The organism is Peristeroidobacter soli, assembly GCF_004138485.1.
GTDB lineage: Bacteria > Pseudomonadota > Gammaproteobacteria > Steroidobacterales > Steroidobacteraceae > Steroidobacter > Steroidobacter soli.
Genome location: NZ_RYEV01000008.1, coordinates 288,358 through 403,700, shown reverse-complemented (window position 1 = coordinate 403,700; position 115,343 = coordinate 288,358). Strand labels below are relative to the sequence as shown.

Here is a 115,343-nt window from a genome sequence, read left to right as displayed (position 1 = left end):
CGCCATCGTCGAGAATGACCTGAACATCACCGCCGCGGCCGAGCGCCTGCATACTTCGCAGCCGGGCGTCAGCAAGCAGCTGAAACAGCTCGAGGACGAGCTGGGGTTTCCCATCTTCCTGCGCCAGGGAAGAACCCTGACGCGGGTCACGCCGGCCGGTAAACGGGTCATCGACCGGGCCCAGAAAATCCTGAAAGAGGTCCAGAGCATCAAGCGCCTGGCGGACGAGCAGAAGGGCGACGGGCGCGGCTCGCTGTCGATCGGCACGACCCATACCCAGGCCCGTTATGTCCTGCCCCAGGTCATCCGCCGGTTCCGGGAGCGGTATCCGGACGTGGAGCTGCACCTCCACCAGGGCACCTCCGAGCAGATCGCCGACATGGCCGCGCGCGACCGCATCGATTTCGCGATCAACACCGGCTCGCAGGAGCTGTTCACCAATCTGGTGCTGTTGCCGTGCTATCGCTGGCACCGGCGCATCGTGGTCCCGCAAGGTCATCCGCTCGCCAGCGAAGGCAAAGTGACTATCGAGACCCTGGGCAAGTATCCGATCGTCACGTACGTGTTCGGCTTTTCGGGGCCGTCGTCGTTACAGCAGATTTTCGCGCGTCATGGCATCACGCCTCATGTGGCGCTCACGGCGCGCGACGCCGACGTCATCAAGACGTACGTGCGATTGGGCATGGGCGTCGGTATCGTCGCCAGCATGGCCATGGATCCGCGTGAGGATTCGGACCTCGTGTCCATCGACGCGTCGCATCTGTTCCCGGCGCACTCGACCTGGGCCGGCTTCCACCAGGGCGCCCTGCTCCGCAGTTACATGTATGACTTTCTGCAATTGCTCGCGCCGCATCTGACCCGCCGGCTGGTGGATCGTGCCGGCAATGCGGCCACGCCGTCCGATGTGGAGGCATTGTTCGCGGATGTCGAGCTGCCGGTCTATCGCTAGATTCGAATAAGGACGTTTCGCACACCCCATGTCAGCCAATCCGGAAAGACCCAAAGGCCGCTCGCTCAAACCGTTGCGCGAGCTGTGGCCGTATCTGCGCAAGTACAAAGGCGTCCTGTCGCTGGCGATGATCGCGCTGCTGGTCGCGGCGGCGGCGATGCTGGTGATCCCGATGGCGTTTCGCGATCTGATCGATCGCGGCATGGCGGCGCAGGACGCGGCCACCATCAACACCTACTTCTTCGCATTCCTCGCCGCGGCGGCCGTGTTCGGCGTGTTCGCCGCTCTACGTTTGTATTTCGTCACCTGGTTGGGTGAACGCGTGGTCGCCGACTTGCGTGAGGATGTTTATGCCCGCGTGGTGCGCATGGATCCGACCTTCTTCGAAGTCACCCGGATCGGCGAGGTGCTTTCCCGTCTCACCACCGACACGACCCTGATTCAGGGCATCGCCGGTGTGAATCTTTCCATGACCTTGCGCTCGGCGGTGCAATTGATCGGCGCATTGGTGCTGATGATCATGACCAGCCCGTCGCTGGCCGGCATGATCGTCGTGCTCATTCCGCTGGTCATCATCCCGATCATCGCCGTCGGCCGGAAGCTGCGCACGCTGTCGCGCGAGTCGCAGGACAAGGTCGCCGATACCAGCGGCCTGGCCGGCGAGACGCTGAATGCGATCCAGACCGTGCAGGCGTTCACGCTCGAGGAATTGCACAGCAAGCGTTATAGCAAGGCCGTCGAGGACTCGTTCGTCGTGGCTCTGCAGCGGACCAAAGTCCGCTCGGCCATGTCGGCGATCGGCACGATGATGATCTTCGGCGCGATCACCTTCGTGCTGTGGCAGGGGGCGCATCGCGTGCTCGATAAGGAGATGACCGGCGGTGAGCTGAGCCAGTTCTTGATTTATGCCGTGTACGTCGCCATCGCGGCGGCGACGCTGAGTGAAATGTGGGGTGAAGTGCAGCGCGCGGCCGGCGCGATGGAGCGCCTGGTGGAGTTGAAGATCGCGACACCGAATATCGTCGCGCCGCCCCAGCCGGCGAAGTTCCCGACACCCTCGCTCGGGCGCATCTCGTTCGAACACGTTTCATTCCGCTATCCGTCGCGACCGGAGTCGCTGGCACTCGACGATTTGTCGCTGACCATCGAGCGGGGCGAGACCGTCGCGTTCGTTGGCCCGTCGGGCGCGGGCAAGAGCACGACGTTTCAGTTGCTGCTGCGGTTCTACGATCCTGCGTCCGGGCGCGTGACCATCGATGGCGTCGATATTTCTCAGGCCCGGCCCGAAGACATTCGCGCCCGGATCGGATTGGTTCCGCAGGAAACGGTGCTGTTCGGCACGACCGCACGAGAGAACATTCGCTACGGCCGTCCGACCGCTTCGGACGCCGACATCGAAGCCGCCGCGCGTGCCGCCGGCGCCGATGAGTTCATTCGCGAGCTGCCGCAAGGCTACGACACCTTTCTCGGCGAAAAAGGCACCCGCCTCTCCGGCGGCCAACGCCAACGCATCGCCATCGCCCGCGCCCTGCTGAAAGATCCGCCCATTCTGCTGTTGGACGAGGCCACGAGCTCGCTCGACGCGGAAAGCGAACGCTACGTGCAGGAAGCGCTGGAACGGCTGATGGAACATCGCACGACGCTGGTGATCGCGCATCGCCTGGCCACGATCCTCAAAGCCGACCGCATCGTCGTCCTGGATCACGGCCGCATCGTCGACATCGGCACTCACGCTCAGCTGCTCGAGAGCAATGAGCTCTATGCGCGCCTGGCGGCGCTGCAGTTCGCGGATTTGAGTGGGAGTGCGCCAGCGACAGCAACGGCTTGATCGCGCGGAAATCATGGAACGATTGCCCCTTGTTCCGACCCTCACTGAAGCCGTACACCGCTATCGAGAGCAATTCCCGGCACTGCTCCGGGTAATCGCACTACCTGCGCTGGCGCACGCGGTAGTGCTGTCTGTGTGGTATCGAACCACCCAGGAAGACCAGTTGCTGGTCATTTTCCTTTGGGCAGTTCAGGGCTTCCTGATGACACTGGCAGCGATCTCCTGTCACCGCGTCATCTTGTTGGGAGCGGAATCCGTACCGTCTCTCGGAGCATCAGGAACCACCGCGCGCGACTGGCGCTTCATCGGCATCGCGGCGGCATTATTCGTCGTAACCAACTTGCTGCTGCAATTCGCGACCCTGGCGATTTTCATTCCCTTGGGCCTGCTCAAACCCGGCCTGGTGCCCCCGGGCAGCGAGTGGACTCTGCCGATCGCGCGTATTGCCGCGCTGCCGGCGCTGTACGTTGCGTGCAGATATGCCATCTGCCTTCCCGCGATGGCAATCGACCGGCCATTGCCGCCCAAAGAAGCATGGTTGCGCACTCGGGGCCACGGCATGCGCCTGTTGCTCCTGATCGGCGTCTCGCCATGGCTGCTGCACTTCATTCAGCGCTCGCTGGCCGGTTCGTTCTCCTCGAGCGCCGATTACGTCGTCGCGGGAAACGTGCTGCTCTGGCTGCTGCTGCCGCTCGAAATCGCGCTGCTGTCGATCTGTTATCGACGGCTCGGCTGAGGCGGAGCGCCGAGGCGGTTGCCGCCGTCGGCGAGGATCAGCTCGCCGGTGACGGTGGGGCCGCCGGTGAGAAGCCAGATAGCCACGTCGGCGATGTCTTCGGGGGTGCTGGGCTTTTGCAGAGCTGAGTTGCTCGACCAGCGGGCACGGGCTTGTTCGTATTTGTCGCCGATCGCTTCCTGCAGCCAGCGAGTTTCCACAAAGCCGGGGCAGACGGCGTTCACTCGAATCTGTGGGCCGAGCGCGCGGGCCAGGCCCATCGTCATGGTGTTCAGCGCGCCCTTCGAAGCGGCGTAGGCAATCGAAGTTCCGGTGCTGTCGATGCCGGCGCGGGAAGAAATATTCACGATCGAGCCCGCGCCTTGCTTGCGCATCGCCGGCTCGACGGCGCGGATCATCTGGAACGCGCCGATGACGTTCACGGCATAGATCTTCTGGAAGTCCTCGGCAGATAACGCTTCCAGGTTGGCGTGATTGAATACGACCTTGGTCGTGCCGGCGTTATTGATCAATCCATCGATCCGGCCCCACTTCTCCAGCGTCGCCTGCGCCATGCGGCGGCAATCCGCATCTTGAGAAACGTCCGCTCGCACCAGCAAGGTCTCGCCGCCCTGCTTCTCACATTCGCGAGCCCTCTGCTGAGCCTCAGCTTCGCTCTTGGTGAAATTGATCACCGTGCGCCAGCCGCGACGCGCGAGCTCCACGACGCAGGCCGCGCCGATGCCGGTCGCCGAGCCGGTGACGATACAAACATTGCCAGCGGCCATCATTCCTCCTGCGACGAGGCGCGGACAGGAAACGCCAGAGCGACCCGCCCGACCAGATTCCCTCTGGGAACAGGCCCGATGTGCCGGCTGTCGCGCGAGTTCTCGCGATTGTCGCCCAGCATGTAATAGTGCCCTTCGGGCACCACCAGATCGCAATCCAGTGCCGGGAACCGGTCCAGATGCGCGACGGTAAAGGATACGCCATCGATCGTTTCTCGCGCGAATCCATACCGCCCACGGGAATCCAGCGGTGTCGCCGCCACCGGCGTGCCATTGATGGTGATCCGCTCCTTCGAGCACTGAATACGATCGCCGGGCAGACCGATGACTCGTTTCAGATACACCGTCTCCGGTTTGTCGGAGAGCCGGAACAACAGCAACTCACCGCGCGCCACCGCCGCCGTCGGCTCGGCATCCAGAAATCGCACGTTGAGCGAACCATAGTCGCCGTAGCCCCACTTGCCGACGATGACGAACGAGCCATCGGGCAGCGTCGGATACATCGAATCGGAAGGCGTGCGGAACGGCTCGTAAGCAAAGGAACGGAACAGGAACACTCCGACCGTGAACGCCGCCCAGATACCGATCAGGCCATACCATCTCGAATACCAGAGTCGAGGAGCCACCGGTTCCATCGCACGGGAGAGTCGGAAGGCATGAATGGCGGCGACCAGATTGACGCCCCAGTTGGCGCCCCACAGCGCCACGATCACCGGCATTCCCAGGACCGCGAACGAGCCCACCGCGACGATCTGAAGAAACAGCGACGCGAGCAGATAGATGAGCGCCAGCCGCGGGCGCTGCAGATACAGCATGCCCAGCGGTGCGACGAACAGGCTGAGTAAAGTCGCGAGCCAGCGCTTGGGTCGCCACTCCATGGTCTTCTCCCGCGAACGCGCGAAGCCGCGCGCCCATTATTTTGATTTGCGCGAGAGAGCGCTACAAGCGGCTTTCAACCAGCGACAGCGCGACGCTCAACGTGCACGCCAGCGGCATCGAACGCGCCCTGGTACGCAACGGAGAAATCGTCGAACGCCGTGAGCGCCACCTTGAGATCGGCGCCTTCGGGCAGCTCGAAGCTGTCGAAGCCACAGCGTGCCATATAGAACAACTGATCGCGCTGGATCTTGCCCACCGCACGCAACTCGCCGGTGAACTTGTAACGCGTGCGAAGCAGCGCCGCCTGGCTGTAGCCACGGCCTTCGCCAATGCCGCCGAACTCCAGAGCGACCAGTCCGATGCGAGTGAAATCGTTCTTCAGCTCGTCCACCTTGTCGGTGACGCCGAGGCGCACACCGAGGCGGCCGTCCCACAGCCACCACTGCTCGCGCTCCGCCTTCCAGCGGGCAAAAGGCAGGATCAGGGCGCGCTCGCGGCCGACCGGATCTTCATCGGCGTAGCGCCACTCGTCGACGACGACTTCACGCTGCTTGATTAGCTGGCGCATAAACCTTGGCCTTGAAAGGAGCGACGCCGATGCGACGGAAGGTATCGAGGAAACGTTCCTCTTCCTGCCGGTGCTCGACGAAAACAGAAATGATGCGTTCGATGGTCTCGGCAACGTCGTCGTGCGCGACGGACGGACCGATGACTTTGCCCAGCGACGCGTCGTGACCGCCGGTCGAACCGCCGAGGGTGATCTGATACCACTCCTCGCCGTCCTTATCGACGCCGAGCACGCCGATGTGGCCGACCGAGTGATGGCCGCAGCCGTTCATGCAGCCGGACATCTTCAGCTGGATCTCGCCGAGATCGTAGAGGTAATCGAGGCTGTCGAAACGCTCGTTGATCTGTTCGGCCAGCGGAATCGAGCGGGCATTGGCCAGCGCGCAGAAATCGCCGCCGGGGCAGCAGATCATGTCGGTGAGCGTGCCGATGTTGGCCGTCGCCAGATCGTGCAGCTTCAGCTGCTGCCACAGCGCGAACAGATCGCTCTGCTTCACGTGCGCGAACACGACGTTCTGATCGTGCGTCGAGCGGATTTCGCCGAGCGAATATTGTTCGGCGAGCGCGGCGACGTGGTCCAGCTCATCCGCGGTGATGTCACCCGGCGGACGCTTCGGCGACTTCAGCGACAGGAACACGGCGCGATAGCCCGCGACCTTGTGCTTGCGCGTGTTGTACTGGAACCAGTTGCGGAATTCCTGCGGCTTGCCGGACACCACATCCTGATCCTGCAGCGTCTCGTAGGCCTTCGGTGCGAAGTACGACTTGATGCGCTCGAAGCCCGCGGCATCGAACACCGGCGCGGTGTCCTTCGCAGCTGCGAATTCCTCTTCGACCAGCTCGCGGAATTTCTCCGGACCGATCGCCTTCACCAGAATCTTGATACGCGCCTTGTGAATGTTGTCGCGACGACCCTCGAGGTTGTACACGCGCAGGATGGCTTCGAGGTACGCGAGCAGATCCTGCTTCGGCAGGAACTCGCGAATCACGTGGCCAATCATGGGGGCGCGACCGAGGCCGCCGCCGACCAGCACTTCGAAGCCGACTTCGCCCTGCTCGTTCTTCACGAGGTGCAAGCCAACGTCATGCACGCGTGAAGCCGCGCGATCCGCCGGCGAACCGGTGACCGCGATCTTGAACTTGCGCGGCAGATACGAGAACTCGGGATGCAACGTCGCCCACTGGCGCACGTATTCGCACCACGGACGCGGATCTTCCAACTCATCGGCCGCGACCCCGGCGAGGTGATCGGCGGTCACGTTACGAATGCAGTTGCCGCTGGTCTGGATGCCGTGCAACTGAACCGTCGCGAGCAACGCCAGGATGTCCGGCACCAGCTCGAGCTTCGGCCAGTTGAACTGCATGTTCTGGCGGGTGGAGAAGTGGCCGTAGCCCTTGTCGTATTCGCGCGCGATCCGACCGAGCATGCGCACCTGGTCGGGACGCAACAGGCCGTACGGAATCGAGATGCGCAACATCGGCGCATGCTTCTGGATGTACAGGCCGTTGCGGAGTCGCAGCGCCCGGAAATCGTCTTCGGACAGCTGGCCCGCGAGATAACGCTGCGTCTGGTCCCGGTACTGGGCGACGCGCTGGTCCACGAGCGCTTGGTCGATCTGGTCGTACTGATACATGGTGCGGGACTCTAAGCCCCCGCCGTGACGGGAGAAATTCGACTTGGATATGACCAGATGCCGGTTAGAAAGGGGTCACACGGATCAAGGACTTAGGCGTCGGACCAGGCCTTCCTGAGCAGTCGATGCGACCAGCCGGCCGTCGCGGGTGAACAGGCTGCCTCGCGCGAACCCGCGTGAGCCGGAGGCCGTCGGGCTATCCAGCACGTAAAGCAACCACTCGTCCGGCCGCGCCGGGCGGTGAAACCACATTGCGTGGTCGATGCTGGCCATCTGCAGCTGTTCGCGTTCACTTGTCATACGCGCATCCATGCTGGCCGCGCCCAGCAGGAAGTAATCCGAGGTGTAAGCCAGCAGGCAGTGGTGCAGAACCGGGTCGTCCGGCACTCGCTCCACCAGGCGGATCCACACCTTCACTTGCGGGTCGCGTGGGACCTCGGCCAGAGGATCGGGCAATTGCGCCGGCCGAAACTCGAACGGATGCTCATGGATTCGAAACGGCTGCGGTCGATCCGGCGCCTTGCGCTTGGCCTCGGCCACAGCGGTCGCAAGATCCGGCACGGCTTCCGGAGGCGGCACCTGAGGCATCTCGGCCTGGCGATCGATGGCCGCCTCGGGCACCTGGAACGATGCGGACATGTGGAAGATCTGCTCGCCATGCTGAATGGCGACCACGCGACGCGAAGTGAAGCCGCGACCGTCGCGGCTCCGATCCACTTCATACACGATGGGATGGTCCGCATCGCCGGCGCGCAGAAAATACGCGTGCAACGAATGCGCCTCGCGCCCTTCGACCGTCGCATAGGCCGCGGCCAGCGCCTGACCGAGCACCTGCCCGCCGAACACTCGACCGTCCACGAGCCGGCGGCTCTGACCCCGAAACAAATCGTCTTCCAACCGGTCCAGCTTCAGCACCTGAAGCAGATCGGACAACAACGGATTCACCTCTACTGTTCTCCCGCCACTCCCAACCGCTTTTGCATGATGGGGCTGGTGGTCGTGTACTGCAGTGGGATTTTCTTGGCGGGATTCAGATGCGCCGCGACCGCGAACGCCGCCAGTGCCGCTTCGTGGAAACCGGACAGAATCAGCTTCTTCTTGCCGGGATAAGTGTTGATGTCGCCGACCGCGTAGATGCCCGGGATACTGGTCTGGAATTTTTCGGTGTCGACCAGGATGGCGCGCTTGTCCAGGCCCAGCCCCCACTCGGCGATCGGGCCGAGCTTCGGATGCAGACCGAAGAACACCAACGCTTTATCGGCGTGCAGCTCTTCGATCGCACCATCGCTCTTCTTCACACGCACCCCTTTGAACTCGCCGCTCTCGGTGATGAGCGACTGCGCGATCGCTTCCACGTAACGCATGCTCCCCGAGCTGACGAGGTCGTGCATCTTCGCGACCGACGCCGGCGCCGCGCGAAACTCAGGCCGACGATGCACCAGCGTGACGCTGCGTGCCTTGCCGGCAAATTCGAGGGTCCAGTCGAGTGCGGAATCGCCGCCACCGAAGATCAGCAGATGCTTGCCGGTGAACTCGGCGGAGTTCTTCACTTTGTAATGAATGCTGGTGTTCTCGAACGCCTCGACCCCTTCGCAACCGAGCCGGCGCGGCTGAAACGAACCCAGACCGCCGGCGACGATCACGGTCCTGGCATGAAAGCGCGTGTCGAGCGAGGTGCGTAACAGGAAGGTATGGTCGGGCAACACCTTCAGCTCGGTGACTTCCTGCCCCATATGAAACTGTGCATTGAACGGCTTGGCTTGCTGTAACAACCGGTCGACCAGTTCCTGCGCACCACAGACGGGCAGCGCCGGAATGTCGTAGATCGGCTTCTCCGGGTACAGCTCGCTGCACTGACCGCCCGGATGCTGAAGCGAATCGATGATGTGGGCCCGGATGCCCAGCAGACCCAATTCGAAAATCTGAAACAGGCCGCACGGCCCCGCGCCGACGATGACTGCATCGGCCTGAATGGCGCCGGCCACATCGGCGGCTGTCACGTTATCACCCACAGTAGTGCTCAAAACTGCTCTCCCTCATTGCTCAGGAAGTCTTCGGCCGGGATTGTACACAAGCGATTCGTTGCGTCAGTTCAACACCGTGCGCGGGATCTGTCAGGCACCGGTCAGCGCATTGTCAGCGAACGTGTTGGCAGCCGTCGAAAGGGCCTTGGCCGCTTTCGACCAGACAAAAATGTCACCATCGGGAGCGATAAATCGCCACCCTCGCGCGCTCAGTTGCATTGTCGCTGGGCGGAGCCCGTGAAAGAATCGATCGCCTTATCCCAGCCCCGAGCCAGGAAGACTCCCATGCGCCTGAACATCAACGGTAAAGATCTCGAGGTCAAGGACGCCGACGACGCCACGCCGCTGCTGTGGGTCCTCCGCGATCATCTTGGCCTGGTAGGTACCAAGTACGGCTGCGGCGTCGCTCAGTGCGGAGCCTGCACCGTGCATCTCAATGGCGCCCCGGTGCGCTCCTGCTCCATTCCGGCGAGCGCCGTCGTGGGCCAGAAGATTACGACCATCGAAGGCCTCGCCGGCAAGGACGGCAAGTTGAGCGCCGTGCAGGCCGCGTGGATCGAGCACGACGTCGCTCAGTGCGGTTACTGCCAGGCGGGCCAGATCATGTCGGCGACCGCGCTGCTGAAAAGCAATCCCAAGCCCACCGACGCCGACATCGACGCCGCGATGGCCGGCAACATCTGCCGCTGCGGCACTTACACCCGCATCCGCAAAGCCATTCATGCCGCCGCCAAAGTGAACGGCGACCTGGTCAGCCAGAACTAATCGGAGGTTTCCATGAGCGCCCTCGAATCTTCGATTCTGTCCGCCGATGCCTATGTGCAGGACCTGCTCCGCGCCGCCGAGGCGCAAACGTCGGTCAGCAAGGTCAACCGTCGCACGTTCCTGAAAGTCACCGGCCTGGTCGGTGGCGGTCTGGTGCTGGCGTTCTACGTCGGCGACAGGAACGTTGCTCTGGCAACCGCCAAGGGCAAGGAGTTCGCGCCCAATGCGTTTCTGCGCATTTCGCCGGAAGGCACGATCACGCTGTATTCCAAGGCCCCGGAAATCGGCCAGGGCATCAAGACCGCGTTCCCGATGATCATTGCCGAAGAGCTCGATGCGGATTGGGCGCACGTGAAAGTCGAGCAGGCGGCGATCAACCCCACGGTGTACGGCCGTCAGAGCGCGGGTGGCTCGCGTTCGATTCCAATGTCGTGGGATCAATTGCGTCGCGCCGGCGCGACTGGTCGCGCCATGCTCGTCAGTGCCGCTGCCAAACAGTGGAATGTGAGCGAAGCGGAGCTCACGACCGAGAACAGCACCGTCTTCCACAAGGCGAGCAATCGCAAGGCGTCCTACGCCTCGCTGGCTACCGCAGCCGCGGCGGTGCCCGTGCCGGATGAGAAGACGCTCAAGCTGAAGACTCGCGGCGAATACAAGCTGCTAGGCAAGCGTATCGGCGGTGTCGACAACCACGCGATCGTCACCGGCAAGCCGCTGTTCGGCATCGATCAAGTCGTGCCGGGCATGCAGTACGCGACGTTCGTGAAATGTCCCGCGGTCGGCGGCAAAGTCGTCGAAGCGAATCTGGATGAGATCCGCAAGCTGCCGGGCGTGACGCAAGCGTTCGTTTTGAACGGCACCGGCAAGCCCACCGAGGTGATGCCGGGCGTGGCGATTCTCGCCAGGTCCACTTGGGCCGCGCTCAGCGCGCGCCAGAAGTTACAAGTGAAATGGGATGAGTCGACGGCTTCCAAGGACAGCTGGACTGCGTACGTCGAACAGGCGCAGAAGCTCGCGGTGCAATCCGGTCCGGACTCGATTCGAAACAACGGCGACGTCGACAAGGTGTTCGCCGAGGCGAAGCCCGTCGAAGCGTTCTACTCCTATCCGTTCATCGCGCACGCGCCCCTCGAGCCGCAGAACACCACCGCCGCGTTCAAAGATGGCGCGATCGAGATCTGGTCGCCGACCCAGACGCCCGAGGCCGGCTTGAAACTGGTGGCCGATGTACTCGGCATTCCGCCGGAGAAAGTCACATTGCATCAGACGCGCGTCGGCGGCGGCTTCGGCCGTCGCTTGATGAACGACTACATGTGCGAAGCCGCCGCCATCGCCAAACAGGCCGGCGTGCCGGTGAAGCTGCAGTGGACGCGCGAAGACGACATGCATCACGACTTCTATCGAGTCGGGGGCTTCCACTCGTTCAAAGGCGGTCTCGACAAGGCGGGCAAGCTGATCGCGTGGCAGGATCATTTCATCACCTTCACCCAGGATGGCCAACGCCCGACCAGCGGCGGTGACATGTCGGCCGATGAATTCCCCGCGCAACTCATTCCGAACGCGCGCCTCACACAGACCAAACTTCCATTGCAGATCCCCACGGGCCCGTGGCGCGCACCTCGCTCGTGCTCGATCGCGTTCGCGACCCAATCGTTCCTGCATGAATGCTCGGTGGCCGCGAAACGCGATCACCTGGAATTCCTGCTGGAAATCATGGGTGAGCCGCGCTGGCTGCAACAAGGCAACGAGTTCGCGCTGAATACCGGCCGCGCGGCGGCGGTGATCAAGCTCGCCGCCGAGAAAGCCGGCTGGGGTCAACAGCTGCCCAAAGGCCGCGGCCTCGGCCTGGCCTTCCACTTCAGCCACGCCGGCCACTTCGCCGAAGTCGCCGACGTGAGCGTCGACGACAACCGCAAGATCACGATTCATCGCATCGTCGTCGCCGGTGACGTCGGCCCCATCGTCAACATGAGCGGCGCCGAGAATCAAACCGAAGGCGCAGTCACCGACGGCTTCAGCGCCGCGCTGGCCCAGCAGATCGATTTCGAGAACGGCCGCATCAAACAGAACAATTTCGACAGCTACCAGATCCTGCGCATCCCCAACGCGCCCAAGGTCGAGTCGTACTTCATCGAAAGCGACTTCACTCCCACGGGGATTGGCGAACCTGCCCTGCCTCCGGTGGCACCGGCGATCGCGAATGCGATCTTCGCGGCGACGGGGCACAGAGTGAGGTCGATGCCGTTCACCAAAGAAGGCTACTCGGTTTGATCAACCCGCCATGATCGCTCGCAAGCGGCCGCCCTCGACCGGCGGCCGCGTTTCCGCTCCGAGCGACATCATCAGCGAAGCCATTCGCCGCCACGCCCTGCTGCAATTCCACTACGACGACCACCTCCGCGTCGTCGCTCCGTACTGCTACGGCGTCTCAACTCGCGGCGCCGACTCCCTCCGCGCTATCCAAGTCCGCGGCTCCAGCTTGTCAAACGCTCTCGGCTTCGGAAAACTCTGGACGGTGTCGAAGATGCGCGACCTGCGCATGCTGGAAGAAACATTCACGCCCGACGACCCGAATTACAATCCGGAGGATAAGGGCATGAAGAAGATTTATTGCCGCATTTAGTCAGCGACTCAAACTCGACTAGCCGGCCAGAATGCACTGCTCAGACGCACCGTGAAAACCACGAAGTTGTCGCCGCGCGAGCCTGAACTCAGGCAGTTAGTCGAGCTCGCCACTCAACAGGGGTGCGACCCGAAAGTGGAACTCGACCACTGGAATCGCGAGCTCGACACCCTGTATGCGAAAATGCAAAGCGATGAAGCACGCCACGCGATAGATGCGCTGTTCTCCGCAAGCGACGACGAGCTGAACCGCAGCCGGAGCTAAGCCCGCGCGGCATGTCGAAGTGGGGTCTTGTCAGACTCAGCTAGAGTGACGGCCCTAGCCTCGTAGCGCCGAGGCATTTCGTCGTAGACGCGTCCGTCAAGCAATCGCCCCGTTAGATCCTTCCGTACGCCACCCCACTGCTTGAAGAAAAAAGCCACGGCGGACGCCCGGCACTGCCGGCGTATCGACTTCACCCATTCTTGTTTCATCTCACGAGCGCGGGGACCTGACTCTCCGCCCACAATGACCCAATCTATGTTTTGCAGTGGAATTTCATCCAGAGGGCCGATCAGCGGCTCGCATGAGAGGAATCGAACCGCGGCGGGCACGCAGGCAAGATCTACCACCCGATGCATCACCCGCGCATCTTCGACGCTAACGCCCATCCAAACGTTCGCTGGCCACCGTAGCCGAGCTCCCAGATCGCGCAATCGCTCGCTTCGCTTCGTCAAGATCTGAAACGTATGCTGGGGGCATGCCTCCATAGTCTTGAAAACGCGCTGAATAAACTCCTCCGGCACATCTTCTTGGAAAAGATCGCTCATAGAGTTCACGAAGACCAGCCTGGGCTTCTTCCAGGCACGCGGCGCGTCTATGAGATCCCGATGCAGCGTTGGCGCGAAGCCCGCCGCATAGCGCGCCGCTCCCATGGCCTTCAAACGCTTCGCCATTCGCTCGGCGTAGCAGTTCTTGCAGCCTTGACTGACTTTCAGGCACCCCGTGACGGGGTTCCATGTGTGTTCAGTCCATTCGATACTCGAGCCTTGGCTCATTAGCGCAAGTCCTTCAGAAGATGCTTCGCAATTCGTATGGCAATTGGCTTTCCGCGTTCGTTGCCGACGGCGAAACAGAGAAGATACAGCGGATTGTTGGACGAGTTTCGCAGAACACCCGGCTGCTCCACAACGCCAGCAAATACAGTGCTCAGCCGCTCCAGGAAGTATGCGCCAATCACGTCCATGCTTGCCTTGATAACGCGCCCGCTCACGTCGCCCAAAAGGTCGGCAGTGGCCTCCACCTTGTAGAACTCCTCGTACCAATTCTCCGTGCCCAGCAGGGCTGTCAATCGATCACGCCAGGTGTCCGGAATCGTTCCGGATTTCGTCAGCAGCCTATTCACGCCAATGCCAAGCGGGAATAGCAGCCAGAGATCTATCGCCTTGGTTGCTGCGACAGCTTCTATGGTCTTCCAATCGACTTGCATGCCATATGGGTCGAGAAAGAGAACCGCCCGTTGGCCGGACCAGTCCTCGCCGCGACAGATTCTCTGTATCTCCACATTCGCATCCCCGAGCCGGATGTCAATCGTGTCGGCGCGAGCCGGAAAGTCGCTCTTCAGTTGCGCCAATTGGTGACACCTCCCAGCGTTCTTCTCGACGAAGACGTACTTCTCGAATGGAGGATCGACATCGAGAGCCAGCCGAGCCGAACCTTCCAGCAGACCTTGGGGGCCAGAAGCAGCAAGCTCCGGGAAAAGCTCCTCCTGCGCCACCGTTTCAGTTGAACTTTGAGTTGGCGTGCGATAGCCCGAGCCGGCGAACGCATCAATAAAAGTCTTTCTGAATGGTCGGTCCGGCGTGGGCTTGTACCTCAATGCGGTCGTGTAGCTCTGCAGATACCTGGACAGAACCTGTAGCTTCTGAGTCGTCCAGTCCCCGCCAAAGACATGCGGTGAGCCAGTGTTGCGACTTCCAGTGAACGTCATGGATGCGACCTCATGCACGAACTCGAAGTTGATTGTCTCTAATTTTTTATCAGCTCCAATCGCATTTAGATGATGTGTCCAGGAGATGTGGCCCGCCGCGCCGGCTCATTCGCCATGGATTACATCGCGCGGAACAACGGCACGCAGAACGCATACTGATTGTTGGCACGCGCAGCAGCCCCTTTGAGCTCTCGCACTCACATCCGCGGTTGATTGCGCGGATGGGATAGCGCGCTCAGCTGCGCCTCCGGATGCGTGGAATGTTTGAAGCCAGGTCTTCCGCGTTATAAAGCGCGGCTATCTAGGTGTGCCTGCCATGCTGAATCTGAAACCTAACAAGTGGTGCTCGCCACCGCGCACTTTCAGTTTCATGCAGGCCACAAGTGACATTCCAAATGTTGCTTCGTGTCTTGCCGCCAGTTGGGAGATGAAATTGGATTTCTCCCAGGTACTAAACACACCTTTTTCGTAGGCGGAAGCCACTCCCGTCACCTCAGTGGCTTCTTTGTGCCCATCGTTTTATGGCCGGGTGGCGCACAGCGATGCAAGACCCGAAAGGGAAAAACTGCGGGCGGCCCTACGACCGTGTTCAAGCACCCGGCCGCCTCTCTGAACAGGAGGCGAAATCGAACGAATCGTAGGAGCCCCCCCCAGCAGCTCGTTAGCCCTGACTTGATGACTGGCGAAGTTCTCCAAGCCTGCTCTCCGCAGCCGAAAGTAGAAATTTGGCTTCTTCAAAGCAGGACCAAGCCAACTCTCCGATTGCACAAAGACGCTGATACTCCTCCGACCGAGAAATATCACTACTTACTTCACCAATGAAGCAAAGCACCAATGCTCGATGGGCGCAGTGATTTCGATCTGGGCGTAGCTTCTCAAGCCGATCAATCAGGGGGTGCGCCGGGACTACTTTCTTTACTAACCTTATGAGCCCCCCCAGCGGTGTTTCGTCGAGTTCTTCGTCTGACTTAGATACTTCGGCATATTCCGATGACGAGATCTTATGCACTTCGCGTGCGTACATCAGGAATGATTTCAGGCTCTCTTCGACCATCTGACAGCCGAACAAAGCAAACTGCGCCTGATGCAGGTATTGCGCGTGGGTCATAGGATGGAGCATGGAGAAAAATGCCCGCCGGTCACCGCCGCCCCAGCCCCCGCTGCACCGCGAACAGCGCCGCCTGCGTCCGATCTTCCAGCTTGAGCTTGGCGAGAATGGTGCTGACGTAGCCCTTCACCGTTCCTTCCGTGAGATGCAGCTCATCGCCGATCTGACGATTGCTCATGCCGCGAGCAATCAAGTCGAGCACGCTGCGTTCGCGCTGAGTCAGAAGCGCCAGAGGGTCGGCCTGGCGGTTGCGGAGTTGCTCGACCAGAGAGCGTTGTGCCAGGGGATGAAGCCAGGTCTGGCCGCCGGCGACGGTGCGGAGGGCGGTGACGAAGTCGGCTTTGGTGACGTCTTTCAGGATGTAGCCGGCCGCGCCGGCGGCCATGATTTCGCGGACCTGGCCATCTTCGGCGTAGGAAGTCAGCGCGATGACTTTGACCGTGGGCGACGTGGCGCGGATCACGCGAATCGCGTCGCTCGCGGCCATGCCGGGCATCTTCAGGTCCATGAGCACGATGTCCGGCTGCAGGCGGCGAACGGCGTCGCAGGCTTCGTCGCCGTTGCCGGCTTCGCCGACGATGACGAACTCTTCGCCGTCATCGAGCAGCGCGCGGAGACCTTCGCGAACGATGCCGTGATCGTCGACCAGGAGCAGCTTGATGGTGGCGGTCATGGTGTCATCGCTAGCAATGGAATGCGAATACATACCGTCGTTCCTCGTCCAGACTGCGATTGAACTTCACAGACGCCGCCCAGCGCGGCGGCGCGCTCGCTCATGGTCTGCAAGCCGATCCCTTGTTCGGGAGAGTTGCCAGTGACTTCGGCGCGAGCGGCGACGTCGAAGCCGCGGCCGTTGTCCTGAACACTCAACATCAACACATCGTCATTCACCGCGGCGCTCACATCCAGACGATCCGCGCCGGAATGGCGGATGGCGTTCGACAAGGCTTCGCGACAGATCAGATACAAGCGCTCTTCCAGCGAAGGCGGCTGTGAGCGGTATGCGGCGAAGTCGAGCCGGATACTCGGTGTCTGCGGTGCCAGGATGAAAGCGAAGCGCTGTAACGCCGCCGCCAGGCCCATCTTCTTCACATCCGCAACGCCGGCATTCTCGATCGTGGTCGTGCCGGCTTCGCTGGTCGAATCCGGCCGCAACTCTCGCAGCAGCGCGCGCATCTCGGCAAACGCAAGGCGCGCCAGCTCTTCGATACGGCGGGCCCGACGCTCGCCTTCCGCCGGATCACGGCGCCATGCAGGCACGATCGATTGTGACATCAAGCTGATGGACGACAGCGCCTGACTCACCGCGTCGTGCAGATCGCGCGCCAGGCGTTGACGTTCGCGCATCACCGCCGCTTGCCGCGCCTCGCGCGACAGGCTGGTGTTCTTGATCGCGACCGCCAGATGATCCGCGATGATCTGAATACTCGCGACATCGTCTTCATCGAACGGATTCAGGCCTTCGATGTTGATACAGCCGAACACCTCTTCGCCGAGCACGATGGGCATGGCCAGCTCGGTGCGAACATTGATCGGAATCGGCGGTGGCACGTAGCGGGGATCCTTGCGAACGTCGTTGACGATCTGTGCAGTGCGCGTCATCACCGCCGTGCCGGTCACGCCTTTGGTGACGGGGATGCGATGGGACAGATCCATGATGTCGCCGTAATTGCCGGCGTGCCCGTCGAACAACAAATATTCCCCGTCATCGTCACGAAACAGCAGCGGGATGACGACGTTGGGATAGCCCAAGTGCTCGTGAATCACTTGCGCCGCCGTCGCCACCAGCTCGTTGGCATCCAACCCGGCGGTGATCACGCGCGCGATGTGAGCGATCAACGTCATGCGCTCAGTGCGGCGTTTCTCTCGTTCGTAACGCATGGCGTTCTGAATCGCGATCGCGGCGTGGCGAGCAAACAAACGCAGGGTATCGAGATCGGATGCGCCAAACTTGCGCGGCGGCGGCGCGCCGATACCAAACACGCCGAGCAACCCACCGCCCGGCCCGGGAATGGGCACGCCGATGACCGCGTAATCGCGCATTTCGGGCAAGGAAATCCGCTGCAGCTCGCCGTACCGATCGACGATGACGGGTCGGCCGGTCGCCAGCACTTTGCCGATCAACCCTTCGCCCGGCTCGAACTCCAGCCCCAGCTCGGTCAGCGGCAACTGATGAATGGCCTCGATCTGCACCGTATGACGGCGCGGCACATATAAACCGATGGAGCCGCTGTCCGCGCCGAGCAACTCGCAGGCGCGCGTGATGATGCTGGTCAGCAACGGGCGCAGCTCCAGCTCGCTGGCGATCTCCTCCAGAATGGTATTGAAAGGCTCGCTCATTGCGGGCACGTCGCGGCCTTCGATTCGCAGGATTCCGGAGCTCACGGGAGGTATCCGCGCGCGGGTGATGAGCGGAGTATTTGCTGCGTGCAAGCTGCGTTCAAGTGGACTTTCGAGGCACTGCCTTTGGTCAGGACTTGTCGGTCACGAATGGCCGCCTCCCTTTGGCTGCGGGGCCAGCACGGCAGGCAGCAATGTGCCCATCAGCTTGCGTACCGTCTCGCGCTCCCGGCCCACCATCTTGCGCAACTCGTTGCCGATAATGGCGTCGCCGAGTGCCGCGACCGTCACAAACAAGGTCGCGGATGTCACACGTTCGTGAATCGCTGCCGCGCCGCCCTCGTCGTCGGTGGCGCGTTCGACGCTGTCGATATAGTCGCGCACCACCTCGCCAATCGGCGCCAGGTGCATGGATTCGCCCGTGAGCGCCATCCAGGCGGCCAGCCGGCCCGCGCCGCCCCGGTCGAATGCGTCGAACACGATATCGACGAAATCCTTCAGCTCGGCCTTGCCGGCGCGCAGCCGCATGACGGCCGATTCGATGGTGGTGGTCAGCTCGCTGACCATCTGCCGCATCAACTCCGACTGCAGCCCGGACGCCGAACCGAAGTGATGAATCAGGTTGGTGTGGCTCATGCCCAGATCGCCGGCCACGGCCTGCAGAGTGATGGCGTCGGGCCCCTCGGCCAGCAGCAGCCGGCGCGCCGAGGTCAACGCCAGGGTCCGGGCTTCCTCGGGCGTACGGCGCACCCGGGGGACGGGAGATTTCGCCGGATTCTTGCCGGTCGGCCGTGGTGCTTTTTTCGGCTGGGTCACTATTGACAACACTCTCAATAAGAACTTTTAATACGCCAACCCTATCCTGGTCCCGATGGAAGCTGGTCATGGACACCTCCACCACCCCCACGCCCGCCGACCTCACGATCACGCCTCGAGACCTGCGCCTGGACCGCAAGGCAGCCCACGCCAAATGGTGGCACGGCGGCGACCCGGTGGCGACCGCTTACTTCAACGCCTTGTCGGCCTCGTTCCCGCAGGGTGAGACGTTCTTCATCGAGTCGGTCCGGCGTTTCCGGGACCGCGTGACGCCACGCCTGCAGGAACAGATCAAAGCATTCGTCGAGCAGGAAGCCGCGCACACCCGCGAGCACGTGGTGTTCAACAAGCTCATCAAGAGCGCCGGTTACGAGACCGCCAAGATGGACGCCGAGATCCGGCGCCGCCTCGACGTCGCTCGCTCACGTCATCCGGTCGGGCAACTGGCGATCACGGTGGCGTTGGAACATTTCACCGCGATCATGGCGCACGCCATACTGGTCGAAAAAAATCCGTTGCCCGGCGCGCCGGCCGAGGTATTGCGGCTGTGGCAATGGCATGCCATCGAGGAAATCGAGCACAAGGCGGTGGCGTTCGACACCTATCTCGCGGTCACGCGCGAGCTGTCGGGATTCAAACGCTGGGCGATTCGCTGCCAGGTGATGGTATTGATCAGCCTGCAGTTCTGGTACTCGAACTTGCAGCGCATGGCGGATTTTTTCAGGCAGGACGGCATCAATACGCCGCGCACCTGGTGGCGCGTGTTTACTTATTTAGTCTTCAAGCCGGGCGTGGTGCGCAAGGTGTTCCTGCCCTATCTCAGTTTCTTCCGTCCCGGCTTCCATCCCTGGGATCACAACGACAGAGCGCTGGTTCGCGAGTTCGAGCAGCGCCTGCGCTTGACGGAAGTCCAATCCAACCTGTGACCACGCCAGCTCACAAAAAATTCCCCGACGTTGCAACCGGAATGTGCTTACTTCCGGGAGCCTCCCGCCCGGGAGCAGATTCCAATCGCGGGTGCAGCGCCGATCGTCGTCCGGCGCGTTGAAACATCGGCCACCCGGATGGGGCCGTCGCCGCAACCCGTGTCATGGCACGCCCGTGCGCACGGGCGCGCTTCTAAAAACACGCTGGGAGTAAATCGGAATGACTGCGACGACGGTTAATACTTTTCCCTCTCTGAACCATTGGAACTCGCCTCGCGCGTGGGCGCTGGCGATCATCGTGTTACTGCATCTGGGATTCTTCTGGGCGCTGACCAACGGAATGACACAGACCATCATCAAGGTGTTCGTGCCGCAGGCACCGGTCCTGATTCCCGACATGACCCAACCCAAGCCGCTGAAACAGGTCGAAATCAAGGATGCGAGTATCGACCAGCCGAAGATCAAGCCGACTTTGATCCCGAGAGAAGTGACGATCCCCGACGAGTCGCCGGTGGGCCCGACCATCACCGTCGAGCCGAGAACGGAGACGGAGATTTTCGACGGCCCCGGTAGCGCGGTGCCGCCGACACCTGTCCTGGCCGAGCCACGCATCGACTCGCGTCGTGGCCTGAGCGAGCCGTACTATTCGCCAGCGGATATTCGCGCGGGCAACGAGGGCACGGTGGTGCTGTCGATCTATATCCTCGCGGACGGTCGCGTCGGCGATGTGAGACTGGTCAGCTCCAGCGGCCACGAGGGACTCGACAAGTCGGCGATGCGTGAAGCGAAGAAGTGGCGCTTCATTCCCGGCACCAGCGATGGCCAGCCGATGGCGATGTGGAAGCAACTGCCCGTAACGTTCCGTCTCAACACCCGCATGTAGGGTTGCAAGCAGTGCCGGCGTTCGCGCCGGCACTGCGCTGTTACCAACTGAACGTCGGCGCGGCGACTTCGAAGCGCAATCCCACCACCACGGCGTTACGCAGGGAACGCTGTGATCCTGGGTTGACGATGTATTGAACGTCGGGCTGCAAGGTCAGCCAGTCCGTGACCGTCGCGCGCCACGTGAGCTCCACTGCCGCCTCGTAATCATCCAGCCCTGCCGTGCTGTCTCGAAACGCCGATGACGTTTTGATCCAGGCGGCGCCGATACCGAAACTCTGTTCTCGTCCGGGCGGACGCGCCACATCGTAGTTCAACGCGCCGATCACCGACCAGTCGCAATCGTTCACGCTATGTTCCGCGTGACCGACACGCAGCGAGGTGCGCCAGGGCCGCACTTCGTCCAGTGCACCGAGTCGCGAGTCGGCTGAAACATACCAGCCGTGATTGTGGGTCGAACCGGTCGGCTCCGCGTCTTCCGCGACCAGAGGCTCGGTGGTCTGTGTGTAGCCCCACACGCCGAAGGCCACTTTCTCCACACGCCCTTCCGACAAACGCTGCAACTCCGAGACCAACAGCAATCCGTCAGCGTGATTCAGATGCACGGTCGTCACTTTGGGCTGGTGCGGATCGCCGGGCACGCCGTCGAAAGCGGCGCTGAGCCAATGCCACTCGGGCGCAATCTGCAGATTGACGCTCATGCCCAGCGACGTCGTCGGGAAGATCGACGGACCGTTCTCGCCGCTTTGGCTGAAATCCTGGCCGATACCGAAAACCGAATTGATATACAAGCCGCGCGGGTCGCTCGCATCGAACTCCGCGTTCAGATCGAGCAGACCGACGCGCGCAGCGTGCTTGCCATCCTCGCCGAAGCTCCACGCCGCACCCGCCTCGAACAAGCGCGCGGCCGCCGGGGCGTCGATGTTCGACACCGCGAATGAGTCACCGACGAAACGCTCCGACAAGCCACCGCCAGCATTGCTCTGGCCCGAAACAAACAAGGTCAGGCCGCGGATGTCGAACAGCTCTTCCATATCCAACGTCGCGGCCACGTCAAGATTTGAAAGGTGACGATCGCCGCGCCCCAATCCGCCTCGACGATTGGAAAAGTAGTCGCTGGTGTAGCCGGCCTCGAAACTCATGCTCGATGCGAAATCGCCCGCCGGCGCCAACGCAGGCGCGCAGGCCGCGCAGAGGCCCGCAGCCACCAAGGTCAGTTGTTTCGACATCGCGCCGCTCATGCGCCCTACATCGGCATGAGCACGGTTGGCATGACACGGCCCCGACGCTTTCAGGCTTTGCCGTATCCCGCCGCCGGTGCATCCCGGGCGCGGCGAGTGACGGCCATCACAATATCGGCGCGCGGGCAAATACCAATAATCCCATGTCTGTCACCTGGACGGCGACCGTAATCATGCAGGCAACAATTCCAGCGCTGGCGCGGATCATCGCAATGCGGTTGGCGAACCTCCGTCCAGTTCCTTAATTCCAATCCGATTTTGCTATGGCAGGGTCCGGCACGCACCGGGCAATACATTCCGTGTTGTTCGACGTGCCTTTAAAGGAGAGGGCAATGGACATGGATCCTATCGAGCTCGTCGACCTGGGCGATGCCACTGAAGAAACAAAACAGTTCCTCCCGGTCCCGGTCTTTCCGGACAGCACCTATTTCTGGGGGTTGGTGCCGGATCTGGGCTGATGTTTGAAGCCTGACCGTCCGGGTGCATGCGGCCGAATGCACCCGGATGTCTGGAGGAATGCATGTTCCGCTATCTCGCTTTGGCATGGAACGTCGATGCGACCGGGCAATGCGCGGCGGCCCGGATTCTGATCGATCGGCTGACCACACGATTCAAATCGTGGGGTCGAGTCGAACAAAAAAAGGGTCTATGGGTGCTGCACCCCAATTTCCGGCAAGGATCGCTCGAAGTGGTGTCCTTGCCGGAGGAGCGCGGCGTACTGATCGGCGCCTTGTTCGAACGCCGGACCGAACTCACCGACGACACCGCGACGCCGCGCTTCCGTCCGACGATTCAACAAAGCGAACAGATCGTCGCGAGCCGCGGCCGCTGGTTGATGGAACACACCTGGGGCAACTACATCGCCTTGCTGCGTGACCCGGCCGACAACCGCGTCTGGGTGAGCAAAGATCCAACCGGCAACCTGCCGTGCTTCAGCACCACGTTTCAGGGCGTGTCGGTGATCTTTGGAAACATCGCCGATCTGGTCGACACTCAACTGTTCCAGTTCACCATCAACGAGCAGTACCTGCGGGATCGGGTGCTCCACGGCGGCATTCTCGATCAGCCCGCGCTGAACGAAGTTCGAACCATTTACCGCGGCGAATGCGTCGAGCTGACTCAGACGACGACGCAATCCAGAGTGTTTCATTGGCTGCCGCTGCGTTTCGTCGAGCCGGGCGAGGCAATCGAAGACCCAACGTTTGCGGCACGAGCCATGCGATCGACGGTGCGCTCCTGCACGCGCACGTTGTGCGGCGATCACGCGAGCGTTCTGCATCGACTGTCGGGCGGGCTGGACTCATCGATCATCGCCGCCTGTCTCGCGGGCGTCCCGGCCCGCCCCCGATTGGCCTGTTACACCTACTTCACTCCGGGCGGCCGATCGGACGAACGACCCTGGGCGCGGCTCGCCGCCAGCAAGTATCAGCTGCAACACCAGGAGCATTCCGCCGTCGCGGATCAAATCCCATTACCCAACGTGATGAGCTCGCCGCCGCAGGTCGAGCCCACCGCCACGATGGGATATCTGCTCCGAAACACCCTGGAACACCAGATCGCCCGAGAGCATCAAGCAACCGCCGTGTTCTGTGGCGACGGCGGCGATTCGGGCTTCTGCGGCGACACGTTTGCTTACGCCGTCTCGGAATATTTGCAACGTCATGGCTTGCGTCCGCACGCACTCCGACTCGCCGCTCGTGTTGCCGCGTTGACCGAGGAGTCGACTTGGACCGTGATGGTGAAGTCGCTGCGCCGTTGGCGTCGTGGTGCAGGCATGGAACACCAGCGGAAGATGCTGCTGTCAGTGTCGACGCTGGTCGATGAAGGGCTGCGCGCCAGCTACTCCGACGCCGCCAGATTTCCGCACCCCTGGCTCGATCAGTTGCCGTCGGTGCCCTGGTCACTCGTCAGACGTCTCGGCGCGTTGCTGGCCACACCGGAGTTCTACAACGTCGCGCCCGGCATCGACGCGCCCGAGGTGCTCGCGCCGCTGTACTCGCAACCTGCGATGGAGCTGTTTCTTCGTATTCCAGTCGACGTGCACTTTCAAGGCGGTCGTGAGCGCGGACTGGCCCGCGAAGCCTTCGCTCAGGACGTGCCCGCCGAAATCATTCGTCGCCACTGGAAAGATCGAGCCCCGGGGTTCATCGATCGATTGGTCGAACGACACCGCAGCTTTCTGCGCGAGCTGCTGTTGGATGGCGTGCTCGTCGAGGCCCGGTTGTTGAACCGCAAAGCCGTCGAAGCAGCCTTGAGCGAGCGGGTATCGAAGAGCCCCGTGTATCCAGGCGAACTGTTACGCCATCTGGATGTGGAGGTCTGGGCGCGAACCTGGCGAACTTGCGCGAGCGATGCCCACCGCCGCGCGACCGCTTAGAATTTCTTTTCGAGCCGCATATACCAGGTGCGTTCCTTCAACTCGCCCTGAGACGAGTCGAATCCCGCGGCGTCGCCGACATTGGCAAAGCCGGGCTGCTCGTCGAACAGATTGACCGCACCTGCCCAGAGTTTCACACCGTCCACTCGCGACTCGCGCCCATACATCAGCCCCAAATCCAGCGACGCTTGCAGATCGATCAAAGTCTGCGCCGCTACGGTTCGACCGGTGCGCGCCCCGGCAATCGCATCGTCATAAGAAGGCGTGTAGCGGGCAAACGCAGCGGCTCCCAGCGGCCCCCGCCGCCATTTCAGCGACAGGATGGCGCGCCAGTCCAGAATGGAGCCGAGCTCACTCGCCAGATTCACCCGATCCACCGGCGCCTGGCCCGGCACATCGGTGGAATCGAAACGATCGAACCAGGTGGCCTGCAGCTCCGGCGTGAATCGGCCGAATTCGGTCAGAAAGTCCGCTTTGACGGCGAAGTCGACACCGGCCGCTTTGACGCCGCCGACGTTGATACGCGATGAATCGATGGTTCGCAGCGCGCCGGTGACCGGATCGCGCCCGATGCGATCCTGAAACAGCGCTTCGTTGGCCAGCATCACCTGTGGCGGCACCGAGACCACCCGGTTCTTCATGTCGATGCGCCACCAGTCGGCCGAAACATTCCAGTTGAAGGCCGAGTCCGGGCTGAATACCACACCGGCGGTGAGTGAACGCGCCGTCGCCGGCTCGAGCTCGCTGTTGCCACCCATGGTGAACTGAACGGTCGCCAGTTCGTGGCGCAACGGATCGGTCACCCGAGACACCGCCGAGATCCGCGGCAGATACATTTCATACAACGACGGCGGCCGAAAGCTGCTGCCCCCCGACACTCGCACGCCGAAGTCCCGATTCGGTTTCCACAGCAAGCCCAGCTGTGAACGCAGCACATGGCCGAACTCGCTGTAATCGTCCCAGCGAGAACCGGCGGTCAACGTCAGCTCCTGAAATCCAGGGACAGTCGTACGCAACTGGTTGCTGATGAGAGGCACGCGAAGCTGCGCGAACCCGGCAGTAACATCTCTATCGTGATCGAAAGAACCCGCGGCTTCGTTGGAAGCGCGCATGGATTCATTGCGCCACTCCGCGCCGATCACCGTTGTAATGGGACCGGCGGGCAAGTACGCGATCGAGCCTTGCACGAATCCGGCGACCTGCTGGCCGCCGGAACTGAACTTGTCCACGTCACGCGGCAACAGCAACTCGTCGCCGGCCATCGGACCGGACGAGAAAGGATTCAGCGCCTGGGCAGTGGGATTCGACAAGCCCCGCATCACGGCGGTCAGATCCACCGCATTATCCAATCCGGTGGTCGCCTGTTCATCGGAGCGCAACGCCGACAGCTCCCAGTTCCAGCGCCCCCAATCGCCACGCAAGGCCACCGACCAGCGCAGCAGGTCCGAGTCGACCGACTGCGATTGCGACGGATATTCCGTGAGCAGACGATTGATCAGTACCGTCGTGCCAAAAGGATTGTAGGGGTTGGCCGCGGACGCCGGCATGCTGGCCAACACCGGCGGTGAAAAGTAATAAGTCGAGTCGCGGTTCGCATAGAGCAGTTCGCCCGTCGCGGTGATGCGATCGGAAAGATGCGCTGTTCCCATTGCCGTGACCGTCCGGCGCGTCGCCTCGGGAACGACGCTGGAGAATCTCAGCAAACTTTCCAGATTCGGCTGACCCGCGGTCGCGCTGAAGTCGTCGCCTTCCAGAGGCACGGCGGCGACATTGGATGACAGGCCGGGCAAGTCGCCCATGACCGAGCTGACGTTGCCCGGGCTGCTGACCAGCGAGCGATGGTCGCGCCCGCCATAACGACGAAAGTCCTGATCGCGCCACAGAGCGCGCTCCTCACCGAGCAGACCGCCGATATTGAAATAATCGAACACCACCGCGCCGTGAAATCGATCCTTGTTCACGCCCGCGGAGAATGTGACTCGCTCCTGTTCGCCGCCGCCTGCGGCTTCGCCATAGCGTAGCTCCAGCGTCGGTTCGGCGACTTTGTCACGCAGCACGATGTTGATGACGCCGCCGATCGCATCGGTACCATAGGCGGCGGCGGCCGAGTCCAGCAGGAACTCGATGCGCTCCACCGCCGGGACCGGAATGGTGTTCAGATCGAACGCGCTGGACGACAGACTGTTGGCACTGGGCAAGACCCTGCGCCCATTGATCAGAACCAGCGCCGTGTCCGGACCGAGGCCGCGCATTTCAGCGTACTGCGCGCCGCTGCTTCGATAACCCTCCGGCCGTGAATACGCACTCTGTGAAATATATCGAAGCGCATCCGGCAAAGTCGGTGCGCCCATGGCGTCCAGATCGTCGCGCTCCATCACGACCACCTGCGGCACCGACAATGTGAGATCCCGGAGCGGCCAGCCCAGCACCAGCACCTCTTCGGGCTCGAGGCGCAACGGATCGACGTCAGTGGAGTGCGGCAAGGTCCGAACGACCGTGTCCGTGGGTGGCCCGGCCGTCACCTCCGAGGACGGTCGAGGCTCGACCGACACCATCGTGTCCTCGATCCAGCGCGACGTGAGCTGAGAGGAGCGCAGGATCACACTCAACACCTGGTCGACCGTGAACAACCCCTTCACCGGGCCGACCAGCCCTTCTTCTTCGGCGTCGTCGGAGCTCAGGTACGCGACCAGCAAGTCGGCCTGACGGCTCAGCTCATGCAATGCCATGACCCGACTGGTGCGCGGAATGTCGAATTCGAACTGTTGTAATCGCGATTCGTTCTCAGCACCGACCGTGGCGGCCAGCAGCAACAGCAGCAGCCCTAACAAATGGCATCGCGGCAGTCGCTTGCCTGACAGCACTGCGTCCCCGCCTGCATTCCCGCCTCGACATAAGTTGGTCTGGAAGAGCACAGTCGCTGAGCCGATCCACCCGTCGTTATTTGAATCCGATATTGGGATAGACCACGGCAATCATGCAACCTGATTCTTTCGTTTACGGTGCTTTTACCGATGTGTTCGCGGGTCGGACGTGCCACGTTGGCGGGCCGCAGCAAAAGTGCAGAGATCGATGTCCACGCGTTTCGAGTCTTCCCTGGCCCACCTGCCCACGCCGGGCTTGCTGCTCGATCAGCAGCGCATGGATCGGAACATCGCTCGTCTGAAGCGGCATCTGCAGGGACTCGGGGTCGGTCTGCGACCGCATCTGAAGACTTCGAAGTCCATCGACATCGCGCATCGTCTGATGGCGACGCCCGCCGGGCCCGCGACCGTATCGACGCTGAAAGAAGCCGAAGAGTTCGCCGCCGCCGGGGTCAAAGATATTTTGTATGCAGTGGGCATCGCGCCCGCCAAGCTGGACCGGGCAGTCGCGTTGCGAAATCGCGGCGTGGATCTGTCCATCGTGGTCGACAACATCGATCAGGCCAGGGCTGTAGCCGCGAAGTGCCGCGAGCTCGGCGTCAAACTTCCGACGCTGATCGAAATCGATTCCGACGGCCATCGCGCCGGTATACAACCAGGCGATCCGTTGCTGGTCGAGATTGCTCGCACCTTGCAGGAAGGCGGCGCCGATCCTCGCGGCATCATGACTCACGCCGGCGGCTCTTACGACGCTCGCGGCGAAGCACAGCTGGTGGCCGCCGCTGAACAGGAGCGAGCCGCGGCGGTCAAGTGTGCCGAACAATTGCGAGCCGCCGGTTTCGCCTCGCCGGTGGTGAGCGTGGGCTCGACCCCGACCGCCCACTTCGCCCGCGACCTGACCGGCGTCACCGAAGTGCGTGCCGGCGTGTTCGTGTTTTTCGATCTGGTGATGGCCGGCATCGGCGTGTGCTCGATCGATGACATCGCGATCAGCGTGCTCGCCAGCGTGATCGGCCATCAGCCGAGCAAACATCAGATCCTGGTCGACGCCGGCTGGATGGCGATGTCGCGCGACCGGGGCACGGCCAACCAGCCGGTCGATCAGTACTACGGCGTGGTGTGCGACCCCGAGGGCCGCCCCTATCCCGACCTCATCATGCGCCAGGCGAATCAGGAGCACGGCGTGCTGGAGCTTCGCCCCGGCAGTTCCGCCCAGCTGCCCGATCTGCCGGTGGGCTCACTGGTCCGCATCCTGCCCAACCATGCGTGCGCGACGGCTGCCCAACACACCTATTACAACGTGCTCTCCGAAGGCCGGATCGTAGCGAAGTGGCCGCGCATCGCTTCGGGCTGGTAAGCACGCTCCAGGGGGGCGGCTACAATGGCCGCCCATGCCAGATCCCCGTCACGCCCTCTCACCCGACGACACCCTCCGCTGGCTGCGATTCAGCATCGCGCTGGTCTGGATCTGGACGGGCATCGTGTCGCTGGGCTTGTATCCGACTGCAGATAGTTACGACCTGCTGGCCCGCGTCGGCATCACCGGCGCGTTGGCGCCAGTAATGTTGTATGGCGCCGCCGTGCTCGATCTGCTGGTCGGCATCGGCACGCTGGTCCTGCGACAGCGACGATGGTTGTGGCTGCTCCAGTTCGCGATCATCGGCGGCTACACATTCATCATCACATTCAAGCTGCCGGAGTTCTGGCTGCATCCCTATGGACCCTTGAGCAAGAACCTGGTGATGCTCGCGGCCATCTATTTGCTGTACACGCTGGAAGCGCGTCGATGGAATACCTGGTCGTAAAGTGGCTGCACATCCTGTCGTCGACGCTGCTGTTCGGCACCGGACTGGGCTCGGCGTTCTACATGTTCTTCACCAGCCTGACGCGCGACGCCCGCGTCATCGCCACCGTCGTTCGCTATGTCGTGATCGCCGACTACGCCTTCACCACGCCGACCATCATCATTCAGCCGCTCACTGGCCTGTACCTGATTCATCTCGCCGGCTTCCCACTGACCAGTACCTGGATCGTCGTCTCCGTCATTCTGTACTTTGTCGCCGGCGCAGCCTGGCTGCCCGTGGTGTGGATGCAAATCAAGATGCGCGACATGGCGGCTGCCGCGGCCGCGAACGGCACGGAGTTGCCGCAACGCTATTGGACGTTTCTCAAGGGGTGGGTGGCGCTCGGCGTCGTCGCCTTCGCGGCCCTGGTCGTCGTCTTCTATTTGATGGTCGCAAAGCCCGCCTGATATCCCGGTTGCTTACGCTCGCCGCGATGTCGCAGCGTTCGCGCCAACTCTTCCAGGATGGGCACACCGGCCAGACCGATGAAGCTCGCCAGCAATAAAACGCGGCCGGCATCGGCAGGCACCGCGGCAAGCGATGCGCCGTTGAGCCCCGCGCCAATCTCCTGCCAATGCAACACACCGAAGATTGCGACGGCGACCAGCGGCAACACGTCCATGAAGCCATGGATGAGCTGTTCGAACGGTGAGATGTAGCGCTGACCGTCTGTGTAGGAAACATCCAGGTGCGCCAGTGCGGTGTGGGCCAACACGCCGACAACCATCACGCCAAACACCCACACATTTGTCTCGAGCAGCGCGCCGGCCGCAATCGCGACCAACAGCGTCAGGAACTGCAGCACGTGGAACCAGGATTCGACGCTACCGGAGGTGTGCTCGATGTCGGTCCGGCGATGGCACAAGTAATCTCCCGCGCCAGCCAGGAGCCATAGAGGATAGATGCCCCACCACAGCAGATTTTCCAGCAAGGTTTGCAGGCTCATCGCCACGCTCCGCGACTCCCCAAATGAAATCCCTCTCGTGCCCGGCCGGTTCCCGGACAAGGAACCATCACGCCGCTGCTACATTCTCTGCACATGCCCCAGCGACACAAACCCGGCACAGCCTTGCTGATCCTGGACATGATTTCCGAGTATCGCTACCCGGATGGCGAGCGAATCATGCGAAGCGCGCTCCGGGCAGCGCCGAACATCGCGCGATTGAGAGATCGCGCGCACGCGGCGCGGCTGCCTGTGATTTATGTTAATGACACAGCCGGCAAATGGGAGTCCGACCCCAAGGCCTTTGTGGATCGCTGCATGCAACCCGACTCCCGCGGGCGCAAGATCGTCCAGTTGCTGGCGCCGACGCCGGAAGACTACTTCATGTTCAAGCCGAGACACTCGGCCTTCTTCGGCACGCCGTTGCATGCCCTGCTCGAGCAGTTGAGGATTCACAGGCTGATCGCCACCGGCATCACCAGCCATCAGTGCGTATTGTTCACCGCCATGGACGCGCACGTCCGTGAATACGAACTGATCGTCCCTTCCGATTGCGTCGGTGCCGGCGCGGCCGCCGACACCCGACATGCGTTATATATTTTTTCTCACGCGCTGATGGCGAAAGTGGTCGGCTCACGGCAGGTGCGCATCTGAGGACGCTTGCAGAAACTCCGCCAGGAAGGGCGCGGTCCGGCTCCGCTTGGAGCTGGCGACCTGCGTGGGCAGCCCGGTGACGACAATCGAGCCGCCTTCATCGCCCGCGCCCGGCCCCATATCGATCACCCAGTCGCTACCGGCGACCACCCGCATGTCGTGCTCGACGACCACGACGGTATTGCCCGCGTCCACCAGACGCTCGAGCTGGACGACCAAGCGCTCGACATCGGACGGATGCAAGCCGGTGGTCGGCTCATCCAATACATATAAGGTATCGCCCTTGGACAGGCGCTGCAGCTCGGTGGCCAGCTTGATGCGCTGAGCTTCGCCGCCGGACAGCTCGGTCGCCGCTTGCCCGAGCCGCAAATACCCCAGCCCCACTTCGCGAAGCACGTCGAGCGAGCGATGAATGTGCGGCTCATCCTCGAAGAATTGCCATGCCGCATCGACAGTCATCGCCAGCACGTCGGCGATGTTCCTGTCTCGATATCGAATCTCCAGTGTCTGCGCGTTGTATCGAGCACCATGACACGTCGGACAGGGCGCATACACGCTCGGCAGGAATAACAGCTCGACCATCACGAAGCCTTCGCCTTCGCAGGTCTCGCAGCGGCCTTTCGCAACGTTGAAAGAGAATCGGCCCGCGTCATAGCGGCGCGAGCGCGCGGTCTTCGTGGCCGCGAACAGTTTTCGCACGTAGTCGAACAGCCCGGTGTAAGTCGCGAGATTGGAGCGTGGCGTGCGACCGATCGGTTTCTGGTCCACGCGCACCAGTCGCTTGATCCGATCCATGCCGCCGACGATCTTGCCGCCGAGCGTGTGCACGATGGTGCGCTCCAGCTCACTGCCCTCTTCCTCATCGGCAACGACCGCCTGCCCGAGATGCGCCGAGACCAATTCGACCAACACCTGACTCACCAGCGTCGACTTGCCCGAGCCCGACACGCCAGTGACGCTGGTCAACAAACCGAGTGGGAACTGCGCGTCGAGCTTTTCCAGGTTGTTGCGGGTCACGCCGCTCAACTTCAGCCACTCGCGCGGCGCTCTCGGTTCACGCGGCGGCAGTTTGAATTCGGAGAACAGGAATCGACGCGTGTGCGACGCTTCGATCGATGCGAGCCCCTCGGGCGGTCCGCTGTACAGGATCTGGCCGCCATGCTCACCCGCGGCCGGGCCAACATCCACGATCCAGTCGGCGTGCCGAATCACATCGAGCTCATGTTCGACGACGAACAACGAGTTACCCGCTGCCTTCAGCTGATCCAGCGCCGTGAGCAGTGCCTTCGTATCCGCAGGATGCAGACCCGCCGACGGCTCGTCGAGCACATACACGACACCGAACAGATTCGATCGCACCTGAGTGGCGAGCCGCAGACGCTGCAGTTCCCCCGGCGACAACGTGGGCGTGCTGCGCTCCAGCGACAGATAGCCCAAGCCCAAGTCGAGCATCACCGCGACGCGTGCTTCCAGATCCTGCACGATGCGCTGTGTGACCAATGCCTTCTCCGGATGCTCCGCTTCGAGCTTGCGCCAACGGGGCGCCGTCGCGGACGCATACGGTTTCAACAGTTTGGCCAGTTCCTTGAGCGGCAGCCCCGACATCTCCGCGATATCCAGTTCGGCAAACTTCACGGACAACGCTTCGAGCTTCAACCGTTTGCCTTTGCAGAGCGGGCAGTCGGTACTCACCAGGTATTGCGACACCCGCTTCTTCATCAGCGGGCTTTCGGTGTTGGCGAATGTGTGCAGAACGTAGCGTCGCGCACCGGTGAACGTTCCCTGATAGCTCGGCTCTTCCTTGCGTTTCAATGCGCGCTTCACTTCGTGCGGTTCGTAACCCGCGTACACAGGCACTGTGGGTTGCTCTTCCGTGAACAGCAGCCAATCGCGATCTTTCTTCGACAGCTCGCGCCAGGGCTTGTCGATGTCGAACCCCAGCGTCACCGCGATGTCTCGCAAGTTCTGCCCGTGCCACGCCGGCGGCCACGCGGCGATGGCTCGCTCTCGAATGCTGAGCGAAGGATCGGGCACCATCGAGGCTTCCGTCGCATCGTAAATCCGACCCAACCCATGACAGGTCGGACATGCGCCCTGCGGCGTGTTCGGCGAAAACGACTCCGCATACAGCAGCGCTTGACCGCGCGGATAATCGCCGGCTCGCGAGTACAGCATGCGTAACAAGTTCGACAGCATGGTCACACTGCCCACCGACGAGCGCGTCGTCGGCGAACCGCGTTGCTGTTGAAGCGCGACGGCCGGCGGCAAGCCGTCAATCTCATCGACCTGCGGCACGCCCATCTGATGAAACAATCGCCGCGCATACGGGGAAACCGATTCCAGATAGCGCCGCTGCGCCTCGGCGTACAGCGTGCCGAACGCGAGCGAGGATTTTCCCGACCCCGACACGCCGGTGAACACCACCAAGGCGTCGCGTGGAATCTCTACATCGACATTCTTCAGATTGTGCTCACGTGCGCCGCGGACACGGACTTTACCGTCCAGGCGTGAATCGGTCTTTTTCATTACTGACTAACTGCTGTGGATGCGATTGGTTTCGCGAGGGAGCGCGTCCTACGTCTGAGTGTGAGCGCCAGCGATCCTGCGAGACCCACATGCATTCTCCCATGAATCGTCCCTCCGTCGTGCTGCCCGGCGCGCTCGCGCTGGCACTGGCCGGCCCGGCCTGGTCGGAACACGACATCGAGTTCGTCCAGGAGCATCTGCCCGAAGTCATGATGGACAATCGCTATGCCACGCTGCCGGTCTGGGATCTGGGCACCGGACAGCGGAGCACCGCCTATCAATTCCAGGCGGCTTATGCTTCCGCATCCGCGGGCGATCTGAACATCGCGGGACCGTTGCTCTCGATGTCCGCTACCCGATCGCTGAGTAGCAGGACGCGGCTGGGAGCCTTCGGCTTCTACGATCCCTTGCGCCTGCATGCCGATCACGACCGCCGGCCGTTGCAAACATTGTTCGCTCCGGAAACTCCCATCGGGCGGCCGGTGGACGCGGAGTTCAGCCATCTGGATGGCACGGCGACCGACTTCGGCGCCGGCTTGTTCTGGGCGCGACATCAAGAGCAAGGTCTGCTCGGCGAGCACAATTGGGTCGTCGGCGTGCTGTGGCAACGGGTCGACCTGAAGGACTATCGCTTCGACTATGCGATCACCGGCGGCCCGCAGGCAGGACTGCAAGGCCAGCTCGATTTCGATGCGCGTTACGATCACATCACGCCGTTCTTCGGCTTGGAGGTGCCGCGCACACGCCACGACTGGATGTTCACTCCGCATGCGTTGTTCGCCTATCCAACGCCCCGGCGCGGCATTCGAGGCCACATCACCGGCCCCGACTTCGATATTTCCGGCGACACCGCCAGCGCCGGCAATGGCAAGCATTTCGGCGATCCGTCCCTGACTCTCGGCTTCACCATCACTTATCTGCCGGCCCATCTGTCCATCGATGCCGGCACGTTGCTCACTCAGCAGGTGCTGGAACAGCAGATTCACAAAGGCATCGAGAGCAACTGGCTGCTGTCGGTGTCGTGGGCGCCGGGCGGGAACCGCACTGCTTTTTGAAACCACTGAAGACCCGGACCCGGCGGTTCAAGCCGGAAGAAACTGCTCGTCGCCGTCCCCGGCGCAGGAGACCTGACCTAGGTCAAGGCACCGCACGGCGCACCTGACATACGGTAGCGCCATGATGAGCCAATGCCTCACGTGCGATGTCGATCTGCTCCGCCGCTACGATCAGCCGGGGCCGCGATACACGTCCTATCCGACCGCGCCGCAGTTCGGGCCGCATTTCAAGGAGGATATGCTGCGCGAGTACATCCGCCGCAGCAACGAAGAACTGATTCCGCGCCGGCTGTCGTTATATGTGCACGTTCCCTATTGCTCGAGCCCGTGTCTGTATTGCGGCTGCAATCGCGTCATCTCGCGTGATCGCAGCGCCGGCACGCGCTACGTCGAACGTTTGATTCGCGAGATCTCGCTGGCCGGTCCGTTGTTCGATCACGATCGCGAGGTCATCCAGGTTCACTTCGGCGGCGGCACGCCGAATTTCCTGCGCCATGAAGAGATCGGCGACATCATGAGCAGCCTGCGCAAGCAGTTTCAGCTCAGCAGCGCCGCGATCCGTGACTTCTCGATCGAGATCGATCCGCGTTTCATCGACGCCTCGGATATCGCGGCTTACGCGCAGATGGGACTGAACCGCGCCAGCCTCGGCGTGCAGGATTTCGATCCGACGGTGCAGCGAGCCGTAAATCGCATCCAAAGCGCCGAGCTCACCGAGAACGTCATCGAGGCCTGTCGACGCAGCGGGTTCCGCTCGGTCAATGTCGACCTGATCTATGGCCTGCCTCATCAGACGCTGGAAGGCTTCGGCCGCACGCTCGACACCGTGCTCGAGATCCGCCCCGACCGACTCGCGGTGTACGGCTACGCGCACATGCCTCACCTGTTCAAGCCCCAGCGTCGCATCGACGCCAGCGCCCTGCCGAACGCCAGCGAACGAATCGCACTGTTGTCCCTCGCCATCGGCAAGCTCACCGCCGCAGGCTACGTATACATCGGCATGGATCATTTCGCCCTGCCCGACGACGACCTGACGCGCGCCTATGATGCCGGCACGTTACAAAGAAATTTCATGGGCTACACCACCCATGCCAATTGCGACCTGCTCGGCCTGGGCGTCAGTGCCATCAGTCATATCGGCGACAGTTTCAGCCAGAATCCCCGCGATCTGCCCTCGTGGGAAGGCGCGGTCGACTCCGGACATCTCCCGGTATGGCGCGGCCGTCATCTGGATCTGGACGATCAGGTGCGCGCCGAGGTGATCCAGCAGCTGATGTGCCGGGGCGCGATCGACATCGCCGCCGTGGAGCGGCGCTACGACATCGACTTCAACCGCTACTTCGCCGACGCCCTGGCCCACGTGCAGCCCCTGGCGAAAGACGGCTTGGTGACCCTGGAAAGGTTGCGCATTTCGGCGACCTCGCGCGGGCGATTGCTCTTGCGTATCATCGCCATGTGTTTCGATCGATACCTGAATCATCGACTCCCGGGCGGGCCGACCTACTCCAACGCGATCTGACCGCTGCGTCCCGCCGGCAGCGCCAATGTGCTGCCAATGAGTGACGTGAGCCGCCGCCCCGTGCCTGGCATCGCCGATGACGGCGACGCCTTCCATTTCTGCAGTACCTGCGCGTTCTCGGCTGCCTGTCTGGAGAGCGGCTACGACAAGAGCCTGTTGCGGGACCTGCACGTGCTGGTCGAGCACATCGGCCCGTTCCATGAAGGCGAGCACATTTTTCGGGAAGGCGATCCGTTCACGGCCATCGCGGCCGTACGCTCCGGCACCGTCAAGACTTATGTGACGGACCACGAGGGTCGCGAGCACGTCCAGGGGTTCTTTCTGCCCGGCGAGGTGATCGGCCTCAACGCCATCTCGCAGGCCCGCTATCCGAGCAACGCCATCGCGCTCGACTCGGTCGTCCTGTGCCGGTTCTCGTTTCCAAACATCGCAGCCCTGGCAACGCGCATGCCCGGGTTGCAACAGCAACTGTTCAAGTTGCTCAGCCTGGATATCGGCAAGGCGACGCTGCTGTCCGGCAACTTCTCCGCCGACGAACGAATGGCGGCGTTCTTGATTACATTGTCACGACGCTACGCCGCTCGCGGCTTCTCGCCCAACCGGTTCCTGCTCACCATGACCCGGACGGATATTGCCAACTACCTGCGGCTCGCCTCGGAAACCGTCAGCCGCGTGTTCCGGCGGTTCCAGGATGAAGGGATGATTCAGGTCGAACGGCGGGAGATCGAGCTGAAGGATCGGAAACAGCTGGAGACGTTGGCGGAAAATGTGCTTCGGAGCACATAAACCGCAGCCCTCTCGTACCTGACTTAGATCAGGGCACCCCCGCCACCCCGACCCCATGATCCCGCCACCAATGAGTGGGAGAGGGTCCATGAACGCGAGTCGAAGGTTATGGGTGGGACTAGGGGTCCTGCTGCTGCTTTCCTTTGCCGTCCTGCTGTGGGTAGGCGGCGAAATACACCGGGTGATGCCACCGATTCCATCGGCGGTGGTCACCGAGAACGGCACGACGGTCTACACGCGCGCCGATATCCAGAAAGGCCGGCAAGTCTGGCAATCCATCGGCGGTCAGCAGCTCGGCTCCATTTGGGGTCACGGCGGCTATGTGGCTCCGGACTGGAGTGCGGACTGGTTGCATCGCGAAGCCGTCGCCTGGCTGGATATCGATACGCAACGTGAGACGTCGCAGCGTTACTCACAATTGCCCGAAGACACGCAGGCAGCATTCGCGGCCCGCCTGAAACCTCGTATTCGCAACAACACCTACGACGCGAGCACCGACACCATCACGGTCTCCGAAGATCGCGCGCTCGCAATGTCACAAGTCGCGGCTCATTACGAATCGCTGTTCAGCAACGATCCGCAAACGCTGGAGCTGCGCAAGGCGTATGCGATGAAGGACAACACGGTGATGACCGCCGAGAATCGGGCCGCCTTGACGGCGTTCTTCTGGTGGTCTTCCTGGTCGGCGGTCACACAGCGTCCGGGCAAGGACATCACATACACCAACAACTGGCCGCACGACACGCTGGTCGGCAACGATCCGCCGGGCCACCTGTTCATGTGGACGGTGTTCAGCGTGATGTTCCTGATCGCGGGTATCGCGCTGCTCGGCTGGCATCATGCCCGTCACAAGGACGAGGCACCGCCGGAGCTGCCTGCCACCGATCCGCTGGCGTTGATTCGAGTCACGCCGTCGATGAAGGCCACCGGCAAATATTTCTGGCTGGTGATCGCCTTGTTCCTGACGCAGATCCTGCTCGGTGCCATCACCGCGCACTATCAAGTGGAAGGTCAGGAAGCGTACGGCTTCGCACTCGCCAACTACCTTCCTTATTCGCTCAGCCGCACCTGGCACACGCAGCTGGCAGTGCTGTGGATCGCGACCGCGTGGCTCGGCATGGGGTTGTATATCGGCCCCGCGATCTCCGGGCACGAGCCGAAGTATCAACGCTTCGGCGTCAACTTCCTGTTCACCTGTCTGCTCATCATCGTGGTGGGCGCGTTCACCGGACAGTGGCTGGCGGTGATGCAGAAGCTCGGCCTGGACAAGAACTTCTGGTTCGGTCACCAGGGCTGGGAATACGTGGATCTGGGCCGTTTCTGGCAGATCTTCCTGTTCGTCGGACTGGGTGTGTGGCTGACGCTGGTGGGTCGCGCGCTGTGGCCGGCGATCAAGAAGGGCGGTGAATCCAAGTCCATCATCACCCTGCTGTTCCTCTCCACGGTCTGTATCGGCCTGTTCTACGGCGCCGGTCTGATGTGGGGCGAGCACACTCACCTCTCCATGGTCGAGTACTGGCGCTGGTGGGTGGTGCATCTGTGGGTCGAAGGATTCTTCGAAGTGTTCGCGACCGCTGTGATCGCCTTCCTGTTCACACGACTGGGACTGCTGCGCACGAGCACTGCGACCACCGCGGTGTTGTTCGCCACCATCGTGTTCCTGAGCGGCGGCGTGCTCGGCACTCTGCATCACCTGTACTTCACCGGTACTCCGACGGCAGTGATCGCGCTCGGCGCAAGCTTCTCCGCGCTGGAAGTGGTGCCGCTCGCGTTCGTCGGCTTCGAGGCTTATCAAACCTTCAAGCTCGGCTCCGCGACGCCGTGGATGCAACGTTATCGCTGGCCGATCCTGTTCTTCACCGGTGTGGCGTTCTGGAATCTGGTGGGCGCCGGTCTGTTCGGCTTCCTCATCAATCCGCCGCTGCCGCTGTACTACATGCAGGGCCTGAACCTCACTCCGCTCCACGGCCACACGGCGCTGTTCGGTGTCTACGGTCTGCTCGGTGTGGGCTTGATGTTGTTCTGCCTGCGCGGCCTGAAGCCGAATGTGGTGTGGAACGAGCGTCTGCTGAAGACCAGCTTCTGGGCCTTCAACATCGGTCTGGCCTGCATGGCGCTGTTCACGCTGTTGCCCATCGGCATCATCCAGCTCACCGCCGCGATCGATCATGGCTACTGGTTCGCTCGCTCCGCCGAGCTGATGCAGCGGCCGATCATCCAGCTGCTGGTGTGGTTGCGCGTCCCTGGCGACACCATCTTCAGCGTCGGCGCCTTGTCTCTCGCGTGGTTCGTACTGCGGCTGTGGATCGGCCCGAAGCAAGCCAAGCTCGAAGTGCCGCAAGGAGCTCAAGTCGCGAAACGTTGAGACAGTGACATGAACACAGTCACCCTGCCCGCCAGCACATTGCGCATCATCGCGGCTGCCCCCCACCGCTTGATGTTCTTCATAGGCGCAACGAACGTGTTGCTGGCAATGCTCTGGTGGGCTTGGTGGCTGATCAGTGCGCGCTGGTTCGGAGGATCCAGCGCGCTGCCTTCCGCGCCGCCGGGATGGATGCATGCGATCGTCATGCAGTACCAGGTTCTGCCGGCTTTCATGTTTGGTTTCCTGTTGACCGTGTTCCCGCGCTGGATGGCACTGCCGTCATTGCGACGTGAACACTACGTGCCGGTCGGCATCGGCATGTTTGGTGGGCAACTCGCCACGCTCGCTGCGCTGGCGGGTCTTGGCAATCCCGATTTCCTCCTGAAGTTCGGCGCGATGCTCAACACCGCGGGCTGGCTCGTCGGCACCGCGTGGCTGGTGCGCCTGGTCGTTCAAGAAGGCGGGCGTACGTGGCACTCAGTGAGCTGCGCGTTCGCATTGTGCTTTGGCCTGGTCGGCCTCGCGCTCTACTCCGCGTTCTTGTTTCTCGCCGAGCCGCGTGCGGCATTCGCCGCGATCAAGTTGGGCACGTTCGCCGTGCTGCTACCGATCTACTTCACCGTTTGTCATCGCATGATTCCGTTCTTCGCCAGCGCCGTGAATCCCACTTATCGAATCGTGCGACCGATGGCGACGCTGGCGCTGTTCTGGGTGCTGACCCTGGCCCATCTATGGCTGGAACTGCGCCATGGTTACGCGTGGCTGTGGGTCGTCGACACACCGATGGCAGTGATGACCGCCTGGCTGCTGTGGCGCTGGTTGCCGCGACGAGGGCACACGCCGCCGCTGCTGCTCGTGCTGTTTGGAGGCTTTGCGTGGCTGTCATTGGCCTTCCTGCTCTACTCGATCCAAAGCATTCAATTCGCACTGAGCAGTCAGTTCATCCTCGGCCGGGCGCCGGCGCACGCGTTGTTCATCGGGTTCTTCGCCAGTCTGCTGGTGGCGATGGTGACGCGCGTCACACAAGGACACTCGGGCCGGCCGCTGGTGCTCGGCAAGGTCGCGGCGTTCGCATTCATCGTCATCCAGGCGGTCACGATTACACGCGTGGCCGCCGAAGTGGCCTCGGACTCGCTCGCCATTCAAGCCATTGCCGCGCTTGGCTGGCTCGTCGCGTTCGTGCCTTGGGTGCTACGATCGACCTGGATTTATTGCACGCCCAGAGTCGACGGCAACATTGGATGATTGGGGATGATCGAGTTCTATCCACAGATCAAATCGGTTCACATCGCAGCGGTCATGGCCAGTGGCCTGCTGTTTTTCCTGCGCGGCGCCTCGCTCCATGCCGGCATGACCTGGGCCATGGCGGCGCCGGTTCGCTATTTGAGCTATGCCATCGATACGACGCTGCTGACAGCCGCGTTGATGCTCGCGACCCTGCTCCATCAGTATCCGTTCGTGCACGGCTGGCTCACGGTAAAAGTGGTTCTGCTGGTCGTTTATATCGTGCTCGGTACGTTCGCGCTGAAGCGCGGCTCCACCAGGAAAATCCGTGTGATTTGCTGGCTGGCGGCGCTCGCCGTGTATGTATTTATTATTACAGTGGCGCGCGCCCACAACCCTGCCGGCATCTTTGCGGCCATTCCGCAGCTGCTCAGTACATCAACGTAAGCATGCAGGCCGCGTGACCTAGATCAGGTTCGGCGGTGCTCTCGATACCTAAGCTGGAGACGAATCCAGAAAAGGTCAAAACCGAGAACCGCCATGAAACGCCTGTTACCTGTACTAGCTTGCTCAGCCACGCTGCTGCTCGCAGCGTGTTCTCAGGGAAACTCTGTACCGGTCGCGCAAGCCGCCGCGCCGGAGTCCGACACGGGTGGCTCACGACACGGTGACTTCGGCCCGCCGCAAGGTGAGCCGATCAAGGCCGTGCTGACCAGCCCGCCGAACGTGCCGCCCGCCACCCAACGCAACTATCCGGCGAAGGTGATCGTGGAATTGGAAGTCACCGAAGTCGACATGCAGATCGCCGACGGCGTGACCTACACATTCTGGACCTTCGGTGGCACCGTGCCCGGTAGCTTCATTCGGGTACGCCAGGGCGACACGGTGGAGTTCCATCTGAAGAATCATCCGTCCAGCAAGATGCCTCACAACATCGACCTGCACGGCGTGACCGGTCCTGGCGGTGGCGCGGCCTCCAGCTTCACCGCCCCGGGTCACAGCAGCCAGTTCACATTCAAGGCGCTCAACCAGGGCTTGTATGTCTATCACTGCGCGACCGCGCCGGTCGGCATGCACGTTGCGAACGGCATGTATGGCTTGATCCTGGTCGAGCCGCCGGAAGGCCTGTCTCCCGTCGATCACGAGTTCTACGTGATGCAGGGCGACTTCTACACCGTCGGCAAGTACCGCGAGAAAGGTCATCAGCCCTTCGATATGCAGAAGGCCATCGATGAGAACCCGACCTACGTGTTGTTCAACGGCGCCGAATCCGCGCTGACTGGACCGCGCGCACTGAAAACGCAGACCAATCAGAAGGTCCGAATGTTCGTCGGCAACGGCGGCCCGAACCTGGTGTCCAGCTTCCACGTGATCGGCGAGATCTTCGACAAGGTGCAGTACGAAGGCGGCACCCGCTTCCAGGAGAACGTGCAAACCACGCTCATCCCCGCGGGTGGCGCGGCGACGGTCGAGTTCCACACCGAAGTGCCGGGCAACTACGTGCTGGTCGATCACTCCATCTTCCGCGCCTTCAACAAGGGTGCGCTGGCGATCCTCGAAGTCGCCGGCGAGCAGCGCGCCGATATCTACTCCGGCAAGCAGCTCGATGAAATGTATATCGGCGACAAGATGGCGAGCATGGCGCCGGTGGCCGAAGCGGTGAAAGCGAGCAGCACCGGTCAGCTCACCAAGGAGCAGCAGATCCAGGCCGGCGCGGTGTTGTTCAAGGGCACCTGCTCCACCTGCCACCAGGACACTGGCCAGGGCATCCCGAACGTGTTCCCGCCGCTGGCCAAATCCGACTTCCTGCTGGCCGACAAGAACCGGGCGATCGGTATCGTGATGAACGGTTTGAGCGGCCCGGTGACCGTGAACGGCGCGACTTACAACTCCGTCATGCCGCCGATGAGCCAGCTCAACGACGACGAGATCGCCAACATTCTCACCTACGCGCTCAACAGCTGGGGCAACAAGGATGGCACGGTCTCCGTCGAGGACGTGAAGAAGGTCCGGGCCAACACCAAACGCCCTGAAGGCGCGGCGCACTGAGCAAGGACCGGGGATCACTGTCATGCGCAAACTCATGCTGGCACTGCTACTCGCAACCTCGGCCGCCAATGCGGCCGCGGCTGAGCAGAGTGCGACAACAGTGATCCCTGGCGGCAAGTTCGAATCCGTATTACCGCCGGCGCCGGGTGTGAAAGAGGTGAGTTTAAAACCCTTTCAGCTCGACCGCCGGCCGGTCACGAACGCACAGTTCGCGACCTTTCTGAAGACTCAGCCACAGTGGCGCCGGGACAAGATCGCCCACATCTTCGCGGACGATCAATATCTCAGCCACTGGCAATCTCCGGCTGAACCTCGCAAGGAAGACCTGCAGCGTCCGGTCGTGAATGTCAGCTGGTTTGCAGCCACCGCTTACTGCGAGTCACGAGGCGCGCGGTTGCCGACCTGGTACGAGTGGGAATATGTCGCCGCCGCGAGCAACACCGCACGCGACGGCCGTGACGACCCGGCGTGGCGTCAGCAGATCTTGAATTGGTACTCACGCTCGGGCCGCGATGCCTTGCCTACGGTCGGCAGCACGCCGGCGAATTTCTACGGCATCCAGGACCTGCACGGCGTGATCTGGGAATGGGTGGAAGACGCGAGCGGCATGCTGGTGTCTTCCGACAATCGCGAACAAGGCGATCCCAACGTGATGCGCTTCTGCGGTGAGGGTGCGCTCACGATGGAACAGAAGGAGAACTACGCGACGCTGATGCGGATCGCGATGCTCTCCAGCATGAAGGCTCGTTACACCGGCGGCGCGATGGGTTTCCGCTGCGCGACCGGCGGGAGGGATGGCAAATGAAACGTTTATTCCTGGCGCTGATGCTGCTTGCGGCGGTGGTACGTGCGGATGCTCCGGAGTCCGTCTATCAACTCGACGCGACGTTGACCAACCAGAGCGGCGAGCGACATCACCTGGATAAGCACCTCGGCCATCCCGTGCTCGTTACGATGTTCTACGGCAGCTGCCCGATGGCCTGCCCGCTGTTGATCGACACGATGCGGTCCATCGAACGCACCGTTGCTCCGGCCGAGCGAGCCAAGATGCGCTTCCTGCTCATCTCCATCGATCCGGATCGAGATACCGTCGCCAAGCTCAATGAGCTCGCTACCAGTCGTAAACTCGACACGAGCCGCTGGACGCTGGCTCGCACCGACGAGACCAGTGTCCGAAAGATCGCGGCAGTGCTCGGCATCCAATATCGCAAGCTGCCGGACGGTGGCTACAACCACTCCAGCATCGTCACCCTGCTCAGCCCCGACGGTACGATTGCTTATCAAAGCTCAGTGCTGGGCACTGCCGATCCGGAGTTGCTCGCAGCGTTGCAACGTCAGCCCTAGTCGCGCAGCTCCGGGAAATCCTCTTCTCGAAACTCTTCCGTCGCGCGCTCGCCGACACGGGCGCGTTCCACTTCCTGCCGACGCAACTCCACGCGCCGGATCTTTCCCGAAATGGTTTTCGGCAGCGTCGTGAATTCGATGCGTCTGACGCGCTTGTATGGCGCCAGCACTTGTCGAATGTGACGAAACACGGACAGCGCCGTTTCGCGATTCGCTGCCGCACCCGCCGCCAGCACGATGTAGGCTTTGGGCAAAGCCAGACGCAGCACGTCCGGCGCCGGCACCACGGCCGCTTCTACGATCAGCACGTGCTCGATCAGCGCGCTCTCCAGCTCGAAAGGGCTGATGCGATAGTCGGATGACTTGAACACGTCGTCGGCGCGACCCACATAGGTGATGTATCCATCGGTGTCGCGACTCGCGATGTCACCCGTTCGGTACGCGGCGCCTTCGAGCCTGCGCACCGCGCCGGTTTCATCTTGATAGCCACGCATCAATCCGGTGGGTGCAGGATTCAAGCGCAACGAGATCTCACCCTCCTCCGCTGGATGGCCCTCGGAGTCGAGCAGCAGTACGTCATAGCCCGGCAGCGGTCGGCCCACCGAGCCTGGCTTGATCATCTGTCCAGGCGAGTTGCCGATCACACACGTGGTTTCGGTCTGACCGAAGCCGTCGCGAATCTGCAGCCCCCACGCTCGCTCGACCGCGTCCATCACTTCCGGATTCAGCGGCTCGCCGGCACCACACAAGTTGTTCAGCACGCCGCGATGAGGTGCGAGGTTTTCCTGAACCAGCATGCGCCACACCGTCGGCGGCGCGCACATCGACGTGACTCCGTTCTCCGTCATGGCCTGCAGCAGCGCCTGCGCATGGAAGCGGCCGATGTTCGCGATGAACACCGTCGCCTCGGCATTCCAAGGCGCGAAGAAACAACTCCAGGCGTGCTTCGCCCATCCCGGCGCGGACACATTCATATGAATGTCACCGGGGCGCAGGCCCAACCAATACATCGTGGACAGCGCGCCAATTGGATAACTGGCGTGAGTATGCGAGACCAGCTTCGGCTTCGACGTCGTGCCGGATGTGAAGTACAGCAGCAATGGATCGTCGGCGCGCGTCACACTATCGGGCTGGAACTCGGCGGCGCCATTGACGCCAGCCGACATCTCGTCGTAGCTCACCCAACCTTGCTTGCGATTGCCGATAGCGATGCGGATCACCGGCAATTCGAGGTCGTGAAATTTCTCGGCGAGCTCGGCGTCCGTGATCAAGAAGCGCACACCGCCGAGCCGCACTCGCTCCGCCAGGTCATCGGCAGTAAGCAAAGTGGTCGCTGGAATGGTGACGGCGCCCAGCTTCATGCACGCCAACATCAGTTCCCACAGCGCGGCGCAGTTGCCGAGCATCATCAGCACCCGGTCGCCACGCTTGACGCCCAGCTCGCGCAGACCGTTGGCAACGCGATTGGATTGCTCTGACAGCTCGCGGAACGTTCGAGTCGCGGCGTCGATGCCGACGATCTTCAGCGCGATTCGATCGCCGCGCTCGCCGGCCGCGAGATGCGCATCGAACCAATCCAGCGCCCAGTTGAATTCGGCGGGTTGCGGCCAGCGAAAGGATTGAACGGCCGTCGCGTAGTCTTCGCGATGTCGCAGCAGCAGGTCGCGAGCCTGCAGAAAAGCCTCGTTCGTCATGTTCGACGTCCCCCAGACACACTACGACGCCGCCCACATGTCAGCACACGCGGGCGGCGTAGGCAATGTCGAAAGGAAAGCGGCTCAGTGCAGACTGGAAGTCCGGGCCGGCAGCGAACCGCGAGGCACGACCAGCACGTCGCAGGCAGCGGCGTCCATGACCTGGCTGGCGACGCTGCCGATCAATGCTCGTCGCACGCGACCGCCGCTCGTTCCCATCACCAGCAAATCGGGCTGATACATGTCGACGGCGCGACGGATCGCCGGCGCCGGGTGGCTATCGCCGATCACCACACCGTAGCGCGTGTGATCCACGCTCGTCCGTCTGAGCAGATCGCGAATCTCCGACGCGGCTTCGCGCCTGGAGTGATTCACGTACGAAACGACTTCCTGATTGCCCACGCCGGCGGATCGAAGCATGCCCTGATAGGGCGGCTCGCACACATGCATCACCATCGCCCGCGCGTGCGGATTGAGGACCAGAGCCTCCGCCGCTCGCACAGCGGTCCCTGATTCTTCCGTTACATCGAGCGCCAACAGCACTTGTCGATACTCCACTTCAGCGGGCTGCGACACGATGAGCAACGGACATTGCCGCGTGTTGAGAATCTTCTCGGCGATCGTGCCTTCGAGCACGTCGCGAATGCCCCGCTTGCGATGCGGGCCGATGACCAGCAGATCGACCCGATGCTTGTCGATTGAATCGATGATCAGGCGAGCCGGATTGCCGGTGCGCACCGCGACTTCCGGCAACGGCCCAGCGTGCCATTCCGGAGGACGAGCCCGCGCCGTGAGTCCGGTGATGGCGAGCTGCAATGCCTTCTCGAGATTGCGCTCCGACGTCGCCGGCGAGACCACGTGCATCAGAGACAGCTGGGCTTGAAGTTGCTCGGCCAGCAGTCCCGCGCGATCGATGGCCGCTTCGCTCTTGGGCAGCAGGTCGGTCGCACACAGCAGTCTCGGCATCTGAGCTCTCCTCTCGTGAAATCGCTAATGAGTTCCCACGTGTGCAGCCTGCACGGACTCGATCCGCAAGCGACGCACGCCGCCCGGCATGACCCACTCGACCTCATCGCCTTCGCGATAACCGAGCAGCGCCGTGCCCAGCGGTGCGAGCACGGAAATACGACGCGCACTCACGTTTGCCTCGGCGGGACTGACCAGCGTCAGCTCCTGAGTGGAGCCATTGCTCAGATCGAGGATGCGCAACGGCCGGTGCATCGTGACCACGTCACGCGCGACCTGCTCGGGCTTGAGCACTTGCGCACGCTCCAGCTCCAGGCTCAGCTCTTCCAAATGCTCCTGATCATGGCCGTTGGCGGCGCGCGCGAGCAGACCGCGCAGGACGCGGGCGTCGAGCTCGGAAATCACGATCGGCTGGTCACGCATCATTTACTCCTGACAAGGTTCAGGAGCATGGTGCAACCGATACTAAGTTCGATCAATTAGAATTATTCTTGCGATCGGTTCGATATTGTCGAAGCTTCGGCGGCGGGGAGATTCCCATGAACAACGTGATCCGGCGGCTCAATTACCAGCATCTGCTGTATTTCTGGTCGGTGGTCCGTACGGGCAGTCTCACTCGCGCGTGCGAAGAACTGGCACTCGCGGCGCCGACAATCAGCGCGCAACTTCGCACGCTCGAGGAGCGATTGGGCGAGAAGCTGCTGGTGAAATCGGGCCGCACGCTGGTGCCCACTGAAGTGGGCCGGCTGGTCTACAGCTACGCCAACGAGATTTTCGGGCTGGGGCAGGAATTGATGGAGGCGCTGGAACAGCGACCGTCCTCGCGGCCGTTGAAAGTGGTGATCGGCATCGATGACGTCCTGCCCAAGGAAATCGCGTACCGGATCGTCGAGCCCAGCCTGCAATTGAAGCAGTCGGTGCGCGTCATTTGCCGCGAAGGGACCCTGGAACGACTGTCCGCCGATCTGGCCATTCACGAGATCGACGTGGTGCTGTCGGATTCGCCCGTGACGCCGTCGCTCAACGTGCGCGCGTACAGCCACCCGCTCGGCAGCTGCAACGTTTATTGGATGGCAACGCCGACACTGGCGAAGACACTGCGTCGTGATTTTCCCAAGTCACTGGACGGCGTGCCCGCGCTCTTGCCCACGGATGACACCGCGATCCGGCGCGCGCTCGATCAATGGCTCGATCGACAAAACGTGCGGCCGCTGCTGCTCGGTGAATTCGAGGACTACGCGATGTTGCGCGAGTTCGCGCGTGAAGGACATGGCTTCGCACCGGTGCCCTCGGTGCTCGAGGCATCGTTCAGAAAACAGCATGGTTTCGTTCGCATCGGCCTGGCCAAGGGCGTGAAGGCGGAGTTCTATGCCATCTCGGCGGAACGCAAGATCAAACATCCGGCCATTGCCGCGATGACGGACAACGCCCGACAGCTGTTCTCCGAAACCTGAGGCCGCGAGTTGCCCGGAATCGAAACATGATCTAGCCTCCCGGCACCGATGCCTACGTCATTCACATCGCGGTCGCGGACTTTCAGCATGAACGGGCCCTCGTGGCTCGCGCTCATTGCCGTGGTCTGGTGGGCGGCGCTGCTGAATCCGGCGCAGGCCCGGTCGTTCGCCGCCGGCATCTTCGATGGCGTCGGCTCGAGTGCCGCCGTCGTTTCGTCGGATCGGCATCTGTCGTTGCAAACAAACGACCGGCGCCGGGTCGATCCGGTGCGCTTCGGGCATTCACCCGTCGCACTCGCGTCAGTCTTCACATTCGCGCTGTCTCTCGAGCCGATTCAGTCGTTCGCACCGACTACGCACCAGCCAGCCTCGCGACCGGCGCGCTCGCCCGCTCAACCCAGAGCGCCTCCCGCAAACACCTGAGCGGTGTCATTTCGTTCCGGTGACGACACTGCTTCGCGCAGTGACGGCCGGCGTGCGCGTGTGTCGCGCAGATCGAGCGGGAGAGATTCATGGTTCCTTCCAAATGGAAGCTCGTGCTGTACGGGCTGGTCATCGTCATTGGCAGTTTGATTGCGTTACCGAGCCTGCTGACTTCGAAACAACTGGAGGCGCTGCCGGACTGGCTGCCTCACAAACAAGTCGCGCTGGGCCTCGACCTGCGCGGTGGCGCGCATCTGGTCCTCGAGATCGATGAGCGCGCCATGCAAAAGGACATCGAGGAAGAAGGTCTCGATGCCCTCGGCGCAACCGCGCGCCGGCAGTCGGCGCTTCAGCAAAGTATCGAGATTGTTCGACGTCGCATCGACGCCATCGGTGTCGCCGAACCGACCGTGCAGGCGCTCGGCACCAGTCGCATCCTGGTGCAATTGCCGGGCATGCAGGATCCGGCGGCGATCCGCACTCTGTTGGGTAGCACGGCGAAGCTGACGTTTCATCGCGTCGAGTCATCGACCGCGCCGAGTCGAAGCGCGCCGCCGATCGGCACCATTCGTGTTCCCGCGCCTGAGGAGGGGATCGATTACATCTTGCAGCAGCGCCCGATGCTTCAGGGCGAGCGACTGGTCCAGGCCAACAGCGGAATCGACAGTCAAACCGGCCGGCCCGTGGTGTCGTTCCGCTTCGACGACGCCGGTGCCAGGCAGTTCGCCAAGATCACTCTCGACAACGTCGGCCGCCAATTCGCCATCGTGCTCGACGGCAAAGTGATCAGCGCACCGGTGATCCAGGAACCCATCATCGGCGGGTCGGGGCAGATCTCAGGCAACTTCACCACGGCTGAAACCAGCTCGCTATCCGCACTGCTGCGAGCCGGTGCGTTGCCCGTGCCGTTGCAGATCGTCGAAGAACGCACGGTTGGCCCCGACCTCGGCAGCGACGCGATCCGCATGGGCGCCGTCACGGGTGCCGCGGGCTTGCTGTTCGTGCTCGTCTTCATGACGGTGCTGTATCGAGGCTGGGGCGTCGTCGCCAATCTCGCGCTCGTCATCAACGTCACATTGACGCTCGCTGCGTTGACGCTACTCGGCGCCACACTCACCTTGCCCGGCATCGCCGGCATCGTGTTGGGCATCGGCCTTGCAGTCGATGCGAACGTGCTGATCAACGAACGCATCCGGGAAGAAACACGCCATGGCAAAAGCGCTGTGGCTGCTCTGACGAACGGTTTCGATCGCGCCTACGCAACCATCATCGATTCGAACGTCACCGCGCTGATTGCGACGGCACTGTTGTTCTGGTTCGGCTCCGGACCGGTGCGCGGCTTCGCGGTCACCATGGCGCTGGGCATCGCGATCTCGATGTTCACGGCGGTCACGGTCGTGAAGTCCATCATGGCGCTGTGGCTCAAATGGAAGCGACCGAAGCAGTTCATCATCGGCTCACTGCTGCCTGCACGCTGGCGGGGCGCGACGCCGAATTTCCAGTTCATGCGGGCGCGCTTCGTCGGCCTCGGCGTATCGCTGGTGCTGTCGATTGCCTCGCTGATGCTGTTCGCCAAGCCTGGCTTGAACTACGGCGTGGACTTCACCGGCGGCACGATCATCGAAGCCTCGGCGCCCGCGGCGATGCAAGTGGCGGACATTCGCGCCAGGCTCGAGCAGGCGAATCTCGGCGAAGTGAGCCTGCAACAAGCGGACAGCGGTGGCACAACCGTTCTGGTCCGCATTCAACAACAACCCGACGCCGATGCATCGGCGCAAACCGAGGTTGCCGAACGCGCCAAGGCAGCCATTCTCGAAGTCGAACCGACCGCCAACTTCGATCGCGTCGACATCATCGGTCCGAAGATCAGCGGCGAGCTGACGGATGCAGGCATTCTCGCCGTGCTGTTCGCCAGCATCGCGATGTTCATCTACATCTGGATCCGGTTCGACTGGCATTTCGCGGTGGGCGCCATCGCGACCCTGGTGCTCGACACCACCAAGACTATCGGCTTCTTCGCGCTGACCGGCCTGGAATTCAACCTCACGGCCATCGCCGCGCTGCTGACGTTGATCGGTTACTCGGTCAACGACAAGGTCGTGGTGTACGACCGCATGCGAGAAAACCTGCGCCTGCATCCGGACGTGCCGTTGCGGCAGATCATCGATCGAAGCATCAACGAGACGCTGGCCCGCTCGCTGTTCACCTCAGTCACGGCGTTCCTTGCGATGTTGCCGATGGCGATCTGGGGTGGCGCAACAGTTGCTAGCTTCGCCGTGCCCATGGTGTTCGGTATCGTGGTGGCAGCGAGCTCATCTGTATTCATTGCCGCGCCGATCCTGTTGTTCCTTGGCGAGCGGATCAAACATCGCCCGGCCCTGGTACAGGAGGCCACTCCATGAGTGCCGCTCCTATGGGACAATCGCGGCGACTCCGGGGCGGGGCGTATCTTGCGCGCCGCCTCGGATCTGGTCGTACTGGATGTATTGCTGCCCGGCTTGAACGGCATGGATGTGTGTCGTCGCGCGCTGCTCCGGCGCACGAGTCAAAATTCCATCACAAACACTTCGGAGCCGAAGGGCCTTTCATTCGAACCTTCTGGAGCTATGAGCGGCGGCGGTTCCGAATGAAGAACTCGACCGGGACGATGAGCTCGATGCGTTCTCCCAAGACGCTGTCCGGCGGGCTGGGTAAGGGACTCGCACGGCGGGCGAGTTGCAGAGCTTCGTCGTCGAGCATTTCGATGCCCGCGGAACGGTCGATGCGTGCATCGAGCACGCGGCCGCGACGATCTATGGTGATGTGAACATAGACGGTATCTTCGTCCTTGCGACGTAGCGCCGCCGCCGGATAACGCTTCCTGCGTTCGAGCGCCGCGAGGACCTGCGATTCCCACGTCTGCTCGGCCTGATTCAGCTCGATGCCCGCGCCTTGGACCGGCACCACGTCCAGCGACTCCCCGGGAAGCAGCGACTGCACTCGCGGTTCGATCGATTCCGTTGCGTCACCCGATTCGTCCTGAATATGAATCGCCGCCAGCGACTCGGCTTCGCTGGGCAGCGTCGGGATCGCCGCCAGTTGAATCTTCGGCTGCTGGAAGGCGGCCACCGGCGGCAACTTGACCGCCAACGGCCGCTCGGAGACGGGCTCCGCCGGAATGAATCGAACTTCCAGGGCGACGGCTTGCGGCTCCTCCACCGGAGTGCTGAGCAGCTCGCCAAAGGCGACCGTGCCCACCAGCCCGATGTGGAACACCACGGAGAGCGAGGAGGCAACGAGTCTTTGGACGCGCGACTGTGCCTGACGCATCGGAGCTGGATCTCGCCCGTTCATTTTATCGGCGCCTGAGCGTACCCAAGGATGTTGAAGAACCTGTGTCGCTATTGCGACCGGATCGAGACATAACGGACCCGGACGCCACGGTGGTACATTCGAACCGTCGGCGCGACGAGGAAATCCGTGCCCTCGGGCGGCTCATCCTTTGCGTAGTCAAGCGTCAGCAGCGCGTCAGTACGGTCGCCGCACAATGCCGGCGCATCAATTCGATGCAGACAGCTGGGGTGGTTTGTATGACGTCAGCACTTTGCACTTTTTCGATCCGGGTGGCGTGCGCCTTTGTCACCGCTGGCAGCGTCATCTGCACCGGTGAAGCATTGGCCGCCGCCGACGCGGCTCCCTATTCTGTCCTCCAGCATATCGCAGCCAAAGACGGTGGCTACGATTATGTTTCCGTCGACAGCACCGCGCAGCGCCTGTACATGGCCCGCAACGACGGCGTGATGACCGTTGACTTGAGAACGAACAAGGTGACGCCGCGCTTCGTCGCCGGCGACGAGGCCGCCGCGGTTCTGATCATTCCCGATACGTCGCTGATGTTGAGCACCAACTGGGCCAACGGCAAAGCGACGCTGTTCGACCGGTTGACCGGACAGATCGAGGCACACATCGCGGTCGGCAAAGGACCGGACGCGGCGCTGTACGATCCGGCCAGCAAGCTGGTGTTCGTGATGAACGGCGAGAGCAACGACGTGAGCCTGGTCGATGTGACCAAGGCCGCCACGGTTGCAACGATCCCCGTCGGCGGCAAACCCGAAGCTGCCGCCTCCGACGGTCATGGCCGCGTGTATCTGAATATCGAAGACACAGCGGAGATCGTCGTCATCGACAGCGGCGCTCACAAGGTCGTCGGGCGCTATGCCATGAAGGGCTGCGAAGAACCGACCGGCCTGGCGTTCGACGCCAGCAGCGGCCTGCTGATCTCCGCCTGCCACAACAGCGTCGCCAAACTGATCGAGGCCCGCACCGGCGCCGACAAGGGCAGCGCCAGAATCGGCAAAGACGCCGACGGCGCGATCTTCGATGCAACCAAACGCCTGGTCTTCATTCCCAGCAACAACGGCACGCTGACCATCTTCAAGCTGGCAACGAACGGCAAGGCCCAACCCGTTCAGCAAGTGACCACTCACGAAGGCGCCCGCACCGCCGCCCTGGATCCGACCACCGGCCGTCTCTATCTGCCTTCCGCAAATTTCGTGGACGGCAAGGATGGCGAGCGCGAAGCGGTGGCGGGAACGTTCGAAGTTCTGGTGGTCGGGCGAAAGTAACGGAACATCGGCGCGCGATGAACTGAATCAAACATCGCGCGCCCGCCGGACCAACTTGCTATCTGTCGTATCAGCACGCGATCTCTCACGTGCGATAAAAAAATAACAAACAGCGCAGCGCTCGCGCCGATGCACGCGAGCGAAAACGGAGGATCAAAGGGAAGGGAGAATGGCGCGCCCGGAGAGATTCGAACTCCCGACCTCATGGTTCGTAGCCATGCGCTCTATCCAACTGAGCTACGGGCGCACACTGAATTGGCCGACGGCGACGAGCCGTCCATCCGTCCGCCGCGACCTTGGGCCGCTCATTTGCATGAGCCGGAACCTTCGGGCGGCGGGGCCATTCGCAGGCGGGGTGGAGCCGGCGGCCTTTTCGGGGCCGGGCGGCGCTCAGGGCTTTCCATAGCAGGATCAGTAACTTACCGAGACCTGCCTACCCTTTGCCAAACCATCCGCTGACGTTCTCGGGCGTTCCGGGTTACCGGACTGTCGCCGCGAGGGCGCGCATCCTACCACAACAATTGGCAGATGCAGCTAGTCCTGTATTGGTAAGCGGCAAATTCTTCAGGAAGGCCCGTCGGCCCCTTTACCACCCTGGAGCGGGTGCTCGCGCCCCAAGCACGCGCTCGACCTCGACCCCACGCACGGCGCTGAACACGTTCGAGTGTCGATGATCTGTACATTTATATAGTCCAACACGCCAGCCGAATTTTCCGACAGCGATACATTGCCGTGATTGATTGCGATGCCTGTCGTTCTGCCTCATCATTCACTCGCTTTTTTGCACGAGTTTGCTGAGGGAAGATTATGGCTGCGCGGGTGAGCGCCTCGAAGGCAAATAAGAAAACCGAAGTGCAGTCGCACAAGCATGAATTACGAACCGAGGTTCAGGAATTCAAGCGGCGGCGGATTCTGGAACAGTCACGCGAATTGTTTTTCGCGCAGGGCTATGAGGCGACCACTCTCGACACCATCGCGGCCGAGCTGAAAGTCACCAAGCCGTTTCTTTATTCCTACTTCCGGAACAAAAGCGAGATCCTCAACGCCATTTGTGAGATCGGCATCCGCTCGCCGCTGGCCGCGCTCGACGAAGCGCTGTCGACCAAGCTGCCACCCGGCGAAAAGCTGCGACTGGCGATCGAGCGCGTCACCTCGGCGGTCCTGCAGAATCAACAATGCATCGTCGTCTATCGGCGCGAAGAGATGAACCTCGAGTCCGAGGAATGGCAGCTGCTGGCGAAGCTGAAAGCGGAGTTCGATCAAAAGCTGTCGGCGCTGCTGGTGGAAGGCGCCAAGCGCGGCGAATTCTCCTTCGAGGATCCGGATTTCACCGCGCTGTCGATTGCCGGTCTGCTCACCTGGGCGGCGCTGTGGTGGCGGCCGATGGGGCGCTGGTCGCAGACCGACGTGGTCATGCACATGATCCGGAATGTGGAGCGCATGGTCGGTCGCAAGCTGCGCACGCCGGGCGCGATCTGACTGTCATATCAACCGACAAGCGCGGGGACCTGCCCGCGCCGATTCGATGTTTATTTCGCGCCGATCACGAAGGCCGAGGCCCGCTCGGCGATCATCATGGCCACGCCGTTGGTATTGCACGAAGGCAGGCAAGGCATGACGGCGGCATCGATCACCCGCAGTTGCCGAATGTTCTTCACGCGCAGCTCGGGATCGACCACGGATTGTGGATCGTCGACGGCGCCCATCCGACAGGTGCCGACCGGGTGATACATCGCGAACGCGCCGGCGCGCACATAAGCTTCCCACTGCTCATCGGTGCTGACGGCCTCGCCGGGTAGATATTCTTTTCGTACGCGATCGCGCAGGGCCGGTGAACTGAAAATATTGCGCATCACCCGCGCGCCATCGATCAGCGCTCGAACATCGGCGTCCGAACCCACCAGCGGATGATCGATGATGGGTGCGTCCTGCGGATGGGGCGAGCGCAGCCGGATCGAGCCGCGCGATTCCGGCCGGCTGACGTTAATAGCCAGACTTACACGATTGGCCTCGGCCAGCAGCACCTTGTCCGCCGTGACTTCATAGCCCAACGGTTGAAAGTGAATCTGCGCATCGAACGCCGCCAACCCAGGCCGCGTGCGGAAGAACACCCCCACGTGAGAAATCGGCGAAGTGCCCGGCCCTCGCCGAAGCAACGCGAACTGCAGAGCCCGCAGGGCAAAACGCCAGCGTGAGTGCGCCTCGACGTTCATCGTGCGCATGGTCACGTCATAGCTGAGCATGATGCCCGGATGCTCCTGGAGATTGCGCCCCACGCCAGGCAGATCGTTCACACAAGCGATGCCTCGACCTTCCAGCTCAGCACGCGGGCCGATCCCGGACAGCATCAGGATCTTCGGCGAGCCGATCGTTCCCGCCGCGATCAACACTTCGCGACGGGCGCGAGCCAGCTTGGCGACGCCATAGTGATTGAACTCCACCGCCTCCGCCACCCCGTTGCGCACTCGAACGCGCCCCACGAAGGCGCGCTTCAGCAGCTGCAGATTCTTATGATCACGGATAGGACGCAGATATCCTCGCGCAGCGCTACAACGCAGCCCGCCCCACTGGGTGGCTTGGTAATAACCGACACCCTCCTGAACCGCGCCGTTGAAATCGCCGTTGCGTGGAATGCCGGCAGCGACGCAGGCATCGATGAACAAACGATTGAACGGATGCGTGACGCGCAGATTCGCGACGCCCAGCGGACCTTTATCGGAGTGGTACTGGCTGGCGCCATTCTCGTTGCGCTCGGAGCGCAGGAAATACGGCAGGACTTCTGGAAAGCTCCAACCCGTCGCGCCCTGCCGTACCCAGCGATCGTAGTCGGCCGGATTACCGCGCAAATAGATCATTCCATTGATGGAGCCACTGCCGCCGAGCACCTTGCCCGACGGCCAGTGATCAATGCGGCCGTTGCGCGAGGTATCGGGCTCGGTCTCATACTTCCAATCGTACTGAGCATTGCCAACCAGTTTCGCGGAGCCGGCAGGCACATACACCGCAGCGTGACGATCGTCGCCACCCGCCTCCAGCAGGATCACGCTGTGGCCCGCATCGATGAGCCGGCGCGCGGCCACGCAGCCCGCGGAACCACCCCCTGCGATCACGTAATCGGCTTCTAAGGTTTCGGAAGGATCGTGAGGCGCCACGTTAGAACGACTTGGTGAACTGCACGCCGTAACTGCGCGGCGCGCCGAAGCGGGAGAATACATCGCCCAGGAACGGAATGGCGTCGAGACGATATAGCTGGTCCGTCAAATTCTTACCAAACAACGCGACTTCCCATTGCTCCGCGCGCGCCTGTAGGGCAACTCGCGCATCGAGCAATCCGTAGGAATCTTCGAACACCGTGTTCTCGACCATCCACGGCATCTGGTCCTGCCATTGATATTCGACGCGGGTGTCGAGCGACAGATCGCTGCTGACTGGCATCGTGTAATCGACACCGCCGGTAAAACGAAACTCCGGCGTGCGCGCCAGCCGATTGCCCGAAAGATCATTGCCGGCCGAGTCGACGAAATCACGATACTCCGAATCCAGGTACGAGCCGCTCAACCATAACTGCACCGCCGGTGTGGGCCGCACCTGCAATTCCAGCTCGACACCGTCGATTCGCGCCGACGCGGCGTTGTCGATGATCAATGACAGACCCGCGTCGTCGAGCTGCTCCACCTGCAGATCGTCGAACGATGTGTGGAAGACCGCAACGTTGGCGAGCACGCGCCCGTCGGCCCAGCGCGTCTTGGCACCAATCTCATAGGTCCACGCGATTTCCGGATCGTAGGGCAGCAGCGCTGCTGCCTCGGTGCCGGGCTTGCCCTGCCATCCGCCACCTTTGAAGCCTCGCGCCGCGCTGACATATAACAGCGCTTCTTCATTCGCGCGCCAGTCGAGGCTGGCCTTGGGCGTGAATTCGCTCCAGCTTTTGCTGGTACGAATATCCCAGAACTCCGCGCCGAGCGGCGCCACGCAATAGATGAAATCGGGTTGCGCGCCGAAGTTCAGACACTCGGACCGGTTGCGATAATCCTTGTCGTCGTAGGTGTAGCGGCCGCCCACCGTCAACGACAGCGCATCGGTCATCGCCCAGCTCAGCTCGCCATAGGCGGCGGAGCTCTTGGTGATGTTTTCCTGATCGTAAATGAACTGGCCGTCGAGGATGTCACCGACGCTGCCCGGCCCCAACGCCGATAGAAACGATGTCGCGATGCTGTTGTCGATGAGGCTGGTGTCTTCACGCAGGAAGTACAGCCCTGCCACCCAGCGTAACGCGCCCTCGCCGTCCGAGCTCAAGCGCAGATCCTGAGTGATGCCGACATACTTCTCGCGCTGACCGTTGGCGGCGTCGGTGAGCGATGGCGGTGAGCGTGTGCCGACCAGGGAATAGCGACCGTTGAAGTCACCGTAGCGGACGGCGGAAAGATATGTGAGCGTGCGACCGCCACCGAGGCGATAGTCGAAGCGCGCCGTGAGCCCGGCGGTGTCCTGGTCTTCCCATTGAGTCCACGGTGCATCGCTCTCGCGCACGTTGTCGCTGAGCAGACCCGACGCAACCACCGCCCCCAGCCCAGGCACCGACGGATCGTCGACGGCCCGGCGCGACTGGCCATGACTCTCGTTGTGGCCGAAGTCGGCAATGACATGAATGTCGAGCGCATCGGTCGGCTGAAACAGCAATGAGCCGCGCACCGCGTAACTGTCCTGATCGTCGAGCCGTTCATCGAGCAGGGTATTTTGGGAATAGCCGTCGTTCTTGCGGAAATAAACCGCGGCCCGGCCGGCAACCGAGTTGCTCAACGCTCCCGTGACATAGGCCAAACCTTCCCAGATGTCGCGTCCGCCGAACACGTCGAACTGTCCATACGAAACAGCCACTCGTGCCGATGTCTCATCGCTCGGCCGGGCGGTGAGCAGGTTCACGGCGCCACCGACTACATTCTTTCCATACAGCGTGCCCTGCGGGCCGCGCACCACTTCGACGCGTTCCAGATCGAACAGCGGCGGCGTCGCGGTGCCCCGGCGCCCCACATAAACCTCATCGATGAATGTTCCCACCGAGGGCTCGGCCGCCGATCCGGTCAAGCGCAAGGTGCCGATGCCGCGAATCACGACTTCCTGTTGATTGCCGATCTGTTGACCGAACGTGAAGCTGGGTGTGCGGGTCGCCACTTCGGCCAGATCGGTGATGCCCGCTTTGCGCAGGGCCTCATCGGACAGCACGCTCACCGCGACCGGCACGTCCTGCAACCGCTCGTCGCCGCGCCGGCGAGCACTGACCAGGACTTCTTCGATCTGGCCGGTGTCGATCGATGCTGGTGTTGACGGATTTTCGGCGGCGGCCGGCGTGGCAGCGCCCAGCATCCACGCCATCGGCAGCGCAACAGCCCGGGGACCTAACAAACAAACCCTGCCATCCCCAGTCGAGCTGCTCATGTGAACTCCTTTCGACATCCCCACGCGCGCGGGGGTCGCGACTATAAGACCCGAAGGCCGTCCGCCACAATAAGGGCGGCCGGGGATATCCCGCGGGAGATTGGAAGAGGCCGTCACGTACAAGCCGGCGATGATCGCAATCGGATAGGGAGTCGTCCTTTGGGTGTTTCCCGGATGCCGGGTAAGGACTTATTCGTGCCAGTCGTTGCGCACGTTGCGGGCGGCCAGCAAATAACCAACCATCGTGGGAACGTTTGCTATCAGCAGATCAATACCGACAGGATCTGCCGGTCGATGAAATTGATGACGAACACCAGGGTCAACAGCCCCAGCACGTAGCCTCGATATCCTCGGGTGACACTGTCGAAGCGGGCGACAGGTGCGGACGTCAATTTCACAAGCGGCCTCGGATCCCTGCAACGAGGGCCGCTATGCTGAGGGAGAATTGCGCCGCTGGCTCAGGTTTGTTCGCTGATGTATCGGGTCGGGGCGGCGCCGAACGCCTTGCGGAACATGGCGGTGAACGCGCTCGGGCTGTTGTAACCGACATCGAAGGCGACCGCAGTCACCGGTTCGCCGGTCGCGAGGCGCGACATCGCTTCCATCAGGCGCACGTGCTGACGCCAGGTAGCGAAACTCATCTGTGTCTCACGACGGAACATCCGGGTGAACGTGCGACGACCCATGCCGGCGACGCGCGCCCAGTCGTCCAGCGTATCGGCGTGCGCCGGATCTTCGAGGATCGCGCGACACACTTTGAGCAGACGGGCATCCAGCGGCATCGAGATGTCGAGCGGAATGCTCGGCGCGCTCGCGATCTCATCCAGGATCAGCCGCATCACCCGGCCGTCGCGACCTTGCTCGTCGTACTCAACTGGCATGCGAACCGCGGCGATGATCAGCTCACGCAGCAGGTCGGACACTTCGAATACGCGGCAGGCTTCAGGCAGATCGCCCCGCACGCGCTCGTCGATGTAGAGCGTCCGCACCGACACGTGCCCTCGACAGGCCATCTCGTGCGCGACGCCACTGGGAATCCACAGGGCTCGCTGCGGCGGCAGGATGTAGCTGGCGTGATCGGTCGTGACCGACGCTACCCCGGAGATCGAGTACAGCACCTGGGCGCGCTTGTGCGAGTGGCGCTCCTGGATGGTGCCCGACTCGTATTCATCCGCGAGTGCTGCGACTGGACGCGGCACGTCCTGATAGTCGATGCTTTGGGTGCTGCGAGGAGGCGCATTGGCGGCCACGCCATTGGACGCGGACGCACGATTGAGTGAGCTTTTGACAGCGCCGCGGCGCTGGCCCGGACGAGATGAATGTTGCTCCATGGGCGACGGCACACCAGTGGCTGATTGCTAGCTTCCTCAGACATAGCAGTGATACCACAAAATCGGCCGGCCAGACATTGTGCCGGCGCGGAGCCCTTCACGTTGGACGATTCAACCAGCACAGCGATCCCGGCGCGCGGCGCCGATCTCGATCCCGACATTCGCCAGTTCATCGCCACCACCGGCGCGGCTTACGCCAGTTACCCGGATTTCAACAACTTACCGTTGCCCGAAATGCGACGCGCCTGCGAACAGGTGCGCGCGCCCTGGGCGGCCGGCGGCCCGGTGATGTCTGAGCGTGTCGAGCACACCGTGCCCACACCGGTCGGAGCGGTGCGCGTGCGCATCCACAACCCGTCTTCGCGCGCAGAGAAGCCTGCGTTCCTCTACATGCATGGCGGTGGCTGGACCACGTTTAGCATCGATACCCACGACCGCCTCATGCGCGAGTACGCCGCGCGCGCTGATATCGTTGTCATCGGCGTCGACTATGCCCTTTCTCCGGAAGTGAAATTCCCCGTGGCCCAGCAGCAAATCGCCTCGGTCGTGCGCTGGGTGCGTGAAGAAGGCTCGGAATTGGGCATTGATCGCGACCGCATCGCCTTGGGCGGCGATTCGGCTGGCGGCAATCTCGCGATCACGACCGCCTTGAGGCTGCGCGACGAAGGCGACGCGAATGCGGTCCACGCGGTCGTGACGAACTATGCGGTCACGGATATCTACAGCGAGCCGGCAGCGCTGCAACGCTACGGCTACGAAGGCTACATGCTCGCCGCGGAAGAAATGCCCCGGTACTGGGACAACTATCTGCACAGCCGGGAGGAAGCGAACAATCCGCTCGTGTGCCCGGTGCTCGCCGATCTGCGCGGCCTGCCACCGGTGTTCATGGTCATTCCCGAGTGCGACATCCTCACCGAACAGAACTGGCGGCTCGCCGAGCTTCTCAAACAGGCGGGCGTGAAGGTCACGACGTCGTTCTATAAAGGCGCGTCACACAGCTTCCTGGAAGCGATGTCGATCTCCGCCCTCAGCAACCGCGCGATCGATGACACCGCGCGGTGGCTGAGAGAGACGCTGGAGCCGCGCTAGCAACCCCATCAGTGCGCGCACTCATCGGCGCGCTGAGCGATCATCGGCGTTACTGCCAACGCGCGCCTGGCCGGCGTGCATCAAGCAATCATTGTCGGAGTGCCTTGACCGCTGGCATGTACCGATCGCGCAGCTCGGTCTGTCGAGTCGTCAGCGAGACCTCCCTGCCTTGAACCAGAACCGTCGTCGGCGCGGACGACGGCTCGAGCGGATCGCCATCCCAAATGACCACGTCGCCATCCTTGCCGGGCGCGAGCGTTCCGAAGCGATCCGCGATTCCGTAGATCTCAGCCGGCGCGCTGATGATCGAGCGCAGGCCGTCGACATAAGACATGCCGTTCGCAACCGCCAACCCCGCGCCTTCGCGAATCGACAAACCCGCGTTATAGCTCTGCACGCCATCGAGACTCATCGCGACCGTCACACCCGCTTTGCGCAGTAACGCCGGGTTGTCCAATCGCGCGCCGAGCTCGTCAAACGACGCGGGCAGATTGGACATGGGATCGGCGATCACCGCGATCTTCGCCGCGGCCAACTGATCCGCCACTCGCCACGCTTCGGCGCCGCCGACGATCACGACACGAATGCCATAGTCACGCGCCAACCCGATGGCCTGACGCAAATCGGACTCGCGATTCGTGCTGATGGCGAGCGGCACCTTGCCCTGGACGATGGACTCGAGCGCGATGCTGTCCGGAGTGCGCGTCGCCGACGGCGTCGCCGCTTTCGCTGTATCGAGCGCCGCTCTGAGCAATTGCCACTGCGCCGACCGCGAGCCCACAGTGGAATTGGCGCTGCGATTGCTGATCGTGACGAACACCGCCATGCGCGGCTGCTCGACCACATCGCCGCCATCGAACAAGTGCAGCAGTGACCCGGAACCTGCGAACGGCGGCGTGTTGCTCGAACTCGGATAACTCAACGCGCGAGTGACACCGTCGGCGCGCGCCAGATCGATCAGCACGGAATTCGGATTGATGGCGTACTGAACGTCGAAGCCCGCGCCCGATGCGCCCGCCTTCGCTGCATGATCGACCGTCTCCGCCGCCGAGCTGACTTCGATCAGGCCGAGCCGGGTCGCCGGATGCATCAATCCTGGCGTCACGATCCTGCCGCCCGCATCGATGACTCGCATGCTCGCCGGCGGCGGCGTCGGACTCACTGAAGTGATCTTGCCGTCGGTAATGACGATGGTCGCGTTGTCGATCGGCGTGTCACTGGTCAATGTCCACGCCCTGGCGCCGACGATTGAGAGGTTCTGCGCGCCGGCAGCAGCGCTCAGCAGAAACAACGCAGTGAATGTTTGCAATTTCATTGACGGCCTCCCATCTCCGGACGGCCCAGCCCGAAATCGGATTCTGGCGAACGAGCGGGCTCGGCGCTGTCGTAAACCTGAGCTCCGTCGATGAACACTCGATCCGCCTTGGTATAAATGGAGAACGGCTCGCCCGACCACAGCACCAGATCGGCGTTGAAGCCGGCAGCGATGGTGCCGATGCGATCCCCCAATCGCAGCACCTTCGCCGGCACGCTCGTGACCCAGGTGATGACGTGCTCGGGCGGCAGATTCAATCCACCACGCCGGCCCGCCCCTGCCGCCTTGGCGGCTTCGATCTGCAATCGCTGCCCGACGACCGGCGAGTCCGAATGCATCATCGTGCAGACACCCGCCGCGTCCGACATGGCGGCGTTCTCGCGAATGGCGTCTTGCAACTCCATCTTGAAACCCCACCAGTCCGACCACACGGCGACGCACGTGCCGGCTTGTTTGAGTTGCGCCGGGATCTTGTACGCCTCGGTGGCATGATGAAACGCGGCGATCTTGAAACCGAATTCCTGCGCGACGCCCATCATCGCGGACATGTCGCTGGCCCGGTAACAGTGCATATGAACTGGAATGTCGCCATCGAGCACGGCCGCCAGCGTGTCGAGCTTCAAATCCCGTTGCGGCGGCTTCTTGCTCTTGCCCCGCGAATACTGATGCCATTCTTCTCGATACTCCTGCGCACGCAGCAGCGCTTCGCGAATGATGGCGATCTCACCCTGGCGACTGTTGGGCGCCTCTTCCTTGTCGCCGAAGAAACTCTTGGCGTTCTCGCCGCAGCTCATCTTCAAGGCTTGCACGGCGCCGGGGAATTTCATCGCCCGCACATTGGTCGCAGGCACCGGCTTCACGACCACCGAGCGGCCGGCGAATAGCGGTGTCGAGCCAGGCAGCACTTGAATCGTCGTCACGCCACTGCGCAACGCCACCGCGAAGGCGGGATCTTGTGGATTCACCGCGTGCTCTACCCACGTATCGGCAACGTTTGGATCGCTGGTCTCGGACACGTCCGATGCCTTGCGATCCAGCGACGTCAGCGGCAACACATACGTGCCGTTGTGACTGTGAATGTCGATGATGCCTGGCGTGACCCAGCGCCCCTTGCCTTGCACGACGGTGACGTTATCTCGCGGCAACCCGTGTCCGACGGCAGCGATACGCCCATCGCGCAACAGAATCTCGCCTTGATCCATGCGACCGCCCGCGCCGTCGAGAATAGTCACATCGACGATCAGCGTATCGGTACGCGGCAGCGGCTGGTAAGTACTGGGATACGGATCGATGGTGAAAGGCGGCTCGGGCCTCGCGGCTTGCGCGCTCGTTCCGGCAACAGCGGCTATCAACACCACACCGACGTGGCCGAGGCCACGCAACAATCGTCTTGTCATCAACCCTTCCAGTGATCGGCCGCCACCGCGGCGACCGATCTCGTCCCAAAGTTACGTTGTTAGAAATCGAACGACGCCGATAGCACGAAGGTACGCGGCCCGCCCAGCACCAGATAATTGGCGCCGAACGATCCGCCGACCGACGCCCAGTAATTCTCATCCGTGACATTGTCGACCCGCGCCCGCAGCGTGACCTCGCGCTCATCCCATTTGATCGAATACCGGGCACCGACGTCGAGCCGCGTCCATGACGGAATTTCCAGCGTGTTGTCCGCGCTCGCGGGCTGCGAGCTCGTGTAGACCAGGCGCCCGTCCACACTCAATGCCTGCAAGATATCCCACTCGATGCCGACGTTCGCCTGCGTGCTCGGCACACCGATGACGTCCTTGCCATCGTCGGCCGGCACATCGCCGCGGCGATTCTCGGCATCGAGCAGCGTCACGCCACCCAGCAAGCGCACCTCTGGAGCCAGCTGCCCGTACACGCTGAGCTCGATGCCCTGATTGCGCTGCTCGCCGGACTCCTTCACCACGTTGCCGACCAGAATGGTGCTCGGCTGATTGATGCGGAAGATCGCAACGCTGCCACCGAGCGTGCCGCCATCGTACTTGGCACCGACCTCGTATTGCTTGGACTTGAATGGATCGAAGATCTCGTTGGCATTCGCGATCGCCACACCGCCGATCACCGCCGGCACTTCTTCACCCTGAAGCAGGCCCTCGATGTAATTGGCGTACAGCGAAATACGCTCCCAAGGCTTCACAACGACGCCAAATACGGGCGTTACCGTGCTCTCGTCGTAGGCGGACAGCTCCGAGCCGTTGTTGTAGTCGTAGCTGTTCTGCTCGATCTTCTGATAACGCGCACCGAGCGTGACCAGCAACCGGCTCTCGCTGAACGACAACGTATCGGCCAGCGCGAAACTCTCCGTCTTCGTTCTGGTCGTCGTCCGAGGCGAGGACATCACGCCGCCAACGAAAGCGGTCGCCGCGGGCTCGGCGAGCTGCACCGGATGATACAAATCGAAGGCGAGCCCGCCGAACGACGACAATGCATAGGCGTTCTTCGAGTCCAGATCAAAATAGGACAAGGACGCAACGAGGCGATGCCCCACCGCGCCGGTGTCGAACTCGAAACGAATACCCGTGTCGCCGGTCTTCACCAGATCTTCGCGGTAGTTCTCGAAGCGATAGGTCGTCGCGGCGCCACCCGGCGCTGCCGTTGGATTCGCCAGGTTGTTGTGCTCTTCGCTGTCCCGGAAGCCGGCCGCGAGCCAGGCACTCACGCCTTCGGTGAAGTCATATTCGCCGCGAGCCACGCCGAAGAAATCCCGCTCGCTGCTGTAGGTCCACTTTTGGGCGAAGTTCGCCGAAGCATCGGGCTCGCGCGGAATGCCGCCGAACGGCGTGACGCTCGGACGTGGCGCATCGATGTTGTGATCCTGATAGCCCAGGTCGGCCGACAGTCGCGCCTTGTCGCCGCGATAATCCATACCGAGCGAGAACATCGTCAGCTGACGATCCTGATCGTCCACGGACGTCTCGCCATCCCGGCGAACCGCATTGGCGCGAATACCGAAGTTGCCGTCGCTGAAGCGTCGAGCGAAGTCGAGCGCACCGTAGCCTTCGCCACTGTTTTCCGCACCGATCGTCACTCGATTCAACGCACGGTCCGGCGCACGTTTGGGCACGAGATTGAACGAGCCGCCGATGCCACTGCCGCCCGGCGCGGCGCCATTCAAGAAGCTGTTGGCACCGCGAAAGACTTCGACGCGCTCCAGAAACTCCGCAGCGACGTACTGTCGTGGCAACAGACCATACAAACCGTTGTACCCCATGTCGTCCGAGTACACCGGAAAGCCACGGACCACATACAACTCCTGGAAGTTGCCGAAGCCGCGAGCCACGCGAACGCCCGGGTCACTCTGCACCACGTCCGCGACGCTATGCGCTTGCAGATTGCGCATGAACTCGGCGGTGTAGTTGGTGCTGTTGAACGGCGTATCCATGATGTCCAGGTTGCCAAACAAACCCACACGTCCACCGCGGGCCACCTGCCCGCCGGCGTAGTCCGGCGGCAGCATCACCTGCGAGCCGGTCACGATGACGTAATCGATGATCTCGTCTTTATCTGTAGCGGCATCCTGCGCCGGATCGGCAAAAACACTCGGCGCAGTCAGCAGGCACGGCGCCAGACTCAGGAACAGGGAAACATGCCGCGACACAGCGCGGTCGTTGTGATGGGCCAGCATCGACTGATTCCTCTTGAAACCAACCAACGCGCCAGTGTCAGTCGACGTCCCGATTTCACAATCAGGAGTGTCCTCAGCCAAGTTATAAGCGTATGAGGAATGGGGTGGCGGGCCGTAAGACCCTCCCCTGGCCCCTCCCGTGCACGGGAGGGGGAATATTATTTTTCTCCCTGCGGGAGGGGCCCCTTTCAGAGAAGATGGAGCTCGCCAGTGCGGCTGGGCTTTCTCATCGCGCCCTCTCGCGCCAGAGCTTTGCGGCGGCCCTTCTCGCCAGACCTCTTTTCGTCAGGTCGGCGGCGCGCAAACTCTTGGCAGCGCCTTGATCTTTGCCGCCGTCTTCTTGAAGCCTTCGATGGCGGCGGGGTCGGGCTTCTCGCCATCGATCTGCGCATAGACCGCCAGCGCCAGGCTGCCGTCCTGGTTGTAGAACGAGATGGCTTGCGTGCGCTGGCCGGCGTTTTTGCCGGGAACATCGGTCGCATAGATGGCCTTCACATGTGGCGCGCTGATATGCGTGTGCACGCCTTTGCCGCCATCCGCGTACACATCCAGCAGGTCTGCGTTCGCATTCTGAGGCTGAGTGATTGGCACCAAGCTCGGGAACGCGAAGGTGTGCTGGCCGCCCGAGGCGAGCACGAGCTTCACTGAGGTCTTCTCGCCCCACGCATCGATGGTCTTCCAGATCTCGCGAACCAGCGCCGGCGTAGCGGCCGCACCAAACGACTGCTCGACCGGCAGTCCACTGGCGACCACCGACTCAGGCCAACCGAACGCGCGCGCCGGCACGGGCAGAGGGCGACCGGGGCGCTGATTGGTGTAGTAGTCGTGCACGCTCGCGATCTGCGCGGCGGAGGCGCAAGGAACGGGAGCTTCGGCATGGGCGAGCGACGCGGCGCCCAGAAGCAGCAGGAAGGCGGGGGTGTTTTTCACGCGAACGACCTCGGACGGGGATAAATTCGAAATTATTTCGAAATTACGACCCCGTCAAGGCTTCACTCAGGCAAATGTTGGCGTCACCCGCCAGCCAAGCCGACTAGATATCGAAATTCAATGCCTTGGGCGCGAGGGTGAACTCAAACTCCGCCGTACCACTGGAAGTTGTACTCGTCCGCCACGAAGCTGCCTTTGCCGTCGCCGAGGCGGCGGTAGTGATCGACCAGCTCGATGCGATCGACGTACTTCAGGCTCTTCCAGCCGAGCTGCCGCTCGACCCGCAGTCGAACCGGCGCGCCGTGCGCGACGGGCAGGTCTGCGCCGTTCATGCCATAGGCGAGAATCGTCTGCGGATGCAGCGCTTCGAAATGATCCAGGCTGTAGCTGTCCCACCAGCCGTCGGAGCAATGAATGGCGACCCAGCGCGCCGCGGGCTGCGGCTTCACCAGCTCGAGCACTCGACTGAGTTGCACACCGGTCCACTGCGCGATTGCCGTCCACCCACGCTCGCAGCTGTGAGCCGTTATCTGCGTGCGAGCCGGCATCGACTGCAGATCCGCCAGCGAGAACGACATGGGCTTGTCGACCAGCCCGCCCACCGGCATCCGCCAATCGGCGAACCGGGCATGTAACAGACGCTGATAGATCTCGCTCTCCGGCATCGTCGTGCCGATGGCGGGAAAATTCTTGGAGATGTCGCGCGTCGTGAACTCGCGCGCCAGTGGATTGTTTCTGAGCAGGAAGCGATGCGTGACGCGCGACAGGTCCTCGCCGACGCGATACAGCTCGTTGGAATATTTGCTCGCCGTGCCCGCCAGCAGGATGCCGCCCGCCGAGACACCGCCGACGATCAGCTTGCGTCGCGAGATCTTGCTCATGACTGCTCCTCGATCCGGAACTTGCCAGTGATCATGGAGCGAATCTCATTGACGAAACCGACCACGAAAATCATCACCAGATGAATCACCAGGAACCCGACCAGCGCGCTGGCGCAAATGAAATGAATGAAGCGCGCCGACTGCCTGCCGCCGAATAGCGTGAACAACTCGGGATAGGCGGCAGTGACCGCCGGCGACATGGTCAAACCGGTGAGCAGCATCAACGGCAGCGCCACGAAGATCACCAGCAGATACGCCAGTTTCTGCAGCACGTTGTAGGTGCGCACCGCCTCGCCGGTCGGACGCACGAAACGCAGGTGATCCCGAATCTCATGCCACAAATGTTTGGGATGCAGCTGCGCCAGGCGCGGCAACATCTGACGGTAGAAGTGACCGTTGAGCAAACCGGCGAGCAGATAAACCAGACCGTTCAGCACCAGCAGCCACGCAAACAGGAAGTGCATGCCGCGCCCCCAGGCCGTGTAGTCGAAGTTCGGTTCCATCGGCAACGTGAGCGCGGCCGGATCGCCGAAGTAGCCGGTCTCACCCCAATAGAACTCGGGATGCGCGTACAGGATCGCGATGCCACTGGGCACCAGAAACAAAAAGCTCAGCGCATTGATCCAGTGAGTGACCCGCACCAGCCGGCTATGACGCTGAATCTCGACTGGCGCGCGCGCCGCCGGCAAATCCGCAACGGTCGAATTCATGGTCGCTGCCCCGTCACTTCAAGTTATAAACCGCGCGGTTGTTCTTGTAGAGGATCATGCGCGCGCCTTCCAACGCCTCCTCCTCGCTGAGCACGCCCTCGCTCACATACACCGCCAGCGCCTGACTGAGGAATCGTTTGCCCCAGCGGGCCGCCAGCCAATACAGCTCCGGCAAGTGATACGCATCGCTGCCGAACAGAATCTTGGACAGCGGCACCGCTTCCATGATTTCCAGATAACGACGCACCAGCCCCTGGTGAATGAACGGCGTCATCAGCGACAGCTCGAAATAACAGTTCGCGTACAGATGACTCAACCACGCCGCCTCACTGACCAGCGGATAGCCGGCGTGAATCGGAATGATCTTCGGCATGCGCATCAGGCCGTCCTTGTCGAAGCGCACGAACTCTTCGAGATAGTACGGCTGCTGATTGCGCAGGATGACGCTCGGCGCCTCGCCGTCGCCGGCGTGGAACTGCATGGGCATGTCGCGCTCCAGACATTCCTCGAGCGCCAGGGTCAGCATGTATTCCAGGAAGGTCTTGCCCTGACGCGCCTGAAGCTCGCGATCCGCGAGCGGCTTGGCGTGCGCGGCGCGCAGCTCTTCGTAGGACTTTGCAGCGGCCGCCGCGTCGTACACCGGCTTGATCACGCCGATAGCGGGCAGCAGATAAGATTTCATGCCATACGAGCGATCGCCAAAATTACCCGTGCCGTCGAGCGCATCGCGCACGCGCTTCACGAACGTGTCGCGCATCTCCTGGAACGGCAGATTCTTTTTCAGCAACTCGGCTTGAATGGTTTCGACACGCGCGATGAGCCGGGTGCGGGTCGGCTTGATCGCCTCGGAGAACTTGCGAACGCCGGCAGCGTCGAGACCGTCGGCATAGCCGGTGTCGATCATGACGTTGTCGAGCTTCACGTCCTGGAACAGTGAATTCACATAGCCGTAGTAGTTTTTCTGGTGTGAGTTGCGCGCCTCCATCACCGCTTCGAAGCGCGGCTCGCAGCCCAGGAAAGACGCCATCTCCTTGACCATGAACTTCGTGAATACCGATTCGCCGAAGTGATTGTTGATGTACGCGAGCTTCTTGCCGACGTTGTAGCGACGGTCGAGCTCGGCGCGCGTGCGCTCGTCACCGGCGTGCCACTGATCGTAGACGCCGTCTGGAAAGTAATTCGGCCCGGGGAATGCCGAGAGCGCCAGCCGCTCGATGAAGCCGTCGCGCGTCATCACCCTGTCCCGATCCGATATGGGGTGACAGTGCGTGTCGTCGACCGGCATGTCGCGGATCGTCTCGTAGAGACGCGCGGCGACCGGGTCGGTCTTGGCGAGCTGCCGGGAGACGTCGGCGGTACGGCTGCCGGCAGCGGCCCCGAAAGCTGGCAAAGCGCTCAGGCCGAGCGCGCTGGTGGCAAAGAAATCTCGGCGGGTCGGCATGTCGGACCTCATGGGAGCCAGGCCCGATTGTGCTGATGGAATTTCTACATTTCAACAGCGTTCTGCCGAACCCGTAATAATCTCTTCAGAGACGGGCGCAGAGCACCGGCGGCCGGGAAACCGTCCGAGGCGCCGATTACTTGCGGGGAGGATGTTCCAGCAGCTGCTGGACCGCCTTCAGCACGGCCATGGCGCGGAAGGGTTTGCGGAGGAAGAAGTCGTAGTCGGTGCAGGTCTCGCGCACCGAAACCTCCTCCAGCGAGCTCATCATGATGATGGGCAGCCTGGCGAAAGTCGCATTGCTGCGGATGGCGCTCAGCGTCTGAGTGCCGTCCATGATGGGCATCATGTAGTCGAGCATGATGAGATCGGGCGTCACCTCGTTCAGGCGCGCCAGGGCCTGCTTGCCGTTGATCGCGGTGGCGACCCGGTAGCCCTCGTCTTCGAGGATGGACTGCAACACCTCGGCGACGCCGAACTCATCATCGACGACCAGCACGGTTTGCATGCCTAGGCCTTACTGCGACGTCGAGCGGTGGCGCGTCGTCCTTTCGCAGCGTTTTTCTTGTTGGCCGGCGCCGCGGCGTCGGAGCGCTCGGTGCTGTAGCCGGACAGCACGCCTTCGGCGGTCTTGAAACTGTCGACGAAGCGCAAGCCCTGCGGGCCGATCTCGAATTCGCGCAGCTTGGGATCGAAGCCGCCGCCGCGCACCTTCATGATCGAGATCAGACGGCGCAATTGCCCCTGATACTCCGAATAACGCAGCAGGATCATGTTCTCGGTGACCGCGGAAATGCCGGTGGCCGGCACCAGCAGCTCCGGCCCGATCAGGTTCTGGGTTTCCATGGCGCAGATCGAGGTGACGCCCAGGCTGCGCAGCTCATTGGCCAACGCGGAGAAGAACGGAGTGAGCCGCTCGTGCGTCTCCGCGGTGCCAGCGAAGCCGCCCCAGCCGTCGATGAACAGGCGCCGCACCTTGCGACGGCGTACCGCATCGATCAGCTCGTTGCCGAGGCTGTCGAGGATGCGCTCGAACGGCGGGTGCCACAGAATTTCCAGATCCCCGGCCGCGACCCGCGCCTTCAGGTCGATGCCGAGCAGTTGCGCGTTGGCCACGAGCCGGTCCGGCGATTCATAGAAGCCGAAGTGCAGGCCGGGCTCCGCTTTGCTCGAACGGTGCAGAAACGCCGTACCCAGTGTGGTCTTGCCCGCACCCGATGGCCCGAGCAGCAGGGTCGAGGAATCGGCGATCAGGCCACCGCCGGTCATGGCGTCCAGCTGCGCGATGCCCGTGGAAATCCGCCCGGCATTGGCAACGCCGGTGTTCCGCAGGAAGCGCGATTCCGGCCGGGGATGCACCACCAGGCCGTCATCGGTGATCTGAAATGGGTGCCGGCCGCGCAAGCTGGCCGAGCCGCGGAATTTGCGCACCTCCAGCTCGCGCTGGCGGCGCTTGCCATAAGGCACGTCTTCGAGAGTGACCAGACCGTCGACCATGGTGTGTTCCGGGTGGTACTCACCCCTGCGCCCGTTCGTCAGCAGTAGCGTGCAACAGCCCGCGGTGGCCGCATGCGCCTGCAACTCATGAATGAACTTCCGGAACTCCCGATCATTGGTGCTGGTTTCCTCGACCGCGATCAAGCCGTCGAGAATCAGGATGCTGGCATCGTGCGCGCGCATTTCCCGGCGCAACAGATCCATCATTCCCTTCAGCCCGTTCTCCTCGAGCACGCGGAACGCGCTGATGTAGTACACGTACTTCGGGATCAGCTTGGCGTCGTAAAAGCTCATCTGCTCCAGGTGCTGGAGCATGCGTGCGTGGTTTTCGGCCAGCAGCGTAACGAACAGCGCGCGCTTGCCCTGGCGAGCGTTCTGGAAGCAGATCTGATTGGCAAGAATCGTCTTGCCGGCGCCAGGCGTGCCACGCACGATGTAAACGGCGCCTTCGAAGAAGCCGCCCTTCAATACTTCATCGAGCCCGGGTACGCCGGTGGCGATGCGTTCCAGCCCCGGCTCGCTGACTTCTTTGTTGCTCACGTGACCGTGGGTCCTCTTTACCCCAAACGCGTTCTTACGCGATCTTAGCGTGAGCCGTCACGTCACGTGGCAGTCTTACACTGAATGTCGATCCCTGGCCGGGCTGACTCCGCAGCGTCATGGTCCCGCCCTGAGCCTGAACCAGCTTGCGCGACACCCACAAGCCGATGCCGAAGCCGCCACTGCGCGGCGCGGCCGGCCCGCGTTCGAAGCGCTGAAAGATGCGCTCATGATCCTCGGGCGCGATACCGATGCCGTGATCGATCACTCGCACCTCGACCCAGGCGGGCTCGCTGTTCAGCTCGATCCGCACCGGCCGGCCATCACCGTAACGGATGGCATTGGACACGAGGTTGTCCAGGACCTGCTCGGTCGCCAAGTGGTCCCAGGTCCCATCGACGGGCCCGGGCAGATCACAGTGCAATGTCGAGCCGGCGCGCGCGGCCAGCTGTTCGTACTTGCTGACGCAGGCGCCGATCAGCTGACTCAAGTCGAAGGTGCTCGGCTCGAGTCGGACCTGTGCGTCGTTCAACCGTGTGATCTCGAGCAGTGTGGTAGCTCGGCGGACATAATGATCGACCGCCACCTCGAGCATCTCCAGACCCCGGACCAGCGCCGGCGAGACTTGCTCACGGCGCGCACGCGATAGTAGCAGCTGCACTTGCCCGACGATCGGCGTCATCGGGTTGCGCAACTCGTGAGCAGCGATGGCGATGAACTCGTCCCGAGCCGCAATCGCCGCGCGCAACTCTTCGATGAGGCGCTCTTGATCGGTGGGCGATGGAGGGGTCATCCCAATCTTTGGGGTCCTGGTAAAACGTGCGCGCGATTATAGGCAGCCAGTCTGGCGACGCGCCCGACTTTATCGAGTACAACAATTCCCGACAAAATACCTCTTATCCCAGGTTACAAAGCCGCGGCTCTTGATATGAGAATCCGGCGGTATCCTGCGTCCGTTCGATAGCGATACGAGTGAGCGACGATGTTTCATTGGCGACTGTGGCTACATGCCAGTCGCACCTTCTGGTGCCTGCTTCCCTGGCTCTGTTTGCCGGTCCACGCCGAGACCCATGCTGAATGCGAGCAACAGTTCGCACCTCGTAGCGGCGAGCCCGGCAAGGATGTCATGTGGGTCGCGACCGTCGATGAGCTGGTCACCTCGATGCTGCGCGCGGCTGGCGTTACCAACAAGGACCGGGTCATCGACCTCGGCTCGGGCGACGGCAAGATTCCCATCGCCGCAGCCAAACAGTTCGGCGCGAGCGCGCTCGGCATCGAATACAACCCGCAACTGGTCGAGCTTGCCCAGTGTCATGCGCGGGCCGAGCAACTCACCGACAAGGTGCAGTTCAAACAAGGTGACCTATTCGAGACCGATTTCAGCGGCGCGACCGTGCTGACGCTGTATCTCGGGCCGACCCTCAATCTGAAGCTGCGCCCGACCATCCTGAACATGCGCCCCGGCACGCGCGTGGTATCCAACACGTTCGACATGGGTGAATGGCAACCCGATGAAGTGATCGGGTCCGCCGTGGGCAATACCAAAGCCTTGCTATGGATCGTGCCGGCACACGTCGCGGGTGAATGGCGATTCAGCGAGGTCGGCGGGACGGCGAACTTCACCGTCGAGCTTCGGCAAAGCTTTCAACGCCTCGAAGCGTCGCCCGCGAATGGTGCGCGTCTCGCGGTTCGCAATGGCCGGCTGGACGGCAACCGAGTGGAGATCGTGGTGTCGGGTCTGGACCGGCGGCCCACGGACTTGATCGGCGAGGTCAGCGGCGAGCGCATTCTCGCCGCTGATGTGAAAGACGGCGGCGTGGTCCGCCGCTTCGTCGGGACGCGGTTGTAGGCCTACTGCTCCGGCAGGTTGATCTTCAGCCACGCGCCAATCTGCTCGACCATGTCGCGCACGTTGGCCGGCGATTGCCGGAGCCCGTGGTCTTCACCCCAATAACGCAGCAGCTTGGCACGCTTGCCTTGCCGATACAGGCCGAAGAAGAACTCCTCCGCCTGGCTCATCGGACCACGGATGTCCTGCTCGCCGTGGATCATCAGCAATGGCGTCTCCACCCGATCGACGTAGTTGATCGGTGAGTTGCGCCAGTAGCGCCACTGATCCTCCCACGGCGGCACGCCCATGCTGACCTGACCCAGCTCCGCCAGCCCCCAATTCACCGACTTCTGGTGCTCGATGCCCGGGTAACCGCGCGCCGTGTGATCGAACTCGCCATACAGGCTGGACAAATCGGTCAAGCCCGCCATCGCAATCGCCGCCTTGAAACGGTTGGTGTAGGTGACCAGCGAATAAACACTGTAGCCGCCATAGCTCTGCCCCATCACCGCCAGCCGGTTCGGATCGGCGATGCCCAGCTCGATGAGACGATCCAGCGCGGGGATCACCCCTTTCGGCAACTCGATGTAGTCGTCGTTCTTCTGACCGTCTGGCCGCAGCGGCATGCTCGGCACGAGCACGACGTAACCTTGCGCGGCGTACAAACGCAGGTTGTATTGACCGGGCATGTCGAATTTGAAGGAGTCGTCCGACGCGCCTCGCACCGTCGAGCCCGCATATACCCACGTGAGCACCGGATACTTTTTTCCGGACTGATAGTTCGGCGGCAACAGCACCGCACCCTTCAGCTCCTGACCATCGATGCCGCGATACTCGATGAGCCGCGACTCGCCCGGATCGACGTTCACCCAATGCTCGTTGAGCGCCATCAGCTTCTGGCTCTGAATGGACTTCAGATCCAGCGACCACAGAAACGTGCCGGTGAAATTCACATCATGGAACAGCGCCAGGGAATGTGCCGCGTCGTACTTGCGGAACTCCGCGTGATCCGACGGTAGCTTCAGCGACTGGGCGGTCGCCTTGCCATCGCTCAACGTCACATGCACCAGCGCTCGCACGCCGTCCTTCGCGCGCCCGGCGACGATCATTTCGGACGTCGGTCGATTCGATCCATCGAGCGCGCTCGGCCAGAGCACGCTCGCTCCCGCAGGCAGCTCGCTCGCGAGTTTGGTCGCTTTGCCGGAACGGATGTCGAGCATCCACAACGCATCGTCTGCTATACCGACGTAACGCGCTTTATCACGCGTAGCAAACAATGCGTCCGGAGGCGTTTTCATCGACGCCGTGAGATTCACCGGCGCACGCCCACGCGCGAACGCCCACCAATCAGCGCGCGGCATAGGCAAGCCACGCACTTTAGCGCGATACCACTCCCAAGGCGGCAGCTCCTCCGAACTCTTCACCGCGCGCGCCAACAATCGACCGTCGTCGGCGAAGAATACTGTCGAGGCGCCGGGCAAACCGCCACCGACGGGAGCCGCTGCAACCGATGTTCCTTCGGGACTGACGCGGGTCATGGATAGGTCGCGTGGCGACACACTCATCAACATCAGTGCCCGCGTTTGCGCGTCCGGCCGCGCTCGCATGGCAATGGCGCTGCTGTCCGGTGACCACGCTTGAAGATCCATCGGATACTTCACGCCTGCCGGCAGCTCTTCCACCCAACGCACGGCATGACCCTGCACGTCAGCGAACCCGAGTTGCTTGCTCGCCTGCCAATCGGCATACGGGTACGCGAACGACTTGCCGTTCTCGTGGGCTATCGCACCTTTCGATGCCAGCACCGCGATCGATTTGCCGTTCGGCGCAACCGAGATCTGCAGATTGCTTTCGAAGGGATGCAGCGGCACGGCAGCGATGGTGCGAGCCTTACCGCTCTTCGCATCGATGACCTGTAACGATGCGATCGGCGACGGTGGTGAGGCGACACCACTCTCGGACTCCGTCACGGTGGGAACTTTCCCTTCGCGCAACTCGCTCAACGTCGTTCCGGCGTGCGCGAGCGGGCGCGTGTACGCATCCATGATGCCGGAGACCGCGCCCTCGGGCAGCATGATCGCCAGCAGCGACGCGTCGTCGAGCCAGATGAACGGTGCGTTCTCTTCGTTACTGCAGCGAGCGGTATCGCGCTTCTTCTGTCCCTGCAGGTCGACGCGATACATCGCCGAGCCTCCCATGGTTTGAGAGGCGACGGCCCGTGAGGTCAGACGCTTGAACCCACCGCCCTCGCGCTCCCAAACATAGAGACGCACATTGTCTCCACCACGCGGTTCGCCGCCTTCTGGCTTGGTCGACATCAACGCGAGTCGCGAACCGTCCGGTGACCAGCTGGCGCACCAGAAGCCGCTGGCATCCGCACCGCCCTGAGTAATGTTTGTTCGTTCGCCGGTCCGACGCGAGATGAGCCACACATCGGCGCGCGTGACATCCATTTCGTAGAACGAGCGTCCGTAGACTGCGTTCTCATCGACCGGGCGAATCACGGTGGCGGCGACCCACTCGCCATCGGGTGACACAGTGGCCTCGCTCAGCACGCTGTTCTTGAACAGATCGTCGAGCGTGAGTCCGGCTCGCGATGGCGTCGATGCCATCGCCTGCACCGAACACGCGAGCGCGAGCACCGCGCATGCACGAAAAATCGATCTCATGAGCTCGTCCTCAGGATGGTTTGTCTGTTCGAGCGGCGGACCACCGCTGATATTGCTCGCGCTTGGCGGGCGCGGGATCGACGCGGCCGAGCATCCAGAACTCGAACCAATCGAGATTGCGCTCGGCAATTTCGCGCTGGATCCGTGTCAGGAACGGGTTGTGTCCGGTGCGCGGATAGATGATGTACTCCGTCGGCAAGCCGAAATGCTTGGTCGCCTTCGGCGCGGTCATCATGCCGATGCCCAGGTTGGTCGCGCCCGCCTCGAACAGCACCGCCGTCGACAGGCCTCGATACGCAAGCTCCGGGGTATCCTCCAGATAGCGCTCCGGCGCATCGAAGAAGCTGCCGCCATTGAGCGGATCGTGCACCTGACGATTCAAATCGCCGCTCATCAGCGCATACATCATGATTTTGTTGGTCGTGCCCTCGGCGAACGAGCCAGCCAGAAATTTCAGGCCGCGCGATTGCCCTTTCGCCATGGCCAACGGCGCGAGCCAGCCGCCGTGACTATGGCCACTGATAGCCAGCCTGGTTCGATCCGCGCTGCCGCTGTCGATCAAGCTCTGAATGCCGGAGAGAATGTCTTCCACCGGCTCCTTGCCGTTGTCACTGGGCTGCGCGAACGCCCGTCCGAAGGTCTTGGTGCCTCGATAGTTCGGCAGGAACACCGCGATGCCACGGCTGACCAGCACTTCCAACGGATAGGTCCACAGCGCCGCGTACGGCCCGAACGAATCAGGCATCGCGACACCGGGGCCGCCGTGTACGTGAGTCAGCATCGGCCAGGGCCGCGACGGGAATTTCGACGCCGGCGGTTCCAACAGCCAGCCTTGCGCCAGGGTGCCGTCGTCGCTTTTCCATGTGACCTCGCGCGCGGTGAAGCTCACCCGTTTGGAGATCGCATCGTTGAGATGAGTCAACTGTCGGGCTCGACCGCCCGCCTTGCTGATATAGATCTCCTGCAGCCGGGTCAGGCTCGAACTCACGAACGCGACGGTTTTATCGTCCGCGCTGAAAGCAAACATCGAGCTGCCGCCGTCGACACCGGCAACCACGGGCGCACGCTCAACGCCGTTACCCACGAGCTGATACAGCGAGTCGACGCCGCGATACGTCGTCTGTTGCAGAATGCGACGATCGCTGATGGGGAAGAAGGCCGTGTTGGATCCGTAAGTCTCGACGTTGTGCCAGGCGGATGGCGCCGGCGGCAGCGGCTCGCGCGCGCCCATGACCGTCCAGTCCGGAAACGACTTGCCAACCCACGGATCGGATTCCTTTTCGAACGCACGCAGCACCAGCAGGCGATGCGCCCCGGGAATCCATTCGCCGCCACGGAACATCACACTGGGCTCATCGCCCTTCGGATCCGTTGCCTTGCCGATGATGCGAAAGTCACCCGAGGCGCGTTCGAACACGCCCAGGCTGGTGCGGGAATAGATGCCCAACAGCGATTTCGGCAGATCGGCGGACACATAGGTCACCGACAGCAGCGCTCCGTCCGAGGACCAGTGAAATGCACCGCCGGGTCCGCCAGGCTCACCCGGCACGGGCACCTGCGACACGCGGCCGTTCGCGTCCTTGATCCATAGCGTTGCCGGCAGCGGATACTGCGCCGTGGCACGATTGGGATCGACGAAGTCATAGACGGACAGCGTGTCGGTATCGATCACGACGCCCGGCTCGTCGTTGAGCAGGCGTCGATAGAGCGATGTCGTCGGTTCGGCGGCACGCCGCGACAGATAGGCCAACGTGTTGCCATCCGCGGAGAACGAATATTTCTCCACGGCATCCGTGCTATCCGTCAGCACCGCGGTCTTACCGGTCGCGATATCGTACGAACACAGCTGCGCCACCTTCGGCTGCTTGCAAACAAATGACAGCTGACGTTTGCCCGGTATCCAGCGCAACTTCGCCGCGCCGGACAGCCCGGTGACAACCGTTGGCTGGGAGTTCCCAGCCAACGATTGCAGATACACCGTTCGCTCCAGCGCATCGTCCGCCGCCATGACGCCCTTGGCGACGACGTAGACCAACTCCTTGCCGTCGGAAGACAAGGTGAGGTCTGTAACGCGGTGCGCGCCGAAGTAGTCATCGATCATGAAGGCGTGCGCCGGCGAACACGCGAGCGCGAGCACCGCGCACGCACGGATGATTGATCTCATGAGCTGGTCCTCAGAAGCGGATGCTGATGTCGCCGTAGATGTATCGGCCGCGAATGTCACCTTGACCGGCGTCGAAGCCGTAACCAGGTGTCGTGGACGCGGAGAACTGCGGCGCGCTGTCGAACAGATTCACGACGCCGACCGCCACGCGCAGCTTCGAGAGCAAGCCGTCGCGGAAATTCGCGTCCTGACCCAGATCCCAGGACGTGTTGAGATCCCACAGCATCTTGTTGCCGAGCTGCAGATAGTGGCCGTCGTTGAGCGGGTTGAAATCCCGATACTTGCCGACGTAACGCCCCGTCAACGCAGCGGACCACGCCGAGAGATTCCAGCTCACGCCCGCCGTCGCGCGCCATTTCGGCACCCAGATGTCGGTGTTGGCCTTCGCCAGATAGTCGTCCATGCCGACCGACGGATTCAACAAGGCGTCATAGCGCGTGTAACGCGTGGCACGAATGCTCGGCGACCAGGTTCCCAATCCGGTCTCGAGCCGATAACTCACGTCCATATCGACGCCCTCGACCCAGATGTCGCCGAGATTGAGCGCCGAATAGTCGATGTCGATCACACGGCCCGGCAAGCCATCGCCCGAGGGTGCCGCACGCGTCACGCGACCGGGGAACAGACTCTCGTTGTTGAGAATGATCTGCTCCGAAGGAAACGGGCTGATGCGATCGGTCATCGACACCTTCCACCAGTTCAGTGACGTCCGAAACCCGGAGTCGGCCGGATTCCACACCACCCCCACCGATACGGAACGACCGGTCTCCGCCGTCAAATTCGCGTTGCCGCCCGCTTGATAGGTGTAGCCGTTGATCAGCTCGTTGTTGCGACGAGGATCCGTCCGCGTCGAAGTGCTGATCAGGCCCGACAGACCGGGGCCATAGACGGTGTACAGGTCCGGAGCGCGAAACGCCTCGGCGTAAGCGGCTCGAACCAGCAGACTCTCGAACGGATACCACTCGATGCCGAACTGCGGCGTGGTGGCGTTACCAAAGTCACTGTAATCATCACGACGTAGCGCCGCACTCAATGTGAGCATTTCGCTCGACGCACGCGCCAGCACCGGCACTCGCACTTCGGCGAATGCCGCCTTGTTGTTACGACTCACGTCGAAGTTGCCGCGTTGCCCGATGTTTTCGTATTGCTCGTGTCCGTACTCGGCACCGACCGCTACAGACACCGCACCTGCCGGCAGCGTGAACACGCTGCCACGGAGTACGACGTTACCACCCGTCGTCGTATTCCATGCATTACGCGGCGTACGAATGACCAATCCGCTGCTCATGTAGCGCATCAGCACTTCCTGAGAAGCCGGCGCACCGGTCGTGAACAGATTCAACGCGGTTGCCGGATCGGTCGAAGACAGCTCGGGAGGAACGAATGCCGAATTGCCGCTCACGAAACTCGTCCATGAGTTGTCTCGCGCGCCCCAGGCATTGGTTTCCCATTCCCAATCGCCGGCGAGACTGCCGTGCGCACCGAGCACGGCACGCGAGACTTTCTCATCGACCGTCGACGCCGGCTTGCCCAGCAGCGCGCTATCGAACAGATAGTCCACCCGGACGGCCGTGCCAAAGGGATTGTATGGATTCGATGCCGGCACCAGCGCGCGGTTCAGATACACCACGGGATAGAACTCGTGATGCAACCTGCTGAACTGCAGCTCCGCAAACACCGTCGTGTTTTCGGTCAGCTTGAAATCGCCGGTGGCGAGCACCGAATAACGGTCGGCGGGAAAGATCAGAGCGGAATTGAGATTGGACGAGCCGCAGCGATTGACCGTGCCGGCGGTGGCGGCGAAATCGCCGATCGTCGGCGTGCCCGTGAGCCCGTCGGGAATGGCCGCCGTCGTCGAATTCAGCCCCGGCAAGTTGGCGCTGGTGGCGGAATACACCGTGCCTGGATTGCACGCGGTCGAGCGCAGGTCGCGCCAGCCGCGATTGGTGAAATCGAGATTGCGTGTAGCGTCGCGTTCATCTTTGAACAACGCCGTGCGGTCATAGTACTCGCCGACGAGCGTGGCGCTGCCTCGCTCCCAACTGCGAGCCAAAGCGGCTGAGAACGTGCGATCACTGATGCCATCCGCGAAACCGGATTTCACATTCACTGTGGTCAGGTCCACATTTTTTCGGGTGATGATGTTCACGACACCCGCCAGCGCGTCGCTGCCATAGATCGCGGACGCGCCTTGCGGCAGAACGTCGATGCGCTCGATCGCCGCTTCCGGAATGGCGTTGAGATTGGCGAAGCTGCCGTCGGTGCTGGCACTCACGGGCAATCTTCTGCCGTTGATCAGCATCAGCGTTCGCCCCGCCGGCAAGCCACGCAACTGAATGGTCGCGACGTGCGGATACGCTCCGTTCGGCGCTTCCACCATCGATGCGCCGGAAACTTCGGGCAGTGTGCGCAGAAACTCCGCGATGGAGTTCTGACCGCTGCGTTGAATCTGCTCGCGACTGAAGACCTGCACCGGCTGCGCGCCTTCAGCGCCGGCGCGACCCAAACGCGAGCCGGTCACTTGCACGGTTTCGAGCTCGACCAGCTCCGGCGTCGCGTTTGTTACGTTCTGCCCGCCACCGCCCGACGTCAGATCTTCCGCAAAGTTGGCGCGCGCCAGATGAAATCGATGCCAGAACCCGGATCGTTCGGCGGCTTGCGGCTCAGCGGCCGTGCTCGATGCCGGCAGCGATTCCGGAAGGATGGTGACCGTTCGCTCATCCAGCACGCGAAACGTGAGCCCCGTGCCTTCGAGCAGCTGACGCAGCGCCTCTTCCGAGGTGAGATCGCCGGACGCGCCCGGCGAACGCAGCTTGCGCACGTCTTCGGACAGATAGATCAATTCGATACTGCGATCCCGTTCGAGCACACGCAGTGCCGTGCCGAGATCCTGTTCGGCAATGTTTGTATTCTTACGAATCGCGGCGAGCGCGTTGGGTGTTGCGGAGAAGCCGACTGCAGAAATACACAGCGCGGCGGCGAGAGCAGTTGCACGCATGAATAACCTCACATCCCCCGAGGGTTGGCCAGTGCCGTCGTCCAGGATTGGCGAACGGTTCATGCGGGCCTAAGAGCATCGCGCAGCCACGAGTGGCTACTGCGACGGCGATGAATTTTTCAAGGTGAGGCGGATCTCCTCCTGAGTTTCCACGACCGACAGGTCGAAACGCTGGCTGAGAAACGTCACCAGGCGCTCCGGCTTGTTCGCATCGAACGTGCCGCGAATATGAAATCCTTCCAGCGACGCATCGTTGATGACGAAGCGGCGCACGTTATAGCGATTGAACTCCTCTATGACTTCGGTCAGCGGGGTGTCGTCGAAGATGAGACGTCGATGAGTCCAGGCCACGGCGTTGTCGACGTTGGCGCGTTCGGTGCGCGGCGCGACGTTCGATCCCAATGTGACTTTATCGCCGGCGACGAGGTACATCGGCTGCGCCGCGCTCGGTTGGGTCACGGCGACGCGCCCTTCCACCACCGTCACGACGATGCCTTGCTTGTGATGATTGACGTCGAACTGCGTGCCCACGGCCTTCACGCTAGCGCCATCGCTTACCACGATGAAAGGACGCGACGCGTCTTTGAAAACCTCGAACAGGGCCTGGCCTCTCGACAGCTCCACCAGGCGCTGGTTTTTCGAAAAACGCACTCGCAGCTGCGATTGTGAGTTGAGCTGCACGACCGAGCCGTCGGCCAATGCGATGGAGCGTTGCTCACCAATTCTGGTCGAGTAGGATTCCGGCCGCGCCCACCAGGCGAGCGTGCCCACCGCCAGCACGACCGACGCCGCGATGGCCAGCCTCCGCACGCGCGAGCGAGGCTCGCGTCTGACGGATGTGGTTGGCTTGCTCGTTGCGAGCGGGACTACATTGTTCTCGGCAATGACGCGTGCGATGAGCGCATCGAGCTCGCCCCCCCGTGGCGCCTCGAGCCGCGACGACTCTTCCCACGCCGCGGAGATCTCCAGGAACGCCTGGACATGCTCGGGCGAACGGCGCAACCAGCGATCCAGCTGTCCTCGTTGCTGGGCATCGAGATCCGCCTCGCTGAGCTCGATCACCCAGGAGGACGCTTCTTCCAGAATGCCGGCGCTCAGCTCCCGGCGCGACGAATCCCTGCTCATGGCTGTTCCTGATCGATCTCGCGCAAGTGGTCGCGCACATGAATGAGCGCCTTGGCGAGATATTTTTTCACTTGGGCCCGCGAGACCCCGAGCCGTTCGGCGATCTCCTGGAGCGGCATGCCGTGGCACCGGCTCAGCACCAGGGTGAGATGCGCGCGAGGCGAGACGGCCTGCAAGCTGCGATCGATGACCTCGAAGGCCTGCTCGGTGGCGACCTCGGTGGCCGGGTCGACTTCCGCCACGGGCGAGAACTCGAACGCCATCTCCGCCGTCGCCGCAAGCTGCGGAGCATGCGCCTGCTTCAGAGCGTGCTGCTGAAGAACGTGGCTGGCGATGGTGTAGAGGTAGGCCTGGGGATTGCGGATGCTCTCGTGGTCCTCCAGACGCAGCAGGCGGAGGAAGACCTCCTGCATCAGGTCCGGCGCATCGGCGGCGGCGTTACGCAGCCGCGCGGCCAGATAACGGCGCAGCTGCCGGCCGTGCTGCCGTTCGACCGACGCCAAGAAGGCCTGTTTGGAGTCCTGGATCAACACCGCTTCCACGCAACGAGGGGGCTCATCGGCGTAAGAGCATCGGCACCGGGCCAATGGCTACTGTCGGGCGCGGGATTTTTCGCGGCGGGAGAGTTGTAACGAATTGTTACAGCCCTGAGGATGGCGGAGAGTGAGGGATTCGAACCCTCGATGGGCTTTTGACCCATACACCCTTAGCAGGGGTGCGCCTTCGACCACTCGGCCAACTCTCCGGCGCCTGCCAGGGCGTACCGCCCAGGTCAGTGAAGGCCGGCAAGAATACTGGCCGAGGCCCGCTAGGTAAAGGGTCGCAAGCAGAACGCGCCCACAGCGTTCGCAAGGGCCCTCGCGGGAGTGGCGGGCCACGTCACCCCGCGGACAAGCTACTGCGTGAGAATCTCAGGAACCCGCGCCGGTGATGGGACGCTTCGCCGCGCCACCGCCCGCCGCCTGCTCCTCGCGCTTGATGCGCTCGTAGATCTCCTCACGATGTACGGCAACCTCTTTCGGCGCATTCACGCCCACACGAACTTGGTTACCTTTGACGCCTAGGACGGTCACTGTGATGTCGTTACCTATCATCACGGTCTCACCGACGCGCCTTGTCAGAATCAACATGGTTCGCTCCTTGCTGTCAGCCGAATGATCGAGTTGCGTTTGCCGGCGGTGGAATCACCGCCCTCCCACAGCGCGCGCACTTTTCATTCGAAATCGAGAGTAGGTCAGCTGCTCGGGTAATGGGGATCGGGATTTCCCTGAATATCGAAATTACCCTCACAGGAAAGACAATATATTTTTTAATATGTTCGCACTATTCATTTCTCGGTGCACCCGAATTTTCCCCAGTATCCAAAAAATCTACTTCATGGGTTTTCGGACCGACATAATGCGACGGCAATAGCGAGGCTGAGCGAAGTACAGCAGCTTCTTTGCGGACCTGCACTTCGCGCAATCACTGTTGACAGTTTCAGGCTGACTTTGCCGATAGTTTGGATTCGATCCAATTCGATACACCTGCCAGGGCATCGTCCAGTTTTGCTGGATCGTTGCCACCTGCTTGCGCCATGTCGGCACGACCGCCACCGCGACCGCCGACCTGTTGCGCGACGAAGTTAACTAAATCACCGGCCTTTACCCTGGCCGTCTGATCCGCCGTCACGCCCGCAATCAACACGACTTTGTTCGCGTCGTCCACCGACGCAAGCACAATCGCTGCCGAACCCAATTTGTTCTTCAGCTGATCCACGGCATCACGCAAGGCCGGCGCATCGGCGCCATCGACTCGCGTAGCAACAACCTTCAATCCACCGACCTCGACTGCCGTGCTGGTCAGGTCGTTGCCTTGTCCACTGGCGAGCTTCGACTTGAGCGCCGCGACCTCCTTCTCGAGCTTGCGGCTACGATCCAGCAGCTGTCGGACTTTGTCCTCGACATCGTCCCGACCCGCTTTTACCAGGGTCGCCACGTCGCGAAGCACGCGATCGGTTTGCGAAATCCATTCATAAGCGCCCTGTCCGGTGACAGCTTCTATGCGCCGGATGCCCGCGGCCACGCCGCCTTCGCTGATGATCTTGAACAAGCCAATATCACCGGCACGGCTTACATGGGTGCCACCGCACAGCTCGGTGGAGAATTCACCGAAGCTCAGCACGCGCACCTGATCCTCATACTTCTCGCCGAACAGGGCCATTGCCCCTGAGGCCACTGCCGCGTCGTAGTCCATCAGCTTGGTCTCGGCGGGCGCATTGGCGCGAATCTCCGCGTTCACCAGCTCTTCGATGGTCTTCAACTCTTCCGGCGTCACGGCCGCGAAGTGCGCGAAGTCGAAGCGCAGACGATCCGGCGCGACCAGCGAGCCCTTCTGCGTGACGTGAGTGCCGAGCACTTTGCGCAAAGCTGCGTGCAGGAGATGCGTGGCTGAATGATTCGCCATCGTGGCACGACGACGATCGCCATCGACGCGCGCTTCGATACGAGCACCGACACGCAACTCACCGGATTTCACGCGACCGACATGCGCGAACGCGCTGCCGATTTTTTGGGTATCGACCACCTCGAATTCAACGCTAGGACCGGTCAACGTGCCGATATCACCCACCTGACCGCCACTCTCCGCATAGAACGGCGTGTGATCGAGAATCACCTGCCCTTCTTCGCCCGCACGCAGCACCTCGACGCGCTCCTTGCCTCGAAGCAGCGTCACGACCGTACCTGCGCCGCTCAGGTTTTCGTACCCACTGAAGTCAGTCTTGTCATCCAGCGACACGCCGGCGCGCAGATCGACGCCGAATTTGCTGGCGGCCTGACTCTGCTTGCGCTGTTTCTCCATCGCGGTCTCGAAGCCGGCCTCGTCGATGGTGAGCCCGCGCTCACGCGCGATGTCGGCGGTGAGATCCGAAGGGAAGCCGAAGGTGTCGTAAAGCTTGAACACCGTGTCGCCCGGAATCTCTTTACTGACCCCCAGCGCCGCGATTGCCTGATCCAGCAACACCATGCCCTGAGTCAGCGTCTCGGCGAAGCGCTCTTCTTCCTGCTTCAGCACGCGCTCGATCTGCGCTCGCTGAGTGCGCAGCTCGGGATAGGCGTCGCCCATTTCTTTTTCGAGCGCGGCCACCAGCGTGTAGAAGAACGGCTGCGTCTGGCCGAGCTTGTAACCGTGACGAATCGCGCGACGAATGATGCGACGGAGCACATAGCCGCGGCCTTCATTCGACGGGAACACGCCATCAGCGATGAGGAACGAACATGCGCGAATATGATCGGCGATGACGCGCAATGAGTTCGAAGTCAGGTCCTTGGTGCGGGTCGCGTCGGCCGCGGCCTGGATCAGATTGACGAACAGATCGATTTCATAATTCGAGTGCACGCCCTGCATGACGGCCGCCGTGCGCTCGAGGCCCATGCCGGTATCGACCGAAGGCTTCGGCAGCGGCGTGAGCTGCCCCTCGGCCGAGCGATCGAACTGCATGAACACCAGGTTCCAGATCTCGATCCAGCGATCGCCATCGGCATCCGGCGAGCCCGGCGGCCCGCCCGGAATGTCGGCGCCGTGATCGTAGAAGATTTCCGAGCACGGTCCGCACGGACCGGTCTCGCCCATCTGCCAGAAATTGTCCGAGCCGCCGCCCGGCTTGTCGCCGATGCGCACGATACGATCGGCCGGCACGCCGACATCCTTGTTCCAGATGTCATACGCCTCGTCATCGGTGTGATACACCGTGACCATCAGCAGTTGCGGATCGATGCCGAGATACTGCTTGCCGGTGACGAAGTCCCAGGCAAAGCGGATCGCGTCCTTCTTGAAGTAATCGCCGAAGCTGAAGTTGCCGAGCATCTCGAAGAAGGTGTGATGCCGGGCCGTGTAGCCGACATTCTCGAGGTCGTTGTGCTTGCCGCCCGCGCGCACACAGCGCTGCGAGCTGACGGCGCGGCTGTAGCTGCGCTTGTCCTTGCCTAAAAATACGTCCTTGAACTGCACCATGCCGGCGTTGGTGAACAGCAAGGTCGGGTCGTTGCCCGGGACCAACGAGCTGGACGCCACGATCTGGTGGCCCCGCTCACGGAAAAAATTCAGGAACAGCGCGCGAAGATCGGCGCTCGACAGGCGCTTGGCAGTCATGAGAAACCGTCAGGAGTGATCGGGATCGAACCCGGCGCCAGAATCGACATCCTTTTCCGGCTCGATATCCAACTGATCATCGAGATGGGGATCGAACTTGAGGGCGGCGCGGATTTGATCGCTGTTAAAACCGCGATATTGAAGGAAGCGCGCCTGCTTTGCACGTTCAGCGGCGGTTTTCGGTAGTTCCACGCCGAACTTGCGACGCCGGGTTTCGGCCGCGAGCCCGTTCCAGTCCTGCTCGCTGCCCGCGATTTTCTGCTGGATTTCCGAGTCCGTGACGCCTTGCTGACGCAGCTGGGCCCGAATGCGCACCGGACCCTGTCCGCGCCGCGCATGGTGATGGACATAATTCGCGGTGAAGCGCTCGTCCGAAACCCATTTCTTCTTGCCGAGCTTGTCGAGGACAGTGGCGATGCTGGCCTCGGGATAGCCCTTCGCAGCCAGCTTGCGCTTCAGTTCCTCGGTGGAATGCTCACGGCGCGACAGTAAGCGCACCGCGGCAACCTCGACTTCCTTGTCCTGCTTCCTGGCGCGCTCGGCCAGTTGTTCCGGCGTCAGCGCTTCGTCATCGGCCGCAGGAAAGCCAGCGGCCTCGAACAACTCCCGCGTGCGACTGGTCTTAGACCGCCTCACCCTTCACTGCCTTGGTATCGGGCAACAGCTTCTCGCGGATCTTGCCTTCGATCTCGCTGGCGATCTCGGGATGCGTTTCCAGGAAGGTGCGGGCATTTTCCTTGCCCTGGCCGATGCGCTCGCCGTTGTAGCTGTACCAGGAGCCCGACTTCTCGACCAGGCCCTGTAATACGCCGATATCGATGATTTCGCCGTTACGCGAAATGCCCTTGCCGTACATGATCTCGAACTCGGCTTCGCGGAACGGCGGCGCGACCTTGTTCTTGACCACTTTGACGCGCGTCTGGTTGCCGACCACTTCCTCGCCATTCTTGATGGCGCCGATGCGGCGGATGTCGAGGCGCACCGAGGAGTAGAACTTCAGCGCGTTACCGCCGGTGGTGGTTTCGGGGTTGCCGAACATCACGCCAATCTTCATGCGGATCTGGTTGATGAAAATGACGATGGTGTTGGAGCGCTTGATGTTGCCGGTGAGCTTGCGCAACGCCTGCGACATCAGGCGGGCCTGCAAGCCGACGTGGGCATCGCCCATTTCGCCTTCGATTTCAGCCTTCGGCGTCAGCGCCGCGACCGAGTCGACCACGATCACGTCGACCGCGCTCGAGCGCACCAGCATGTCCGTGATTTCCAGCGCCTGCTCACCGGTGTCGGGCTGCGACACCAGCAGTTCCTGCACGTTCACGCCGAGCTTCTCGGCATACACCGGATCGAGCGCGTGTTCCGCGTCGACGAACGCAGCGGTGCCGCCGGCGCGCTGCGCTTCGGCGATGACCTGCAGGGTCAGCGTGGTTTTACCCGAGGATTCCGGGCCGTAGATCTCGACGACTCGGCCCTTCGGCAGACCGCCCACGCCGAGCGCGATGTCCAGGCCCAGCGAGCCGGTGGAGACCGCTTCCACATCGTAAGTGGCGCTCGCATCGCCCAGACGCATGACCGAGCCCTTGCCGAACTGCTTTTCGATCTGGCCGAGCGCGGCGACTAGCGCCTTCTTACGATTTTCTTCCATCGGAGGAACCTGTGTTGATTAGTGGTGACTCAGTGACGGCGCCAGTATTCAGCAATACCGAGGTTCGAAACTGGGGGATATCTGTATATTTGCACAGTTAATCGAGATCCGCCACTGTCGGATCTGTGCTAGGCGCTCATTGTAGCGGCCAGCGCTCCAGCAGGGAGTATCGAGAGCCGCGGTGGCGTGCCCGATCAGAGCTTCCGCTGCAGCAGGCTCAGCTCGCGCAGGGCTCGCGCGACGGATTGCCGGCGAATTGCCTCGCGGTCTCCGGTGAAGGTCTCCAACGCGACCCGGGTCTCGATCTCGTGGCCTTCTTTCCAGGCCCAGCCGAACCAGACCGTGCCGACCGGCTTGCCGGGCTGCGCGCCCGCGGGGCCGGCGATGCCGGTCACTGCCAGCGAGATATGACCACCGAGCGCTTCCAACGCGCCGATCGCCATCTCGCGCGCCGTTGCCTCGCTGACGGCGCCGTGCGACGCCAGTGTCGAGGGCCGCACGCCGAGCAAGGATTGCTTGAGCACGTTGCTGTAGGCCACCACGCCGCCGTCGTACCAGGCCGAACTGCCGGCGATGTCGGTCAACAGCTTGGCCACCCAGCCGCCGGTGCACGATTCAGCCGTGACCAGGCGCCGCTCGGCGTCCAGCAAATCCGCGCCGGCCTGAGTGGCCAGCCGCATCAAATCCTCGTCGCTACTCATGCCGCGCATGCTTCAGGGTCCTGGGGATCAACGTCAAGCTGGGCATATCCGGATTCGCGCAGGCACAATTCCGTCCTTTCGCCCCGGCTCTGGCCGCTTCGGCCGTAAGATCCGGTTTGCCTTCCATAGCGTCATAAAGAGTTACTCACTTAAGCGATGTCCGCCGCCCTGGAATCCCACACCCCGTCCATGCAGCAGTACCTGCGCCTCAAGGCGCAGTACCCGAACGAGCTGTTGTTCTATCGCATGGGCGACTTCTATGAACTGTTCTTCGACGATGCCAAACGAGCCGCGCGCCTGTTGGATATCACCCTGACCGCGCGCGGGCAATCGGCCGGACAGCCGATACCCATGGCCGGCGTGCCGTATCACGCCGCCGAGTCGTATCTGGCGCGGCTGGTCCGTCACGGCGTGTCGGTCGCGATGTGCGAGCAGATCGGCGACCCGGCGAAATCCAAAGGTCCGGTGGAACGCGCCGTCGTGCGCGTCGTTACGCCGGGCACGGTGACTGACGAGGCGTTCCTGGATGCACGCAAAGATAATTTGCTGGCGTCGCTGTATCGCGAAGGCCCGCGCTTCGGCCTCGCCTGGCTGGAGTTGTCGAGCGGCCGTTTCAGCGTGATGGAAGCCGCCGGCGAGGAAGGTCTCGCCGCCGAGATCGAACGCCTGCGTCCGGCCGAACTGCTGGTCCCTGAATCGTCGGCACCCGCCGGCATCACCACGCATATCCGCGAGCGCCCGATGTGGCACTTCGACTTGGAAACATGCACGCGGATGCTGTGCGAACAATTCGCGACGCGCGACCTTTCCGGCTTCGGCTGCGCGGAATATTCCCTCGCGATCCGCGCCGCGGGCACCTTGCTTCAGTATGTTCGCGATACGCAGAAGGCGGCGCTGCCTCATCTGCGCGGCCTGCGCACTGAAGAACGCAGCGAAGCCGTGCTGCTCGACGCCGCGACTCGACGCAATCTCGAGCTCGATGTGAGTTTGACGAATCGGCCCGAATGCACCGTCGCGGCCGTGCTCGATCAAACCGCGACTGCGATGGGTGGTCGCGAACTGCGCCGTTGGTTGCATCGGCCGCTGCGCAATCGCGACGCCATCGAGTTGCGACTGCAGGCGATCTCGACGCTGATCGATCGCGCGCTGTACACGCCGCTGCACGATCTGCTCAATCACGTTGGTGACATCGAGCGCGGCCTCGCTCGTGTCGCTTTGAAGAGCGCCCGCCCTCGCGATCTCGCTCAACTGCGCGATGCACTCGGACGCTTGCCCGAGTTGCAACAGCTGCTTTCGGAAATCGATTCGCCGCTGCTGCGCGAGTTCGCGTCGCAAGCCGGCACCTATCCCGATCTCCAGGACGTGCTGGCGCGCGCCATCGTGGAATCGCCGCCGCCCATCATTCGGGAAGGCGGCGTGATCGCGCAGGGCTACGACGCCGAGCTCGATCAGCTCAAGCTCATCAGCGAGCACAGCGATCAGTATCTGGTCGACCTCGAGAATCGCGAGCGCGAGCGTAGCGGCATTTCGAACCTGCGCCTCGGCTACAACCGCGTGTCGGGCTACTACATCGAAATCAATCGCAGCTTCGCCGACAAAGTGCCGACGGACTATCACCGTCGCCAGACGGTGAAGAACGCCGAGCGTTACATCACCCCCGAGCTGAAAGAGTTCGAAGATAAAGTGCTCGGCGCTCGCGACCGGGCGTTGGCTCGCGAGAAGCAGCTTTACGACGAACTGCTCGATCTGCTGATCGCGCGGCTCGCTGACCTGCAATCGTCGGCGGCGGCACTGGCGGCGCTCGACGTGCTTTCGAATCTGGCGGAACGCGCGGTGAACCTGCGTTACGCACAGCCGGAGCTTTCAGACGATCCGGTGATTCACATCACCGAAGGGCGTCATCCGGTCGTCGAACGCTTCATCGACGGGCCGTTCGTGCCCAACGATCTGCGACTCAGGGAAGACCGGCGCATGCTGGTGATCACCGGCCCGAACATGGGCGGTAAATCGACCTTCATGCGCCAGACCGCCCTGATCGTGATTCTCGCGCGCATCGGCAGCTATGTGCCCGCGACCGCCGCGCGTATCGGGCCGGTCGATCGAGTGTTCACTCGTATCGGCGCGTCGGACGATCTCGCTGGCGGCCGTTCGACGTTCATGGTCGAGATGACGGAAGCAGCGAACATTCTGAACAACGCGACCAATAACAGCCTGGTGTTGATGGACGAGATCGGTCGCGGCACCAGCACGTATGACGGTTTGTCGCTGGCGTGGGCGTGCGCGAACCATATTGTTCGTAACGTGCGGGCGTTCACGCTGTTCGCCACGCATTACTTCGAGCTCACCTCGCTCGCACAGGACGTGGATAACTGCGCCAACGTGCATCTCGATGCGACCGAGCATGGAGAGAAGCTGATCTTCCTGCACACGGTGAAGGACGGACCGGCGAATCAGAGTTACGGATTGCAGGTCGCGGCACTCGCGGGCGTGCCGCCGAAAGTGATTGGCGCCGCACGCAAGTATTTGCATGAGCTGGAGCGTCGATCGGCGGCAGCACAGCAACAGGCGAAGCCGCAAGGAGAGTTGTTGCTGGAATTTCCCGATGACGAGGAAGAAGAGGAACATCAGGCCGTCTCCGCCCTTCGCAGCGTCGATCCGGATTCGATGACGCCTCGCGAAGCGCTGGACGCGCTTTATCGGCTCAAGAAACTGGCGGCGGAACAGTAGAACAAGAGCCATCAACGCCGCCGCGCCACAGATTTCGCGCGGCGCGCTTCCAGCAGTGCCTGCTCATACACACAAAAGCGCGGCGCGTAAGCGTTCGCGCAACAGGCCAACGGCAGCACAATTGAACCGCGCGCCGGCTTAGTTAACGCACGCCGGATTATTAGCGCACGCCGGCTTATTAGCACGCGCCGGCTTATTTAAGCAGCTGCGGCGCGTTAGCGCTCGCGGCGTTCGAGCGACGGCGCGATAGCGCACGTCGCCTGCGCGGCGGTAGCCGCTAAACGCGGCGCTATCAAGAAACGTTAGCGCCGGAACGACCCTGTTCGCAGGAACCACCCTGCTTGCTCCGCCACCTCGGCGGAAAACAGCATCCCGGTGTGCGACGTCGACAACGTGATGTGATCTTTCGCTCCCGGCAGCAAGGTCTCTTCCACCAGCACCGTGCCGTCATGATCCGCGTTCAGGTCCGCGAACAATCGCCCCAACCCCAAGCCCATCGACCCCGCGATCACACCAACGTCTCGATGCCCTCGCCACTCGCGCGGCTCGAATTCCACGCACTCCGCATTCACCGCCGCCCCAAGAATCGCTTTACCAAACGGCAGAATGCGCGCAACCCCCTGTGCCGCCTTCGACCCTTGCAGCGGCGTGCCCAACAGCACCGCCCGGCCCGGCGGCAGATCGTCGGTCAGTTGTAACGCCCGCAGAATCACCAGCCCGCCGAGGCTGTGCCCGATGAAATGCAACTCCGGCACCTTCTGCTCATGCGCGAAATCCACGAGGGAACGCACGTGGTCGTTCATGGTCCCAGTCAGCGATGGATAGGAAAACGCGTGGGCACGAAACTGCCCCTCCGCTTCGAGCCGGTGTTTCAGCACCCGCAACTCGAAGCCCGACATCCACAATCCATGGACCAGCACGACCAGTGGCGGCGTGGCGCCTTGCTTGGAATCGTTACTCAATTCGGCATTGCCCTTGACAGCGTTGACAGCTATGGTCGCAGCCTGCGCCGATGGGACGCAACAGAAAAACAGATGACTCACATTGGGGGAACATGATGCGAACGGCGAAGCTGCTGACGATGGCTGGCATGCTGCTCGGTATGTCGCCCGTGTTCGCGCAATCCACGCCTCCGCCGGCGCCGGTCGCACCGGCCAGCGATTGGATCGAGCTGTTCAACGGCAAGGATCTCACCGGCTGGACCCCGAAGATCACCAAGCACGCGCTCGGCGAGAATTTTGCCGATACCTTCCGGGTCAAGCACGGCCTGCTGCAAGTTCGTTACGACAAGTATCAGAACTTCGACAGCCAGTTCGGGCATCTGTTCTACGAAAAGCCGTACAGCTACTACCGCCTGGTCGTCGAATACCGCTTCGTCGGCGAGCAGGCCAAGGGCAATCCCGGCGCCTGGGCCTTCCGTAACAGCGGCGCGATGCTCCACTCGCAAGACCCCAAGACCATGACGCGCGACCAGGACTTCCCCATCTCCATCGAAGGGCAACTCCTGGGCGGCAAGAGCGACGGCAGCGCGCGCCCGACAGCGAACGTCTGCACGCCCGGCACCGAGATCGTCATCAACGGCAGTTTGTATCCTGAGCACTGCCTGAACTCGACCTCACCCACCTTCGATGGCGATCAATGGGTGCGAGCGGAATTCCTGGTCCTGGGCGCCGGCCAGATCACGCACTTCGTGAACGGCGAGAAAGTGCTGGAGTACGCGCTGCCTCAGTACGGTGGCGGAGCGGTGCATAACCACGACCACGCCGCGAAGCCGGACGGCAAGCTGATCCAAGGCGGCTATATTTCCTTGCAGAGCGAGTCGCATCCCATCGACTTCCGCAAAGTCTCGTTGCTGAACCTGGCCGGTTGCATGGATCCGAAGGCCGGCAACTATCGCGCTTACTACGTGAAATCTGAACCGGCGGCGTGTCAATATGCCCGCCCGGCCGCCACGCCCTAACCCCCTTTCGAGCGCTGATCGACATGTCCACCCCTCTTCGCGCGGCAGTCATTGGAACCGGTTTCATCGGCGCAGTTCATGTACGTTCTGCACGACTGGCCGGCGCGGAAGTCGTGGGTGTGGCCGCCTCTTCGCCGGAACGTTCAGCCGCAGCGGCGAAGGCGATGAACGTGCCTCGCTCATTCGCCTCGGGGCTTGCGGCGGCCCGCGATAAAGACGTGGATGTCATCCACATCTGCACCCCCAACTCACTGCACATGGAAGTCGCGAAGGCGGCACTCGACGCCGGCAAGCACGTCGTATGTGAGAAGCCGCTCGCCACGTCATTGCAGGACGCGCGCGTCCTCACCGATCTCGCGAAGAGCAAAGGCCTGGTCGGCACCGTGCCCTTCATCAATCGCTATCACCCGATGGTGCGCGAAGCTCGCGCGCGCGTGCAGAGCGACGAGACGGGCAAGCTGTATCTCATTCAAGGCTCGTACTTGCAGGACTGGCTGATGCAAGCCGGCGATACGAACTGGCGCGTCGATGCGACCGCTGGCGGCAAGTCGCGCGCGTTCGCCGATATCGGCTCGCATCTCTGCGATGTGATCGAGTGGATCACGGGCGAGCGCTTCACCTCACTGATCGCCACACTCGGCACACCGATCGCGCAACGCTCCGCTGCCGCGAGCCGCGTGGCATTCCAAGCCAGCGGCGAAGTGAAAGAAACAAAGGCGGTCGACACCGAAGACGTCGCGTGCCTGATCCTGCGCACCGATCGCGGCACGCTCGCGACACTGACCGTCAGCCAGGTCTCGGCCGGCCGCAAGAATCGCTTGTGGTTCGAGCTCGACGGCGCGCAACAGAGCGTCATGTTCGATCTGGAGAGCCCCGAGCAATTGTGGATCGGCCGCCGTGAAGGCCGGTCGCTGCTCACGCGCGATCCATCGCAATTCTCCGCCGAACAGCGCCGTCTCGCCTGGCTGCCCGCCGGGCACGCGCAAGGCTGGGGCGATTGTTTCGAAGCATTCGTGCGCGATTCATATGCCGCGATTCGTGGCCAGTCGCAGGTCGGGCTGCCCACATTCGCCGACGGCGCGCGCTCCATGAGCATCGTGGAAGCCGTCCTGCGCTCCTCCGCCAGCAATCAATGGACCGCCATCAACGACCAGGAGAGACCATCATGATCACACGTCGTCGCTTTCTCGAGGGCAGCTCGCTCGCTGCATTGGCCGCCATGAGTGGAGTCAGAAGTTTTGCGGCAGGCGATGGCACCGGTCCGCTGGGTCGTCCGATCGGTTTGCAGCTGTACACGGTTCGTGACGTTGCCGCCAAGGATCTCGTCGGCACGCTCGCCAAGCTGCAGGCAATCGGTTATCGCGAAGTGGAGACCGCCGGTTTCTACGGCAAGTCGGGCCAGGAAATGCGCAAGATCCTCGCCGACCACGGCATGACCGCGCCCTCCGCGCACTCGAGCATGGGCGACATCCAGAAGGACATGCAGAAGCTGGTCGACGGCGCGGCCGAAGTCGGCGCGAAATATTTCATCTGCGCCTTCCCCTCGCTGCCGCCGGGCAGGGCGCTGTCCCCGGCCATCGCCAAGGAAATCACGCTGGACGACTGGAAGTGGAACGCCGAGCAGTTGAACAAGCTGGGCGAAGTGGCGAAGAAGGCCGGGCTGCAGGCCGGCTATCACAACCACAACATGGAATTCCGCACCTTCAATGGCGTGACCGCGTTCGAGCATCTGTTGAAGTTGACCGATCCGAAGCTGGTCACCATCGAGCTGGATCTGGGCTGGGTGGTCACGGCCGGGCTCGATCCCGCCAAGTACGTCAAGCAACACGCCGATCGCATCTCACTGCTGCACGTGAAGGACGTGCGCAAGGACGCCGTGCAGGCGGTGGACGAGATCAAGGCGCAGACCATCGAAGTGGGTCGCGGCAAGATCGACTGGAAGAGCGTGTTCGCGGCCTGCGATCCGCAGCGCCTGAAACATTATTTCGTCGAGCAGGAAAACTTCACCGGCCCGACCGTCGACGCGGTTCGCGCCAGCTTCGAATATCTGAGCACGCTGAGGTCGTAAGGAGCACTCTCATGTTCAACGCATTCAATCGTGGCGCGCCCTGGATCGCGGCGCTCGCCGCCACCTGCGCCATGACCGCGCACGCCGACAATGGCGACAAAGCCTTCAAGCCGCTGTTCAACGGCAAGAACCTCGACGGCTGGAAACATGTCGGTCCGGGCGAGTTCGTGGTCGAAAACGGCGCGCTCAAGAGCGTCGGCGGCATGGGCCTGCTGTATTTCCCGGGCGAGAAGCTCAGCAACGCCGTGATTCGCGTCGTGTACAAGGCGCCCGACGACAACGGCGGCGGCAACTCCGGCGTCTTCATCCGCATTCCTGAGCAACCCACGGAGCCGTGGATGCCGGTGAACAAAGGTTACGAAGTGCAGATCGACGACAGCGAGGACGACTGGCATCGCACCGGCGTGCTGTATTCGTTCACCAAGACGCTGGCGCAGCCCAAGACCGGCGAATGGAACACGATGGAAATCACCATCGAGGACGAACGCACCGTGGTCACCGTGAACGGCACCAAGGTCACCGACTTCAAGGAAGGCTCGCCCGTGCCGGAAAAGAAACAGAAGTACGAGCCGGATCGCGGCAAGCGCGCGCCCGGCGGTTACATCGGGCTGCAGAATCACAGCGACAAGGACACCGTGTACTTCAAGGAAGTGAGCGTCAGGAAGCTCAAGTAGGCGCCGCAACCGCGCTGCCCGCCGTTTGACAGGCAGCGCGCGTTTCTGCCACCTTTGCGATGTAACCCGTTACAGAAGAACCCGCGACGAACGGGTTACTGGGGGACTGTTGAATCCGATCACTGCCCGACTCAGCGTCATGATGTTCCTCCAGTTCTTCATCTGGGGCGGATGGTTCGTCACGCTGGGCACGTTTCTCGGCGCCGCCTTCTCCGCCTCCGGCGGCGAGATCGGGCAGGCCTTCTCGACGCAGAGCTGGGGCGCGATCATCGCGCCGTTCATCATCGGCTTGATTGCCGACCGCTACTTCAACGCGGAGCGCATCCTTGGCGTGCTCCACTTGATCGGCGCGCTGCTCATGTACCTGATGTACAGCTCCGGCAGCTTCGCGGCGTTCTATCCCTATGTGCTCGGCTACATGATCATCTACATGCCGACGTTGGCGCTGGTGAATTCCGTGTCGTTCCGCCAGCTGAGCGATCCTTCGGTCCAGTTCGGCAAGATCCGCGTCTGGGGCACGATCGGCTGGATCGTCGCCGGCCTGTTCATCAGCACGCTCGGCTGGGACGCACAGCAAGCCGTGGCGGGGGGTGCGCTCCGAAATACGTTCCTCCTGTGCAGCATCACCTCGCTGATCCTGGGCGTGTACAGCTTCACCTTGCCCGCCACGCCGCCGGTTCGGGTCACCTCCCAGAGCGTGCTTTCACAGGCGCTGGGGCTGGATGCTCTGCGCCTGCTCAAGGACCGGAATTTCGCGGTGTTCTTTATTTCATCGGTCCTGATCTGTATTCCCCTGGCGTTCTACTACCAGAACACCAACCTGTTCCTGGCTGAGATCGGCGTGACCAACCCCACCGGCAAGATGACCGTCGGTCAGATGTCCGAAGTGCTGTTCATGCTGCTGCTGCCGGTGTTTCTGAATCGCTATGGCATCAAGAAGACCTTGCTCATCGGCATGGCCGCCTGGGTGCTGCGCTATGTGCTGTTCGCCTTCGGTGCGCAGAACTCCGCGCTGGTGCTGCTGATCGGCGGCATCGCCCTGCATGGCGTCTGCTACGATTTCTTCTTTGTCTCCGGACAGATCTACACCGACTCGAAGGCGGGCGAGCAATACAAGAGCTCGGCGCAGGGGCTGATCACGCTGGCCACATACGGCGTGGGCATGCTGGTCGGCTTCAAAGTGGCCGGCATGATCTATGATCAGCATGTACTGGCGGGCGGACACGACTGGAAGGCAATCTGGCTGATCCCGGCGGCACTGGCCGCCGGCGTGTTCGTGTTGTTCGCGCTCGCCTTCAAACCAGAGTCGATTCAGCGCAGCGGCGCATGATCGATGCGTTCGAGCCGTTCACAGTCAAAGGCCCTCAGTGTCCTCGTCCTCCAATCGCGCCACTTCGATTCGCCAGGTCGCCCGTCAGGCCGGCGTGTCGATTGCCACCGTCTCCCGCGCTCTGACGACGCCGGACAAGGTCTCCGACAAAACGCTGAAGAAGGTGCTGGCGCAGGTCGAGCGCAGTCGATACAAGCCCAACCTGCTGGCGCGCAACTTTCGCAGCAAGCGCGCCTTTTCGATCGTCGTGCTGGTGCCGAACATCGCCAACCCGTTCTTTGCCGAAATCATTCGCGGCATCGAGCAGGTCGCGCAGCAGCACGGCTATGCAGTGCTGCTCGGTGACACGGAAGGTCGTGAAGATCGCGAGGCCTATTACGTCGGCCTGGTCGAGACGCGTCAGGCGGATGGCTTGATCCAACTGCATCCGCGCCTGCCGAAAGCAGCGCGCGGCGCGAATGGCACGCTCGATATACCGCTGGTCAACGCTTGCGAATACATCGAGGACGCGCCCTGCCCTCGCGTCGGCATCGACAACGCCGCCGCCGCTCGTGAAATGACTGCGTATCTCCTCGGCCTCGGTCACAAGCGCATTGGCGTGATCCTCGGCCCCGACTCGAGCCCGCTCACGAGCGATCGACTGCGCGGTTACAAACTCGCGCTGCGCTCGGCAAAAATTGCAGCAGATGACTCGTTGATCGCGCAGGGCGATTTCACAATGAGCTCGGGCAGCACCGCTGCCGAGCAATTGTTCAAGACCCGGCAACCGCCGACCGCTCTCTTCTGTTTCAACGACGAGATGGCGCTCGGCGCCATCCGTTTTCTCAAACGCACCGGTCGCGCGGTACCGCAGGACGTGTCGGTGGTCGGCTTCGACGACATCGAGTTCGCCAGCTTCTGCGATCCGCCGCTGACCACCATCGAGCAGCCGACACGCGAGATCGGTAATAAAGCCATGTCGCTGCTGTTCGACATGCTGAACGGCGGTAAACCCGAACCGACAATGCACACGCTGCCGATCAAACTGGTCGTAAGAGATAGCGCCGCACCACCTAAACGCTAGCTCATTGTTCCACGCCGACCCAGGGCTCACCAAGGGAGGTAGGTCATGCCGCTGATCGATTCTGCAGGGTTGAAGAAGGAATACGACGTCATCGTGGTCGGCTCCGGCGCCGCCGGCGGACAGACGGCATACACGCTGACACTGGACGGCGCGAAAGTGCTGATGCTCGAAGCGGGCCGCAACTACGTGCCCGAAGTCGAGACGCCGATGTTCAATACGCCGGACCAGGCGCCGCTGCGTGGCACGTCGACGCCCGATAAGGAGTTCGGCTTCTACGATGCGACCGTCGATGGCGGCTGGCAGATTCCCGGCGAGCCTTATTCGAGCGCCTCGACCGACGCCGATAAAACCTTCTGGTGGTGGCGCGCCCGCATGCTCGGCGGCCGCACCAATCATTGGGGCCGCATCTCACTGCGCAACGGCCCCTACGATTTCAAACCGAAGACTCGCGATGGGCTCGGCTTCGATTGGCCGATCTCGTACGATGATGTCGCGCCCTACTACGACAAAGTCGAAATGCTCATCGGTGTGTACGGCGACAACAACGGGCTGGAGAATACGCCCGACTCGCCCGCTGGATGTTTGTTGCCTGCCCCAAAGCCTCGCGCGGGCGAGGCGCTGATTCAGAAGCATGCGAAGAAGACCGGTGTGCCTGTCATTGCCGTGCATCGCGCCGTGCTGACCCAACAGCTGGATTTCAAGCGCAACGCCGCCCTGCTTCATCCCGGCAATCCTCGTGCCCAACAGATAGTCGCCGATGCCATGCGCAGTCGCGCACCCTGCTTCTGGGCGACAGAGTGCGGCCGCGGCTGTTCGATCAAAGCGAACTACCAATCGACGACGGTGCATCTGCCACCGGCGATGGCAACCGGCAATCTCGACATTCTTCCCAACGCGATGGTGCGTGAAGTGGAGATGGGCAAGAACGGTCGCGCGACCGGCGTCGTCTTCATCGACAAGACCACCGGCAAGGAAGTGCGCGCCAAGGCTCGCATCATCGTGCTCGCAGCGAGCGCCTGCGAATCCGTGCGCATCTTGTTGAACTCGAAGTCCGCGCAGTTCCCGCAGGGGCTTGCGAACTCGAGCGGCAAGGTCGGCAAATATTTGATGGACACGGTCGGCGCCAGCGTCACCGGTCAAATTCCCGCTCTGGAAGACCTGCCCGCGCACAACGAAGACGGTGCCGGCGGTGAACATGTGTACTCGCCGTGGTGGCTCTACAAAGAACAACTGGCCGGCAAGCTCGACTTCGCTCGCGGCTATCACATCGAAATCGGCGCCGGCCGCGGCATGCCCAGCTTCGGCTCCACCGCCGGCCTCGCCAACTTCGTCGGCGGCTACGGCAAGAAGCTCCGGCAGGATATGCGGCGCTACTACGGCTCGTTCATCAGCCTGGTCTGTCGCGGCGAGATGATTCCCAACGAGGACTCGTATTGCGAGATCGATCCGCAGAAGAAAGACCAGTACGGCATCCCGACCCTGCGCTTTCACTGGAAATGGTCCGAGCACGAGAAACGCCAGGCGCTGCATTCGCACCAGACGTTCTCGGCAATCATCCAGAACATGGGCGGTCGCGTCACCAGCAAACAGGACCTGCTGCCCGGCGGCTTCATCATTCACGAAGTCGGCGGCGCGATCATGGGCAGCGACGCGAAGAGCTCGGTCGTCAATCAGTGGGGACAGAGCTGGGACGTGAAAAACCTGTTCATCACCGACGGCGCGCCGTTCCCTTCCAACGCCGACAAGAATCCGACGCTGACCATCATGGCGCTCGCCTGGCGCAGCGCCGACTACATGCTGTCCGCCCTGAAGCGGAAGGAGCTGTGACATGGAGCCGAGCAACGATTCTCTGCGCATCGATCGACGCACGGCTCTCAAGTGGGTGCTCGCCGCCAGCGCGGCTCTGCAATTGCCCGCCGGCGTGTCGCTCGCTCAGAGCACGGCGAAGAATGTCAGCGGGTATGGGAAAGACCCGAATCTTTTGAAGATTCACCAGATCGGCGAGCTGTGGCCACTGACACTGAACGAACATCAGCGTACGACAGCGACGGTGCTGAGCGATCTGATCATTCCCGAGGATCAGGGATCGCCGGCGGCGTCGAAAGTCGGTGTCGTCGATTTCATCGACGAATGGATCAGCGCGCCGTATCCGAACAACCAGAATGACAAGCCTGTGGTTGTGCAGGGACTGGCATGGCTCGATCAGGAAGCGCAACGTCGCTTCAAGAACTCGTTCTCGGCGCTCGTAGAGAAAGAGCTCGTGGCCATTTGCGACGACCTCAGCGCGGCGAAACCTGCCGCTCAGTTCGAGCAGGCGGCGAAGTTCTTCGCCCGCTATCGCTCGCTTACTGCGGGCGGGTACTACACGACACCGGTGGGAATGAAAGATCTGCGGTACGTTGGCAACGTGGCGATGACGACGTTCGATGGGCCACCGGTGGAAGTGCTGAAGAAGCTGGGACTGACGTAGCTCACGTACTTGGTGACGCGACCTTTTCTTCTTCAATCCAGCGCAGAGCGTCGTCGAGGTCCTGCATCAGCTTGTCACGCGCATCGCTGAACCCGTGATCCTCCGATTCGACCGGGTAGAGACGCAACGTGGCCGTATCCGCGCCGAGCAGTTGGCGCGATTCGGCGGCGGGAACATAAGAGTCGTTGGTCGACTGGATCACCGCGAACGGCGTCGCGCCGAGGAACTTCAGCGCCGCGTACAGTTGAATTCGATCCTCACCGTCCACGCGGATGCCTTGCCGGCGCTCGTCTTCGGTCGCATGCAGATAATCCGCTTCGCGAGTCAGCGCAATTGCCACCGCGCCCTTGAGGTCATCGCGCAGGTCGGGGTGCACAGCTGTAAACGCCACCGCCGACGCGCCGCGCGAGAATCCGACCATGACGATCGGCGTCGATTCGGGCACGCCGAGATGTTGCCTCGCCTGCGCATAAACATCTCTCAGCCCTTCCGCCGCCCGCGCCGTGCTCACTCGCACCGATTCATCGACGCCATCAATGACTTCAGGCGCGCTGAAACCGGCGAGCATGTAGCCTTCGTCGGCAAGGTGTGTGAACACCGCCCGGCTGGTACCAAACCAACCGTCGTCGCCGGTGACGAACATGACCAGATACCCAGGATGCCGCTCCTGCGCGGGGCGAACGTAGGTGGCATGAATGTCGCGGTGTGGCGCGTGGACCGACTGCACTGTGACCGTGTACGCGCCGGGCTTCGATGACAGCCGGGCTCCCATGCTGGCACACCCGGCCAGTACGGCCAGGCACGCCACAGCGATGAATGTTTTCGCGCGCATGATCCAAAGCGTACGCTTCGGCGGTTCACGAAGGGATAAGACTTCTCCTCTCAAGCCGACCCGGCCAAGGGCAGCTTTGCCAAGACTTCCGCATCCTGTTCCTTGATGATGGGCCTTGCCATGTAACACCTGGCGCCAGCTAACCATGCAATGCCGCCTCTGCAATCTCGCGAACCCTCGCCGTGCAAAGGCGACTGCCCGAAGCACATCGGCAGCTGGTCGTGATATTCGCCGCAGGTTGTGCAGTTGAATCCCATCATGACTTTCCCGGCGCGTCGTCGCTGCCGCTCACGCGACCTTTCATATCACGGTATGCCGCTTCGACCAACATCCTCAGCGCCGAAGCATCAACCTCTTCTCCCGGCCGGAGCTTCACGTGGCGCATGAATTTTCCGGTGCCTTCCAGGAGACCGCAGGGATCAGGCAAATGGGCGCCGAGAAAGAACCCCACATTGACATGAGCAGTCAAGGCATCGACGTAGCAGAACGCAGCTTCGCCGACACACGCAGTTGGCTGGCCATCATGAAGAAGCTCCCTGACATCATCACCGCAGCCACGCATGATGTTGAACCAGTGTCCCGCAATTGTTCCCAGCGCCCCGGGGTGCCGACGCATCCATTCTTCAATCGCCGGCTCTCGTTTGACGGCGCTGGGAAACAACATGAGTCTGCTCATGGCGCCAGGTTCGAGATCGTGAGTAATTCCGGCTGAAGCTCTCGGCATGACGCCTCTTGCGCTCCGTTCTCACACATCACCTCGTGGCTATCGTGAGCTGCAAAGGCCCTACGAGAGCGACACCCAATGCGAAGAAACAAAGCGCGACCATTATGGCAAAGATGGACCCTGGCGTGCCGTGACTGTTGAACCTCATGAAGCAGTTCCTAATACATCCGAGTCGCGCTACCGCCGTCCACGGGCAAAACAACGCCATTGACGTAGCTCGCCGCATCCGAGCACAGCCACGTAATCGCGTTGGCGGTTTCTTCGGCGTAGCCCAGGCGTTTCATGCCCGAGTGACGTTCGGTCAGCGCTTGATACTTTTCCGCGGCCCCCGGCCGATTGGGATCGACCATCTCGGATAGAGTGAAGCCGGGTGCCACCGCGTTGATGCGAATCGACAGCTGACCATAGTCCGAAGCCGCGGATCGGGTCAGGCCGACCACGCCGTGCTTGCTGGCCGCGTACGGGCCGTGGCCGATGTCGCTTGGCTTGAGTCCGTAAATCGACGCGATGTTGACGATTGCTCCGCCGCCGCTGGCGAGCAAGGCGGGAATCTCGTATTTCATGCACAGCCAGACGCCCTTCAAGTTGCTGCCCATGACTTCGTCCCACTGGGCCTCAGTAACATCGGCGATGGGCGTGTAGCGCGGACCGGCGATGCCGGCATTGTTGACCGCATAGTCCAGGCGACCGAACTTCTCGACGGCGGCGCTTACCATGCGCTCCACGTCCGCGGCGCGACTCACATCGGTCGGCACGAACAAAGCTTCACTCCCCAGCGCGACGATCCGTTGCACGACCCGCGCGCTCTGCTCGGCGCGCCGGGCAGCGACGACAACCCTGGCCCCTTCTTGAGCAAACTTCAGCGCCGTGGCCTCGCCCAGTCCAGAACTGCCACCCGTCACCAGCGCCACCTTGCCTGCGAACATTCCCACGCTGCATCTCCCTAGGTGATCCCGGCGCCAGGCTCACTCAGTCGGCCACTGACACGTCTGCGACACATACGTCAGGCCGTTCAGCCCTGGTCGAAAGCAGCTTGGGTCCACATCCGTGCCGAGGTCGACGATGCGGAAAAGCCGTCCCTCGGCAGTGAGCTCCGAACGAAATCCATAAACGTGCCCCGCGAGCACTTCGGCGCTCACCTCAGCATCGTCGCGCTTATATGAAACTGTCTGATAGCCAAAGTCGAATTCGCTGAGTGCCATCAAGCCGAACCGATGGGTTCCCGGTTCGACGTGCACCCGGTGGACGATGCCATTGTTGCCGAAGTTCTCGAAGACCTTGCCGTCGATCGTCTCGAGTTTCACATCAATCCCGGAGACACCGATGATCGCGGGTTTAGCCGAGTCGGGACGGGCTTCATAGAGAAACACGTCATGGGAGGCACAGCCTGACAGAGCCAGGCAAACCAACCCGAGGTAAGCACGCATCGAATCTCCTTATTATCCGTGCCGAGCTCATGAAAGTTTCCAGCGTCCTACGTCATCAGGATAGGCAGGCCGGATCTATCCTTCAAGGGCGGCGCGGATGAGGGTTGGAGCTTGGCGGCACCCCATGGACTACCGACTCGAGAATCGCAGGCAGCCAGTCTGGCTTGAAAATTGAACTTCCCTGCTTTTTCATATCGTCCAGGCTCCACCACTTCCAGTCACGGATCGTGCTGCGCTCTTCGTCCGTCCAGCCATGCTTCGCTATGAGTGACCGAGATCCGCACCTGACCAGGAAATACTTTTCCAGCCAGCGCGCGGGAGTCGATCTGGCAACGGCATAGACGGCCTCTCGCTCTTTCAGCAGAGGGCCAATTTCCGCGTCAATGCCAGTTTCCTCGCGCAGCTCACGCCGCGCCGCATCCAGGTAGCTCTCGCCAGGCTTCAACTCGCCTCCGGCCGTCGCCCAAAATGGCGCTTGATGTTCATCGTGATATTCGAAGAGCAGCAACTTTCCATCGTCATCGACAACGAGCAAACGCACTGACCTTCGTTCTTGCAGTTCTACGATCATGTCACTACCGCCTAACGTCGCGAGCAACCGCGCATCGACTCTGCTCGAACGCTCGAGCGAGCTTGCGTTTTCCACGTGGCCTGTATGGGCTTGTTCGGCTGCATCGAACGCCTGCACCGATTGATTCCAACTACCCGTACACTCCTTCGAGCCAGGCCTCTTTCCGCACGCCCCTCCAATGGAAACATCGCGATCAGAAACAGGAAAGCGGCCGACCCGTAGTCCGGCCGGAACATCCTCCAGCTGGAGCGCCAACTGTTAAATTCCAGCGACCGGCAATGAGAAAGACGGAACGTCGCGTTTCCCCAGAAACGTCGAATGTAAAATTCCGATGCCCGCGGATCAACTTGCGCGGCCGAGTGTGACGGAATCTCTCTCGCGCAGAACGCGCGGAATGAAGCGCGCACCGCGAGGCGGCGTGCGCGGGATGGCGACGGGCGCGCATTGCGCGCGCCCGCGCCACCAAACCTAGCGGGCCTTAGCCCTCCACCTTCACCGGCAACTTCACCCGAATATGCAGCTCCTTCAGCTGCTCTTCGCTGACGCCAGTCGGTGCACTCGTCATCAAGTCCGCGGCCGTCTGCGTCTTCGGGAACGCGATGACGTCGCGGATCGAATCCGTGCCCGCCATGAACATCACGATGCGGTCCAGACCGAACGCGATGCCACCGTGCGGGGGCGTGCCGAATTTGAGCGCTTCGAGCAGGAAGCCGAATTTGATCTGGGCTTCCTCAGCGGAGATGCCGAGCAGGTCGAACACCGTCGACTGCATTTCCGTGCGATGGATACGCACCGAGCCGCCGCCGATTTCGGAGCCGTTGAGCACCATGTCGTAACCCTTCGACAAGGCGTTCTTCGGATCGGCACGCAGCGCCGCCGCGTCTTCGATGCGAGGCGCGGTGAACGGGTGATGCAGAGCGGCCCAGCGCTTCGAGTCCGGGTCCCATTCGAACATCGGGAAGTCGACCACCCACAGCGGATGCCAACCGGTCTTGGTCAGCTTCAGGTCGTGACCGACCTTGATACGCAGCGCGCCGATGGCGTCGTTGACGACCTTCGCCGTGTCCGCGCCGAAGAAAATCAGATCGCCATCCTGCGCGCCGGTGCGCGAGAGGATGCCGTTCACGGCGTCGTCGCTCAGGTTCTTGAGAATCGGCGACTGCAGGCCTTCGCGCCCCTTGGCCTTCTCGTTCACCTTCACATTGGCGAGACCCTTGGCGCCATAACGTCCGACGAACGTCGTGTAATCGTCGATCTCCTTGCGTGACAGCCTGGCACCGCCCGGCACGCGCAGGGCGACGACGCGACCGTCCGGATTCGCGGCGGGACCGGAGAACACTTTGAACTCCGAATCCTTGACCAGATCGGCGACGTCGACGAGCTCGAGCGGAATGCGCAGGTCCGGTTTATCGGACGCGTAACGGCGCATCGCCTCGGCGTAGGTCATGCGCGGGAACGGGTTCGGCAGGTCGTCGCCGAGCACGGTCTTGAAGATGGAGCGGATCAGCGCCTCCATCAGCTGCATGATCTGTTCTTCGCTCAGGAACGAGGTCTCGATATCGAGCTGAGTGAATTCCGGCTGACGTTCGGCGCGCAGGTCTTCGTCGCGGAAGCAGCGGACGATCTGATAGTAACGATCGTAGCCCGCCATCATCAGCAGCTGTTTGAACAGCTGCGGCGACTGAGGCAGCGCGAAGAACTGACCGGGATGCGTGCGACTCGGCACCAGATAGTCACGCGCGCCTTCCGGGGTCGCCTTGGTGAGCATCGGGGTTTCGATGTCGATGAAACCGTTGTTGTCCAGATAGTCGCGCATGGCGCGCGTCACCGCATGACGCAGGCGGATGCGCTTCTGCATGACATCGCGGCGCAGGTCGAGGTAGCGATACTTCAATCGCAGCTCTTCATTGACCGGCTCGTCGTGATGGAACGGCGGCGTCTCGGAGCGGCTCAGGATCTCCAGCTCCTTGCACAGCAGCTCGACCTGACCCGAGGCAAGATTGGAATTGGCGGTGCCGCCCGGGCGAGCCCGGACCACGCCCTTGATGCGGATACAGAACTCGCCGCGCAGACGCTCGGCGTCGGCGAAGGTGCCCTTGTCATCGGGGTCGAACACGATCTGCAACAGGCCTTCGCGGTCGCGCAGGTCGACGAAAATCACGCCGCCATGGTCACGCCGGCGGTGCACCCAGCCAGCCACGCTGACTTCCTTGCCGATAAGGGACTCGTTGACCTGGCCGCAATAATGGGAGCGCATGGAAAAAGGCTCGGGACGTAGGGAGCGCGGGATGTTACGGAGCCCCCCGAGGCGGCGCAAGGCAAGGACTTCCGGGGTCGAGGTGAGAGCCGGGCCGGGTTGGCCGGGCAGGCGCCTTCTGGCGCCGGGGCCGCGCCACCGCTGGCGCGGGGCGCTTTCTACTGGAAATGGGGCGGCGCGACTCAGCCGCCCTGCGATCTCGGAAGCCGATGGCGCAGTTCAGGCGCCCTTGGCAATTACCGCCGCTTGGCCTTCTTCTTCGCCGGCGCGGCCTTCTTCGGCGGCGGGCGCTTGGCCGGAGCTTTGGCGGCCGGCTTCTTGCCCTTGGCAGGGGCGGCGGCCTTGCCGGCGGGCTTCTTGGCACCGGCGGCGGTCTTCACTTCGGCCTTGGACTCGGCCTTCTTCTCAGCCTTGGTCTCGGTGGCCTTGGAGTCGCTGGCGGCGGGCTTGCTGTCCTCGGACTTCTCGGCCGGCTCTTCGCGATCCGCGATGTTGCGCTTGTCCTCGCCCTCGGACTTGAAGTCGGTCTCGTACCAGCCGGCGCCCTTCAGGCGGAACACCGGCGCGGAGATCAGCTTCTTGAGCGTCGGCTTTTTACAGCTCGGGCACTTTTTCAGCGGCTCATCGGAAATCTTCTGCAGGGTCTCGACGTAGAACTTGCAGTTGGAGCATTCGTATTCGTAAAACGGCATGGTTGTTCTCGGTCACAAACGAGGCGACTTCCGCGTCGGCGCATCATAGAGGCCGACGCCGAATCTTCAAGTTGTTGCCGCGATAAAATCAGCCCCGCGCAAATGCCAGCTCGCCGTCCTTGACCGTCACGCGCACCTTCGAGCCGGGACCGAACTCGCCCTTGAGGATGCGCTGAGCCAGCGGATTCTCCAGCTGCTGCTGAATGGCGCGCTTGAGCGGACGGGCGCCGTACACCGGATCGAAACCCGCTTCCGCGAGGCGATCGGTCGCCGCCTGATCCAGCTGCAGCTCGATATCCCGCTCGGCCAGCCGCTTGCGCAGATACGCCAGCTGAATGTCCACGATGGCGCGCAGCTGCTCCCGGCCCAGCGGATGAAACACCACGATGTCGTCCACCCGGTTGATGAATTCCGGGCGGAAATGCTGCTGCACGCTCTCCATCACGGCTTGTTTCATCTGGGCGTAGTTGGCCTCGCCCGACAGCTCCTGGATCGCATGCGAGCCGAGGTTCGATGTCATGATGATCACGGTATTGCGGAAATCGACCGTGCGGCCCTGACCGTCGGTGAGGCGGCCGTCGTCCAGCACCTGTAACAGCACGTTGAACACGTCCGGATGGGCCTTCTCGACCTCATCCAGCAACAGCACCGAGTACGGGCGACGGCGCACCGCTTCGGTGAGATAGCCGCCTTCCTCGTAACCGACGTAGCCCGGAGGCGCGCCGATCAGGCGGGCCACGGAATGTTTCTCCATGAACTCCGACATGTCGATGCGGACCATGGCCTCTTCGGTATCGAACAGGAATTCCGCCAGCGCCTTGCTCAGCTCGGTCTTACCCACACCGGTGGGACCGAGGAACAGGAACGAACCATTGGGCCGATTCGGATCGGACAGGCCGGCGCGCGAACGACGGATCGCATCGGACACGGCGGTCACGGCCTCGCGCTGTCCAACGACGCGCTTGCCCAGCTGCTCTTCCATGCGCAGCAGCTTTTCCTTCTCGCCTTCGAGCATCTTGGAGATGGGGATGCCGGTCCACTTGGACACGACTTCGGCAATCTCCTCATCGGTGACTTTGTTACGCAGCAGCTTCTTCTGGTCCGTCTGCTGTTCAGCCGCCGTGGCCTGAGCGAGCCGACGCTCCAGCTCGGGAATCTTGCCGTACGCGAGCTCGGACATACGCCCGAGGTCCTGGGCACGTCGCGCCGTCTCCAGTTCGAGCTTGGTGCGCTCCAGCTCTTCCTTGATGCCGGCGGCGCTTTGCACGGAGGCCTTCTCCGCCTTCCACACTTCTTCCAGGTCGGAATATTCTTTTTCGAGCGCGCCGAGCTGTTCGTCCAGCGCCTTCAGGCGCTTCTTGGACGCTTCGTCGCTTTCTTTCTTCAACGCCTCGCGCTCGATCTTCAGCTGAATGATGCGACGTTCGAGCCGATCCATCGCCTCGGGCTTGGAGTCGATCTCCATGCGAATGCGCGAGCCGGCCTCGTCGATCAGGTCGATGGCCTTGTCGGGCAGCTGGCGGTCGGTGATGTAACGATGCGACAGCGTGGCCGCCGCGACGATGGCCGGGTCGGTGATTTCCACGCCGTGGTGAACTTCGTAACGTTCCTTCAAGCCGCGCAGGATGGCGATGGTGTCTTCCACCGACGGCTCGTTCACCAGCACTTTCTGGAAGCGACGTTCGAGCGCCGCGTCCTTCTCGATGTACTTGCGGTATTCGTCGAGCGTGGTCGCGCCCACGCAATGCAGCTCGCCGCGAGCGAGCGCGGGCTTGAGCATGTTGCCGGCATCCATCGCGCCTTCGGCTTTACCGGCGCCGACCATGGTATGCAGCTCGTCGATGAACAGGATGACGCGGCCTTCCTGCTTGGCGAGATCGTTGAGCACGGCTTTGAGCCGCTCTTCGAACTCGCCCCGGAATTTCGCGCCGGCGATCAGCGCGCCCATGTCGAGCGACAGGATGCGCTTGTTACGCAGCCCTTCCGGCACTTCGCCGTTGACGATGCGTTGCGCGAGGCCTTCGACGATGGCGGTCTTACCGACGCCGGGTTCGCCGATCAGCACCGGATTGTTCTTGGTCCGACGCTGCAGGACCTGCACGGTGCGGCGGATCTCGTCATCGCGGCCAATGACCGGATCGAGCTTGCCCTGCTCGGCGCGCTCGGTGAGATCGACGGTGTATTTCTCCAGCGCCTGACGGCTTTCCTCGGCGTTGGCGTCGTTGACCTTCTCGCCGCCGCGCAGCTCGTCGATCGCCTGCTCGATGGAGCCCTTCACGGCGCCGGCATTGCGGAGCACCGTGCTGATCGGACCTTTATCTTCGAGGGCCGCGAGCACGAACAGCTCGCTGGAGATGAACTGGTCGCCGCGCTTCTGCGCAAGCTTGTCCATCACGTTCAGCAGACGGCTGAGCTCGTTGGAGACGTGCACTTCGCCGGCCGTGCCTTCGACCTTGGGCAGCTTGTCGAGCGCCTCGCCCAGCTGCGAGCGCAGCAGGTTGACCTTGACGCCGGCCTTGTCGAGCAGGTGTCGGACAGTGCCGCCCTGCTGATCGAGCAGCGCCACGAACAGGTGCGCCGGGTCGATGTACTGATTGTCGCGCCCCACGGCCAATGACTGGGCATCGGCCAGGGCCTGCTGGAATTTGCTGGTGAACTTATCCATTCGCATATGAATTCTTCCCGGGCGCACCCCTGCAATCGGCGCCCTCTAGTTAGCCTGCGATCTGGGAGCAAGGTAGGAGAATTCAACAGGGTTCCGTTCCAGGACACCCCGGAATTGTCCGGGCTGGCTAAGGGTCAGTGCGCCAGGCTATGGCTGACGTAGATCACGGCCACCCCCAGCACGATATACACCAGCTGCCAGACGCCCGAGCCTGGATCGACCTTGCGGTGAAGGCCGGGAATGAGGTCGGCGACCGCAATGTAAAGAAAGCTCGATGCGGCGAGCACGATGGCGTACGGCAACACTCCCTGAACCTGTGCCAGCGCGAAATACGCCGCCACGCCGCCCACCACGGAGGTCACGCTGGTGAGCAGATTGAGGGTCAGGGCGCGCAACGGCTTCATGCCACCGTTGAGCAGGATGGCCAGATCGCCGACCTCCTGTGGGATCTCGTGCGCACACACCGCCATGGCGGTCACGATGCCCAGGTGCACGTCGGTCATGAACGCCGCGGCGATCAGCACGCCGTCGAGGACGTTGTGGAAGCCGTCGCCGATCAGGATGAGCATGGCCGACGCCCGATCGCGGCGCTGGTCATGAGCGCCGCCGTGAGCGTGTGAGTGCGGGTGATGATGGTGCCCGTGGACATGCGCGTGCGGCTCGGGGTTCACGTGAACCTCGCACACGTCGGCATGGCAGTGTCGCCACAGCACCATCTTTTCCAGCACGAAGAAGAGTAAGAGGCCGCCGAGCAAGGTCATGCCGAGCTCGTGTGCTTTGGAAACACCGGCCGCTTCGATGGCATGGGGGAGCAGGCCCAGCAGCGCGGCGCTGAGCAAGGCGCCGGTCGCAAAGCTCACCAGATGCGGAAGAACGCGCGTGCGTACCCGGTCCGGCACGACCAGGAACACGGACGCTGCCAGCGCGCTGAGGAAGCCGCCGATGGCAGTAAACAAAATGATCCAGCCGAGCAGATGCATGTTTTGGAGATCGCTTGCCAGTCACGCCGCAGCAGACTCGCGAGCTAAAAGGCGATGTTGGTTATGACGGGCAGGTTAGCACGCGTGTCAAGCGGGCCGGCCGCGTCCCTGGAGCCCGGCGAGTCCCTGCTCGCCATCGAGCCGGCGATCGCCTGACGATACAAACGTCGATGGTGGCATCGGGGCTGCGTTCGCCGCTTGTCGAAGCGTGCTACCGCTCGAGCCAGACCAGCGTCGCCATCCGGCCGGTGCGGTTCTCGCGGCGGTAAGAGAAGAAACGTTCGCTGTCGGCGAAACATTTGAAGCCGCCGCCGTACACGGCGGTCACGCCGAGCCGCGCCAGTTCGTTGCGAGCCAATTGATACAAGTCGGCCTGCCAGCGGCCGCGTTCGTTGCTGCGAAACGCCGCGGCATTTTCGGCTGCGAGCTTCAAGAACGCCTCATGAACGTCATCGCCGACTTCGAACGCATCCTGCTCGATGGCGGGGCCGAGCCAGGCCATCAGGCTCGACGGCGGTACATCGAGCGCTTTGATCGTCGCGCCCAGGACGCCACCGGCGAGGCCGCGCCAGCCGGCGTGAGCAGCGCCGACTCGCGTGCCGGCGCGATCGCAGAACAGGACGGGTAAGCAATCGGCGGTCATGACGACGCAGACCGCGCCGGCGCCGCGAGCAACGGATGCGTCCGCCGTTGGCGCCACCGGCATCGCGCCTCCGGCGCTCGCCGGGTTTTCTTGGGTGCGGCTACCGCCGCCTTCGCTGATCGAGCTGGCGCCCCTGGCGCCGCTCGAGTTCGCATCCGCAGTGCTCGAACTCGCGCCGGAAACGTTGCTAAAGCTCGCGACTGCCTCCCGGGTCGCATCGACGGCGGTGCTCGACCTCGCATCTGAAGCGTTTCGGGAGCTCGCAGCCACCGTGCCGCCCGTCGCATCCACAACGTTGATGCCGTGAACCTGATTCAGCCAAGCCGGCTCGGGCGGCAATTTGAGCGCGGCTCGTAATAACCGCCGGTTCTCCGCGACGGCCGCAGGCTCGTCGCCCACGTGCGAGCCGAAATTCAGGCTGGAAAACGCCCCTTGGCTCACCCCGCCTGTGCGCAGCGTCGCCGCCGACTTCACATTTGGTGGCGCGGGCCAGTCGGGGGTAATCCAGTCAGCCATGGCTCTCAGCGCCTTTTGACAGCGGCGGCGGCCGCCGTGTCGGTAGCGAGCACGCCCAGCAGATCCTGCATATCGGTCGGCAACGCCGCTTCATTCTCGATCGGCTTGCCGGTGACCGGATGCTCGAACGCGAGCCGGGCCGCGTGCAGCGCCTGGCGCTTGAAGCCGCGCAGGGCTTCGATCAGCTCGGGCGAGGCGCCCTTCGGCAACAGCATGCGGCCGCCGTAAACCTTGTCGCCGACCAGCGGGTAATGGATATGCATCATGTGCACGCGGATCTGATGCGTGCGCCCCGACTCCAACTTCAACCGCACGTGAGTGTGACCGCGAAAACGGGTCACGACCCGATAATGAGTCACCGCCTCACGACCGTTCTGGCGCACGGCCATCTTCAACCGATCGACCGGATGACGATCGATCGGCGCGTCGACCACGCCGCCGCCGGTCATCACCCCGACGCAGACCGCCTCGTATTCGCGCTCCACTTCCCGGGCCTCGATCATGCGCACCAGCGCCGTGTGAGCCTCGACGGTGCGGGCCACGACCATGAGCCCACTGGTGTCCTTATCCAGCCGGTGCACGATGCCCGCGCGGGGGACCTGGGACAGCTTGGCGTCGAAGTGCAGGAGCGCGTTCTGCAAGGTGCCGGCCGCGTTGCCGGCGCCCGGGTGAACGACCAGCCCGGCGGGCTTGTTGAGCACCAGCACGTGCCGGTCCTGGTGAACGATGTTCAGGCCGATCTTTTCCGGCTCGACACTGACCTGATCCGGCAGGGTGGCGTTGATTTCGACGCTCTCCCCGCCCAGCACCTTGTCCTTGGGGCGCAGCCGGGCGCCGTTGACCTTGACCTGGCCGGCCTCGATCCACTCCTTGATCCGGGTGCGGGAATAGCCCTCGAGCAGGTCGGCGAGCACCTGGTCCAGGCGTTGCCCGGCGTGCTCGAAGGGGATGGTCAGCTGGTGGTTTACGGGTTCGGACATCTTGGGGGGAACTGTAGCTATACTCGCCGCCTCCAAGGGGGACGGATTTGAGAATCCGTCCCCGCCACGGCGCTATTGCCGGGCGGCACGAGTACTAGAATCGCTTGCAAAGGGCCTGAATTCTCGCATGCGGATCCTCTTCTTGACCACGGCGGCGCTGCTGGCGCTGAGCCTCAGCGGTTGCGGCAACAAGCCCCGCGAGCAGATCGGCAACGCCGACAAGCTGTACGAGATGGCCAAAAAGGCCTCGGATAACGGCAATTATCGCGACGCCACCCAGTATTACGAGCAGCTCGAGGCGCGCTTCCCGTTCACCAACGCGGCCCGCCAGGGGCAGCTGGACCTGATGTACGCCTATTACAAGAACCGCGAGCCCGAGGCGGCCATCGACCAGGCGGACCAGTTCATCCGCGAGAATCCCGCCCACCCGCGCGTCGACTACGCCTATTACATCAAGGGCCTGGTGCAGTTCGAGCGCAACCCGAACTTCCTGGAGCGCTGGTTCAACGCCGACCTGTCGCAGCGGCCGCCGATCGACGCGCGCAAGTCGTTCCAGTCCTTCCAAACCCTGGTGCAGCGGTTCCCGAACAGCGAATACGCCGACGATGCCCGCAAGCGCATGATCTTCCTGCGCAACCGCCTCGCCTCGTACGAGGTTTATGTGGCCGGCCATTACCTGGAGCGCGGCGCCTACGTGGGTGCGATCAATCGCGCCAAGTACGCCATCGAGAACTACGACGGCTCACCGCAGATCCGCCAGGCGCTGGAGATCATGGCCGAGTCGTATCGCCGCCTCGGCATGACCGATCTCGCGGCCGACACCGAGAAGGTGATGGCCGAGAACTACGCGCAGCTGAACGAGCCGCAGGTCGAGCCCGAACAGCAGAAGAAACATTGGTGGAAGTTCTGGTAACGGCGGGTCAGAAGCTCCACCGCACGCCCCGATTGCCCGCGTCGTTCCTCATCCGATCGGAGAAGTCCGAGTTGTAGTTGAGGAACGCGTTGACCTGCGACGCGATGTCGAAGCTCACGCCCAGGCGTTGGCTGCCGTGGACCGTTGCTATTCTTTTTGTGAGCTCGCGCACAATCCCGCCATCTCGAATCCCCGGTAAGCGAGAGTCGACTCAAGCAGCCCCGCGCTGCTGACATATCGGGACCGAAGTCACAGTTGCATTCGCAGGCCGCTGCGCTGCGCGCAGCGTAGATCGCGCGCCTCATTGCGTGTGACGAAGCCGTCGCATCGGCGCAGCTGTGCTTTCCCCTCGCACACCCTCAGGGTTTTTCCCTAACTAACTGCCGCTAGGGGCCATGGAAAGGTTAAAACCGTACTCAAGTCGCAGTGCGGCACTCATGACGCGCACTAAAAACGCGCCGTCATCAGGAACACCTACGGACGACCGGTTCAATGTCGAACAAGACGACGCGCCTTGCCCCGCACGCTTTTACGTTTCTTCTTTCCAGCCTGCCGTTGCTCGCGCAAGGACAGACGCCGCCGGATGCCGGCCAGATATTGAATGAGCAACAACGGCTGCAACAGCAGCGGTTGAATCGACTGCCGAGCGACGACGTTCCCGCCGAACGTCCGGCGCTGCGCGAGCTCGGTGCGACGCGCGTCACAGTCAAGGAAATCGTGTTCTCCGGCGAACAGCACATCGCCACTCGCGAAGAACTGCAAAAGGTGGTCGCGAACGCGGTCGGCCAGTCGCTCGGCTTCGATGAGCTGCAGGCCCTCGCCGATCGAGTCAGTGCGTATTTGCGTAACAAAGGGTATCCGCTGGTCGGTGCGTATCTGCCGACTCAGGATGTGACCGAAGGCCGCATCGAAATCGCCGTCGTCGAAGGACGGATTCAGCAAGGCGCGAATGGCATCGTGATCCGGCCGGATTCCTCGGTGCGCATGAATCAGTCGCGCTTGCGTGCCATCGCTGAACACGCTGTT

At 62.4% G+C, this 115,343-nt stretch carries 98 protein-coding genes and 2 tRNA genes (2 of these 100 only partly in view); 42 read left to right on the top strand and 58 right to left on the bottom strand.

Translation table 11 applies throughout. The features are described from left to right. The 3 genes in view from cysB to EKO19_RS32900 are tightly spaced (at most 28 nt apart) and all read left to right on the top strand, a layout consistent with a single transcriptional unit that may run on beyond the window. Positions 1 to 949, top strand: partial view of an HTH-type transcriptional regulator CysB gene (gene cysB, locus EKO19_RS32910; protein WP_129781647.1) — the 3' portion only. 29 nt of this gene lie to the left of the window's left edge; the window shows 949 of its 978 coding nt (coding positions 30–978); its start codon lies beyond the left edge, outside the window; its stop codon occupies positions 947 to 949. Between the two features lie 28 nt (positions 950 to 977). Beyond that, complete coding sequence (locus EKO19_RS32905; protein WP_129781646.1) at positions 978 to 2,777, top strand: ABC transporter transmembrane domain-containing protein; 1,800 nt, start codon at positions 978 to 980, stop codon at positions 2,775 to 2,777. Beyond that, positions 2,752 to 3,513: a hypothetical protein gene (locus tag EKO19_RS32900; protein ID WP_129781645.1), complete on the top strand. Its 762-nt coding sequence runs from the start codon at positions 2,752 to 2,754 to the stop codon at positions 3,511 to 3,513. Before EKO19_RS32905 ends, EKO19_RS32900 begins: the two co-directional genes overlap by 26 nt. On the opposite strand, the gene EKO19_RS32895 is transcribed toward EKO19_RS32900, so the two are convergent. From EKO19_RS32895 to EKO19_RS32870, 6 genes are all read right to left on the bottom strand, one after another. After that, entirely contained in the window at positions 3,495 to 4,283 is a 789-nt protein-coding gene (locus EKO19_RS32895; RefSeq protein ID WP_129781644.1) for an SDR family NAD(P)-dependent oxidoreductase, read from the bottom strand. The two genes, EKO19_RS32900 and EKO19_RS32895, sit on opposite strands and share 19 nt — an antisense overlap. Further along, positions 4,280 to 5,158 (bottom strand): signal peptidase I, encoded by an 879-nt coding sequence (gene lepB, locus EKO19_RS32890; RefSeq protein WP_129781643.1) that lies wholly within the window; start codon positions 5,156 to 5,158, stop codon positions 4,280 to 4,282. The genes EKO19_RS32895 and lepB overlap by 4 nt, the downstream gene beginning before the upstream one ends. 74 nt (positions 5,159 to 5,232) lie before the next feature. Next, entirely contained in the window at positions 5,233 to 5,727 is a 495-nt protein-coding gene (locus EKO19_RS32885; protein WP_129781642.1) for a DUF934 domain-containing protein, read from the bottom strand. Then, the gene (locus tag EKO19_RS32880; protein ID WP_129781641.1) at positions 5,702 to 7,360 is read right to left on the bottom strand and encodes a nitrite/sulfite reductase; all 1,659 of its coding nucleotides are present in this window, start codon (positions 7,358 to 7,360) and stop codon (positions 5,702 to 5,704) included. Before EKO19_RS32880 ends, EKO19_RS32885 begins: the two co-directional genes overlap by 26 nt. A gap of 84 nt (positions 7,361 to 7,444) precedes the next feature. After that, positions 7,445 to 8,305 carry an acyl-CoA thioesterase gene (locus EKO19_RS32875; protein WP_129781640.1) on the bottom strand — a complete coding sequence of 287 codons (861 nt, stop codon included), beginning with the start codon at positions 8,303 to 8,305 and terminating at the stop codon, positions 7,445 to 7,447. A 2-nt stretch (positions 8,306 to 8,307) separates the two neighbouring features. Next, positions 8,308 to 9,372 (bottom strand): NAD(P)/FAD-dependent oxidoreductase, encoded by a 1,065-nt coding sequence (locus EKO19_RS32870; RefSeq protein ID WP_129781689.1) that lies wholly within the window; start codon positions 9,370 to 9,372, stop codon positions 8,308 to 8,310. Positions 9,373 to 9,669: 297 nt separating this feature from the next. On the opposite strand from EKO19_RS32870, the gene EKO19_RS32865 reads away from it, so the two are divergent. Genes EKO19_RS32865 through EKO19_RS32850 form a run of 4 tightly spaced genes read left to right on the top strand, consistent with a single transcriptional unit; the run spans position 9,670 to position 13,036 of the window. Beyond that, complete coding sequence (locus EKO19_RS32865; RefSeq protein ID WP_129781639.1) at positions 9,670 to 10,149, top strand: (2Fe-2S)-binding protein; 480 nt, start codon at positions 9,670 to 9,672, stop codon at positions 10,147 to 10,149. A 12-nt stretch (positions 10,150 to 10,161) separates the two neighbouring features. Then, positions 10,162 to 12,420 carry a xanthine dehydrogenase family protein molybdopterin-binding subunit gene (locus tag EKO19_RS32860; RefSeq protein ID WP_129781638.1) on the top strand — a complete coding sequence of 753 codons (2,259 nt, stop codon included), beginning with the start codon at positions 10,162 to 10,164 and terminating at the stop codon, positions 12,418 to 12,420. A gap of 10 nt (positions 12,421 to 12,430) precedes the next feature. Further along, on the top strand, positions 12,431 to 12,772 hold the full coding sequence (locus tag EKO19_RS32855) for a hypothetical protein (protein ID WP_129781637.1): 342 nt from the start codon (positions 12,431 to 12,433) through the stop codon (positions 12,770 to 12,772). A gap of 51 nt (positions 12,773 to 12,823) precedes the next feature. Continuing rightward, positions 12,824 to 13,036 carry a hypothetical protein gene (locus EKO19_RS32850; protein WP_129781636.1) on the top strand — a complete coding sequence of 71 codons (213 nt, stop codon included), beginning with the start codon at positions 12,824 to 12,826 and terminating at the stop codon, positions 13,034 to 13,036. Here EKO19_RS32850 and EKO19_RS32845 read toward each other — a convergent pair. The 6 genes from EKO19_RS32845 to EKO19_RS32820 all read right to left on the bottom strand — a co-directional run bounded on the left by EKO19_RS32845 (position 13,033) and on the right by EKO19_RS32820 (position 19,005). Further along, a complete protein-coding gene (locus tag EKO19_RS32845; protein WP_129781635.1) occupies positions 13,033 to 13,809 on the bottom strand; it encodes a DUF5131 family protein in 777 nt (258 codons plus the stop codon). The two genes, EKO19_RS32850 and EKO19_RS32845, sit on opposite strands and share 4 nt — an antisense overlap. Continuing rightward, complete coding sequence (locus EKO19_RS32840) at positions 13,809 to 14,741, bottom strand: three-Cys-motif partner protein TcmP (protein ID WP_129781634.1); 933 nt, start codon at positions 14,739 to 14,741, stop codon at positions 13,809 to 13,811. Before EKO19_RS32840 ends, EKO19_RS32845 begins: the two co-directional genes overlap by 1 nt. A gap of 661 nt (positions 14,742 to 15,402) precedes the next feature. Continuing rightward, the gene (locus EKO19_RS32835; protein ID WP_129781633.1) at positions 15,403 to 15,849 is read right to left on the bottom strand and encodes a hypothetical protein; all 447 of its coding nucleotides are present in this window, start codon (positions 15,847 to 15,849) and stop codon (positions 15,403 to 15,405) included. 31 nt (positions 15,850 to 15,880) lie between these two features. Next, complete coding sequence (locus EKO19_RS32830; RefSeq protein ID WP_129781632.1) at positions 15,881 to 16,522, bottom strand: response regulator; 642 nt, start codon at positions 16,520 to 16,522, stop codon at positions 15,881 to 15,883. Then, positions 16,519 to 18,234 carry a GAF domain-containing sensor histidine kinase gene (locus tag EKO19_RS32825; protein WP_129781631.1) on the bottom strand — a complete coding sequence of 572 codons (1,716 nt, stop codon included), beginning with the start codon at positions 18,232 to 18,234 and terminating at the stop codon, positions 16,519 to 16,521. Before EKO19_RS32825 ends, EKO19_RS32830 begins: the two co-directional genes overlap by 4 nt. 99 nt (positions 18,235 to 18,333) lie before the next feature. Continuing rightward, entirely contained in the window at positions 18,334 to 19,005 is a 672-nt protein-coding gene (locus EKO19_RS32820) for a TetR/AcrR family transcriptional regulator (protein ID WP_129781630.1), read from the bottom strand. Between the two features lie 68 nt (positions 19,006 to 19,073). Here EKO19_RS32820 and EKO19_RS32815 point away from each other — a divergent pair, with 68 nt between their 5' ends. Beyond that, complete coding sequence (locus tag EKO19_RS32815; protein WP_129781629.1) at positions 19,074 to 19,931, top strand: metal-dependent hydrolase; 858 nt, start codon at positions 19,074 to 19,076, stop codon at positions 19,929 to 19,931. A 220-nt stretch (positions 19,932 to 20,151) separates the two neighbouring features. Further along, positions 20,152 to 20,814, top strand: a complete 663-nt coding sequence (locus tag EKO19_RS32810; protein ID WP_129781628.1) for an energy transducer TonB — start codon at positions 20,152 to 20,154, stop codon at positions 20,812 to 20,814. Between the two features lie 40 nt (positions 20,815 to 20,854). Here the strand turns inward: EKO19_RS32810 and EKO19_RS32805 are convergent, their stop codons facing one another. Further along, a complete protein-coding gene (locus EKO19_RS32805; protein WP_157995551.1) occupies positions 20,855 to 22,042 on the bottom strand; it encodes a carbohydrate porin in 1,188 nt (395 codons plus the stop codon). 344 nt (positions 22,043 to 22,386) lie between these two features. Here EKO19_RS32805 and EKO19_RS39610 point away from each other — a divergent pair, with 344 nt between their 5' ends. Both EKO19_RS39610 and EKO19_RS32800 read left to right on the top strand, forming a co-directional pair. After that, on the top strand, positions 22,387 to 22,512 hold the full coding sequence (locus tag EKO19_RS39610; RefSeq protein ID WP_281281145.1) for a hypothetical protein: 126 nt from the start codon (positions 22,387 to 22,389) through the stop codon (positions 22,510 to 22,512). 62 nt (positions 22,513 to 22,574) lie between these two features. After that, on the top strand, positions 22,575 to 24,431 hold the full coding sequence (locus EKO19_RS32800; RefSeq protein ID WP_157995550.1) for an asparagine synthase-related protein: 1,857 nt from the start codon (positions 22,575 to 22,577) through the stop codon (positions 24,429 to 24,431). Here the strand turns inward: EKO19_RS32800 and EKO19_RS32795 are convergent. Beyond that, positions 24,428 to 27,262, bottom strand: coding sequence for a TonB-dependent receptor (locus tag EKO19_RS32795; RefSeq protein WP_129781625.1), 2,835 nt, complete (start codon positions 27,260 to 27,262; stop codon positions 24,428 to 24,430). The genes EKO19_RS32800 and EKO19_RS32795 overlap by 4 nt on opposite strands. Before the next feature lie 241 nt (positions 27,263 to 27,503). On the opposite strand from EKO19_RS32795, the gene EKO19_RS32790 reads away from it, so the two are divergent. The 3 genes from EKO19_RS32790 to EKO19_RS32780 are packed head-to-tail and all read left to right on the top strand — an operon-like array spanning position 27,504 to position 29,546. Next, positions 27,504 to 28,652 (top strand): DSD1 family PLP-dependent enzyme, encoded by a 1,149-nt coding sequence (locus tag EKO19_RS32790; RefSeq protein WP_217705759.1) that lies wholly within the window; start codon positions 27,504 to 27,506, stop codon positions 28,650 to 28,652. Positions 28,653 to 28,686: 34 nt separating this feature from the next. After that, positions 28,687 to 29,100, top strand: a complete 414-nt coding sequence (locus tag EKO19_RS32785) for a DoxX-like family protein (RefSeq protein ID WP_129781624.1) — start codon at positions 28,687 to 28,689, stop codon at positions 29,098 to 29,100. After that, positions 29,082 to 29,546 carry a DUF2269 family protein gene (locus EKO19_RS32780; protein ID WP_129781623.1) on the top strand — a complete coding sequence of 155 codons (465 nt, stop codon included), beginning with the start codon at positions 29,082 to 29,084 and terminating at the stop codon, positions 29,544 to 29,546. The genes EKO19_RS32785 and EKO19_RS32780 overlap by 19 nt, the downstream gene beginning before the upstream one ends. Here the strand turns inward: EKO19_RS32780 and EKO19_RS32775 are convergent. Further along, positions 29,519 to 30,085: a hypothetical protein gene (locus EKO19_RS32775; RefSeq protein WP_129781622.1), complete on the bottom strand. Its 567-nt coding sequence runs from the start codon at positions 30,083 to 30,085 to the stop codon at positions 29,519 to 29,521. The genes EKO19_RS32780 and EKO19_RS32775 overlap by 28 nt on opposite strands. 123 nt (positions 30,086 to 30,208) lie before the next feature. On the opposite strand from EKO19_RS32775, the gene EKO19_RS32770 reads away from it, so the two are divergent. After that, positions 30,209 to 30,736: a cysteine hydrolase family protein gene (locus EKO19_RS32770; RefSeq protein ID WP_157995549.1), complete on the top strand. Its 528-nt coding sequence runs from the start codon at positions 30,209 to 30,211 to the stop codon at positions 30,734 to 30,736. Here EKO19_RS32770 and uvrA read toward each other — a convergent pair. Beyond that, positions 30,716 to 33,262 (bottom strand): excinuclease ABC subunit UvrA, encoded by a 2,547-nt coding sequence (gene uvrA / locus EKO19_RS32765; RefSeq protein ID WP_129781620.1) that lies wholly within the window; start codon positions 33,260 to 33,262, stop codon positions 30,716 to 30,718. The genes EKO19_RS32770 and uvrA overlap by 21 nt on opposite strands. Before the next feature lie 101 nt (positions 33,263 to 33,363). On the opposite strand from uvrA, the gene EKO19_RS32760 reads away from it, so the two are divergent. From EKO19_RS32760 to EKO19_RS32720, 9 genes are all read left to right on the top strand, one after another. Further along, positions 33,364 to 34,317 carry a hypothetical protein gene (locus EKO19_RS32760; RefSeq protein ID WP_129781619.1) on the top strand — a complete coding sequence of 318 codons (954 nt, stop codon included), beginning with the start codon at positions 33,364 to 33,366 and terminating at the stop codon, positions 34,315 to 34,317. A 121-nt stretch (positions 34,318 to 34,438) separates the two neighbouring features. Further along, a complete protein-coding gene (gene hemN, locus EKO19_RS32755) occupies positions 34,439 to 35,836 on the top strand; it encodes an oxygen-independent coproporphyrinogen III oxidase (RefSeq protein WP_129781618.1) in 1,398 nt (465 codons plus the stop codon). Between the two features lie 36 nt (positions 35,837 to 35,872). Continuing rightward, positions 35,873 to 36,622 (top strand): helix-turn-helix domain-containing protein, encoded by a 750-nt coding sequence (locus EKO19_RS32750; protein ID WP_129781617.1) that lies wholly within the window; start codon positions 35,873 to 35,875, stop codon positions 36,620 to 36,622. An 88-nt stretch (positions 36,623 to 36,710) separates the two neighbouring features. Continuing rightward, positions 36,711 to 38,987 carry a nitric-oxide reductase large subunit gene (locus EKO19_RS32745; protein WP_129781616.1) on the top strand — a complete coding sequence of 759 codons (2,277 nt, stop codon included), beginning with the start codon at positions 36,711 to 36,713 and terminating at the stop codon, positions 38,985 to 38,987. Positions 38,988 to 38,996: 9 nt separating this feature from the next. Continuing rightward, a complete protein-coding gene (locus tag EKO19_RS32740) occupies positions 38,997 to 40,232 on the top strand; it encodes an NnrS family protein (RefSeq protein WP_129781615.1) in 1,236 nt (411 codons plus the stop codon). Between the two features lie 6 nt (positions 40,233 to 40,238). After that, a complete protein-coding gene (locus tag EKO19_RS32735; protein WP_129781614.1) occupies positions 40,239 to 40,658 on the top strand; it encodes a SirB2 family protein in 420 nt (139 codons plus the stop codon). A 93-nt stretch (positions 40,659 to 40,751) separates the two neighbouring features. After that, positions 40,752 to 42,260, top strand: coding sequence for a copper-containing nitrite reductase (gene nirK, locus EKO19_RS32730; protein ID WP_129781613.1), 1,509 nt, complete (start codon positions 40,752 to 40,754; stop codon positions 42,258 to 42,260). Between the two features lie 22 nt (positions 42,261 to 42,282). Then, positions 42,283 to 43,065 carry a formylglycine-generating enzyme family protein gene (locus tag EKO19_RS32725; protein WP_129781612.1) on the top strand — a complete coding sequence of 261 codons (783 nt, stop codon included), beginning with the start codon at positions 42,283 to 42,285 and terminating at the stop codon, positions 43,063 to 43,065. After that, positions 43,062 to 43,604 carry an SCO family protein gene (locus EKO19_RS32720; RefSeq protein WP_129781611.1) on the top strand — a complete coding sequence of 181 codons (543 nt, stop codon included), beginning with the start codon at positions 43,062 to 43,064 and terminating at the stop codon, positions 43,602 to 43,604. Before EKO19_RS32725 ends, EKO19_RS32720 begins: the two co-directional genes overlap by 4 nt. On the opposite strand, the gene EKO19_RS32715 is transcribed toward EKO19_RS32720, so the two are convergent. The 3 genes from EKO19_RS32715 to EKO19_RS32705 form a co-directional block, all read right to left on the bottom strand. Then, positions 43,601 to 45,298: an AMP-binding protein gene (locus EKO19_RS32715; protein WP_129781610.1), complete on the bottom strand. Its 1,698-nt coding sequence runs from the start codon at positions 45,296 to 45,298 to the stop codon at positions 43,601 to 43,603. The two genes, EKO19_RS32720 and EKO19_RS32715, sit on opposite strands and share 4 nt — an antisense overlap. Before the next feature lie 84 nt (positions 45,299 to 45,382). Further along, the gene (locus EKO19_RS32710) at positions 45,383 to 46,264 is read right to left on the bottom strand and encodes a universal stress protein (RefSeq protein ID WP_129781609.1); all 882 of its coding nucleotides are present in this window, start codon (positions 46,262 to 46,264) and stop codon (positions 45,383 to 45,385) included. A gap of 24 nt (positions 46,265 to 46,288) precedes the next feature. After that, positions 46,289 to 46,687, bottom strand: coding sequence for a GreA/GreB family elongation factor (locus EKO19_RS32705; protein ID WP_217705758.1), 399 nt, complete (start codon positions 46,685 to 46,687; stop codon positions 46,289 to 46,291). 116 nt (positions 46,688 to 46,803) lie between these two features. Here EKO19_RS32705 and nhaR point away from each other — a divergent pair, with 116 nt between their 5' ends. The 3 genes from nhaR to secD all read left to right on the top strand — a co-directional run bounded on the left by nhaR (position 46,804) and on the right by secD (position 50,543). Further along, positions 46,804 to 47,718: a transcriptional activator NhaR gene (gene nhaR, locus EKO19_RS32700; RefSeq protein ID WP_217705757.1), complete on the top strand. Its 915-nt coding sequence runs from the start codon at positions 46,804 to 46,806 to the stop codon at positions 47,716 to 47,718. An 87-nt stretch (positions 47,719 to 47,805) separates the two neighbouring features. Then, a complete protein-coding gene (locus tag EKO19_RS32695; RefSeq protein ID WP_129781607.1) occupies positions 47,806 to 48,141 on the top strand; it encodes a hypothetical protein in 336 nt (111 codons plus the stop codon). Between the two features lie 89 nt (positions 48,142 to 48,230). Next, the gene (secD, locus tag EKO19_RS32690) at positions 48,231 to 50,543 is read left to right on the top strand and encodes a protein translocase subunit SecD (protein WP_129781606.1); all 2,313 of its coding nucleotides are present in this window, start codon (positions 48,231 to 48,233) and stop codon (positions 50,541 to 50,543) included. A 202-nt stretch (positions 50,544 to 50,745) separates the two neighbouring features. Here the strand turns inward: secD and EKO19_RS32680 are convergent, their stop codons facing one another. Next, positions 50,746 to 51,450 carry an energy transducer TonB gene (locus tag EKO19_RS32680; RefSeq protein ID WP_157995548.1) on the bottom strand — a complete coding sequence of 235 codons (705 nt, stop codon included), beginning with the start codon at positions 51,448 to 51,450 and terminating at the stop codon, positions 50,746 to 50,748. Between the two features lie 260 nt (positions 51,451 to 51,710). Between EKO19_RS32680 and EKO19_RS32675 the strand changes: the two genes are divergently transcribed. Next, a complete protein-coding gene (locus EKO19_RS32675) occupies positions 51,711 to 52,745 on the top strand; it encodes a YncE family protein (protein ID WP_157995547.1) in 1,035 nt (344 codons plus the stop codon). A 170-nt stretch (positions 52,746 to 52,915) separates the two neighbouring features. Here the strand turns inward: EKO19_RS32675 and EKO19_RS32670 are convergent. Then, a tRNA-Arg gene (locus EKO19_RS32670) sits at positions 52,916 to 52,992 on the bottom strand. A gap of 605 nt (positions 52,993 to 53,597) precedes the next feature. On the opposite strand from EKO19_RS32670, the gene EKO19_RS32665 reads away from it, so the two are divergent. Then, entirely contained in the window at positions 53,598 to 54,224 is a 627-nt protein-coding gene (locus EKO19_RS32665) for a TetR/AcrR family transcriptional regulator (RefSeq protein ID WP_175597273.1), read from the top strand. Between the two features lie 50 nt (positions 54,225 to 54,274). Here the strand turns inward: EKO19_RS32665 and EKO19_RS32660 are convergent, their stop codons facing one another. From EKO19_RS32660 to EKO19_RS32650, 4 genes are all read right to left on the bottom strand, one after another. Next, positions 54,275 to 55,855 (bottom strand): GMC family oxidoreductase, encoded by a 1,581-nt coding sequence (locus EKO19_RS32660; protein ID WP_175597272.1) that lies wholly within the window; start codon positions 55,853 to 55,855, stop codon positions 54,275 to 54,277. Positions 55,856 to 55,898: 43 nt separating this feature from the next. Next, on the bottom strand, positions 55,899 to 58,181 hold the full coding sequence (locus tag EKO19_RS32655) for a TonB-dependent receptor (RefSeq protein ID WP_175597271.1): 2,283 nt from the start codon (positions 58,179 to 58,181) through the stop codon (positions 55,899 to 55,901). Positions 58,182 to 58,441: 260 nt separating this feature from the next. Next, the gene (locus tag EKO19_RS38510; protein WP_157995546.1) at positions 58,442 to 58,579 is read right to left on the bottom strand and encodes a hypothetical protein; all 138 of its coding nucleotides are present in this window, start codon (positions 58,577 to 58,579) and stop codon (positions 58,442 to 58,444) included. 60 nt (positions 58,580 to 58,639) lie between these two features. Next, positions 58,640 to 59,512 (bottom strand): AraC family transcriptional regulator, encoded by an 873-nt coding sequence (locus EKO19_RS32650; protein WP_129781600.1) that lies wholly within the window; start codon positions 59,510 to 59,512, stop codon positions 58,640 to 58,642. Positions 59,513 to 59,614: 102 nt separating this feature from the next. On the opposite strand from EKO19_RS32650, the gene EKO19_RS32645 reads away from it, so the two are divergent. Continuing rightward, positions 59,615 to 60,601: an alpha/beta hydrolase gene (locus EKO19_RS32645; RefSeq protein WP_129781599.1), complete on the top strand. Its 987-nt coding sequence runs from the start codon at positions 59,615 to 59,617 to the stop codon at positions 60,599 to 60,601. An 88-nt stretch (positions 60,602 to 60,689) separates the two neighbouring features. Here EKO19_RS32645 and EKO19_RS32640 read toward each other — a convergent pair whose 3' ends face one another. The 10 genes from EKO19_RS32640 to EKO19_RS32595 all read right to left on the bottom strand — a co-directional run bounded on the left by EKO19_RS32640 (position 60,690) and on the right by EKO19_RS32595 (position 72,357). Beyond that, entirely contained in the window at positions 60,690 to 61,916 is a 1,227-nt protein-coding gene (locus tag EKO19_RS32640; RefSeq protein ID WP_129781598.1) for an amidohydrolase family protein, read from the bottom strand. Then, entirely contained in the window at positions 61,913 to 63,313 is a 1,401-nt protein-coding gene (locus EKO19_RS32635) for an amidohydrolase family protein (protein ID WP_129781597.1), read from the bottom strand. Before EKO19_RS32635 ends, EKO19_RS32640 begins: the two co-directional genes overlap by 4 nt. Before the next feature lie 59 nt (positions 63,314 to 63,372). Continuing rightward, positions 63,373 to 65,565 (bottom strand): TonB-dependent receptor, encoded by a 2,193-nt coding sequence (locus EKO19_RS32630; protein WP_129781596.1) that lies wholly within the window; start codon positions 65,563 to 65,565, stop codon positions 63,373 to 63,375. Between the two features lie 285 nt (positions 65,566 to 65,850). Beyond that, positions 65,851 to 66,495 carry a ChuX/HutX family heme-like substrate-binding protein gene (locus EKO19_RS32625; protein WP_129781595.1) on the bottom strand — a complete coding sequence of 215 codons (645 nt, stop codon included), beginning with the start codon at positions 66,493 to 66,495 and terminating at the stop codon, positions 65,851 to 65,853. 143 nt (positions 66,496 to 66,638) lie between these two features. Further along, positions 66,639 to 67,376: a molybdopterin-dependent oxidoreductase gene (locus EKO19_RS32620; protein ID WP_129781594.1), complete on the bottom strand. Its 738-nt coding sequence runs from the start codon at positions 67,374 to 67,376 to the stop codon at positions 66,639 to 66,641. Then, complete coding sequence (locus tag EKO19_RS32615; RefSeq protein ID WP_129781593.1) at positions 67,373 to 68,086, bottom strand: cytochrome b/b6 domain-containing protein; 714 nt, start codon at positions 68,084 to 68,086, stop codon at positions 67,373 to 67,375. Before EKO19_RS32615 ends, EKO19_RS32620 begins: the two co-directional genes overlap by 4 nt. A 13-nt stretch (positions 68,087 to 68,099) precedes the next feature. Beyond that, the gene (locus EKO19_RS32610) at positions 68,100 to 69,527 is read right to left on the bottom strand and encodes an amidohydrolase family protein (protein WP_157995545.1); all 1,428 of its coding nucleotides are present in this window, start codon (positions 69,525 to 69,527) and stop codon (positions 68,100 to 68,102) included. A gap of 136 nt (positions 69,528 to 69,663) precedes the next feature. Next, positions 69,664 to 70,035, bottom strand: coding sequence for a response regulator (locus tag EKO19_RS32605; RefSeq protein ID WP_129781591.1), 372 nt, complete (start codon positions 70,033 to 70,035; stop codon positions 69,664 to 69,666). Between the two features lie 2 nt (positions 70,036 to 70,037). Continuing rightward, on the bottom strand, positions 70,038 to 71,564 hold the full coding sequence (locus tag EKO19_RS32600; protein ID WP_129781590.1) for an ATPase domain-containing protein: 1,527 nt from the start codon (positions 71,562 to 71,564) through the stop codon (positions 70,038 to 70,040). Between the two features lie 34 nt (positions 71,565 to 71,598). Beyond that, positions 71,599 to 72,357 (bottom strand): sensor histidine kinase, encoded by a 759-nt coding sequence (locus EKO19_RS32595; protein ID WP_129781589.1) that lies wholly within the window; start codon positions 72,355 to 72,357, stop codon positions 71,599 to 71,601. Positions 72,358 to 72,546: 189 nt separating this feature from the next. Here EKO19_RS32595 and EKO19_RS32590 point away from each other — a divergent pair, with 189 nt between their 5' ends. Continuing rightward, complete coding sequence (locus EKO19_RS32590; protein ID WP_129781588.1) at positions 72,547 to 73,413, top strand: SAM-dependent methyltransferase; 867 nt, start codon at positions 72,547 to 72,549, stop codon at positions 73,411 to 73,413. A 2-nt stretch (positions 73,414 to 73,415) separates the two neighbouring features. On the opposite strand, the gene EKO19_RS32585 is transcribed toward EKO19_RS32590, so the two are convergent. The 11 genes from EKO19_RS32585 to EKO19_RS32535 all read right to left on the bottom strand — a co-directional run bounded on the left by EKO19_RS32585 (position 73,416) and on the right by EKO19_RS32535 (position 88,825). Beyond that, entirely contained in the window at positions 73,416 to 76,064 is a 2,649-nt protein-coding gene (locus EKO19_RS32585; protein WP_129781587.1) for a S9 family peptidase, read from the bottom strand. A 10-nt stretch (positions 76,065 to 76,074) separates the two neighbouring features. Next, positions 76,075 to 78,228 carry a S9 family peptidase gene (locus EKO19_RS32580; RefSeq protein ID WP_129781586.1) on the bottom strand — a complete coding sequence of 718 codons (2,154 nt, stop codon included), beginning with the start codon at positions 78,226 to 78,228 and terminating at the stop codon, positions 76,075 to 76,077. Positions 78,229 to 78,238: 10 nt separating this feature from the next. Then, entirely contained in the window at positions 78,239 to 81,226 is a 2,988-nt protein-coding gene (locus tag EKO19_RS32575; RefSeq protein WP_175597270.1) for a TonB-dependent receptor, read from the bottom strand. A gap of 96 nt (positions 81,227 to 81,322) precedes the next feature. After that, positions 81,323 to 82,351: a FecR family protein gene (locus tag EKO19_RS32570; protein ID WP_129781584.1), complete on the bottom strand. Its 1,029-nt coding sequence runs from the start codon at positions 82,349 to 82,351 to the stop codon at positions 81,323 to 81,325. Further along, positions 82,348 to 82,893, bottom strand: coding sequence for an RNA polymerase sigma factor (locus EKO19_RS32565; protein WP_157995544.1), 546 nt, complete (start codon positions 82,891 to 82,893; stop codon positions 82,348 to 82,350). Before EKO19_RS32565 ends, EKO19_RS32570 begins: the two co-directional genes overlap by 4 nt. A gap of 112 nt (positions 82,894 to 83,005) precedes the next feature. After that, positions 83,006 to 83,096: transfer RNA gene (locus tag EKO19_RS32560), tRNA-Ser, on the bottom strand. A gap of 166 nt (positions 83,097 to 83,262) precedes the next feature. After that, a complete protein-coding gene (gene csrA, locus EKO19_RS32555; RefSeq protein ID WP_116808221.1) occupies positions 83,263 to 83,481 on the bottom strand; it encodes a carbon storage regulator CsrA in 219 nt (72 codons plus the stop codon). Between the two features lie 349 nt (positions 83,482 to 83,830). After that, positions 83,831 to 86,467, bottom strand: a complete 2,637-nt coding sequence (gene alaS / locus EKO19_RS32550; protein ID WP_129781686.1) for an alanine--tRNA ligase — start codon at positions 86,465 to 86,467, stop codon at positions 83,831 to 83,833. Between the two features lie 24 nt (positions 86,468 to 86,491). Continuing rightward, positions 86,492 to 87,085, bottom strand: coding sequence for a regulatory protein RecX (locus EKO19_RS32545; protein WP_217705755.1), 594 nt, complete (start codon positions 87,083 to 87,085; stop codon positions 86,492 to 86,494). A gap of 19 nt (positions 87,086 to 87,104) precedes the next feature. After that, positions 87,105 to 88,124 carry a recombinase RecA gene (recA, locus tag EKO19_RS32540; RefSeq protein WP_129781582.1) on the bottom strand — a complete coding sequence of 340 codons (1,020 nt, stop codon included), beginning with the start codon at positions 88,122 to 88,124 and terminating at the stop codon, positions 87,105 to 87,107. Positions 88,125 to 88,318: 194 nt separating this feature from the next. Next, positions 88,319 to 88,825 (bottom strand): CinA family protein, encoded by a 507-nt coding sequence (locus EKO19_RS32535; RefSeq protein ID WP_129781581.1) that lies wholly within the window; start codon positions 88,823 to 88,825, stop codon positions 88,319 to 88,321. A gap of 156 nt (positions 88,826 to 88,981) precedes the next feature. Here EKO19_RS32535 and mutS point away from each other — a divergent pair, with 156 nt between their 5' ends. Continuing rightward, positions 88,982 to 91,552 (top strand): DNA mismatch repair protein MutS, encoded by a 2,571-nt coding sequence (gene mutS, locus EKO19_RS32530; RefSeq protein WP_129781580.1) that lies wholly within the window; start codon positions 88,982 to 88,984, stop codon positions 91,550 to 91,552. A gap of 302 nt (positions 91,553 to 91,854) precedes the next feature. Here the strand turns inward: mutS and EKO19_RS32525 are convergent, their stop codons facing one another. Next, a complete protein-coding gene (locus EKO19_RS32525) occupies positions 91,855 to 92,514 on the bottom strand; it encodes an esterase/lipase family protein (protein ID WP_129781579.1) in 660 nt (219 codons plus the stop codon). 95 nt (positions 92,515 to 92,609) lie between these two features. Here EKO19_RS32525 and EKO19_RS32520 point away from each other — a divergent pair, with 95 nt between their 5' ends. The 8 genes from EKO19_RS32520 to EKO19_RS32485 all read left to right on the top strand — a co-directional run bounded on the left by EKO19_RS32520 (position 92,610) and on the right by EKO19_RS32485 (position 101,117). Then, the gene (locus EKO19_RS32520; RefSeq protein WP_217705754.1) at positions 92,610 to 93,512 is read left to right on the top strand and encodes a 3-keto-disaccharide hydrolase; all 903 of its coding nucleotides are present in this window, start codon (positions 92,610 to 92,612) and stop codon (positions 93,510 to 93,512) included. Positions 93,513 to 93,535: 23 nt separating this feature from the next. Then, complete coding sequence (locus EKO19_RS32515; RefSeq protein WP_129781577.1) at positions 93,536 to 94,681, top strand: Gfo/Idh/MocA family protein; 1,146 nt, start codon at positions 93,536 to 93,538, stop codon at positions 94,679 to 94,681. Next, positions 94,678 to 95,580, top strand: a complete 903-nt coding sequence (locus tag EKO19_RS32510) for a sugar phosphate isomerase/epimerase family protein (RefSeq protein ID WP_157995543.1) — start codon at positions 94,678 to 94,680, stop codon at positions 95,578 to 95,580. The genes EKO19_RS32515 and EKO19_RS32510 overlap by 4 nt, the downstream gene beginning before the upstream one ends. Positions 95,581 to 95,591: 11 nt before the next feature. Then, positions 95,592 to 96,254 carry a 3-keto-disaccharide hydrolase gene (locus EKO19_RS32505; RefSeq protein ID WP_217705753.1) on the top strand — a complete coding sequence of 221 codons (663 nt, stop codon included), beginning with the start codon at positions 95,592 to 95,594 and terminating at the stop codon, positions 96,252 to 96,254. Between the two features lie 109 nt (positions 96,255 to 96,363). Next, the gene (locus EKO19_RS32500; RefSeq protein ID WP_129781575.1) at positions 96,364 to 97,584 is read left to right on the top strand and encodes a nucleoside permease; all 1,221 of its coding nucleotides are present in this window, start codon (positions 96,364 to 96,366) and stop codon (positions 97,582 to 97,584) included. Between the two features lie 37 nt (positions 97,585 to 97,621). After that, a complete protein-coding gene (locus tag EKO19_RS32495) occupies positions 97,622 to 98,647 on the top strand; it encodes a LacI family DNA-binding transcriptional regulator (RefSeq protein WP_129781574.1) in 1,026 nt (341 codons plus the stop codon). Positions 98,648 to 98,692: 45 nt separating this feature from the next. Next, positions 98,693 to 100,474, top strand: a complete 1,782-nt coding sequence (locus EKO19_RS32490; RefSeq protein WP_129781573.1) for a GMC family oxidoreductase — start codon at positions 98,693 to 98,695, stop codon at positions 100,472 to 100,474. 1 nt (position 100,475) lies between these two features. Beyond that, positions 100,476 to 101,117 (top strand): gluconate 2-dehydrogenase subunit 3 family protein, encoded by a 642-nt coding sequence (locus EKO19_RS32485; protein WP_175597269.1) that lies wholly within the window; start codon positions 100,476 to 100,478, stop codon positions 101,115 to 101,117. A 1-nt stretch (position 101,118) separates the two neighbouring features. On the opposite strand, the gene EKO19_RS32480 is transcribed toward EKO19_RS32485, so the two are convergent. The 11 genes from EKO19_RS32480 to rluD form a co-directional block, all read right to left on the bottom strand. After that, positions 101,119 to 101,949 carry an alpha/beta hydrolase family protein gene (locus EKO19_RS32480; RefSeq protein WP_157995542.1) on the bottom strand — a complete coding sequence of 277 codons (831 nt, stop codon included), beginning with the start codon at positions 101,947 to 101,949 and terminating at the stop codon, positions 101,119 to 101,121. 256 nt (positions 101,950 to 102,205) lie between these two features. Continuing rightward, the gene (locus EKO19_RS32475; protein ID WP_217705752.1) at positions 102,206 to 102,613 is read right to left on the bottom strand and encodes a DUF1801 domain-containing protein; all 408 of its coding nucleotides are present in this window, start codon (positions 102,611 to 102,613) and stop codon (positions 102,206 to 102,208) included. 218 nt (positions 102,614 to 102,831) lie between these two features. Then, entirely contained in the window at positions 102,832 to 103,599 is a 768-nt protein-coding gene (locus EKO19_RS32470; RefSeq protein ID WP_129781682.1) for an SDR family NAD(P)-dependent oxidoreductase, read from the bottom strand. Positions 103,600 to 103,638: 39 nt separating this feature from the next. Further along, positions 103,639 to 104,100 (bottom strand): hypothetical protein, encoded by a 462-nt coding sequence (locus EKO19_RS32465; RefSeq protein ID WP_129781570.1) that lies wholly within the window; start codon positions 104,098 to 104,100, stop codon positions 103,639 to 103,641. A gap of 82 nt (positions 104,101 to 104,182) precedes the next feature. After that, a complete protein-coding gene (locus EKO19_RS32460; protein ID WP_129781681.1) occupies positions 104,183 to 104,659 on the bottom strand; it encodes an NUDIX hydrolase in 477 nt (158 codons plus the stop codon). A 490-nt stretch (positions 104,660 to 105,149) separates the two neighbouring features. Continuing rightward, positions 105,150 to 106,928 (bottom strand): aspartate--tRNA ligase, encoded by a 1,779-nt coding sequence (gene aspS, locus EKO19_RS32455; protein WP_129781569.1) that lies wholly within the window; start codon positions 106,926 to 106,928, stop codon positions 105,150 to 105,152. A 236-nt stretch (positions 106,929 to 107,164) separates the two neighbouring features. Beyond that, entirely contained in the window at positions 107,165 to 107,620 is a 456-nt protein-coding gene (locus EKO19_RS32450; RefSeq protein ID WP_129781568.1) for an FmdB family zinc ribbon protein, read from the bottom strand. An 88-nt stretch (positions 107,621 to 107,708) separates the two neighbouring features. Beyond that, positions 107,709 to 110,285: an ATP-dependent chaperone ClpB gene (clpB, locus tag EKO19_RS32445; RefSeq protein ID WP_175597268.1), complete on the bottom strand. Its 2,577-nt coding sequence runs from the start codon at positions 110,283 to 110,285 to the stop codon at positions 107,709 to 107,711. A 134-nt stretch (positions 110,286 to 110,419) separates the two neighbouring features. Further along, the gene (locus EKO19_RS32440) at positions 110,420 to 111,265 is read right to left on the bottom strand and encodes a ZIP family metal transporter (RefSeq protein WP_129781566.1); all 846 of its coding nucleotides are present in this window, start codon (positions 111,263 to 111,265) and stop codon (positions 110,420 to 110,422) included. Between the two features lie 211 nt (positions 111,266 to 111,476). Then, on the bottom strand, positions 111,477 to 112,424 hold the full coding sequence (pgeF, locus tag EKO19_RS38970) for a peptidoglycan editing factor PgeF (RefSeq protein ID WP_217705749.1): 948 nt from the start codon (positions 112,422 to 112,424) through the stop codon (positions 111,477 to 111,479). Between the two features lie 5 nt (positions 112,425 to 112,429). Then, positions 112,430 to 113,404: a 23S rRNA pseudouridine(1911/1915/1917) synthase RluD gene (gene rluD / locus EKO19_RS32425; protein ID WP_129781565.1), complete on the bottom strand. Its 975-nt coding sequence runs from the start codon at positions 113,402 to 113,404 to the stop codon at positions 112,430 to 112,432. 127 nt (positions 113,405 to 113,531) lie between these two features. On the opposite strand from rluD, the gene EKO19_RS32420 reads away from it, so the two are divergent. Next, on the top strand, positions 113,532 to 114,317 hold the full coding sequence (locus EKO19_RS32420; RefSeq protein ID WP_157995541.1) for an outer membrane protein assembly factor BamD: 786 nt from the start codon (positions 113,532 to 113,534) through the stop codon (positions 114,315 to 114,317). Between the two features lie 492 nt (positions 114,318 to 114,809). After that, positions 114,810 to 115,343, top strand: the start of a protein-coding gene (locus tag EKO19_RS32415; protein ID WP_129781563.1) for a ShlB/FhaC/HecB family hemolysin secretion/activation protein. 1,212 nt of this gene lie beyond the right edge of the window; the window shows 534 of its 1,746 coding nt (coding positions 1–534); the start codon lies at positions 114,810 to 114,812; its stop codon lies beyond the right edge, outside the window.

What these genes read in the sequence shown, in the direction of transcription:
- EKO19_RS32905 (WP_129781646.1), top strand. Translation starts at nt 978, where the DNA reads ATGTCAGCCAATCCGGAAAGACCCAAAGGCCGCTCGCTCAAACCGTTG.
- EKO19_RS32895 (WP_129781644.1), bottom strand. Translation starts at nt 4,283, where the DNA reads ATGATGGCCGCTGGCAATGTTTGTATCGTCACCGGCTCGGCGACCGGC.
- lepB (WP_129781643.1), bottom strand. Translation starts at nt 5,158, where the DNA reads ATGGAGTGGCGACCCAAGCGCTGGCTCGCGACTTTACTCAGCCTGTTC.
- EKO19_RS32885 (WP_129781642.1), bottom strand. Translation starts at nt 5,727, where the DNA reads ATGCGCCAGCTAATCAAGCAGCGTGAAGTCGTCGTCGACGAGTGGCGC.
- EKO19_RS32880 (WP_129781641.1), bottom strand. Translation starts at nt 7,360, where the DNA reads ATGTATCAGTACGACCAGATCGACCAAGCGCTCGTGGACCAGCGCGTC.
- EKO19_RS32865 (WP_129781639.1), top strand. Translation starts at nt 9,670, where the DNA reads ATGCGCCTGAACATCAACGGTAAAGATCTCGAGGTCAAGGACGCCGAC.
- EKO19_RS32860 (WP_129781638.1), top strand. Translation starts at nt 10,162, where the DNA reads ATGAGCGCCCTCGAATCTTCGATTCTGTCCGCCGATGCCTATGTGCAG.
- EKO19_RS32855 (WP_129781637.1), top strand. Translation starts at nt 12,431, where the DNA reads ATGATCGCTCGCAAGCGGCCGCCCTCGACCGGCGGCCGCGTTTCCGCT.
- EKO19_RS32845 (WP_129781635.1), bottom strand. Translation starts at nt 13,809, where the DNA reads ATGAGCCAAGGCTCGAGTATCGAATGGACTGAACACACATGGAACCCC.
- EKO19_RS32840 (WP_129781634.1), bottom strand. Translation starts at nt 14,741, where the DNA reads ATGACGTTCACTGGAAGTCGCAACACTGGCTCACCGCATGTCTTTGGC.
- EKO19_RS32835 (WP_129781633.1), bottom strand. Translation starts at nt 15,849, where the DNA reads ATGACCCACGCGCAATACCTGCATCAGGCGCAGTTTGCTTTGTTCGGC.
- EKO19_RS32830 (WP_129781632.1), bottom strand. Translation starts at nt 16,522, where the DNA reads ATGACCGCCACCATCAAGCTGCTCCTGGTCGACGATCACGGCATCGTT.
- EKO19_RS32815 (WP_129781629.1), top strand. Translation starts at nt 19,074, where the DNA reads ATGGACACCTCCACCACCCCCACGCCCGCCGACCTCACGATCACGCCT.
- EKO19_RS32810 (WP_129781628.1), top strand. Translation starts at nt 20,152, where the DNA reads ATGACTGCGACGACGGTTAATACTTTTCCCTCTCTGAACCATTGGAAC.
- EKO19_RS32805 (WP_157995551.1), bottom strand. Translation starts at nt 22,042, where the DNA reads ATGTCGAAACAACTGACCTTGGTGGCTGCGGGCCTCTGCGCGGCCTGC.
- EKO19_RS39610 (WP_281281145.1), top strand. Translation starts at nt 22,387, where the DNA reads ATGGACATGGATCCTATCGAGCTCGTCGACCTGGGCGATGCCACTGAA.
- EKO19_RS32800 (WP_157995550.1), top strand. Translation starts at nt 22,575, where the DNA reads ATGTTCCGCTATCTCGCTTTGGCATGGAACGTCGATGCGACCGGGCAA.
- EKO19_RS32790 (WP_217705759.1), top strand. Translation starts at nt 27,504, where the DNA reads ATGTCCACGCGTTTCGAGTCTTCCCTGGCCCACCTGCCCACGCCGGGC.
- EKO19_RS32785 (WP_129781624.1), top strand. Translation starts at nt 28,687, where the DNA reads ATGCCAGATCCCCGTCACGCCCTCTCACCCGACGACACCCTCCGCTGG.
- EKO19_RS32780 (WP_129781623.1), top strand. Translation starts at nt 29,082, where the DNA reads ATGGAATACCTGGTCGTAAAGTGGCTGCACATCCTGTCGTCGACGCTG.
- EKO19_RS32775 (WP_129781622.1), bottom strand. Translation starts at nt 30,085, where the DNA reads ATGAGCCTGCAAACCTTGCTGGAAAATCTGCTGTGGTGGGGCATCTAT.
- uvrA (WP_129781620.1), bottom strand. Translation starts at nt 33,262, where the DNA reads ATGAAAAAGACCGATTCACGCCTGGACGGTAAAGTCCGTGTCCGCGGC.
- EKO19_RS32760 (WP_129781619.1), top strand. Translation starts at nt 33,364, where the DNA reads ATGAATCGTCCCTCCGTCGTGCTGCCCGGCGCGCTCGCGCTGGCACTG.
- hemN (WP_129781618.1), top strand. Translation starts at nt 34,439, where the DNA reads ATGATGAGCCAATGCCTCACGTGCGATGTCGATCTGCTCCGCCGCTAC.
- EKO19_RS32750 (WP_129781617.1), top strand. Translation starts at nt 35,873, where the DNA reads ATGAGTGACGTGAGCCGCCGCCCCGTGCCTGGCATCGCCGATGACGGC.
- EKO19_RS32745 (WP_129781616.1), top strand. Translation starts at nt 36,711, where the DNA reads ATGAACGCGAGTCGAAGGTTATGGGTGGGACTAGGGGTCCTGCTGCTG.
- EKO19_RS32740 (WP_129781615.1), top strand. Translation starts at nt 38,997, where the DNA reads ATGAACACAGTCACCCTGCCCGCCAGCACATTGCGCATCATCGCGGCT.
- EKO19_RS32735 (WP_129781614.1), top strand. Translation starts at nt 40,239, where the DNA reads ATGATCGAGTTCTATCCACAGATCAAATCGGTTCACATCGCAGCGGTC.
- nirK (WP_129781613.1), top strand. Translation starts at nt 40,752, where the DNA reads ATGAAACGCCTGTTACCTGTACTAGCTTGCTCAGCCACGCTGCTGCTC.
- EKO19_RS32725 (WP_129781612.1), top strand. Translation starts at nt 42,283, where the DNA reads ATGCGCAAACTCATGCTGGCACTGCTACTCGCAACCTCGGCCGCCAAT.
- EKO19_RS32720 (WP_129781611.1), top strand. Translation starts at nt 43,062, where the DNA reads ATGAAACGTTTATTCCTGGCGCTGATGCTGCTTGCGGCGGTGGTACGT.
- EKO19_RS32715 (WP_129781610.1), bottom strand. Translation starts at nt 45,298, where the DNA reads ATGACGAACGAGGCTTTTCTGCAGGCTCGCGACCTGCTGCTGCGACAT.
- EKO19_RS32710 (WP_129781609.1), bottom strand. Translation starts at nt 46,264, where the DNA reads ATGCCGAGACTGCTGTGTGCGACCGACCTGCTGCCCAAGAGCGAAGCG.
- EKO19_RS32705 (WP_217705758.1), bottom strand. Translation starts at nt 46,687, where the DNA reads ATGCGTGACCAGCCGATCGTGATTTCCGAGCTCGACGCCCGCGTCCTG.
- nhaR (WP_217705757.1), top strand. Translation starts at nt 46,804, where the DNA reads ATGAACAACGTGATCCGGCGGCTCAATTACCAGCATCTGCTGTATTTC.
- EKO19_RS32695 (WP_129781607.1), top strand. Translation starts at nt 47,806, where the DNA reads ATGAACGGGCCCTCGTGGCTCGCGCTCATTGCCGTGGTCTGGTGGGCG.
- secD (WP_129781606.1), top strand. Translation starts at nt 48,231, where the DNA reads ATGGTTCCTTCCAAATGGAAGCTCGTGCTGTACGGGCTGGTCATCGTC.
- EKO19_RS32680 (WP_157995548.1), bottom strand. Translation starts at nt 51,450, where the DNA reads ATGCGTCAGGCACAGTCGCGCGTCCAAAGACTCGTTGCCTCCTCGCTC.
- EKO19_RS32675 (WP_157995547.1), top strand. Translation starts at nt 51,711, where the DNA reads ATGACGTCAGCACTTTGCACTTTTTCGATCCGGGTGGCGTGCGCCTTT.
- EKO19_RS32655 (WP_175597271.1), bottom strand. Translation starts at nt 58,181, where the DNA reads ATGAGCAGCTCGACTGGGGATGGCAGGGTTTGTTTGTTAGGTCCCCGG.
- EKO19_RS32650 (WP_129781600.1), bottom strand. Translation starts at nt 59,512, where the DNA reads ATGGAGCAACATTCATCTCGTCCGGGCCAGCGCCGCGGCGCTGTCAAA.
- EKO19_RS32640 (WP_129781598.1), bottom strand. Translation starts at nt 61,916, where the DNA reads ATGAAATTGCAAACATTCACTGCGTTGTTTCTGCTGAGCGCTGCTGCC.
- EKO19_RS32635 (WP_129781597.1), bottom strand. Translation starts at nt 63,313, where the DNA reads ATGACAAGACGATTGTTGCGTGGCCTCGGCCACGTCGGTGTGGTGTTG.
- EKO19_RS32630 (WP_129781596.1), bottom strand. Translation starts at nt 65,565, where the DNA reads ATGCTGGCCCATCACAACGACCGCGCTGTGTCGCGGCATGTTTCCCTG.
- EKO19_RS32620 (WP_129781594.1), bottom strand. Translation starts at nt 67,376, where the DNA reads ATGAGCAAGATCTCGCGACGCAAGCTGATCGTCGGCGGTGTCTCGGCG.
- EKO19_RS32615 (WP_129781593.1), bottom strand. Translation starts at nt 68,086, where the DNA reads ATGAATTCGACCGTTGCGGATTTGCCGGCGGCGCGCGCGCCAGTCGAG.
- EKO19_RS32610 (WP_157995545.1), bottom strand. Translation starts at nt 69,527, where the DNA reads ATGCCGACCCGCCGAGATTTCTTTGCCACCAGCGCGCTCGGCCTGAGC.
- EKO19_RS32605 (WP_129781591.1), bottom strand. Translation starts at nt 70,035, where the DNA reads ATGCAAACCGTGCTGGTCGTCGATGATGAGTTCGGCGTCGCCGAGGTG.
- EKO19_RS32595 (WP_129781589.1), bottom strand. Translation starts at nt 72,357, where the DNA reads ATGACCCCTCCATCGCCCACCGATCAAGAGCGCCTCATCGAAGAGTTG.
- EKO19_RS32590 (WP_129781588.1), top strand. Translation starts at nt 72,547, where the DNA reads ATGTTTCATTGGCGACTGTGGCTACATGCCAGTCGCACCTTCTGGTGC.
- EKO19_RS32585 (WP_129781587.1), bottom strand. Translation starts at nt 76,064, where the DNA reads ATGAGATCGATTTTTCGTGCATGCGCGGTGCTCGCGCTCGCGTGTTCG.
- EKO19_RS32580 (WP_129781586.1), bottom strand. Translation starts at nt 78,228, where the DNA reads ATGAGATCAATCATCCGTGCGTGCGCGGTGCTCGCGCTCGCGTGTTCG.
- EKO19_RS32575 (WP_175597270.1), bottom strand. Translation starts at nt 81,226, where the DNA reads ATGCGTGCAACTGCTCTCGCCGCCGCGCTGTGTATTTCTGCAGTCGGC.
- EKO19_RS32570 (WP_129781584.1), bottom strand. Translation starts at nt 82,351, where the DNA reads ATGAGCAGGGATTCGTCGCGCCGGGAGCTGAGCGCCGGCATTCTGGAA.
- csrA (WP_116808221.1), bottom strand. Translation starts at nt 83,481, where the DNA reads ATGTTGATTCTGACAAGGCGCGTCGGTGAGACCGTGATGATAGGTAAC.
- recA (WP_129781582.1), bottom strand. Translation starts at nt 88,124, where the DNA reads ATGGAAGAAAATCGTAAGAAGGCGCTAGTCGCCGCGCTCGGCCAGATC.
- EKO19_RS32535 (WP_129781581.1), bottom strand. Translation starts at nt 88,825, where the DNA reads ATGAGTAGCGACGAGGATTTGATGCGGCTGGCCACTCAGGCCGGCGCG.
- mutS (WP_129781580.1), top strand. Translation starts at nt 88,982, where the DNA reads ATGTCCGCCGCCCTGGAATCCCACACCCCGTCCATGCAGCAGTACCTG.
- EKO19_RS32520 (WP_217705754.1), top strand. Translation starts at nt 92,610, where the DNA reads ATGCGAACGGCGAAGCTGCTGACGATGGCTGGCATGCTGCTCGGTATG.
- EKO19_RS32515 (WP_129781577.1), top strand. Translation starts at nt 93,536, where the DNA reads ATGTCCACCCCTCTTCGCGCGGCAGTCATTGGAACCGGTTTCATCGGC.
- EKO19_RS32510 (WP_157995543.1), top strand. Translation starts at nt 94,678, where the DNA reads ATGATCACACGTCGTCGCTTTCTCGAGGGCAGCTCGCTCGCTGCATTG.
- EKO19_RS32505 (WP_217705753.1), top strand. Translation starts at nt 95,592, where the DNA reads ATGTTCAACGCATTCAATCGTGGCGCGCCCTGGATCGCGGCGCTCGCC.
- EKO19_RS32490 (WP_129781573.1), top strand. Translation starts at nt 98,693, where the DNA reads ATGCCGCTGATCGATTCTGCAGGGTTGAAGAAGGAATACGACGTCATC.
- EKO19_RS32485 (WP_175597269.1), top strand. Translation starts at nt 100,476, where the DNA reads ATGGAGCCGAGCAACGATTCTCTGCGCATCGATCGACGCACGGCTCTC.
- EKO19_RS32480 (WP_157995542.1), bottom strand. Translation starts at nt 101,949, where the DNA reads ATGCGCGCGAAAACATTCATCGCTGTGGCGTGCCTGGCCGTACTGGCC.
- EKO19_RS32475 (WP_217705752.1), bottom strand. Translation starts at nt 102,613, where the DNA reads ATGTTGTTTCCCAGCGCCGTCAAACGAGAGCCGGCGATTGAAGAATGG.
- EKO19_RS32470 (WP_129781682.1), bottom strand. Translation starts at nt 103,599, where the DNA reads ATGTTCGCAGGCAAGGTGGCGCTGGTGACGGGTGGCAGTTCTGGACTG.
- EKO19_RS32465 (WP_129781570.1), bottom strand. Translation starts at nt 104,100, where the DNA reads ATGCGTGCTTACCTCGGGTTGGTTTGCCTGGCTCTGTCAGGCTGTGCC.
- aspS (WP_129781569.1), bottom strand. Translation starts at nt 106,928, where the DNA reads ATGCGCTCCCATTATTGCGGCCAGGTCAACGAGTCCCTTATCGGCAAG.
- EKO19_RS32450 (WP_129781568.1), bottom strand. Translation starts at nt 107,620, where the DNA reads ATGCCGTTTTACGAATACGAATGCTCCAACTGCAAGTTCTACGTCGAG.
- clpB (WP_175597268.1), bottom strand. Translation starts at nt 110,285, where the DNA reads ATGGATAAGTTCACCAGCAAATTCCAGCAGGCCCTGGCCGATGCCCAG.
- EKO19_RS32440 (WP_129781566.1), bottom strand. Translation starts at nt 111,265, where the DNA reads ATGCATCTGCTCGGCTGGATCATTTTGTTTACTGCCATCGGCGGCTTC.
- pgeF (WP_217705749.1), bottom strand. Translation starts at nt 112,424, where the DNA reads ATGGCTGACTGGATTACCCCCGACTGGCCCGCGCCACCAAATGTGAAG.
- rluD (WP_129781565.1), bottom strand. Translation starts at nt 113,404, where the DNA reads ATGTCCGAACCCGTAAACCACCAGCTGACCATCCCCTTCGAGCACGCC.
- EKO19_RS32420 (WP_157995541.1), top strand. Translation starts at nt 113,532, where the DNA reads ATGCGGATCCTCTTCTTGACCACGGCGGCGCTGCTGGCGCTGAGCCTC.